This window comes from Flammeovirga pacifica, from assembly GCF_000807855.2.
GTDB classification, from domain to species: domain Bacteria; phylum Bacteroidota; class Bacteroidia; order Cytophagales; family Flammeovirgaceae; genus Flammeovirga; species Flammeovirga pacifica.
On the sequence record NZ_JRYR02000001.1, the window covers coordinates 3,447,508 to 3,562,850 of the forward strand.

101 protein-coding genes and 4 tRNA genes (2 of these 105 only partly in view) are annotated in these 115,343 nt (G+C 32.6%); 71 read left to right on the forward strand and 34 right to left on the reverse strand.

Translation table 11 applies throughout. The features are described from left to right. Together NH26_RS13460 and NH26_RS13465 are read left to right on the forward strand one after the other, a co-directional pair. On the forward strand, window positions 1-85 hold the 3' portion of the coding sequence (locus tag NH26_RS13460; protein ID WP_044226143.1) for a hypothetical protein. It extends 140 nt beyond the left edge of the window; only the last 85 of its 225 coding nucleotides appear in the window; the start codon falls outside the window, past its left edge; the stop codon is at window positions 83-85. Between the two features lie 2 nt (window positions 86-87). Further along, window positions 88-744 (forward strand): hypothetical protein, encoded by a 657-nt coding sequence (locus NH26_RS13465; RefSeq protein ID WP_044226141.1) that lies wholly within the window; start codon window positions 88-90, stop codon window positions 742-744. A 90-nt stretch (window positions 745-834) separates the two neighbouring features. On the opposite strand, the gene NH26_RS13470 is transcribed toward NH26_RS13465, so the two are convergent. Together NH26_RS13470 and NH26_RS13475 are read right to left on the reverse strand one after the other, a co-directional pair. Continuing rightward, window positions 835-1,890 carry a linear amide C-N hydrolase gene (locus NH26_RS13470; protein WP_052432139.1) on the reverse strand — a complete coding sequence of 352 codons (1,056 nt, stop codon included), beginning with the start codon at window positions 1,888-1,890 and terminating at the stop codon, window positions 835-837. 57 nt (window positions 1,891-1,947) lie between these two features. Continuing rightward, window positions 1,948-3,387, reverse strand: a complete 1,440-nt coding sequence (locus NH26_RS13475) for an aldehyde dehydrogenase family protein (protein WP_044226138.1) — start codon at window positions 3,385-3,387, stop codon at window positions 1,948-1,950. Between the two features lie 255 nt (window positions 3,388-3,642). Here NH26_RS13475 and fahA point away from each other — a divergent pair, with 255 nt between their 5' ends. The 5 genes from fahA (at window position 3,643) to NH26_RS13500 (ending at window position 9,387) form a co-directional block, all read left to right on the forward strand. Then, entirely contained in the window at window positions 3,643-4,890 is a 1,248-nt protein-coding gene (gene fahA / locus NH26_RS13480) for a fumarylacetoacetase (RefSeq protein ID WP_044226134.1), read from the forward strand. A 154-nt stretch (window positions 4,891-5,044) separates the two neighbouring features. Then, complete coding sequence (locus tag NH26_RS25660; RefSeq protein WP_044226132.1) at window positions 5,045-5,752, forward strand: hypothetical protein; 708 nt, start codon at window positions 5,045-5,047, stop codon at window positions 5,750-5,752. Window positions 5,753-5,975: 223 nt separating this feature from the next. After that, on the forward strand, window positions 5,976-7,217 hold the full coding sequence (locus tag NH26_RS13490; RefSeq protein ID WP_139263053.1) for a hypothetical protein: 1,242 nt from the start codon (window positions 5,976-5,978) through the stop codon (window positions 7,215-7,217). Continuing rightward, window positions 7,217-8,263 carry a PorP/SprF family type IX secretion system membrane protein gene (locus NH26_RS13495; protein WP_044226128.1) on the forward strand — a complete coding sequence of 349 codons (1,047 nt, stop codon included), beginning with the start codon at window positions 7,217-7,219 and terminating at the stop codon, window positions 8,261-8,263. Before NH26_RS13490 ends, NH26_RS13495 begins: the two co-directional genes overlap by 1 nt. 311 nt (window positions 8,264-8,574) lie before the next feature. After that, on the forward strand, window positions 8,575-9,387 hold the full coding sequence (locus NH26_RS13500; protein ID WP_044226224.1) for an energy transducer TonB: 813 nt from the start codon (window positions 8,575-8,577) through the stop codon (window positions 9,385-9,387). Window positions 9,388-9,477: 90 nt separating this feature from the next. On the opposite strand, the gene NH26_RS13505 is transcribed toward NH26_RS13500, so the two are convergent. Next, window positions 9,478-11,118, reverse strand: a complete 1,641-nt coding sequence (locus NH26_RS13505; RefSeq protein ID WP_044226126.1) for a C45 family autoproteolytic acyltransferase/hydolase — start codon at window positions 11,116-11,118, stop codon at window positions 9,478-9,480. Between the two features lie 320 nt (window positions 11,119-11,438). Between NH26_RS13505 and NH26_RS13510 the strand changes: the two genes are divergently transcribed. The 4 genes from NH26_RS13510 to NH26_RS13525 all read left to right on the forward strand — a co-directional run bounded on the left by NH26_RS13510 (window position 11,439) and on the right by NH26_RS13525 (window position 19,233). Then, window positions 11,439-13,415, forward strand: a complete 1,977-nt coding sequence (locus tag NH26_RS13510) for an LruC domain-containing protein (RefSeq protein WP_044226124.1) — start codon at window positions 11,439-11,441, stop codon at window positions 13,413-13,415. Window positions 13,416-13,781: 366 nt separating this feature from the next. Beyond that, window positions 13,782-15,758 (forward strand): LruC domain-containing protein, encoded by a 1,977-nt coding sequence (locus NH26_RS13515; protein WP_139263055.1) that lies wholly within the window; start codon window positions 13,782-13,784, stop codon window positions 15,756-15,758. A gap of 338 nt (window positions 15,759-16,096) precedes the next feature. Beyond that, a complete protein-coding gene (locus tag NH26_RS13520) occupies window positions 16,097-18,091 on the forward strand; it encodes an LruC domain-containing protein (protein WP_044226120.1) in 1,995 nt (664 codons plus the stop codon). 92 nt (window positions 18,092-18,183) lie between these two features. Continuing rightward, window positions 18,184-19,233, forward strand: a complete 1,050-nt coding sequence (locus NH26_RS13525; RefSeq protein WP_044226117.1) for an aminopeptidase — start codon at window positions 18,184-18,186, stop codon at window positions 19,231-19,233. Between the two features lie 45 nt (window positions 19,234-19,278). Here the strand turns inward: NH26_RS13525 and NH26_RS13530 are convergent, their stop codons facing one another. The 6 genes from NH26_RS13530 to NH26_RS13555 all read right to left on the reverse strand — a co-directional run bounded on the left by NH26_RS13530 (window position 19,279) and on the right by NH26_RS13555 (window position 28,258). Next, the gene (locus NH26_RS13530) at window positions 19,279-21,660 is read right to left on the reverse strand and encodes a TonB-dependent receptor (RefSeq protein WP_044226116.1); all 2,382 of its coding nucleotides are present in this window, start codon (window positions 21,658-21,660) and stop codon (window positions 19,279-19,281) included. A gap of 126 nt (window positions 21,661-21,786) precedes the next feature. Then, window positions 21,787-22,437, reverse strand: coding sequence for a T9SS type A sorting domain-containing protein (locus NH26_RS13535; RefSeq protein ID WP_052432137.1), 651 nt, complete (start codon window positions 22,435-22,437; stop codon window positions 21,787-21,789). A 44-nt stretch (window positions 22,438-22,481) separates the two neighbouring features. Next, window positions 22,482-23,975 carry an SUMF1/EgtB/PvdO family nonheme iron enzyme gene (locus tag NH26_RS13540; RefSeq protein ID WP_044226113.1) on the reverse strand — a complete coding sequence of 498 codons (1,494 nt, stop codon included), beginning with the start codon at window positions 23,973-23,975 and terminating at the stop codon, window positions 22,482-22,484. Window positions 23,976-24,270: 295 nt separating this feature from the next. Next, entirely contained in the window at window positions 24,271-24,915 is a 645-nt protein-coding gene (locus tag NH26_RS13545; RefSeq protein WP_052432136.1) for a T9SS type A sorting domain-containing protein, read from the reverse strand. Window positions 24,916-24,944: 29 nt separating this feature from the next. After that, on the reverse strand, window positions 24,945-26,492 hold the full coding sequence (locus tag NH26_RS13550) for an SUMF1/EgtB/PvdO family nonheme iron enzyme (protein ID WP_044226111.1): 1,548 nt from the start codon (window positions 26,490-26,492) through the stop codon (window positions 24,945-24,947). Between the two features lie 383 nt (window positions 26,493-26,875). Beyond that, window positions 26,876-28,258 (reverse strand): pyridoxal-phosphate dependent enzyme, encoded by a 1,383-nt coding sequence (locus NH26_RS13555; RefSeq protein WP_044226104.1) that lies wholly within the window; start codon window positions 28,256-28,258, stop codon window positions 26,876-26,878. A gap of 515 nt (window positions 28,259-28,773) precedes the next feature. Between NH26_RS13555 and recA the strand changes: the two genes are divergently transcribed. Further along, window positions 28,774-29,820 (forward strand): recombinase RecA, encoded by a 1,047-nt coding sequence (recA, locus tag NH26_RS13560; protein WP_044226102.1) that lies wholly within the window; start codon window positions 28,774-28,776, stop codon window positions 29,818-29,820. 148 nt (window positions 29,821-29,968) lie between these two features. Here recA and NH26_RS13565 read toward each other — a convergent pair whose 3' ends face one another. Together NH26_RS13565 and NH26_RS13570 are read right to left on the reverse strand one after the other, a co-directional pair. Further along, entirely contained in the window at window positions 29,969-30,667 is a 699-nt protein-coding gene (locus tag NH26_RS13565) for a chalcone isomerase family protein (protein ID WP_084812180.1), read from the reverse strand. Between the two features lie 156 nt (window positions 30,668-30,823). Then, a complete protein-coding gene (locus NH26_RS13570; RefSeq protein ID WP_044226095.1) occupies window positions 30,824-32,242 on the reverse strand; it encodes a BCCT family transporter in 1,419 nt (472 codons plus the stop codon). A gap of 239 nt (window positions 32,243-32,481) precedes the next feature. On the opposite strand from NH26_RS13570, the gene NH26_RS13575 reads away from it, so the two are divergent. The 8 genes from NH26_RS13575 to NH26_RS13610 all read left to right on the forward strand — a co-directional run bounded on the left by NH26_RS13575 (window position 32,482) and on the right by NH26_RS13610 (window position 39,586). Further along, window positions 32,482-34,929: a DUF7619 domain-containing protein gene (locus NH26_RS13575; protein ID WP_044226092.1), complete on the forward strand. Its 2,448-nt coding sequence runs from the start codon at window positions 32,482-32,484 to the stop codon at window positions 34,927-34,929. A 102-nt stretch (window positions 34,930-35,031) separates the two neighbouring features. Next, window positions 35,032-35,814: a HipA family kinase gene (locus tag NH26_RS13580; protein WP_044226088.1), complete on the forward strand. Its 783-nt coding sequence runs from the start codon at window positions 35,032-35,034 to the stop codon at window positions 35,812-35,814. Continuing rightward, complete coding sequence (locus tag NH26_RS13585; protein WP_044226086.1) at window positions 35,801-36,184, forward strand: DUF3037 domain-containing protein; 384 nt, start codon at window positions 35,801-35,803, stop codon at window positions 36,182-36,184. Before NH26_RS13580 ends, NH26_RS13585 begins: the two co-directional genes overlap by 14 nt. Window positions 36,185-36,309: 125 nt before the next feature. After that, the gene (locus NH26_RS13590; protein WP_044226082.1) at window positions 36,310-36,747 is read left to right on the forward strand and encodes a hypothetical protein; all 438 of its coding nucleotides are present in this window, start codon (window positions 36,310-36,312) and stop codon (window positions 36,745-36,747) included. Window positions 36,748-36,931: 184 nt separating this feature from the next. Further along, a complete protein-coding gene (locus NH26_RS13595; protein WP_044226079.1) occupies window positions 36,932-37,750 on the forward strand; it encodes an ABC transporter ATP-binding protein in 819 nt (272 codons plus the stop codon). Between the two features lies 1 nt (window position 37,751). Beyond that, the gene (locus NH26_RS13600; RefSeq protein ID WP_044226076.1) at window positions 37,752-38,564 is read left to right on the forward strand and encodes a hypothetical protein; all 813 of its coding nucleotides are present in this window, start codon (window positions 37,752-37,754) and stop codon (window positions 38,562-38,564) included. Continuing rightward, window positions 38,554-38,922 (forward strand): GntR family transcriptional regulator, encoded by a 369-nt coding sequence (locus NH26_RS13605; RefSeq protein WP_044226073.1) that lies wholly within the window; start codon window positions 38,554-38,556, stop codon window positions 38,920-38,922. Before NH26_RS13600 ends, NH26_RS13605 begins: the two co-directional genes overlap by 11 nt. Then, complete coding sequence (locus NH26_RS13610; RefSeq protein ID WP_044226070.1) at window positions 38,909-39,586, forward strand: hypothetical protein; 678 nt, start codon at window positions 38,909-38,911, stop codon at window positions 39,584-39,586. The genes NH26_RS13605 and NH26_RS13610 overlap by 14 nt, the downstream gene beginning before the upstream one ends. A gap of 113 nt (window positions 39,587-39,699) precedes the next feature. Here NH26_RS13610 and NH26_RS13615 read toward each other — a convergent pair whose 3' ends face one another. Beyond that, complete coding sequence (locus NH26_RS13615; RefSeq protein WP_044226065.1) at window positions 39,700-40,638, reverse strand: glycosyltransferase family 9 protein; 939 nt, start codon at window positions 40,636-40,638, stop codon at window positions 39,700-39,702. A 175-nt stretch (window positions 40,639-40,813) separates the two neighbouring features. On the opposite strand from NH26_RS13615, the gene NH26_RS13620 reads away from it, so the two are divergent. Together NH26_RS13620 and gmk are read left to right on the forward strand one after the other, a co-directional pair. Then, window positions 40,814-41,407, forward strand: coding sequence for a sigma-70 family RNA polymerase sigma factor (locus NH26_RS13620; protein WP_044226062.1), 594 nt, complete (start codon window positions 40,814-40,816; stop codon window positions 41,405-41,407). 66 nt (window positions 41,408-41,473) lie between these two features. Further along, complete coding sequence (gmk, locus tag NH26_RS13625) at window positions 41,474-42,043, forward strand: guanylate kinase (RefSeq protein WP_044226059.1); 570 nt, start codon at window positions 41,474-41,476, stop codon at window positions 42,041-42,043. Window positions 42,044-42,104: 61 nt separating this feature from the next. On the opposite strand, the gene NH26_RS13630 is transcribed toward gmk, so the two are convergent. From NH26_RS13630 to NH26_RS13650, 5 genes are all read right to left on the reverse strand, one after another. Continuing rightward, the gene (locus NH26_RS13630; RefSeq protein WP_139263057.1) at window positions 42,105-43,205 is read right to left on the reverse strand and encodes an MFS transporter; all 1,101 of its coding nucleotides are present in this window, start codon (window positions 43,203-43,205) and stop codon (window positions 42,105-42,107) included. A 19-nt stretch (window positions 43,206-43,224) separates the two neighbouring features. Beyond that, window positions 43,225-43,662 (reverse strand): heme-binding protein, encoded by a 438-nt coding sequence (locus NH26_RS13635; protein ID WP_044226053.1) that lies wholly within the window; start codon window positions 43,660-43,662, stop codon window positions 43,225-43,227. 7 nt (window positions 43,663-43,669) lie between these two features. Beyond that, window positions 43,670-47,041 (reverse strand): cyclic nucleotide-binding domain-containing protein, encoded by a 3,372-nt coding sequence (locus NH26_RS25060; RefSeq protein WP_052432134.1) that lies wholly within the window; start codon window positions 47,039-47,041, stop codon window positions 43,670-43,672. A gap of 217 nt (window positions 47,042-47,258) precedes the next feature. Continuing rightward, window positions 47,259-49,001: a transcription termination factor Rho gene (gene rho / locus NH26_RS13645; protein ID WP_044226050.1), complete on the reverse strand. Its 1,743-nt coding sequence runs from the start codon at window positions 48,999-49,001 to the stop codon at window positions 47,259-47,261. Window positions 49,002-49,190: 189 nt separating this feature from the next. Next, the gene (locus NH26_RS13650; protein ID WP_044226047.1) at window positions 49,191-50,537 is read right to left on the reverse strand and encodes a neutral/alkaline non-lysosomal ceramidase N-terminal domain-containing protein; all 1,347 of its coding nucleotides are present in this window, start codon (window positions 50,535-50,537) and stop codon (window positions 49,191-49,193) included. Between the two features lie 275 nt (window positions 50,538-50,812). On the opposite strand from NH26_RS13650, the gene NH26_RS13655 reads away from it, so the two are divergent. The 6 genes from NH26_RS13655 to NH26_RS13680 all read left to right on the forward strand — a co-directional run bounded on the left by NH26_RS13655 (window position 50,813) and on the right by NH26_RS13680 (window position 58,270). Then, window positions 50,813-51,493 carry a DUF4136 domain-containing protein gene (locus NH26_RS13655; protein ID WP_044226044.1) on the forward strand — a complete coding sequence of 227 codons (681 nt, stop codon included), beginning with the start codon at window positions 50,813-50,815 and terminating at the stop codon, window positions 51,491-51,493. A 26-nt stretch (window positions 51,494-51,519) separates the two neighbouring features. Next, window positions 51,520-52,098 carry an outer membrane beta-barrel protein gene (locus NH26_RS13660; protein ID WP_044226039.1) on the forward strand — a complete coding sequence of 193 codons (579 nt, stop codon included), beginning with the start codon at window positions 51,520-51,522 and terminating at the stop codon, window positions 52,096-52,098. A 70-nt stretch (window positions 52,099-52,168) separates the two neighbouring features. Continuing rightward, on the forward strand, window positions 52,169-52,633 hold the full coding sequence (locus NH26_RS13665) for a hypothetical protein (RefSeq protein WP_071397173.1): 465 nt from the start codon (window positions 52,169-52,171) through the stop codon (window positions 52,631-52,633). A 160-nt stretch (window positions 52,634-52,793) separates the two neighbouring features. Next, a complete protein-coding gene (locus NH26_RS13670) occupies window positions 52,794-53,369 on the forward strand; it encodes a TlpA family protein disulfide reductase (RefSeq protein WP_044226034.1) in 576 nt (191 codons plus the stop codon). A gap of 234 nt (window positions 53,370-53,603) precedes the next feature. Then, on the forward strand, window positions 53,604-57,476 hold the full coding sequence (gene rpoB / locus NH26_RS13675; RefSeq protein WP_044226216.1) for a DNA-directed RNA polymerase subunit beta: 3,873 nt from the start codon (window positions 53,604-53,606) through the stop codon (window positions 57,474-57,476). Window positions 57,477-57,829: 353 nt separating this feature from the next. Next, a complete protein-coding gene (locus tag NH26_RS13680) occupies window positions 57,830-58,270 on the forward strand; it encodes a DUF5606 family protein (protein WP_044226032.1) in 441 nt (146 codons plus the stop codon). 58 nt (window positions 58,271-58,328) lie between these two features. Here NH26_RS13680 and NH26_RS13685 read toward each other — a convergent pair whose 3' ends face one another. The 3 genes from NH26_RS13685 to NH26_RS13695 all read right to left on the reverse strand — a co-directional run bounded on the left by NH26_RS13685 (window position 58,329) and on the right by NH26_RS13695 (window position 62,582). Beyond that, window positions 58,329-59,900: a sensor histidine kinase gene (locus NH26_RS13685; protein ID WP_052432133.1), complete on the reverse strand. Its 1,572-nt coding sequence runs from the start codon at window positions 59,898-59,900 to the stop codon at window positions 58,329-58,331. 110 nt (window positions 59,901-60,010) lie between these two features. Next, window positions 60,011-61,699, reverse strand: a complete 1,689-nt coding sequence (locus NH26_RS13690; RefSeq protein WP_044226029.1) for a PHP domain-containing protein — start codon at window positions 61,697-61,699, stop codon at window positions 60,011-60,013. An 85-nt stretch (window positions 61,700-61,784) separates the two neighbouring features. Continuing rightward, window positions 61,785-62,582, reverse strand: coding sequence for an SDR family oxidoreductase (locus NH26_RS13695; RefSeq protein WP_044226026.1), 798 nt, complete (start codon window positions 62,580-62,582; stop codon window positions 61,785-61,787). 193 nt (window positions 62,583-62,775) lie between these two features. On the opposite strand from NH26_RS13695, the gene panB reads away from it, so the two are divergent. The 3 genes from panB (at window position 62,776) to NH26_RS13710 (ending at window position 65,859) form a co-directional block, all read left to right on the forward strand. Continuing rightward, window positions 62,776-63,594 carry a 3-methyl-2-oxobutanoate hydroxymethyltransferase gene (gene panB / locus NH26_RS13700; protein ID WP_044226024.1) on the forward strand — a complete coding sequence of 273 codons (819 nt, stop codon included), beginning with the start codon at window positions 62,776-62,778 and terminating at the stop codon, window positions 63,592-63,594. A gap of 179 nt (window positions 63,595-63,773) precedes the next feature. Then, window positions 63,774-64,463 carry an RluA family pseudouridine synthase gene (locus NH26_RS13705; RefSeq protein WP_044226022.1) on the forward strand — a complete coding sequence of 230 codons (690 nt, stop codon included), beginning with the start codon at window positions 63,774-63,776 and terminating at the stop codon, window positions 64,461-64,463. Window positions 64,464-65,010: 547 nt separating this feature from the next. Continuing rightward, a complete protein-coding gene (locus NH26_RS13710) occupies window positions 65,011-65,859 on the forward strand; it encodes a flavin reductase family protein (RefSeq protein ID WP_044226019.1) in 849 nt (282 codons plus the stop codon). 76 nt (window positions 65,860-65,935) lie between these two features. On the opposite strand, the gene NH26_RS13715 is transcribed toward NH26_RS13710, so the two are convergent. The 8 genes from NH26_RS13715 to NH26_RS13750 all read right to left on the reverse strand — a co-directional run bounded on the left by NH26_RS13715 (window position 65,936) and on the right by NH26_RS13750 (window position 76,236). Then, window positions 65,936-66,706, reverse strand: coding sequence for a phosphosulfolactate synthase (locus NH26_RS13715; RefSeq protein WP_044226016.1), 771 nt, complete (start codon window positions 66,704-66,706; stop codon window positions 65,936-65,938). Window positions 66,707-66,889: 183 nt separating this feature from the next. After that, on the reverse strand, window positions 66,890-68,287 hold the full coding sequence (locus NH26_RS13720) for a tetratricopeptide repeat protein (protein WP_044226013.1): 1,398 nt from the start codon (window positions 68,285-68,287) through the stop codon (window positions 66,890-66,892). A 160-nt stretch (window positions 68,288-68,447) separates the two neighbouring features. Further along, window positions 68,448-69,425 (reverse strand): NAD-dependent epimerase/dehydratase family protein, encoded by a 978-nt coding sequence (locus NH26_RS13725; RefSeq protein ID WP_044226010.1) that lies wholly within the window; start codon window positions 69,423-69,425, stop codon window positions 68,448-68,450. A gap of 8 nt (window positions 69,426-69,433) precedes the next feature. Next, entirely contained in the window at window positions 69,434-70,219 is a 786-nt protein-coding gene (locus tag NH26_RS13730; protein WP_044226007.1) for a tyrosine-protein phosphatase, read from the reverse strand. Window positions 70,220-70,305: 86 nt separating this feature from the next. Further along, window positions 70,306-72,795 (reverse strand): polysaccharide biosynthesis tyrosine autokinase, encoded by a 2,490-nt coding sequence (locus NH26_RS13735; protein ID WP_044226005.1) that lies wholly within the window; start codon window positions 72,793-72,795, stop codon window positions 70,306-70,308. Between the two features lie 22 nt (window positions 72,796-72,817). Further along, on the reverse strand, window positions 72,818-73,753 hold the full coding sequence (locus NH26_RS13740) for a polysaccharide biosynthesis/export family protein (protein ID WP_158021940.1): 936 nt from the start codon (window positions 73,751-73,753) through the stop codon (window positions 72,818-72,820). Window positions 73,754-73,928: 175 nt separating this feature from the next. Then, entirely contained in the window at window positions 73,929-75,908 is a 1,980-nt protein-coding gene (locus NH26_RS13745) for a protein-disulfide reductase DsbD family protein (protein WP_044225999.1), read from the reverse strand. 16 nt (window positions 75,909-75,924) lie between these two features. Further along, window positions 75,925-76,236 (reverse strand): DUF4286 family protein, encoded by a 312-nt coding sequence (locus NH26_RS13750; protein WP_044225995.1) that lies wholly within the window; start codon window positions 76,234-76,236, stop codon window positions 75,925-75,927. A 435-nt stretch (window positions 76,237-76,671) separates the two neighbouring features. Here NH26_RS13750 and NH26_RS13755 point away from each other — a divergent pair, with 435 nt between their 5' ends. The 4 genes from NH26_RS13755 to NH26_RS13775 all read left to right on the forward strand — a co-directional run bounded on the left by NH26_RS13755 (window position 76,672) and on the right by NH26_RS13775 (window position 80,678). Continuing rightward, a complete protein-coding gene (locus NH26_RS13755) occupies window positions 76,672-77,031 on the forward strand; it encodes an Hpt domain-containing protein (protein ID WP_044225991.1) in 360 nt (119 codons plus the stop codon). Continuing rightward, entirely contained in the window at window positions 77,031-77,969 is a 939-nt protein-coding gene (gene queG, locus NH26_RS13760) for a tRNA epoxyqueuosine(34) reductase QueG (RefSeq protein WP_044225987.1), read from the forward strand. Before NH26_RS13755 ends, queG begins: the two co-directional genes overlap by 1 nt. Window positions 77,970-78,395: 426 nt before the next feature. After that, window positions 78,396-79,871 (forward strand): BatD family protein, encoded by a 1,476-nt coding sequence (locus tag NH26_RS13770; RefSeq protein ID WP_052432131.1) that lies wholly within the window; start codon window positions 78,396-78,398, stop codon window positions 79,869-79,871. 3 nt (window positions 79,872-79,874) lie between these two features. Continuing rightward, a complete protein-coding gene (locus tag NH26_RS13775) occupies window positions 79,875-80,678 on the forward strand; it encodes a hypothetical protein (protein WP_044225981.1) in 804 nt (267 codons plus the stop codon). 65 nt (window positions 80,679-80,743) lie between these two features. Here NH26_RS13775 and era read toward each other — a convergent pair whose 3' ends face one another. After that, window positions 80,744-81,637 carry a GTPase Era gene (gene era / locus NH26_RS13780; protein ID WP_044225978.1) on the reverse strand — a complete coding sequence of 298 codons (894 nt, stop codon included), beginning with the start codon at window positions 81,635-81,637 and terminating at the stop codon, window positions 80,744-80,746. 214 nt (window positions 81,638-81,851) lie between these two features. Further along, window positions 81,852-83,999 (reverse strand): DNA helicase RecQ, encoded by a 2,148-nt coding sequence (recQ, locus tag NH26_RS13785; protein ID WP_044225976.1) that lies wholly within the window; start codon window positions 83,997-83,999, stop codon window positions 81,852-81,854. Window positions 84,000-84,700: 701 nt separating this feature from the next. Here recQ and NH26_RS13790 point away from each other — a divergent pair. Both NH26_RS13790 and NH26_RS13795 read left to right on the forward strand, forming a co-directional pair. Further along, on the forward strand, window positions 84,701-85,063 hold the full coding sequence (locus NH26_RS13790) for a response regulator (protein ID WP_044225973.1): 363 nt from the start codon (window positions 84,701-84,703) through the stop codon (window positions 85,061-85,063). Between the two features lie 26 nt (window positions 85,064-85,089). Next, window positions 85,090-86,859, forward strand: coding sequence for a tetratricopeptide repeat protein (locus tag NH26_RS13795; RefSeq protein ID WP_044225970.1), 1,770 nt, complete (start codon window positions 85,090-85,092; stop codon window positions 86,857-86,859). Window positions 86,860-86,876: 17 nt separating this feature from the next. On the opposite strand, the gene NH26_RS13800 is transcribed toward NH26_RS13795, so the two are convergent. After that, entirely contained in the window at window positions 86,877-87,242 is a 366-nt protein-coding gene (locus NH26_RS13800) for a hypothetical protein (RefSeq protein WP_044225967.1), read from the reverse strand. A gap of 931 nt (window positions 87,243-88,173) precedes the next feature. Between NH26_RS13800 and NH26_RS13805 the strand changes: the two genes are divergently transcribed. The 11 genes from NH26_RS13805 to NH26_RS13855 all read left to right on the forward strand — a co-directional run bounded on the left by NH26_RS13805 (window position 88,174) and on the right by NH26_RS13855 (window position 98,368). Then, a tRNA-Gly gene (locus NH26_RS13805) sits at window positions 88,174-88,246 on the forward strand. Window positions 88,247-88,286: 40 nt separating this feature from the next. Then, a tRNA-Leu gene (locus NH26_RS13810) sits at window positions 88,287-88,370 on the forward strand. 9 nt (window positions 88,371-88,379) lie between these two features. Beyond that, a tRNA-Gly gene (locus tag NH26_RS13815) sits at window positions 88,380-88,452 on the forward strand. Window positions 88,453-88,714: 262 nt separating this feature from the next. Then, on the forward strand, window positions 88,715-90,811 hold the full coding sequence (locus NH26_RS13820; protein WP_044229737.1) for a SurA N-terminal domain-containing protein: 2,097 nt from the start codon (window positions 88,715-88,717) through the stop codon (window positions 90,809-90,811). 94 nt (window positions 90,812-90,905) lie between these two features. Beyond that, window positions 90,906-91,400: a hypothetical protein gene (locus NH26_RS13825; protein WP_044229735.1), complete on the forward strand. Its 495-nt coding sequence runs from the start codon at window positions 90,906-90,908 to the stop codon at window positions 91,398-91,400. A 106-nt stretch (window positions 91,401-91,506) separates the two neighbouring features. Further along, a complete protein-coding gene (mnmD, locus tag NH26_RS13830; protein WP_044229732.1) occupies window positions 91,507-92,178 on the forward strand; it encodes a tRNA (5-methylaminomethyl-2-thiouridine)(34)-methyltransferase MnmD in 672 nt (223 codons plus the stop codon). Between the two features lie 5 nt (window positions 92,179-92,183). Continuing rightward, on the forward strand, window positions 92,184-92,762 hold the full coding sequence (nadD, locus tag NH26_RS13835; protein ID WP_044229728.1) for a nicotinate (nicotinamide) nucleotide adenylyltransferase: 579 nt from the start codon (window positions 92,184-92,186) through the stop codon (window positions 92,760-92,762). A gap of 102 nt (window positions 92,763-92,864) precedes the next feature. After that, window positions 92,865-93,602 carry a hypothetical protein gene (locus NH26_RS13840; protein ID WP_139263059.1) on the forward strand — a complete coding sequence of 246 codons (738 nt, stop codon included), beginning with the start codon at window positions 92,865-92,867 and terminating at the stop codon, window positions 93,600-93,602. Window positions 93,603-93,749: 147 nt separating this feature from the next. Continuing rightward, the gene (locus NH26_RS13845; protein ID WP_071397174.1) at window positions 93,750-95,582 is read left to right on the forward strand and encodes a helix-turn-helix domain-containing protein; all 1,833 of its coding nucleotides are present in this window, start codon (window positions 93,750-93,752) and stop codon (window positions 95,580-95,582) included. A 302-nt stretch (window positions 95,583-95,884) separates the two neighbouring features. Next, entirely contained in the window at window positions 95,885-97,318 is a 1,434-nt protein-coding gene (locus NH26_RS13850) for an alpha-amylase (protein WP_199880242.1), read from the forward strand. 72 nt (window positions 97,319-97,390) lie between these two features. Beyond that, the gene (locus NH26_RS13855; protein ID WP_044229717.1) at window positions 97,391-98,368 is read left to right on the forward strand and encodes a hypothetical protein; all 978 of its coding nucleotides are present in this window, start codon (window positions 97,391-97,393) and stop codon (window positions 98,366-98,368) included. A 2-nt stretch (window positions 98,369-98,370) separates the two neighbouring features. Here the strand turns inward: NH26_RS13855 and NH26_RS13860 are convergent, their stop codons facing one another. The 3 genes from NH26_RS13860 to NH26_RS13870 form a co-directional block, all read right to left on the reverse strand. After that, window positions 98,371-99,102: a hypothetical protein gene (locus NH26_RS13860; RefSeq protein WP_158021941.1), complete on the reverse strand. Its 732-nt coding sequence runs from the start codon at window positions 99,100-99,102 to the stop codon at window positions 98,371-98,373. A gap of 180 nt (window positions 99,103-99,282) precedes the next feature. Beyond that, a tRNA-Arg gene (locus NH26_RS13865) sits at window positions 99,283-99,356 on the reverse strand. A 135-nt stretch (window positions 99,357-99,491) separates the two neighbouring features. Beyond that, on the reverse strand, window positions 99,492-99,953 hold the full coding sequence (locus NH26_RS13870; protein WP_044228930.1) for a hypothetical protein: 462 nt from the start codon (window positions 99,951-99,953) through the stop codon (window positions 99,492-99,494). Between the two features lie 212 nt (window positions 99,954-100,165). Between NH26_RS13870 and NH26_RS13875 the strand changes: the two genes are divergently transcribed. From NH26_RS13875 to NH26_RS13980, 23 genes are all read left to right on the forward strand, one after another. Beyond that, entirely contained in the window at window positions 100,166-100,768 is a 603-nt protein-coding gene (locus NH26_RS13875) for a hypothetical protein (RefSeq protein ID WP_044228935.1), read from the forward strand. Window positions 100,769-100,779: 11 nt separating this feature from the next. Further along, window positions 100,780-101,478, forward strand: a complete 699-nt coding sequence (locus NH26_RS13880) for a hypothetical protein (protein WP_044228939.1) — start codon at window positions 100,780-100,782, stop codon at window positions 101,476-101,478. Further along, window positions 101,478-102,179 (forward strand): hypothetical protein, encoded by a 702-nt coding sequence (locus NH26_RS13885; RefSeq protein WP_044228941.1) that lies wholly within the window; start codon window positions 101,478-101,480, stop codon window positions 102,177-102,179. Before NH26_RS13880 ends, NH26_RS13885 begins: the two co-directional genes overlap by 1 nt. After that, window positions 102,176-102,421, forward strand: coding sequence for a hypothetical protein (locus tag NH26_RS13890; RefSeq protein ID WP_044228944.1), 246 nt, complete (start codon window positions 102,176-102,178; stop codon window positions 102,419-102,421). The genes NH26_RS13885 and NH26_RS13890 overlap by 4 nt, the downstream gene beginning before the upstream one ends. A gap of 67 nt (window positions 102,422-102,488) precedes the next feature. Beyond that, window positions 102,489-102,638, forward strand: a complete 150-nt coding sequence (locus NH26_RS25460) for a hypothetical protein (protein ID WP_158021942.1) — start codon at window positions 102,489-102,491, stop codon at window positions 102,636-102,638. Beyond that, the gene (locus NH26_RS13895; RefSeq protein WP_044228947.1) at window positions 102,638-103,072 is read left to right on the forward strand and encodes a hypothetical protein; all 435 of its coding nucleotides are present in this window, start codon (window positions 102,638-102,640) and stop codon (window positions 103,070-103,072) included. Before NH26_RS25460 ends, NH26_RS13895 begins: the two co-directional genes overlap by 1 nt. A gap of 1 nt (window position 103,073) precedes the next feature. Next, the gene (locus NH26_RS13900; RefSeq protein ID WP_044228950.1) at window positions 103,074-103,274 is read left to right on the forward strand and encodes a hypothetical protein; all 201 of its coding nucleotides are present in this window, start codon (window positions 103,074-103,076) and stop codon (window positions 103,272-103,274) included. Then, window positions 103,261-103,488 (forward strand): hypothetical protein, encoded by a 228-nt coding sequence (locus tag NH26_RS13905; RefSeq protein ID WP_044228953.1) that lies wholly within the window; start codon window positions 103,261-103,263, stop codon window positions 103,486-103,488. Before NH26_RS13900 ends, NH26_RS13905 begins: the two co-directional genes overlap by 14 nt. After that, on the forward strand, window positions 103,472-103,861 hold the full coding sequence (locus NH26_RS13910) for a hypothetical protein (RefSeq protein ID WP_044228957.1): 390 nt from the start codon (window positions 103,472-103,474) through the stop codon (window positions 103,859-103,861). Before NH26_RS13905 ends, NH26_RS13910 begins: the two co-directional genes overlap by 17 nt. A 291-nt stretch (window positions 103,862-104,152) precedes the next feature. Continuing rightward, complete coding sequence (locus tag NH26_RS13915; protein ID WP_044228959.1) at window positions 104,153-104,671, forward strand: hypothetical protein; 519 nt, start codon at window positions 104,153-104,155, stop codon at window positions 104,669-104,671. Window positions 104,672-104,817: 146 nt separating this feature from the next. Further along, window positions 104,818-105,255, forward strand: a complete 438-nt coding sequence (locus NH26_RS13920; RefSeq protein WP_044228966.1) for a hypothetical protein — start codon at window positions 104,818-104,820, stop codon at window positions 105,253-105,255. Between the two features lie 101 nt (window positions 105,256-105,356). Beyond that, entirely contained in the window at window positions 105,357-106,535 is a 1,179-nt protein-coding gene (locus tag NH26_RS13925) for a S49 family peptidase (RefSeq protein WP_044228969.1), read from the forward strand. A gap of 6 nt (window positions 106,536-106,541) precedes the next feature. Then, a complete protein-coding gene (locus NH26_RS13930; protein ID WP_044228971.1) occupies window positions 106,542-107,546 on the forward strand; it encodes a hypothetical protein in 1,005 nt (334 codons plus the stop codon). An 84-nt stretch (window positions 107,547-107,630) separates the two neighbouring features. Then, window positions 107,631-107,918 carry a hypothetical protein gene (locus NH26_RS13935; protein WP_044228975.1) on the forward strand — a complete coding sequence of 96 codons (288 nt, stop codon included), beginning with the start codon at window positions 107,631-107,633 and terminating at the stop codon, window positions 107,916-107,918. Window position 107,919: 1 nt separating this feature from the next. Next, entirely contained in the window at window positions 107,920-108,471 is a 552-nt protein-coding gene (locus NH26_RS13940; RefSeq protein ID WP_044228978.1) for a hypothetical protein, read from the forward strand. 52 nt (window positions 108,472-108,523) lie between these two features. Next, window positions 108,524-111,235, forward strand: coding sequence for a hypothetical protein (locus NH26_RS13945; protein ID WP_044228982.1), 2,712 nt, complete (start codon window positions 108,524-108,526; stop codon window positions 111,233-111,235). Next, window positions 111,232-111,663, forward strand: coding sequence for a hypothetical protein (locus NH26_RS13950; RefSeq protein ID WP_044228984.1), 432 nt, complete (start codon window positions 111,232-111,234; stop codon window positions 111,661-111,663). The genes NH26_RS13945 and NH26_RS13950 overlap by 4 nt, the downstream gene beginning before the upstream one ends. Further along, entirely contained in the window at window positions 111,660-112,052 is a 393-nt protein-coding gene (locus tag NH26_RS13955) for a M15 family metallopeptidase (protein WP_052432299.1), read from the forward strand. The genes NH26_RS13950 and NH26_RS13955 overlap by 4 nt, the downstream gene beginning before the upstream one ends. A gap of 61 nt (window positions 112,053-112,113) precedes the next feature. Next, a complete protein-coding gene (locus NH26_RS13960; RefSeq protein WP_044228987.1) occupies window positions 112,114-112,683 on the forward strand; it encodes a hypothetical protein in 570 nt (189 codons plus the stop codon). Beyond that, window positions 112,680-114,305: a hypothetical protein gene (locus NH26_RS13965; RefSeq protein ID WP_044228990.1), complete on the forward strand. Its 1,626-nt coding sequence runs from the start codon at window positions 112,680-112,682 to the stop codon at window positions 114,303-114,305. Before NH26_RS13960 ends, NH26_RS13965 begins: the two co-directional genes overlap by 4 nt. Before the next feature lie 13 nt (window positions 114,306-114,318). Beyond that, complete coding sequence (locus NH26_RS13970) at window positions 114,319-114,576, forward strand: hypothetical protein (protein ID WP_139263063.1); 258 nt, start codon at window positions 114,319-114,321, stop codon at window positions 114,574-114,576. 1 nt (window position 114,577) lies between these two features. Then, window positions 114,578-115,267: a hypothetical protein gene (locus tag NH26_RS13975; protein WP_044228994.1), complete on the forward strand. Its 690-nt coding sequence runs from the start codon at window positions 114,578-114,580 to the stop codon at window positions 115,265-115,267. A gap of 1 nt (window position 115,268) precedes the next feature. Next, on the forward strand, window positions 115,269-115,343 hold the beginning of the coding sequence (locus NH26_RS13980; protein WP_044228997.1) for a hypothetical protein. Its footprint extends 2,436 nt past the window's final position; 75 of the gene's 2,511 nt are visible here — the first part of the coding sequence; the start codon lies at window positions 115,269-115,271; the stop codon falls past the right edge of the window.

Genomic DNA, 115,343 nt, shown 5'->3' on the forward strand with positions numbered 1-115,343 from the left:
ATTAGGTGTAAAAGTAGGGTTAAAGAAGCTAACAGGTAGAAAGCAAAAAGATAGAGAAAATCGTTTTAAAGATAGATTGAAATAAGAATGTATTCAGTTACAGAAATATATTCTCTTAGAGAGGAAGGAAAGTATCAAGAGGCATTTATTACTGCTAGAAGATTATTAGAATTATCTCCAGATGATGAATCCCTTCAAGCTGCCATGGCATGGGTATTATACGATATGATAAAGGTAGCTTATGAGGAAAATAATATTGATTCCTTTTCTGACCTTTTTTCTGTATTTGTGGACTATGTACCTCTAGAGGCAGATAAACTTCAAGTATCAGGTACTCGCGTTTTGTATCAAGTGGTGATGCAACAGATCGAAAATCAGCAATTTGCAAAAGCCAATGATTTAATGTTGATGATCAAAGACATGAAGTATCACCCTAGTTTAGAAAGACCTAAAAGTTATTATTCTCTTTTGGAGATAGCTATTTCATGTAACCAACAATTACCTAATTTTTTAGGTTTTATGCGTGTATGGAGACTTTCTAATTTGTTACCAAAGCATTATCAACAATATGGAGATAATATGAGTATTGCAGAGCGTGCATATTGGTTAGTGGGGCAACATTTATTGATGCAAAAAAATGATCTACCAGAATTAGTAGAAGCTTATGTAAAACAATTAGAAGATCTATTGATTAAGGCTCCTCAGTTTCATCATATCAGAAAGCTGCTAGAGAAGTTGAAGTAATTGATAAGCAAAGTATATAAATAAAAAATCTAGCCTGATCATTTTCAAGCTAGATTTTTTATTTTAAATCGAAATATAATCAATCAATTATTAATTGATTTCTACATTACTATAAGTATTTTTATTTCTGTAAATATCTTGTGTTTGATACTTCACTGTAGCGAAATTGATATCATTTATATCCACTTTTCTAATATCCATATTATCATAAGTTCTAAAGTGATATGCTTTATTATTAACATCAACAACTATAGAATAACCTACCATTTGAGGTTTTGGATCAACGAATTTCCAGTATAAAGTACCTTGCACAATTTCTAAAGCATTTACCATAGCCCACGCTCTATTTACACCATCAAAATCTGTTTTTACTCTTGATAAGTCTTGTGTGAAATTGTAAGCTACTAATTGTTGAAAACGCTCGTGTGGTGATTTATTAAATCTAGTAAATAACTCATCAGGGAACTTAGTAAGACCATTTTCTAAGGTACTACCATTAATAAGCGCTTGTGCCATTAATTCTTGATCCACATAATTAGGATCATTTGTCAATACACCAAGGTTATTTTCATATACTTCTGGCGTTCCTTTTCCGTTAAGGTATTCTATTACAACAGATCTTTTCGCATCTGTGATTGCATAGTGCATCCCAATTTCCATATCATGACTTACTGAAATTGGAGTAACATCAACTTTAATTTTACTTAAAAGCTCGATAGCTTCATCTACAGTTTTTGCTTTTGCTAAAACGTAACTTGCTACTTCTAAATGGTTGATATCGCCTGTACCTTTTGGAGCATATTGACTTTCGCCTAAAGCTAAAACTTCAACATTAACACCATGTTCATTCATACCAGAAGATATCCATTCAGTATCCCCGTGTTTAATTCCTACAAATCCATAGGTAGTTGTAATACCGTGTAAGTCATAATTTTGAGGGACAATAACTAATTCTTCATCCATTTCCATTGGAGCCTCCATTGTACGACCAATGTAGGTGTTTCCATTGGCATGATATTTAAAAAATGAACATGCATTGGATGTGATATTAAAAACTGAAATGAAGGTAATCAGTAAAGCAAGGCTTTTCGAAAAACTATTAAAATGTATCATATCAAAATTTTTTCTATTGTATTTAGTATTCATTTTGATATGGGAAAATAGAAGGAGTTTACCCTATTTTCTGTTTTAATTATTGTCGATTCAAAGCTTTGTAATGATAAAATCTAAAAGTTTTGTAGCCAAATTACCATAAGGAGGATAGACAGGTTTGATGCCCGTCATGCCTACTCTATTTTTCAAAATAGCTCTTTGATTACTAAATCCTTTAAAACCATATATACCATGAGATTTCCCTATGCCACTATTATTAACCCCACCAAAAGGTAATTCAGGGTTATTGATATGTATGACAGTTTCATTAATTGAAGTACCACCTGCTGTAGTATTTTTCAATACATGATTTATATCTTTCTTCTTTTGTCCGAAGATATATAATGCTAATGGTTTTTCTTTAGAAGAAATATAAGACAAAGCCTCCTCTATTTGTGTGTAGGTTTTGATTGGTAAAATTGGACCAAAAATTTCTTCTTGCATGATGAGCATATCGTCAGAAACGTTGCTAATAATTGTTGGAGGAATATATTTAGAATCTTCATGCATTTCTCCATTCATCATTACAGTCGCTCCTTTTTCTGCAGCATCATGAATTAAATGTTGAAGTCTCAAGAAATGTTTTTTAGAAATGATTCTTGCAAAATCTTTAGAAAGCTCAATAATTTCACCATCAGGAGAGTAAAACTCATTGATGGTATTTTGCATCTGATCAATAAATTGAGTTTCCAGTTCTTTTGGAATTAAGCAATAATCAGGAGCAATACATGTCTGACCGGCATTGATAAATTTACCCCATGTAATTTTGTCTGCAGCATCTTTTAAGTCTGTATCATTTAAAAGTACTGTAGGAGATTTCCCTCCTAGTTCCAAAGTAACAGAAGTGAGGTGTTTAGCTGCGGCATTCATAATCACTTTACCTACTTGAGGGCTACCTGTAAAGAAAATATGATCAAACTTTTTCTCAAGTAGTTTTGTAGAAGTTTCCACACCACCCAAAATAACGTTGATCTCATCAGGTGGAAATAACTCTTTGACCATCTTTTCTATAAAAAGAGAGGTGTTTGAAGAAAGTTCTGAAGGTTTTAAAGCAACTGTATTCCCTGCAGCAATAGCATAAATAAGCGGACCAATAGCTAAATAAAAAGGATAATTCCAAGGAGATATAATTAAACAAACTCCTTTAGGTTCCTCAATAACTTTGGAAGAAGTGCCAAGCATACTTAATGGTGTACCTACTTTTGTTGGCTTCATCCATTTCTTTAAATTCTTTTTAGTATGTCTAAGTAAACCTAATGTTGATAGTATTTCTGTGGCATCAGTTTCAGTTGGATTTTTCTTGAAATCGTGGTGTATAGCACTCTGAATTTCTGATCTATGATCTAAAATATACTTCTCTAAGCTCTTTAATTTTTTAATCCTTTGCTTTGCATTAGTGTCTTTAATTGCTTGTGTATTCTTTCTTAAATGAATGAATATATCTTCAATATTTTGAACGTTCTGATCAGAAGTAATAATTACATTTTCCATTATAGCTATCTATTGGTATATTTCGACAGAATTGAATTGTAAAGCTACGCTATGGTAGGTAGATAAATAACAATTGGTAGTTTGAACTGTTATAAAAAAACTCTAATTATTTTAGAGAAAAAACTACCTTGTTATGATTATCTTCATAAACAATAAACTTAAAATATTGCGAATAAGCAAAACTTACACCAAGAGTCAACTAGAATTAGAAAGTAAGATTTAGAAGACTTAGAACTATTATAAACACATCACTTTATGTTAAACAACACACACAATCCTAAAGCAAAATCTTGGGTAGCTATTCCTGAGAATTCAGACTTCCCAATTCAAAACCTTCCCTATGGTATTTTTTCTTCAAAAGACAATCCACAAAAAAGGATTGGTGTAGCTATAGGAGACCATATATTGGATCTTGAAAAAGTAGGACATCATTTATCTGTAAAGGATAAAAAAGTATTTTCTACTGATGTTTTAAACGATTTTATGGCACTAGGAAAAGAAGTGCATCAAAAAGTAAGACAAGATATTTTTGAACTACTCTCTGAAGGTAATAAGACGATAGGTATAGAAAGCTTAACTCATCAAAATGATGTTACTTTATATCTTCCTGTTCGTATTGGTGATTATACAGATTTTTATTCATCAGAAGAACATGCTACAAATGTAGGTATAATGTTTAGGGGGAAAGACAATGCATTGATGCCAAATTGGAAACATATTCCAGTAGGTTATCATGGCAGAGCCTCTTCTATTGTTGTATCAGGAACTGATTTACATCGACCAAAAGGACAAAAAATGCCACCCAATGCCGAAAGTCCAGTTTATGGTCCTTCATCAAGAATGGATATTGAATTGGAAATGGCGTTTGTCGTGGGAAAATCTACAGAATTAGGAGATACAGTAGAAGCGGATAATGCTGAAGATTATATTTTTGGTATGATGCTATTTAACGATTGGTCAGCTAGAGATATTCAAAAATGGGAATATGTTCCTTTAGGGCCTTTCTTAGGTAAAAACTTTGGCTCAACAGTTTCTCCTTGGGTAGTGACATTAGAAGCATTAGCACCATTTAGAACTTCAGGACCAGAACAATCTCCTACTCCTTTATCTTATTTACAAACCTCAGGACCCAAAGCATTTGATATTCAATTAGAGGTTAGTTTACAAGCAGAAGGATTAGCTCCTCAAGTAATTTGTAACTCTAACTTTAAGTATTTGTATTGGAGTATGAGTCAGCAATTGGCACATCAAACAGTGAATGGTTGTAATTTAAATATAGGAGATATGTGTGCTTCAGGTACAATATCAGGACCTACAAAAAATAGCTTTGGTTCTTTATTGGAATTGACTTGGAACGGTACTGAACCGATTACCCTTTCTGATGGAACAGAAAGAACATTTTTAGAAGATAACGATACAGTTATTATGAAAGGATGGTGTGAAAAAGATGGAGTAAGAATTGGTTTTGGAGAAGCAAAAGGAAAAATACTTCCATCTAAATAGTACTATTTTTTATAAAAAATGTAATATTTTATCTATTTAGTCAAATAAACACTTTGCACTTCAAATAATGATTTATTGTGGCATCAGTATTGGTTTAGAATTCATGAGTTTGGATTATTCCCCAATATTTGAACCACAATAAATCATTTTTTATATGTACTGTACAAAACAACTACTAATAATTACCGCACTTCTTTGTGCACATTTTTTTTCATGTTCATCCACTAAAGAAACTTCAAACCAGGATATTTCTTATGAAGAACTTCCAGAAGTTACTAAGAAAAAGGATACAAAGAAGAAAGAAATCAAAGAGAAAAAAAAGGAATATATTGATGTCCAATACATTCTTCGAGAAGGAACTGAAATTGTAGCTTCTCCTAATACACCAATAAGTACTGAAAAAGTAAAAACAGGAGATGTTATTACTCTAAAGTTAGACAAGGCAATTACTAGGAATAGAAAAGTAATAGCCCCAAAAGGGACAACATTAAAAGGCAAGGTAGTTTTGTCTCAAAATCAAAAAAAACTAATAGGAAGATCTAAATTACATTTAGAATTAACGGCTGTAGAATTAAAAGGAAATTCTTATGCTATATCTACCAATACAGTAAAGTTTGATGGTAAAAGTAATACAGGTAAAACTTTGGCAAAAGCAGGTGCTGGTGCAGCAGCCGGAGCAGGTGTAGGTGCATTAGCAGGAGAAGATAAAGGTAAATCTGCTGGAATTGGTGCAGCTGTGGGGGCTGCAGTAGGAACAGGAGCGGCTTTACTTCAAAAGAAAGATGCTATAGTAATAGAAGAAAGTATTCCTTTTTCTACTACATCAGAAACTAAGATAGTAGTACAAGTAACACCTTACTAGTAAAAAAACGAACTATCTTTTTGGGGAGAATTCAATTAACGTAGTCAATAAATTGGCTACGTTTTTTTTTTGATCTGTTTTATAGATTATCAGAAATTTATAGTGCTCTATAGAAGTAAAAGGTTATTTCAAATTATTGAGATAACCTTTTATTATTTTGTAATTCAACATAAAAGAAGTTTATTAAGTAGAATATCAGAAAAGGCTTTTTTTATTATCTCATATGCTTCCTTTATTTCGTTACTTTTTACTGCTTCATTTATTCACTATAAATAGCATATACAGCTTTAATATTACCTCCCAACCTTCTTCATTTTGTATTTATGAAGCCGATGATGTGAGAGAAATTATTCTCATGGTCAATCATGAAGCTGGACAATCTTATCATGCTATTTCTGGTATTGATCAAATAGGAGTATTAGGAAATGTAGTGAATGCCTCACCTACAGAAACAAGAATAGGTATTGATATAACCGATGCTTTAACTGCTCGTGAACATCAAATAACTGTAGAAATGATAGACAATATGTCTAAAGTAACCTCAAGTACGGTGGAAGTAGACGTGTTTGATTTAATAGAAAGAACTTTAATTTTCAATCCCGATGAAGATTTAATTTATACTTGTAATCAACTCAATATCAATTTTAAAACTACAGGAGATATTGTTACTAAAGAAGTGGTGAGAATATACGTTAACGGTAATTTCTTTAGAGAGCAAGCTTTAACTATAGAAAATAATATAGGCACGCTTTCTAATCTTGTTATTGAAAGACCTTTAGAAGACTCTTTACATTTTGAAATGTTTTTAGAATCGTCTAGAAATTCATCTTGTTTAAAAAACATAACTATTGATGAAATTGATGTAGTACCACCTCAACCCAAAGCTTTTATCTCTTCAAATTACTCGTCGTGGACAGAGGAATATGGACATTTGATATTCTATGCAGATAGTTCGATCAATACTGCTCAACACAATTGGCAAGTATTTGAGGACAATCAAATTATTGATGAGTTTACTTTAGATAGTGATGAAGATTTTGAATATACCTTTTTAACCTCAAATTATAATAAGGCAAACACGTCTTCATTCAAAGATTATTCTGTCGTTCTTTCGGCTACAGATGCAAGTGGCGGTCAAGTTTGTGATGATGGAAAAGATACTCTTCAACTTATCAAGGTAGATTACTTCCCCAGAATAAAAGTACCTACAGCAGTGTCATTAAATCCGTCTGCTTTCGAGGATGGTCACTTTAAAATAAAAATAAGAGATAAAATTACTTTTCAGGATTTTAAAGTAGAGGTGTATTCAGAAAGTCAGAGTCGAGTTTTTTCATCAGAAGATCCAATGTTTGTTTTTGGTGATGATGAAAACCTTACAGATCAGTTTTACACGGCTATTTTTTCTATTGTTTATACCGACGGTTTTTCCGAAAGTTTTAAATCCACATTTATAGTTACTCCTTAATGAAGTATTTATTTATCATCATATTACTATGTGGTTTTAGAGGAGTATTCGCACAAGATGTTCCTTCAGGGCAACCTTTTTGGCTTAATTCAGCTCAAAACCCTGCCTTATTAGGCACATCAGTCAATAAATTCAAAAGTGCTATTCGATATGCATCGTCCAATCAGGATTACAGCTATTTTAATGCAGGAGCAGAATTAGGTCTTTTACCTCAAGAAGGAGTAAATACTTTTGGAATAGGATTAAACTACCAGCAAATTAAATACCCTATATTCTCGGAAACAGCGAATGCAAGCCTAATCAATTACCAGAATATTATTATTCCTTTTTCTTATGTGATCAGAAACCTTGACAAAGGATTTTCTATGGGATTATCTCTTGGGTATGAACAATATAGTCTGGGTGATGATGTTGGAGTTTATTATAGTCAATTAGATCCTAATTCGAACAACACCTCTTCTTCCCCATCTTATAGTTTAGATAGTAGAACAGAAGGCACAATTGATGTTGGAGTAGGCTTAAGTTATTTTACTCATGAGCATTTTATGCTTAGTATATCAGCCAAGCATTTACAGCATTTGATAAAATCAGAAGGGAATCAGAGTTTGTTTCAACAGCATTATCCTTTAATAGAAGGATTTGGACAGTATATATTTAGTAATCCTATTAAAACTACAGCATTGATAACTACGGCAGGGTATGTCTGGAATAAGAATAGTCAAAGAGGTTATCTGTCTGTAGAATATCAATTATCTGTAATGAAGTTTGGAGTAGGCTATACTCCTTTTTATCAAGATGAGAAAATAGATCATTTCGGATTTGTTTCTAGCTCTGTAGCGATACCATTTGGAGAAAAAGCATCTATAAATAAACGAGGTCGTATTATTAAATCATCGGATAATATCACTTTAAATGTATTGTACTACCCTACTGTAGATAAAGCTACCTCTATTTATCCCACCTTAGAATTCACATTAGGCATCAATTTATCAAAAAGTAGTTATAAGAATCGATTAAGTAAATACACTACCCTACCCAGGGATTAAAGCTAAATTAATAATGAATTAATATTTTGGTAATATTGTAAATAATAGAATATTATACTGTTTGTGTAATTACATTTGATATAATCATCTACAAAATATCTTAGTTAACATTTTTTATTTTAAATTATTTAAGACGATTCTTAATTTCTGTGTTAATCAATGTGAATTATAGACTACTTACTGTTAAGTTGATCAAAACGATTGTCATCCTCAACATATATCGCCTACATTAGAAATTACAAAGAGGCCTCTTTTCAATAAATCTGTTCACTAAAGATATAAGATCATATATCTTTCAAAATCAAATGATTATGATTGAAATTTTAAAGACTATCGGACTTGAAGGTGTATTAATCATCTTTGTAGTTACACTAATAGGATTGGTTCAGACTTTCAGAATCATTATCCGTAAGAGAGAAGAAACTCCGCCAGAAGATAGGCAGGATTTACAAAAAAAGTATGACTCCGTTAACTTGAACAAATTCACTAACTTTTTTCGATTGATAGGTATTTCAATAACAATGGTAACTGTATTTGCTGCTTTTGAGACACCTACTCCTAACACAGTCATTATGACTTTGGAGAATTATAAAAGTATTGATGAATCTGAATATGATAGCATTATAGCTATTGATATTATTAAACCGCTTCCTAAACCTGTTCCTAAGTTTATTCCAGAGAATATAGAAGTGGTTGAAGAAGATGATATTCCTGACGTAGAATTTGATATACCAGAGTTTGTTGAAGGAGAAGCGATAGAAGTGGTTGAAGATGATTATACTGCTGAATCTGATGAAAAAGTGGAGGAAGAAATTTTAGATATTGTTCAAAAAACTGCAGAATTTCCAGGTGGTTTAGGTAAGTTTTATAAGTTTCTTGGTAAAAATATCAAGTATCCAAGACAAGCACAAAGAATGAATGTAACTGGTAAAGTATATGTTCAATTTGTGATAGGTAAAGATGGATCTATTACGGATATGAAAGTGGTAAAAGGTTTAGGTGCAGGCTTAGATGAAGAAGCACTTAGAGTATTAAAACTTTCTCCGAAATGGTCTCCTGCCGAACAACGTGGAAGAATTGTTCGCCAAAGAATGGTTATTCCAATTTCATTTAAATTAAATTAAACAATAGCCTATGCAGTAAAAAAACATTTTGTTTAAGACTATCATTTAAGAGGTTATCTCATTATTATATGAGGTAACCTCTTATTTTTATTAATTTCTTAGCGCATATAATTTTTCTTCAATTTCCTGCTTAAGATGAATCGAACTAACTTCTTTACTTAAGGCTATACGATAATTAATTGCAGCCATATCCCAATCTCTCAGCTTCCTGTAGTAATCTCCTAAATGTTCATAGGTTTGGTAAGATTCTGGATTCAAACGTTTAAAATGCATTAACTCTTTGTCTTTAAAAGGAGGATCTTTTGGAGACCAATTAGTGATTAATTCTACAAACGATTTATAAGAGTTATAATTTCTATATTCTTGTGAGTAAATAAAATCAGCTTCAGGTAAAGTAAATTCTTTGCTAGCAAGTGATGTTTTAGGAGGATAATTTTGAGTGTTTGAAAACACCGAATCGAGGTTATAACAATAATATTTTCCCAATTGACGATGATGTGTAGATACCCACATCTGCCTAGTTTTTGGTTTAAAAATAACGGAGTGATGTAAATTTAAAGCATTGACCGATTTATGATTTCCAAAACCGATTGTGGTATTTTCAAAACCTTTTGTATCTCTTAAAACATTAGCCATTGCATGAACATCAAACGATTGCTGATTGTCGATAAGTTCTCTTAAGCGAATAGATTTGTAATAGGTAGCATGATCTAAATTGTATAAATGAGTTTCATTTAATTTTTTACTTTGAAGGTGATTTGTGGCTACTAATGCTTCTTGATCTATATGAATAGAATCGATTCCATCGGGTGTTTTTTCGATGATAATTGCGGTTGTATCAAAAGCTGATGCAACTAAAAAACTTTCTCTAACATAACTATCTTTAGTTAAAGCAATATTGTATGCCTCATCGACAGTCATAGCATATTGTAATATTTCCCTGCCGATAATCGATACGGGGTAAGTGGCTTTTGTAGGCTGATCAGATTTTATAGGATGAGTAGCTACTGTTAATCCCATTTCATTCATACCTGTAACAGTTCCTATAAAACCACCCCAAGTTAAAGAGGCAAACTTAAACCCACTTTCAGGATATACAAAGTGAATGATCTTGTCTCTTTGAAATTCATCGTTTAAGTCATATTCAAAGTTTCTTCCTATTAATATGCCTTGGTTATTGGTTTTACTTTTTCCAATAGCAAAAGAAACAGAACTATTAATCTCTACTTTATCAAAACTTCTTTCTAAATCATATAACCCATGGTAGTTTAATACTCTTTGATAATCATCACCGAAAACATCAAATTCTTTTTTTGTATGCTGAGAAAGGCCGTAAATTTCTTCTAGGTACTCTGGTAAAATCCTATTATCAAGATGTCGATGAAATAGTGAATTAAATAATCTTACCCCAAAGTGAGATTGGATTGGTGAATTTTCTATCACTTTAGAAATAAAAGCATCTTCATGTTTATGTAAAATATCTTTAGTTAATATTCCAGTAGCATATCCAATTTCAAAAGGGCTTCCTTCTGTATATAATTCCCAAAGTCCATCCTTTTGTACATTGATGAAATTTTTATGATACACTAACCTTCCTTCCCCTAGAGAATCTAATTGATGATGAACAATACTTAAATCATCAATTTTAGGTTTGGGAATAAATAACCAAGATTGAGTCCACGTGATAAGAAGGGCAAATAATAAAAGAGTAGCAATGATGAGTTTTCGCATCGTATGTTTTTAGGTTTAAGTTGCTTTACAAAAGAATCAATAATAAAATGAATACAAATTCCGATTGTTACAATATTTATATATAGTTAGAATTGCTTTTATTTTACTAAAAACTAAAGATTGAATAGAAAAAAAAGGATTTTCATTACATCTGTTTTATTGTATAATATGATTGTTATTATATAAATATTCTAATATTAAACCCATTTATTACCTCAAAAAATCAATATTTACATATTACTTTACATAGGTATCATTTTATAGATTGAATTAATTTATCTGATCAATGGTTATAGAATTGATTACAAAAATTACAAGCTATGAATAAATACTACCTCTTTATTTTATCTATATTTCTTTTTTCATCTTGCGTCAAAGATTTAAATGAGAATTTAAAATCCGATTCTAAAAATTTAGATGAGAGTTTTACATCATTACCGATTCCAAACGATTTTGACTTTTCAACTACTAAAAGAATTCATCTAAAAATAAGTTCAAGTAACTTTTCAATCAATAGTAATTATACATATTATTTTATTGACAACTCAAACAATAAAGTAAATATCGGTAAAGGATTTTCTTCATCAGGAAATCTGTTAGAGGTATTTTTCTCTATCCCTAATTATGTAAAAAAGGTTTACATCCAAAAAGACGCGGCAGAGTTACAATGGTTAATAACCGCAGCGGTAAATTCAGAATACATGTTTGTCGAGTTTAACGAGTCTACCCCATTGGTAAAAACTTTCCAACGAACAGTAGCCAATAATAATTCAAGAACATCTACAGGTACATGTGAAGATTATCTTGTTGCTACTAACGGTAAAGGTAAATCGTTTACAATACACCAAGAAGATAATTTTTCTATTACTAATTATGCTGATATAGAAGCTAAATCTTGGGCTATGGCTTATGACCAAGAAACAAGTACTATGTATTATGATGTTAAAGGTAAACTTTACAAAAGAACACTTGGTACTTCTACTTCCACTTTAATCACAAACATTTCAACCAGTTTTTCTGGTTTGAATGACGGTTACCCAAGAATGACATTCAAAGATGGTAAGCTTTATATTGGGGGGAATGGTGATTATGCAATATTAGATGCTGCCACAGGATCAACTTTAAAAAATATCACAGTTACCAACTTTCCTAGAAGTAAAAATGGAGGTGGAGATTTAGTTTTTGATTCAGATGGTAATTTATTTCAAGCTTGTAGTGGTGGTTTGTATCAATTAGAAATGAATGCAGATACTACCGTTTTTAATGCAATTCGTTTAAGTGCAGACGATTTTCCATATTACCTAACTGGTATAGCAATTGATCGTTTCGATTATATCTATGCTTCTACAAATGAATCCAATTCTAAGATTATTAAAATGGATAAACAAGATGGGTCATTTGCCATTGTGGACACACTAGACAGAACATGTAATGACTTAGCTGCATTTGTCTGTTCGGATGAAGACTTTGCAGGACAAGATTCTGATGGTGATGGTGTAAATGATGGTTTTGACGAATATCCTAATGATCCTGATCTTGCATTTAATAATTATAATCCTGGTAGTAATGGTTTTGGATCATACGCTTTTGAAGATTTATACCCAGAAATTGGTGATTACGATTTTAATGATGTGATAGTACATTACAGACATAATTATATCACTAATGCAAATAATTTGGTAGTCAAAATAGAGTCAAAATATATTGCCAAATCAGTAGATGCAGATTATAACTCAGGATTTGGAATAGCATTACCAATGTCACTTGATTCGATTAGTAGTGTTACTGGTTCAACTCTAACTACAGGAAATGTAGCTCTAAATGGGAAAGGAACAGAGTCAGGTGTTTCAGCAGCTAATCCTGTTGTTATAGTATTTGATAATCAGAATGCAATAGTTAGCGGAGGTGAAATAAAATCAAGTGATGAAATGGATATGGTCATTAACTTTACAAATCCTATCACTACACAACTATTAAATTTTGAAGAATTTAATCCATTTATTTTTGTCAATACTAGAGATAGAGAAGTTCACTTAAGTGGGAAACAGCCTACTTCTAAGTTTAATTCAGAACTCTTTACTAATGGCTCCGATGTAGGTTCTTTTAAAACCTCAACCAACCACCCTTGGGCACTAAGTATTGGACACACCTTCCATCCACCAAAAGAAGGGGTAGATATCACTCAAGCCTATAGTAATATTAGTGCTTTTGCTACCTCTGGAGGTACATCAAATGCAGATTGGTACACCGATGATGAAGGTAATAGAAATTTAGAATTTATACTTTTAGATAATTAATACACTCCATAGATCACTTCAATACGAAGTGATCTTTTTAGTTTAATATATATAGAAAAGACTATTTTGATGCCTATCAAATAGTCTTTTTTTATTGAAAATAAAAACGGATTAAACTTATATATTAATGTTATTATTGAATTGAAATAAATAGTATTATTTCTATAAAGTTTAATCTTGTAAATTAACTTACATTACTGTTTATGGTATAATTAGGATTTTGATATATTACTATTTTAAGAATAGGCAATAAGTGAAGGAGTAATCATTTAAAAACAACCATTCGCTTTACATGTGTCAGAAATAGCTTTGGAATCAATTGTTGTAAGTTTTGGTTTATTGATTGATCAACAACTTATAAATCTCATGCAAAATTATCGTTTCTATATCATAATAGTTTTTTTAATAGGTGCAGTAGCATGTGTTAAAGAAACAGGACAAGAATCTCCATCCAATACAGATGAAGTATCATTTGCTAATCTTGAAATTCCCAATGACTTTGATTTTTCTACAACTCAAAATATTCATTTAAAAATCAACTCAGATAACTTTAGAAATAACAGTATCTATACATACTATTATTTTGATGATGCCAACAATAAAATGACGATTGGTAGAGGAGCACATTCAGGAACATCAGTTTACAATACACACTTTATTTTGCCTACTTACGTAAAAGAAATTTTTATTCAGAAAGATGCAGCAGAGTTACAATGGCAAATTAAGGTAGCGGTATCGTCTGAATATGTTTATGTTAATTTTGATGAAAACACTCCTTTAACTAAAACATTTAATAGAGTATTACCTGAGACAAATAATCAAAGAAAAGCCAATACTTGCGAAGATTATTTGGTTGCTACGAATGGTCAAGGAAAGTCTTTCACAATACATCAAGAAGATGATTACTCTCTAACAAATTATCCTGATATAGAACGTAGTTCATGGGCAATGGCTTATGATCAGTCTACAGGTGTCATGTATTACGATGTAAAGGGTAAGTTATATAAAAGAACTCTTGGAGAAGCAACATCAACTTTAATAGCAACGATTGCTACTTCTAGTAGTGAATTGAACAACGGATATCCTAGAATGACATTAAAGGATGGTAAATTATACGTTGGTGATGGAGGAGCATATGCTATTATAGATGCAGAAACGGGTAACGTATTGAAAAATATATCTGTGACTAATTTTCCAGGTAATAAAAATGGTGGAGGTGATTTAGTCTTTGATTCAGAAGGAAAATTATATCAAGCATGTAGCGGAGGTCTGTATCAATTGGAGTTTAATGCAGATACTACCGTTTATAATGCAATACGATTAAGTGCAGATAATTTTCCTTACTACCTGACTGGTATTGCCATAGATCGTTTTGATTACATTTATGCATCTACCAATGAATCTAATTCTAAGATCATTAAAATGGATAAAAGTGATGGTTCTTTTTCTATTGTTCATACATTAAATAGAAAGTGTAATGATCTAGCTGCTTTCATTTGTTCTGATGATGATTTTGCAGGCTTAGATTCTGATGGTGATGGAGTAAACGATGGATTTGATGAATATCCTAATGACCCCAATTTAGCTTTCAATAATTATAATCCTAGTAGTAATGGTTTTGGTACTTACGCTTATGAAGATTTATATCCAGAAGTAGGTGATTATGATTTTAATGATGTGATTGTGCATTACAGACATAATTATATTACTAATGCTTCGAATAAGGTAGTTAAAATGGAGTCGAAGTATATCGCAAAATCAGTTGATGCAGATTACAATTCGGGGTTTGGGATAGAATTACCTTTTAAACTAGATTCTATTAGTTCAGTTACAGGAACAACTATAACTAACGGTTTAGTTTCTTTAAATGGAAAAGGAACTGAAGTAGGTGTATCTAATGATAAGCCTGTTGTAATAGTATTTGATAATCAAAATGCGATTGTTAGCGGATCTGATATAAAATCTAGTGAAGAAATGGATATGGTTGTCACTTTTACTTCCCCTATTACAACTCAATTACTAAATTTTGAAGGTTTCAACCCTTTCATTTTTGTTCTGGAAAGAGGCCGTGAAGTACACTTGAGTGGCAAACAACCCACCCAAAAATTCAATTCAGATTATTTAAATAATGGTGCTGATGTAGGAAGTTACAAAACATCTACGAACCATCCTTGGGGACTAAGTATTGGTCATAAATTTCACCCTCCTAAAGAAAATGTAGACATAACATCAGCGTACAATAACTTTAGTCTCTTTGCTACATCAGGAGGTGTTTCAAAAGCCAATTGGTATACTGATGATTCAGGAAATAGAAATACACAAAAAATTCATTTAGATAATTAATTCCACTAAACCAGCCTTTTAAAGGTTGGTTTTTTTTGTGTTATTTAATGATTTGTGTTTTTATGTAATATGCTTAATCTTATGATTTATAGATGTAATATTTATTATTTTAGGATTTAAAACCCTATTTTTTCTGATTTGACAAGAAATATACTCTTTTATATTACATTACTTTTTTTGTATAATTTTTATATAAAGATGTGAACATAATAATAACCCGACTTAAAACGCTTTATTTCTAATCATAATCACACCTTCAACCTACATAGGTAAAAAAAGTCTTCTGAATTATTATTATGACATTAAGGTTACCTAATTGATCATCAAACTATAATCTTATGTTTAAAACTTATCATTTCTACTTTTTAGCCTTTTTGATATGTGCTAGTTCATGTGTCAAAGAAACGATACAAGAACCTGCATCTAATAGTAATGAGACTACTTTTGCTAATTTAGATATCCCTAATGATTTTGATTTTTCGACTACTAAAGAAATTCAACTCAAAGTTACTTCTTCAAATTTTGCAAGAAACAGTATTATAAATGTCTCTTACAAAAACGATCAAAATACTTTAATCAACATTTCTAATGGTAAGTCAGACGCTAAAGGTCTTTACGAAACAAGAATAACTGTACCCTCTTATGTAAAAGAATTACTGATACAAAAAGAAGCAGCTGAATTACAATGGGAAAAGAAGTTGGCCTTATATTCAGAATACGCTTATGTAGATTTTGATACCTCAGCTGTATTGAAAAGTACATTTAATAGAGTTCAACTTTCCAGTAACAGAAGCAGTACTACTTGTGAAGATTATCTTGTTGCAATCAATGGTCAAGGTCAATCTTTTACTATACATCAAGAAGATGAGTTCTCTTTAACAGAATACGCCGCAATTCAAGATAAGTGTTACGCAATGACGTATGATCAAGAAAATGATGTGATGTACTATGATGTTAAAGGTGCTTTATACAAAAGAAGTCTTGGTGGTGCATCTTCTACCCTAATCAAAAACCTGACTACTTCAAGTGCAAACCTTAATAATGGTTATCCAAGGATGACAATGAGAGACAATAAATTAGTGGTAGGTGTAGCAGAAGACATAGCTTTACTAGATCCTAACACTGGTAATGTGATAAAAAATGCAACGTTACAGAATATCCCTGCTAATAAGAATAAAGGTGGCGATTTTATATATGATTCTGTTGGAGATCTATATTTAGCTTGTAAAGGAGGTCTTTACAGATTAGATCCAAATTCTGATACTACTGTTTATGACGGAGTAAGAATAAGTGCAGATAACTTTAGATACTATTTAACAGGTATTGCAATAGATAGATTTGATAATATCTATGCTTCGTCCAATGGTAGCAATTCAAAAATAATTAAAATTGATAAACAAGATGGATCATGGGCAATTGTTAAAACAATGTCTAGACCAGTAAATGATTTAGCGGCATTTATCTGTAGTGCAGATGATTTCGCAGGTCAAGATTCAGATGGTGATGGAGTGAATGATGGATTTGATGAATATCCAGATGATCCAAACTTGACTTTTGATAATTATTATCCTGGTGAAAATGGATTTGGAACATATGCCTTTGAAGATTTTTATCCAGAAGAAGGTGATTATGATTTTAATGATGTTGTGATTGATTATAGACATAATTTTATCACTAATGCTGATAATAAAGTCGTAAGAATTGAATCTAAATTTATAGCAAAATCTGTTGAAGCCTTAAATAATTCTGGTTTCGCTATTCAATTACCTTTCCCTGCGGATTCAATAACTAGTGTTACAGGTTATAATTTAACAGCAGGTGTTACAACACTTGATGCTAAAGGTTTAGAAACAGGTATTCCAAGTAGTAATCCAGTTATTGTAATTTTTGATAATCAAAATGACATTGTTAGAACTGTAGGGAATAAGAAAATTAAGAAAAGTGAACCAATAAATATGGTAATCACTTTTACTCAGCCAATTAGTGCTGAAACACTTAATTTCTCAGGTTTTAATCCTTTCATTTTTGTAAATACAAGAGATAGAGAAGTTCACCTAAGTGGTTATGCACCAACATCTAAGTTTAATACCTCATATCAGAATAATACTGATGACGTTGGGGCATTTAAAACTGCAACAAATCACCCATGGGGATTAAGTATTGGACATAAATTCCATCCACCAAAAGAGAGTGTAGATATCACACAAGCTTATAATAATTTTAGTTTGTTCTCTACATCTGGTGGTACTTCAAAATCCAATTGGTATACAGACGATGAAGGAAATAGAAATACAGATAAAATCCATATGGATGAAGAAGATTTAGAAGATTAAATATGAAAATGATAAAGGCTGTTTCTTAATTGAAATGGCCTTTATTGATTTAGAATAATGTATATTTATCTTCCAAATAATTTGATGAGGGAATGATAAAGAAGATTTCTTTAGGAGTGCTAGTTGCCCTTCTACTTTTTTTAGGATACTATCACGAAGAAGCTATATATGGAATTCGACAGGGCAAAGGTCAATTAAAAATTATATTTGAAGCAAAGCCACTTTCGTCGTATTTAGAAGATGATCTTTATAGTGAAAAAGAAAAATCAAAAATTCACCTAATACAAGAAATTAGACAATTTACAATTGATTCTTTAGGGTTGGATTATACGGAGAGTTATTCAGAAATGTATGACCAAAAGGGACAACCTATTTTATGGAATGTAACTGCTTGCCAACCTTATGAACTTACTCCTAAGAGGTGGTCTTTTCCCATCGCAGGATCTTTTCCTTATAAAGGTTTTTTTATTAAAGATTTAGCAAAGCAAGAAAGAGACAAACTAAGACAAGAAGGTTGGGATGCTGAAATTAGAGAAGTTTCTGCGTGGTCTACTTTAGGTGTTTTAAATGATCCTATATTGAGCAGTATGCTAGATCGAAGTGTAGGAAGTTTAACCCAATTAGTGATACATGAACTAACGCACGGAACACTATATGTAAAAGGTAGTATTACATACAATGAAAATTTAGCTGATTTTGTCGGAGATGAAGGTGCTAAGAAATTTTTGATATACAAGTATGGAAAATATTCACCTGAATACATCAAATTTATGTCTAGAACGGGAGATAGAAAGACATTTGCTGATTATATCTTAAAATCGACACAATCACTAGATAGCCTCTATCAAACTTTTACAGATGAGCTTACTCTTCAGCAAAAGCAATCATTAAAAGAACAAAAAATTAAAGAAATAACAGAAGGACTTCAGCACTTGGAATTTGCCAATGCTAATTACTGTTCTTATTTCGACGACTTTACTCCAAATAACACTTTCTTCATGAGTTATAAAAGGTATAGAAGTAAGCAAAATGAGTTTAAAAGGGAATTTGAAGAGGATTTTAATGGTGATTTTCATGCTTATATGATGTATCTCAAAGAGGAATATCAACCAATGTTTAAGTATTTGAAAAAGTTATTTTAAAGTACCAAAAACTCATTTAGTAGAGTTCTTGATACTTATATTTCTTTAGAAAGTTATTTTATAATAAAAGTTAGGTAGAATAAAAAAGACTCTATCTTCTTCTACTTTTTGTTCTCTGAGATTGTATTTATAACCTGCGGTTTGTTCGGTGAGTAGAGCATTCTGCATATCTAACCCCCATGTTCTTGTACTTTTCTTTTTGAGGATTTTATAAGTGATACCAAAATTCATCCATATTTCATCTTGACCTTTAATAGAGTACAATTCATTTTCTTTATAGACTACTTTTTGTTGCTGATGAGACGCTTGTTCATCATATGGTGTTAACGGTACTCCACCTAAATAAGTAGCATTAAAATTAAAACCCAGTAGGTTTTTCCCTTTCACAATAAATTCTTTACCAGCAGTAATTGTTGCCATATAATTTCTATTGAAAAGCGTGTTTCTAGTATTTCCTAAATCGTCGGTATATTTAGAATCGTATAATGATCCGGAAAGCATATAATAGAAACCATTTACCATAGATCTTTCTAAAGTGATATCAATACCCTTATTTACCCCTGTACCTGTATTTATAATGGGGGAAGAACTACCCCAAAGTGTGGTGTAATTAGCAAAAGAATAAGAAGTACCTTGCATTACAGGAACATCAAATAAATCTTGATAATAGACTTCTGTGGTTAATCGAATATTCTTAGATAAGTTAACCTTTATACTCCCTACATAATGATCAGACTTTGATAATTTCATATCATTTACTTCTTGTGTTAAAGGATTAATAAAAGAATAGACTTTCAATTCCTCTCTTTTACTATGTCTACCATACGCCACACCAAGAATAATATTTTCTGTAGGATTATACTTCAATCCCATTCTAGGTTCCAAAGATATTTCATCTGTTAGTTCAAATTTATTGATAGCCAATCCTGCTGTCATACTTAATTGTTGGAATATTTGATATTTAAAATCAGTAAAAGCAGAAAGGTTGTACGCAGTGTTATTTGTGCTAAATTTCTCGTTCAAGTTTCCGTATAAAGAATCTACTTTGAAAGCATAAGCATCTGTAGAGAGTAGATCAATTCTTACTCCAGATTTGTGAATTAATTTTGATGTAATATTTGAAGTTAATGTACTTGATAGTGAAATCTTATAATCGATATTTTTAAGTTTTTCATGAGGATGTAATGTACCTTCATTAGATGTCTCAGAAACTTCTTCGAAGAAACGTGTGGTATTAGCATATTTATTTGCAGTTACCCCTAATGAAGTTTTCAATACACTAGCAGACCCAATTGGTTTTGTATGATTAACCCCAAATGCTCCCATACCAAAATCAATCTCTTTATCTAAATAATCTTTTTCATATTCTCTGTATTTGATTTTTACTTGAGAATCTTCTAGGTCCTTGTCTTTATCCTTCACTTCATAAACATATTTTCTATAGGGTGTGTCAATATCACTTAAACCACCCATACCCCAAATATTAATAGTACCGTGTTTTTTAGATGGAAAAGAAAGGTTGAAAGATAGGTCTTGAAAATTAGGAGATGTACCACCCGATAATTTACCTATATAACCAATAAAACCATGTCTATAGTTTATGATATAAGAAGATCCTTTTTCTTTATTAATGGGTCCCTCTGAAGATAAGTCTATCCCTAAAATACCTAATTGAACAGAGTGAGTGTGTTCTTCTGTATTTCCTTTTCTAAAATTAATATCAAAAACTCCTGAAGTACTATTCGAATATTCTGACGGAAAAGCTCCTGTGAAAAAATCAGTACTCCTTAATAAATTGGTATTAAAAATTGAAATTAACCCTGCTCCTGCTAAGTTTCCTCCTCCGAAATGTGCTGCACCGTATACATCTAAATCGTTGACTCTCCATAAAACAGAAGATGGAGAGTTACCTCTAATTACCACGCCGTTATCTTGAGGTGATGAAAATGTAACACCAGCAAAATTATAGGCTACACGAGATGGATCACTTAATCCACCAGCAAAACGACTTGATTGTTCTACAGAAAAAGATCGACTACTAACATTAGCCATTACATTATTAGCATCTTTATCATTAGACGAAGTGATTGTAACACCTTCTAAAGTAGTAATATCTTCTTCTAATTCTATATCTAAAAGTTGAGAACCAATTACCCCCGTAGCTAGAATTTCAGTTTTTCTTAATTTTTGATAACCAATAGAATGTACGATTAGTGTATATCTGCCCGATTTTAAATCTTTGATTTCAAAAATACCATCATTATTTGTTGTTACTCCGACAACGGGGTTTGAATTTTCAATAATAACTGTCGTTCCTATAATAGGCTGACCAGTTATTTTATCTGTAACCTTACCTTTGATTATTTGAGCATTTATGGCATGACTTACTACAAAAAATGTAAGAATGAATAGAAGTTTGATTTTCATGATTTAGAGTTCATTTTGTTGATGTTCATACTAATGACCCTTTATCGCACATTCACCCCTATTTCATAAATAAAAAAAATCTACCTCTAATAACAGAGATAGATTTGATTAGTCAGAAGTTTGTTTCTAGTAAACAACAAGTTTTTTTGTTAAGCCATTTACTTTCAAATAGTACATTCCTTTTTCTAGTAAACTTAAATCTAATGTAACATGATCGTTAGATATTGATGCAGACTTACTAGTATTGATTTTTTGCCCTGAATGATTGAATAATACAAAGTTATCAAACGAGTCTACCGATTTCATTTCTATGTTTATTATTCCTCTGGCAGGGTTAGGATAAACATGTATCAAACTTTGAATATCTGTGGTAATTTTCTTAGATCCGAAATATTCATACTGACCGTCATAATCCACCTGCTTAAGGCGGTAGTAAGCAACAGCAGTATTTAAATTATCATCATTATAAGAGTAATCTAACTTGGTAGAAGAATTTCCATGACCATCAATTGTTCCAATTACCTCCCAAGATAAATTATCAACAGATTTTTCTACTTCAAAATAATCGTTATTTATTTCAGTTGATGTAGACCATTCGATAAGAACTGTAGATTCGTTTAGAGATACATGAAAGAAATTTAATTCAACAGGAAGATCATCTTCATCTGTCATTTCAATAAAACCAAAGTCACTGCTTTCTCCACCAGAAAATATATCTTGACAGAAAACTTCGAATGAATTAAATATGATTAATAAGAATAAATAAAATTTTTTCATGGGGTTGATATTTTTGATTGAGTTGATAAACAGTGTAGGATTAATTATTGAACAGGTGCTGTTCTACAGCCTCTACCACCTAATTGTCTATACTCTTGATAATAATTTCTTGATGCTAACTTTCTATTTGATATTTGCAATAAATTTTTATTTCGGTTGTAAGATCCTCCTCTGACACCACTTCCAAGGGCAGTATCATTACAAGGCCAGTTTTCTACATCTGCAAGACCTTCTTTTGTACACAAATGGCCGTCTCCATGAATGCCACTAAATACTCTACCTTTAGAATGACCGATTGTTACTACTTTTTCAGAAACATTTCCACTCATTTCCATAATCCCGTAAAAAGTTGCACCCACTTGTATTCTTGTTAAAGAAGATCCTGTATAGTAACTAGAAAATTTACCAGTTCTGTAAGGTGTGTAATTACCCCCGTTTCTCTTTTTGAAATTAGCGTTACCAGTTGTCATAGAGTAATTTCCAGATATACTTTCAGATTTCGTATTTTTATTTTCAGTAGTGTAATCGTCTTCGTTTAATGAAGTGTTTCCCCATACATATTCATTAGCAACAGGTGTAGCTGTACCTCTACATGCTTTTTCATATTCTAATTCTGTAATTGGTCTTAATGCTGACCAATCTAAAAAAGCTGCTAATCCTTGCCAAGACAAGAATTGAATAGGAACATATGGTTTATCAGAATACACTACACTATCTGTTCTCACAATAAGATTTCTACCTTTTTCTTTTTTTCGTATCAGGTTAGAAGCATCATCAAAGTTTATGGTACTTAAGAATGCTGCAAATTGTGCTTGTGTGATTTCATATTTCATACAATAAAATGCTTTGTATCCTTTAGGGAAATCAGCAGAAAGAGTACCTTCTTGATCACCTTGATAATTGACGTTGGTAGTATCATAATACAACTGATTCATTTGATTACCGATAGTTATTTCATTTTCACTACTCACTAAATAAGTATCAGTAGTATTTGATCCATTGTATTTGTAAAAATGTCCAGGTTCAGTACCTCCAGATCCTAAATGATATGATCCCTCTGGAACGTACACCATTTCGAAAGCAAATCCTCTTAATGAACAAAATTGATCATCAGCAAGATTATTTTCTCCATAATTCCATAAAAAAGAAATATCATAACTGACAGATTTCTGATTAATATTATTTTTACTGTAAACAAACGCACCATGAGCGTTGCCTGACAAATCATCATTACTTACGTCGATTTTAGCATTATCTGATAAGTGCCCATGATCATTTGCATCGTAGTTTAATTTCACGTGCGACCATTCTCCATCTTTAGTTTTGTATTTGAAGAATACCCAAGCAGCATCCCAATTACCGGGTCCACTATTTATTTTCCATGAATTATCCCACGTTATATTTATATTAATTTCAATAGTTTTATTATCAATGTCTTTATCGCCAAACTCTAAAGAATTGATTGAAATGTTATTGGCCTTTGTAGAAAAGGATACAATAAAAAATAGGATGATAATTTTATAGTAGCTTTTTGACATATAGATAAAAGTTAATTTTCAGGTTCTATCTCTAAAACATCATAAATCTGAAAAAGTATCACTTATGTACTGTTTATTCAGGAAAATAAATTTTTTGATCAAAATCACTTTGATAATGCCATTTTCACCTTAGAATAATAATATTTATAATCTTATTCTAAGAATCATTTAAAATTGATTTTCACCTTTTTACCTAAAACTTTCTTTTTTTTTATTTTTCTTTCATCATTAAAAAAAGGAGACTTTAATAAAGTATCCTTTTATGGAGTTTGATCTATTCTTAACTGAAAATCTTTTAACGGGTAATCATAGGAAATGAACTGTTTCTGTATTTTATATAATAGATACCTTTTTTATGTTTGTTGAGCGTAATATTAATAAGGTTGTCAGTAACTACATCTATATTATATATTACGTTTTTGCCTAGGCTGTCAAATATTTTTAGGTATTGCAAATCATCTTTATTCATCTTAATGTAAAAGAATCCGCTATTTGGGTTGGGGTATATTGTTATTGTATTTATATCGTTATTACTAACTTTTTTAGGTCCAAAATACTCAGATTGACCATCATAATCGGTTTGTTTAATTCTATAATAAGCGGTTCCTAGGAATGGAGAAGTATCAGTAAATTGGTATTCAATCTCAATATTTGAATTCCCAAAGCCATTTACTTGACCTATTGATGACCAATTTAAACCATCCAAAGACCTTTCAACAATAAAATAATCGTTGTTAATTTCAGTATATGTACTCCACTTTATTTCAACGATCCCAGCCTTTTTAGTAGCTGTGAAATAACCAAATGTTACAGGTAGATCCGTATCGTTAATAATTTCAGCATATGTAAACTGTCCACTTTCACCTCCTGTATAAATATTTTGACTAAATGAGACAGTTGAAAGTACAAATGAGAATAAAATTGTATAAATAGATTTCATATAAAGAGTGAATTTATAGTAATGATAATTTAGTTAGATGGAGCTGTTCTACATCCTCTTCCTCCAATATGAGCTTTCTCCCCTTTGATTGTAAATGCAGCAGAAACTCTATTGGAAATTCTCATACGGCCTTTATTTTTATTATAGGCACTTCCCTTAATGCCTACTCCAATTGCATCCGTATTATCAGGCCAAAAAGAAACATTGGCTCTACCATTAGCATCAAGTTCACCATCTCCGTGTAACCCGGTGTAGGCTCGCCCTTGTGGTCGTCCAACTGTAATTACCCTTTCTTCAACGTTGCCTCCCATTTCCATAATACCATAAAAAGTAGCACCTGCTTCTACCCTTGTTATTGAAGAACTTCCTGAAACAGGATAGGCTGATAAGATTCCGTACCGGTAAGGTGTTCTTTGATTAGTGATTGTAGTTATTTTGTAGATGGCATTGCCATTTGAGTTAGAAAAATTACTGGCAACTTGTTCGTTGTTGGTACCTTCATTAGTAAATGAATATTTAAGGGTGGTATCTTGTATTATGTTATTATTTCCCCAAACATACTCGTTCGCCACAGGTGCAGCTGTTCCTCTACAAGCTTTCTCAAATTCTAACTCAGTAAAAGGTCTCAGTGCTGCCCAATCTAGAAATGAGGCTAATCCTTTCCATGATAAATATTGAACAGGTATATAAGGTTCTGCGGCTGTAAAAACACTATCATCTACCGTGGTAATGTTATTTCTAACTTTTACTTTCCTAATTAATAAACTATCCGCTAAGCTTCCATCAATGGAACTGAGAAGTCCTGCAAATTGCCCTTGAGTGATTTCATATTTCATACAATAGAAAGCATTGTAACCTTTCGGAAATTCAGCAGGAACAGGCCCTAATTGATCGCCTTGCTTATATAAACTGGTAGAGTCAATGATGTCATACCATAAATCACCAACAGTATTTCCAATTGATATTTCATCTTCATTAGAAACAGTGTAAGAATCAGTGGTGTTGGTTCCGTTAAACTTATAAAAATGCCCATTTTCACCACCTGTTGATCCCAATTCGAAAGGTGCTTCAGGAACATATACCATTTCAATGGCGAAAAAACGAATATTTAATGTATCATCATTAGTCATACCACTAGCACCGTAATTCCACTTTAAACCTAAGTCATAGAGTACAGATTGTTGTGTTATGTCTGTTTTACTGTGTATAAAAAGACCATGTGCGTTTCCTAAACCATCATCGTTGCTCAAGTCAATTGTTGCTTTATCATTTAACTCTGTATGTCCATGATTCATATCGATGTCGTAGTTAAACTTCACATGTTTCCATTGACCATTATTGTCTCTGAATTTTGCAAATACCCAAACTGCATCCCAATTGGCAGGACCAGAAGTAACCTTCCATGAGTTATCCCATTCTAAAGTGAGGTTGACAATAAGAGATTTTTCAGTCAGATTTTTTTCACCATAGCTGAGGTTTGAAATTCTAACATTATTTCCAACGAGTTGATTGGTTAATAAAAATAGAGTGATGAATAATGTGCTGATCTTAAGATAGTAATGAGAGTGATTGAACATAAATTAGGTTAATTAAATTTGATAGTCATTTAGTCCTATAACACATGGATTTATTAGATAGTTCTTACCTATGTACCTTTTTGTTATAAAGTAAAGAATTTGATAGTGTTTAGATCACAAAGTGATGACTTAGTGTACTATCAATTTATTAGAAAAGTACAATAAAGAAGGCTTTTTATGGGATATTTAGTTGATTTTTAGTTCAAAAAAGATAATTCTTTAATGTTGTTAATGAATGTAATTCATCATTTTTATATAAGTAGACTTCAAATTAGAATGGAATAGAACATAACCCCACTTGCACTTTGATGAGAATATGATGTAACAAAAAAGAGGTGGTTTTAATGTATAAAACCACCTCTTTTTAAGTATTTGAATTCGTCCTATCCTTTTCCTTTATCATTTGCAGTCTGCTGACGCAAGTGATTCAATACATCAATCTTAGTAATTAAACCTACGAATTGTGTATCCTTCATAAGGATAGCTACCATACCGTCTCTGAAAATCTCCATCAATCTGTCAATACTATCAGAAGCTTGTATTACAACCAAGTTACTAGTCATACATTCTGCAGCAAAACGATTAAATGCTGACTCGTCATCATAAACAGTAAATAGAATATCAGATTCATCGATGATACCTAATATTTCATCACCATCCATAATAGGAAGTTGAGATATATCGTACATCTTCATCTTTTTATATGTATCTAACAGCGTATCTTCGATATTAGCTGTTACGACTTCTCCTTTATCATAATGATTAGAGATTAAGTCACGTAAATCTCCATATAACTCTTTCTCAAGAAATCCTTTCTCTTTCATCCAGTGGTCGTTAAATAGTTTAGAAAAGTACTTGTTTCCACTGTCGCACACAAATGTAACGACACGTTTCGGTTCAGTTTGTTCTTTACAATATTTTAAAGCTGCTGCAATTAAAGTACCTGAAGAAGATCCTGCTAATAGGCCTTCTTTAATCAGTAATTCACGAGCAGTAGAAAAACTTTCTTTATCAGTAATAGTGTAAGCTGTTTTGGTTAACGAGAAATCAGCAATTTCTGGGATGAAATCTTCTCCAATTCCTTCTACATACCAAGAACCAGCTTCACCGTATTCTCCTTTATCAATGTAATCTTTAAGAATAGAACCTTCAGGATCGGCTAAAACCAAATCTGTAGTTGGGCTTACTTTCTTAAAATAAGCAGCCATTCCAGAAATGGTACCTGAAGAACCTACCCCTGCTACTACAGCATCCACATTTTGATTCATTTGTTCATAAATCTCAGGTCCTGTAGTTAACTCATGTGCTAAAGAGTTATGTGGGTTAGAAAATTGGTCTATATAATAATATCCTTTTTCATCTGATAAAGCTTTTGCCATATCTTGATAATATTCCGGATGTCCTTTCCCTACATCAGATCTAGTTAATAATACTTCTACACCCATAGCTTTAAGATGAGCCACTTTTTCCCTACTCATTTTATCGGGCATCACAAGAATTAATTTATATCCCTTTAATATGGAAATTAAAGCTAACCCTAATCCAGTATTTCCGGCAGTTGCTTCAATCAGTGTATCACCAGATTTAATTTTACCTTCTTTTTCCGCATTTTCAATCATACATAATGCGATACGGTCTTTAATAGAACCGCCTGGGTTTTGATTTTCTAACTTTAAATACAATTCACAATGGCCAGTATCTAAGTTCTCAACTTTAACCAATGGAGTATTTCCAATAAGTGATATAAGATCTTGTGGTTTATTCATGTATATAGTATTGTCTGAGTTATAAGTGTTTGTTCCGAATTAACGGTTATACAAATGTAATTAAATAAACTGATGCACGATAAAAATGTATAAGAAATGCACTAAATCTGATCCGTTCTTTTTCTAAGCTTACGAATTTAAGAATAGGAATGATGTGTTTTTTATCAAAGTATAGCTTTAGTTGTTTCTTTATTTATCAAATTAGGTTCAAAATATGTTTATAAGTCGTTATTTTAATCAATTGGTAATATTATTGTCAATTTTTTGTTATTTATTTAAACTGAATTAGTTTTTGTGAAAAACTTATTTTACATTTGATTAAACATTAATCCATAAATGTTTAAAAATTGATTATTCAATCATTTTGATTAAAAAATAATCAATAAAAAAATAAAAATAATTCTTGAACGTATCTATATTACGTTCTACTCCCCTAAGTTTGTATTATCAACAATTCGAAAGGAGTTTAGTTGATAAACAAAGAAAGAACATACACACAAAAATATTTAATTATCATGGCTGCGGATAAAGGGCAAAACACAGAAAAGTTAAAAGCATTAGAAACTACTATTGCTAAGTTGGAAAAACAGTTCGGTAAAGGAGCTGTAATGAAAATGACAGATGATAGCGTAGAGAAAATACCTGCGATCTCAACTGGCTCATTAGGTCTTGACTTAGCTTTGGGTGTTGGAGGTATTCCAAGAGGTCGTATTATTGAAATTTACGGTCCGGAATCTTCTGGTAAAACTACCTTAACGCTTCACATGATTGCTGAAGCACAAAAAACAGGTGGTATGGCTGCATTTATTGATGCAGAACACGCTTTTGATAAAGTATATGCCGAAAAATTGGGTATCGACATGGAAAGATTGTTGGTAGCTCAGCCAGACCATGGTGAACAAGCTTTAGAAATTGCAGAGCAATTAGTACGTTCTGGTGCAATTGACATATTAGTTGTGGATTCAGTAGCTGCATTAGTACCAAAAGCAGAATTAGAAGGTGATATGGGTGATAGCAAAATGGGTCTTCATGCTCGTTTAATGTCACAAGCACTTCGTAAGATTACTGGTGCTATTTCTAAGACAAACTGTTCAGCGATCTTCATTAACCAATTACGTGAAAAGATTGGTGTAATGTTCGGTAACCCTGAAACAACAACAGGTGGTAATGCCTTGAAATATTATGCTTCAGTACGTTTAGATATCCGTCGTATCGGTGCAATCAAAGAATCTGCTGATAACGTTACAGGTAACCGTACTAGAGTGAAAGTACAGAAAAACAAAGTAGCACCTCCTTTCAAACAAACAGAATTTGATATCCTTTATGGTGAAGGTATTTCTCGTGCTGGTGAAGTATTGGATATGGCTGTAGATTTTGAGATCGTTAATAAGGCGGGTTCTTGGTTCTCATACAGTGGTTCTAAATTAGGACAAGGTAGAGAAACAGTAAAAGAATTAATCAAATCTAATCCTGAGTTGATGGAAGAATTAGAAGCGAAAATCAAAGATAAAGTATTTGGTATCGCTCCTGAAGAAGAAGTAGCTGTAGAAGAAGCAGAGTAGTCTTCAAAGCTCAGATAATAAAGAAATATTTATTGGTTAAGTGGGGATACTTACCAATTAAGATAAAATAGTAGTTAAGTAAATACCCTAACCTTTAATAAGGTTAGGGTATTTTTTTTCTTCATTATCACAGTAAAGTTAATCGACTTTATTGCGATAAGAGTTTATTTTTTAAACTAGAATTAGAGGCATGATTACCAATAAAAATATTAAGTACAGCCTTTTGAAATTCTTTATTTTTGATTTCAATAGCAGGTATTCCTTTTTTATAAATCTTAGTAGTTTGGTTCCCTTCAAAAACAAAACGATATTGATCTCCAACGGCATTTTTATCATCAAAAAGATGAATAAAATCGTCAATATATGAATGGTAATTATCTGTAGCACCATGATTAGAATCGTTGAACAATTTCTCAAAGAAGGCGTTCGTCTCAACAAAATTAGTAGGTAATACTACATCAGAGTCTTGGATATTTTTAAATATTGCTGCAAATTCTCCGCTTTTTAATAAATCCTTATTTTTAGTGTGAAGTGCCTTAATTTCTTCTATTGTTTCATGAGATTGAAACTGAGTGGATGTAATTACCAAATCAATTATTCTAGTGTTATCAGAATAAATAATTTTCAAGGCATCATCATTCTTATTTTCTAAATAAAGCCCACAAGAAAATAGTTTATGTATTCCATCGATGTAGGTACCGCTACCATTTAAATTGTAAACGGTATTACTGTAATTAATATTAGGAGAATACTCTACATTAAATAATAAGTTGACATCATGATTTTCCTGAGCTTGAAGATAAAAACAAGGGAAGCTCATGAAAAAGAGTACTAAAAAGTATTTCATTTAAGTTTGCGTTTAGTTTGGAATTGGATAATTCATTTCTGTTTAGAGCGCAAAGAATTTAAAATCGCTTACTTTTTTTAATGACGACAATCATCGTTTTAATGAAAATCACTTCAAATATGTTAATAAACTTAATTGATGAATTATAGTAGTTTGTTATAAGTCTTTTAGCATAGATCGAATCAAAAGAATTCCTTGACCAATTAAAATGATACAAAAAGGGAACGCTCCAAATATAGCAATCACTTTATTTAAATCAACATTATTTTGATAGAGTAAACCCATACTAATTGAAAATAATAATAAGGCCCATGTGATTTTATTTATAGTTGATGTATTATTGGTAAGCATTCCTGTAACATAAATGGCAGAGTCTGCACTGGTGATAACAAAAGTGATCAATAATAATATACAAATACACCCTAGTAGAATTGAATGTTCGAAAAGTTCTAAATAAGTAAATAACCCTAATGTGTAGTTTTGATTTACTGCAGCTTGAATATTTTCTAATTGATTTGATTGAAGAGCATTACCACCAAAAATAGCAAACCATAGAATGGTAATTAAAGTAGGATAAATTAAAATACTCAGAATAAACTCTCTTACAGATCGTCCCTTGGATATTCTAGCAATAAATAACCCTGTAAATGGAGCCCAAGCAATCCACCATAAAAAATAAATAATACTCCAAGATTGTGACCATTTTCTATTTTCTTCTTCAATGATAAATGATAAAGAAGGTAATGATTTAAGATAATCTATAATGGAAGAAAAGAAGATTTTAATGGATTGTATTTGATGATTGATTAAAAATAGACTTCCTAAAAGAAGTAGTGCAAGTAGCACATTAAAATCACTTAAAAGCTTTACTCCTCTTTTCAATCCAGTTATTGATGAAAGTGTAAAAATGATGGTAAGTAAACAAAGAAGTCCTATCCTAAAAAATAAACCATTGGTTAAATTAAAAGGGAAATAATGTTCTATTCCACTTTGAATTAATGCAATACTATTGGCTAAAGTACCTGCGACACCAAAAATAATACTGATCACTCCTAGAAAATTGAGTAGCCTTAAATATCTATGATGCTTTTCAGGAAAAATACAAAGGATATCCATTTTACGTCCTTTACGGTAAGAAAACCAAGCAAAGACTAACCCTGAAAAAGCATATATTCCCCATGCGTGCAATCCCCAATGAAAATTGGTAATAGATAATGCCATTAAAGAATTGTTTGTATTATTTATCGGGGCGTTTAGGTGGTAAACAGGTTCTGCTACTCCCCAAAAGATTAAACCACTTCCCATACCGGCAGCAAATAACATGGCTACCCAAGAAAATGTTGAAAACTCAGGAGACTGATTTCCTAACTTGATTTTACCTAAAGGTGATAAAGCTAATCCAATACAAAATAGTAATATGATGGAGACAAACCATAGGATTGGTCGATCTAACTTATGTAAAAGAAAGTTGATAATCATTTCTAAAAACGAAATGCTATCCTTCGGAAAAATTAAAAAAATGAAGGCTATAACACTGCAAAAAATGATACTACCTTGGTTAAAATTGACTTTCATACTTTAAAATTAATGAATTTAGGCACTACATCATATGCTATTTAGATTTACCAAATTGATGAAAATAAAGAATATGGAATTATGTTTGTTTGATGTTTTAAATAATGATCATTTGAAATAACAACTTAAAACTCATTAACAACGTATTAAATCGAGGGTATTTAATCAATATATTTTTTAAGCAATGAAATTATAACATTGCAATTAGCGTTTTCTCATCTACTTATTTTTTACTACAAATGAAATTTAAATCAATTCAATTGTTTATTGGGATCGTTCTGATCTTAATATTCCAAACTTCTCATGCACAAGATGTCTATTTTGACGATAACAAACTGTTTTCAAAAATTAAAGGCAACGGAGTGGACACTAGTGGAGACGGTATCATTCAAGTAAGTGAAGCCGAAGCTGTAACCTCTTTAACAATTGAGAAAGCAGAAGGAATTTCTAGTTTAACAGGCCTAGAAGCTTTTATCAACTTAGAAACATTAGTCTTCGAAACGTATTGGGGTCGATATTTTGGTCCTGTCTTAGATGTAAGTGTTCTTCCAAAATTGAAAATTCTTGATACATATGGTATTAAAAAGGTTCATTTTGGAAAACTGGATTCACTAAGAACTGCCGAATTCAATTATTCAAAATTAGATTCTGCAGATTTTACTCAAGCAAAAAACTTAGAAACCATTTTCATTTCTTCCAATCAAATAGAATATCTAAAAGTGGCAGGATTATCTAAACTTAAATCGCTTAGAATTGGAGGTAACTCAAACTCTCCATCCAATACTTTTAATGAATTGGATTTCACAGGGTTAGTGAGTCTAGAAAACTTGTACATCAACACGATTAAAATTGATTCTTTGGATTTGTCTCCGGCCATTCAATTAAGAGAAATTGATTTCCCTAGCTCATCAAATTTGAGAACTTTGGATCTAAGTACTAATAAAGAGTTACGAAGTCTAATTATTACAGAGAGCCAGCATTTGGAATCGGTGAATGTAACAGGTCTTGATTCTTTAGGTTTGATGAACTTTAATAATGATATATTACTCACAACAGTTATCGGAGGTGAAACACTAAAAAATCTCGAAGGAGTGGGTATTACACACACACCAATTGATTATACCACATTGGGGATAGATTTCTCTAAATTGGATTATATGTCATTGAATGAATGTATTCCAATGTTGGACGAAAATAAAGTGTATGACTACATTATTGTTCAAGATGAAAATTCATGTTTTAACGTAATCCCCGAAGCAGACTGGGGTATCGTATTATGGGACAATTCTACAGTCCCTTTCACTCCAAATGTTTGTAACCGATTAAATAATGTTCTAGGATGTAAAAACTATCCTGTTATAGAAGGAAACATATTTTCGGATGTCAATAAAAACGGTACAAAAGAAGAGGGTGAGTTTGGGTATAAAGGTGTAGAGTTAGTTTTTGAACCCGGCGATTATTCTACATTTACAGATGAGGACGGGAATTATTATAAATCATTACCCGATACAGGCACATACACAGTATCTGTTATTCAACCAGACTTATTTGATGCCACCCCTCAAACTTTTACAATACACTTGGGAAACACATTTGACATCATAAAACAGGATGTTGCCTTACAGCCCAATGAAATCATGAAAGATGTGAGTGTAAGTATATCATCATTTAGCAGATCACGTCCTGGTTTTGATATGGAATACATTATTGATTACAGTAATGTGGGTACAGAGGTAGTCGAGTCTTCCATTATCACTTTCCAAATTCCCAATTCATTTGAGATTGATCCTACTATTGAAAATGTATTTGTTAATGGGGATTTCTTAAATATTAATGTAGATCGATTACAATCCGGAGAAAATGGACGATTTAAAATTTATGGAAAAACTGCCCTGAATACTTTAGGAACAGAAGAATCGGTGATCGTCTTTATGAATACGTTTAATACTGAAAGTGACTATTCAAATAATACGGATACGATTTCTTATACCGTTACCGGAAGTTTTGATCCAAACGATAAACTGGGAGAAGATTCAGTTTTCATTTCGGAAATACAACAAGGAAAGATCTTAGATTATAGAATCCGTTTTCAAAATACAGGAACAGACACGGCGTTTACAGTTGTAGTAAAAGATACTTTATCAGAATTATTAGACCTATCCACTTTAGAAATGATGTCATCGTCTCACGATATGATTTCTGAGTTAGAAGATAATGCATTAATACTAACCTTTAATAATATTCTTCTAGTTGATAGTGTAACAAATGAACCTGATAGTCATGGTTTCATTTACTACAAAGTACGTCCATTTAATGATCTAGAAGTGGGAGATTCTATATTAAATACAGCAAGTATTTATTTTGATTATAATGATCCTATTGTGACTAATACTACAGTTACTCACGTTATTGATAATCCCATCATTGAAGAAGATGATGATATCATATCTTCCACAGATACTAGATATTCTTACAAGATTTATCCTAATCCAGCACATCAATTTATAACCTTGGATATAGGTACCACTAATGTTGAGTTATATGATCAGAATGGAGTGAGAAAACCTATAAAATGGCTTTTATTAAAAAATCAGATGTCAGTGAAACATTTAAGTCCTGGCATGTACCACTTAAGGTGGGTGACAAGTGATGGAAATAAATATTCTGAATCGATAATTATCAACTGATAAAAGCAAAAAAAGTAGTTCTATAATTTTAGAGCTACTTTTTTCTTTTTCTCCTTAAGATGAAATCCTTATTTTTATCCTCTCACAGAAAATAACCCATTCATGTATAATAAAGAAATTCGATTAGTGAATATGACACGCTACGTCACCCCTCTTCGTGAAGGAGGATCACTTCCTGCAATTGTAGAGTGTGATGATGGTTTCGATTATGTCATAAAATTTAGAGGAGCTGGTCAAGGTGTAAAAGCATTGATTGCTGAATTTATTGGAGGTGAAATGGCAAGGCACTTAGATTTAAATATGCCTGAATTAGTCTTTATCCATCTTGTAGATACATTTAGTAAATCAGAAGGAGATGAAGAAATTCAAGACCTACTTAAATTTTCTGAAGGATTAAATTTAGGGATGAGTTATCTAAGCGGAGCAATTACATATGATCCATTGGTAAGTATAGCCGATCCTCTAGCCGCCTCAAAAGTAGTATTGCTAGATAGTATCATCACAAATATTGATCGTACCCATAGAAATACAAACCTTTTAAATTGGAATAAGGCTTTATGGGTGATTGATCATGGAGCAAGTTTATATTTTCATCATTCTTGGGATGGATGGGAAGAACATGCAAAAAGAAAATTTCCTATGATTAAAGATCATGTTCTTTTAGCTAAAGCAACAAAATTAGAGGAGGCTAAAGAATTTCTAAAGGATAAATTAACACCAGAAATAATAGAAGGAATTGTAAATTTACTGCCCGAAGATTGGTTGATAGATCCTTCAGGAGAAGTAAGTACAGATCAAAAGAGAGAAGTTTATAAAGAATTTCTAAATATCAGAATAAAAAATATTGACGTGTTAACTAAAGAGGCGAAAGATGCAAAAGGATAAATATGTATATGAGTATGCCGTCATTCGCTTTGTACCAAAAGTAGAGCGAGAAGAGTTTATGAATGTTGGAGTGATCTTGTTCTGTAAAAATAGAAAGTATATCCAAATGAAATATCATATAAATGAAGCTCTATTTAAAGCATTTTTACCCGAAATCTCTATCGAAGAGGTGTATAATTATTTAAAAGCATGGGAATTAGTATGTGAAGGTAAAAAAGGTGGAGTGATAGGGGAACAGGATATCCCCAATCGTTTTCGATGGTTAACCGCAACTAGATCTACATTATTACAGTGTGGTAAAGTACACCCTGGAATGTGCGAACAACCAGAAAATATTCTAGAAAGTTTATTTGATAAATATATAGGTTGAAGAGGTATTTAATTATTAATTTTTCTTTTTTTAAAAAAGGATTGAAATTTGATCTTGATAAAAAACATTTTACTAAACATTTTTTCAAAAGCTCAGTTATCTAGCTGACATTAAAACAAATTATTATGAAAAAGTTTTTAATCTACTTCTTACCTCTTCTAGTTATTGGTTTCTTAACATCATGTTCTGAGGATGATGAAAATATGGTACCTACAGAAAATTTACCTGAAATTGAAGTTACAGGTATCGAAGATGGAATGATTACAGGTGCAGTTACTATTAAAGCAACTGCAGAAAATAAAATTGAAAGTTTTGTAATTAACTTAACAGCTTTAAACTTTGGTGATATTGATTTAGCCAAGCAACCTTCTGAATTGACTGCTCCAGTATTTGAATTTTTAGGAGTTAACTATGAAGAAGTTTATGGCGCAACAGAATATGCTGTTACAATTAGTGAAACAGCACTTATTTTATTGCCTGCAGGTAACGGTACTATTCCTGTTACAGTAACTGATCAACAAGGAGGATCAACTACTGTTACTATCGAATATACTAAAGAATAATTTGAATTGAATTACAAAAATTCAGTAAGAAGAGAGGTTATTTTTATAAAATAGTCTCTCTTTTTTTTATGATTAAACTTTACTACGACCCTACTAAATAATTTATTTTTTGGATTATTAATTTTTTTTACACACTTTTATAGTGCACTATATAACTAGTGCACTTAAAACAACTATACATACTATGGTGTCAATTAATAATCTTCAATTTAGTTACTCTAAGAAATCTACTATCATCGACCAACTTAACTTAGAGCTGGAAACAGGTAAAATTGTTGGTCTTCTAGGAAAAAATGGTGCAGGTAAAAGTACCTTTTTCAAACTTCTTAGTGGTTTATTACAACCCGTTAATGGAAGTATTAATATCTTGGAAGAAAACCCTTTTAAGAGAAAGGTCTCTTTTTTATCCAAACTATTTTTGGTTCCAGAAGAGTTTGAACTTCCCCCTATTTCTATTAAAAGTTTTGTGGAAAGTACTTCGGTTTTTTATCCAAGATTTGATAAAGGACTAATGGGTGAGTTATTAGGAAAGTTTGAGTTAAATTCTGAACTCAACTTAAATGATTTGTCTTATGGACAGAAGAAAAAAGTCATAATAGCCTTTGCTTTGGCAACAAAAGCAGAGTTAATTTTAATGGATGAACCTACAAATGGTTTAGACATTCCTTCCAAAGCTATTTTCAGAAAAATCATGGCAGGTCATTTCGAAGAAGACCAATTGATTATGATTTCTACGCATCAAGTAAAAGATATTGATACTATTATCGACCACTTGATTGTATTAGATAAAGGTGGTGTGATTTACAATGAGTCTATTTTTGATTTAACACAGAAATACGATTTTCTTAAGGTACCTCAGATTAAAACGGCTGATACACTTTATGCAGAACAAGTACTTGGAGGTTACAAAACAATAGCTCCAAAACAAGATCAAGAAGATACTCAGGTAGATCTTGAACTCTTCTTTAATGCTTTAATGAACGACTACAAAAAATTTATCTAATATGAATAATCTATTTAATCCTCAAAGATTTGGTCAATATGTTTCTTTAGAATTCACCTTTAATAAGAAATTGATTTACTACGGATTAGGTGCTGTAATATCAATAATTATAGTGGGGATGTATTTAATTCGCGCAGTGAATGATGAACCGATGTCAGAAGGTGATATTGTTGGCCTTTTTGTTTTCGCATATGTTGTACTAGGTACCGTTGTTGTTAACCGAGCATTTAAGGCATTTCGCTCGCAAAAGAAGTTAATAACTTTTCTTACTTTCCCTGTTACACAGTTCGAGAAGTTTTTATTTGAATACTTATCAACAGTACTTGTTGGTGTATTTATTTTGCCTTTTATTTTATTGTTTGCTTATACTTTAGAAGGAGAACTACATCAATTAATTAATCCAGAGATAGGCTATTTAGGTTTAGATTGGATATCGAGTATTAAGAATGAAATTTTTGAAGGTGTTACAAGAGAGGTTCAAATAAAGAAATTAATCGCTGTAATATTTTGCTTGATACCAATTAGTATTATGAACTTGATATTCACAGGAAACTCTGTTTTTTCAAAATGGCCTTTAATAAAATCAATATTATTTGTTGCTGCATTTATTAGTTTTCATGGAGCCTTAGTGTATCTCATTTTTGAGAAAATGGGAGTAGGTGAATATGTAACGAATGATGCTCCCTTGTTCTTCTTTTCGTCGAGTGAAGCGGCTATTATGTTTATTATTTTCTATATGCTTGTTGCTAATGCAGTATTGATTTACAGTAGTTATTTGAAATTGACCGAAAAAGAATTGAAGGATGGAATTTAAAAATACGAAAAGCATCTTTACTCAAATCGGTGATGATGTAAAAGATAAAATAATGGAAGGGGAATATGCAGAAGACGGAAAAATACCTTCTACTAGAGAATTGGCCGGCATTGTAGGTGTTAATCCTAATACTACAATTAAAGCCTATGCCGCTTTGCAACAAGAGGGTATCATTTATACTCAAAGAGGAAAAGGATATTTTGTATGTGTAGGTGCAAAAGATACTATCGTGAATAGTAAGAAATCCGAATTTCTAAATGAAGTTCTTCCTGAAACAGTAGATCATGCCCATAAATTGGGGATCACATTAGACGAATTTCAAAACTACCTAAAAGACTTATACCATGAAGAAAAGTAATATATTATTGATATCAATATTAAGTAGTGTTACCCTTTTTATTATTTCAGGAGCTATTGTTTCTGTTGCAAAAGGAAAGCCCGAAGTAAACAATAATAGTTTTTCAATTAGTACACCAACATTTAATCATGTTTTGATGAACAAAACAAATTATAGTGTCAATGCTAAAACAGGAGAAAAATATGAACTAGTAGTTTGGTTGGAAAAAGGGGAAGAGAAAATTAATCTACCTTTTATCACCAAAGGAGATACATTGATACTATCACCGATTTCTGAAGAGTTGTCATCAAAAATCCGCTTCGTCGAAATGACTATTCCAGCAGAAGAAATGGAATTTGAGTTAAAAGACGCACAGATCGATTTTAATAATTATTCTAATAAGGAATTAAAAATAAAACTTGATCAATCTAGTGTGAATATGTATTCTTATAATGATAATTATATATCTAAGCTGGATATTTCTATCAAAAATAAATCAGATTTTTATTCCAATACTAGTCTCGATCATTTAAACCTATCGATTACTAATTCTAGTTTTACAAATCAAGCAAGTATTAAAGAGGTGATAGGTGAAGCAAGTGATTCTTCAAAAGTGTACATCGAAAGTCCAGGACTAACAAATTTGAAAAAAGATGCTAGTTCTAAAGTAAGATTTGAGTATTAATTAGTGTCAAATTATATATATTCTTGCCCCATCATTTTTATTCAATTTGATGGGGTATTTTCTATAAAATACTTTCGTAGGTATAGCGATAAGAGAAAAAATTAAACAATAGTTTAACTGACTTCTTCAAGTACTGTATTTATTTGAAGTTTCTTCATACACTCACAGGCTTTATCTCCTATACATTTTATGCAAGAAGCATCATTTGTAACCACTTTATTGAGGTCATTATGTAAATAAAAAGTATCAGCAGCTGCAGAAATTATTAAAACATTCACACCCATAGCATAGGCAAAATGAGCCATATCATTATTATAGGTTATAAACTGATCAGCTTTTGAAATTAAAGCCAAAGCTTCTTCTAAGTCTTCAATTTCTGTGTAATCTTTTACAGACGGAGAACGAAACAATTCGGGAGAGGTTAATTTCAGTGCTTTACCTTCCATTTCATTACCAGCCACAATGTAGTTATTTACATATTTCGGCAAAGCTTCAATTAATTCGAAATAACGAATTCCAGGCCATGCTCTATGTTCCTCTTCTCTGTATGGGTAAAAAAGAAAGTTTTTCTCTTCCTTTTTAAATACCCCTCTGAAAAATTGATCTGGAGCATTAATAATATCAGTGGAAGTAAAACAGTCTTTGCTCGGGATTTCTAGTAAGGATATTATTTGAAAGTAAGCATCAAGTAAAGTGGTAGATTTTGATAAATCGATACTATGCGTAAGTCGTCTATTGTATCGCCAAGAATATTTACCCCCTACTCTATATTGTATTTTTTGATCTCTTGCTTGTTTACTTAGTTCGTTATTTTCTGATAAAAGAAGTAGAGCATTAACATCATTAAATAGAAATGAATCAGATATAATTTCAAAAGAATCAATAAATGAAGTAAGATCAGCTATTATTTTCTGCTCTTCAGAACCTAACCAGACAATTTCTAAGTCATTGTTGTATTTTTTAAGGATAGGTAGTATTTGAAGTCCAATACCAAAATCTCTTAAAAAAGAGTTCCCACTTATAACAATTTTCTTTATTCCTTGTACAATCATAATAATATCATTATCAGTACATTACAAAATTAGTGCTTTATGTTGCGCAATTAGTATATTGGAAGTACCTAATTTATAGTGATTACTTTTAATTCCTGTATAACCTTTGTTTAACCCTTTTTCAACTCAAATAAAGGACTACAAAGTTAGTTCTTATTAATTAACTATCATACCTATGAGTGAGACTACTAAAAAGACATTATCTACTGAGGAACGCATGGAGGTTTTTGACCGAGAGTTTGCCCCTCATACTGATTCTATGTACAGTTTTGCCTATCGTTTAACTGGCGACGATGAGGACGCAAAAGATCTAGTGCAAGATACCTACATGAAAGCTTATCGATTTATCGATTCTTTTGAGGAAGGTACTAATGCGAAAGCATGGCTATTTAGAATTCTAAAAAACAGTTTTATAAATGAATATAGAAAGAAAAGTAAAGAACCTTCAAAAATTGATTATCAAGAAGTAGAAACAATCTATAACGGAGAAAAAAATGACCCAAGTGTAATTTCGGGAATGCGTCAGGATAACTCTAAGTACAAAATTGGAGATGAAGTGACGACAGCGTTAAATGCTCTTGCTGTAGATTTTAGAATTGTTATCATTCTATGTGATTTAGAAGGGTTTACTTATGAAGAAATGTCTAAAATATTAGATATTCCTATTGGAACAGTAAGAAGTAGACTACACAGAGCTAGAAATTTACTTAAAGAAAAACTAGAGAGTTACGCAAAAAAGATGGGTTATTCTCAAAAGAAAGCAAACTAAGTGAGTATTAGCAATTATAAGTCATTATCTTTGTGCACTTAAATCAAAAAAATTGCACGTTTTAGCATGAAATCAGGCAAAGTATTTATCTTTTCAGCACCATCAGGATCAGGTAAAACCACCGTCGTTAGACATCTTTTAAGTGTATTTCCAGAATTGACATTTTCAATTTCTGCAACTACACGTAACCCAAGAGGGAAAGAAAAAGATGCTGAAGATTACTACTTCATATCAACAGCTGACTTTAAAAGTCGTATTGACAATGATGAGTTTGTAGAATACGAAGAAGTTTATGAAGGGCTTTATTATGGTACCTTGAAAAGTGAAATCGAAAGAATCTGGAGTCTAGGTAAACACGTAGTTCTAGATGTCGATGTCATTGGAGGCATCAATTTGAAGAAATATTTCAAAGAAAAGGCATTGTCTGTTTTTGTATGTCCACCTAACGTTGAATGTTTAGAAGAACGTTTAAGGAGTCGTGCAACTGATTCAGAAGAAGCAATACAGGTACGAGTAGCAAAAGCGGCAGAAGAAATGCCCTATGGCGATGAGTTCGATGTACGCCTAATCAATGAAGTATTAGAAGAAGCATTACATAATGCTGAAAAGCTTATCACTGATAAGATTGCAGAGTAAAGTAAACTGTAAGAAATAAAATATAAAGAGCGATGTTTATTTAGATAGACATCGCTCTTTTTTATTGGAATAATAAGTTAGACATTTTCGTTACCCATAGGTTGATGATCGCAACTAACCCAAATAAAATTGCATAGTATTTTGGTTGCCCATATTTAGTAAGTAATGATTTTGCTATAGGCACAATTAATACTTCACTTAAGGCAAAGAGAAAGGAGATAGAAATAAATGCTTGTGCAGAAGTGAATTCTGAAAAACTAGTACTTTTTGTATATATCGTCAACAATAAAGACAGAATTAAGACAATTACTCCTATCCAAATTTTATATTTTGATTTAATAATTAGGAAACTAAAAACAATGAAAGCTACTACATAAAGTATGTTAGAAAAAGTGGTTCCAATCTGAGTAATTTGCTGGGTATCGTAAATATTTACTGCTGCGGAACGTAAATTTTCTAAAGCATAGTAAGAATACTCAAAGGATAACCAAAATAGACCACTCACAATTAATAGAGCATTGATAATAAGTACTCTTTTTAATAGACTTCCTTTAGTTGTGTTTGTTGGTTCTTTATTACTATTTTTTGATTTATAAATAGGTAGAATTGATATCAAAATGAATAATGCAGAAAGTATAAAACAAACAGTGTGTCCATAAGAATCAGCAATACTTCCGATAATAAAAACACCTAAAAATGCTCCAATGTTAGTAACTATAGCTATGCCTAAAAAAGCAGAGTCCATAAACTTAGAGTTGTCTAAAAATGATTTACTGTAATTACTATAAAAATTAGGAAGGTATAAACCATTACCAATACAGAAAAGCAATAGACCAAGATATAAACTTGTTATGCTATTTAGACACAATAATGAAATCCCAATCACTTGAAGAAGGCCACCAAGAATAATAGCCTTTTTATTACCAATTAGTATGTCACCTAAGAATCCACCGATGAGCTGAGAAGCAAAAATACCAACAGTGAAGCTGCCATATATTTCATAAGCCTCCGCTCGAGATAAATTCATGGTTTCACCAATCATGAAAAAAATAAATATAGACCTAAATCCATAATAACCTAGCTTATTAAAAAGTATGGATAGACCGTATTTAATACTTACTTTAATATTTTTACTGTCTGTAATAGTTGCTGAAGTATTCAATTGAATAATAGTTTTATAATTAAAAAGTTGTTTTCATTGCTTCTAGAATCAAAAAGTGATCTTCTTCATCAGATAAGCCAGATACAGTAATTGTTGCAACCATACCTGCATTTTCAACAAAAATAGGAATACTACCACCTTTGGCTAAATATTGATCTTCATCTAAAGCAAAGGTTTCTTTTAAGGACATATTCCCATTTATTAAATCATGTTTCACACTAAGAGAGCTTTCTTCAAAGTGTTTCGCGACATTGGCTTTTCTTTTGATCCAAAGATGTTTATCTGCAGGTAGATCATTATCTATATATGTAAAAATAATATGATTTAATCGTTCTACCTGAATAGCAACCTGTTGGTTTCTTTGTTTAGCGAGATCATGAATTTTTAAACCAATCTCTAATCCTAAACGGTTATCGAATTGACTTAAGGTTATTTTTCGAAGAATGTTTGTGTTCATCGTTTATTTATATCTTCTCTTTAGTGAAAGAAGAAGACTTCTCATTTTTACGAATTCTTTGTCCTAAAACTTTCATAATACCAACCATCAAACTTCTTCTGTATCCCATTAAAGCAAGGAAATCATCTTGTTCAATTTTTAAAAGAACAGAATCTTTAGTTGTGGTGGCTGATAAAGTTCTTGGTGATGAGTCTAAAATACTTAAATCACCAAAAAAGTCTCTATTGATTAGAACGGAATAAGTAGAAACGCCATCATGAAGTCTAACTTCTCCTTCATAAATGATATACATTTCTCGACTTTCCTCTCCCTTACGGAAAATGCTTGTATCTCTTTGTACTCTTATCTCGTGAGTGATACTAGCAATATCTACCAAGACATGTTCAGGAACTTCTCTGAATAAATTAGTAGACTTTAATAATATCACTTTCTCTAGTTCTAATAGAGGTTTTGTTCCTTCACTTAAAATACCCATAATCAATTCTTTTTTCTCTTCAGACACCAACTCATCCAATGTTTTTTCTATGGGAAGATCTTGGTAATCTAATATTCTTTTTAACCCTATTGCTGCGGGTTCTATCAATCTTAGTTCATCTTTATTTAAAATCTGACCAATAAACTTTATTAAACTTGGAGACATAGAATCTCGAACACTTATTAAAGCAGTAATTTTTGTCCAAGTATTAAATAAAGGTCTGTTATAGGAGAATGGTCTGATTATACCCAAAGTGATACTCAAAGTATCCACTAGGTTAGCTGAATAGTAATCTCCTAATTTTTGCATTTTTACCTCAAGATTATAGTAGCCAAGTACAATCATTAATTTTTGATAAATGGATTGAGGTAGAGATCTCCATAGGTTTTTTTCTGTTTCAGCATTACGCATCATACTATCTAGAGAGGTGTTTCTATCCAACTCTACTAATTGCTCTTTACTGTATAGTTGAGCTTCAAACCCTGCCACTAAAAACCCTTGGATTATTCTTATTTTTTGTTCAATGAGTAGAAGTTCATCTTCTAATGCTTTGATCATGAGTTGACGAATGGGCTTTTCATGATTGAGAACAAAAATAGCATTACAAACCCAGTAGTAATTTGAAAAGAAACGTTCTAGAAGTTTGAACATTAGATCGAAATCACTTTTAGCTTCTGGTGTATATTTCAGTCTCTTTAAAGCATTATATGCAGCCATTCTCATTAATGGCCAAGGGTATTCTACCAATTGCCATAAGATCTCAAACGACTTTGGAGATTTAATTTTACCCATCACTTTACAAAGTGTTATTAAGTAAATATCCTCTCTTCTTTTATTTACGAACAATTCATTTTCAATAACACTGAGACAATCTTCACCATAATTAATTAATGATCGAAGTATAGTATCATTAAATTTATTGTCTTTTAAAAGTGAAATTAAGATGGGAATATGCATCGGACTCTTAACGATACTAGTAATCTTTATTCCTGCTTTTATTCTTATTTTATTATCACTTAATAATGCATCAAGAATATATGGTTCGCTATCTTTTGGTGATGTTTTAGCTAATACTTCCAACGCTAACATTGCTTGGAAAACATCATCAGAATCAATCGTATTTTTAATATAATTGAGGGCAATATCCCTCATGTCGTCATCTTTTGATGATAATAAACCATACAAAGCACCTTTTCTTACTTCTGTATCTTTATGGTCTATCAAATCAATGATTTCCTTGATAAAATCAGGTTGATATTTACATGTAACTACAATGGCTTTTTTTCTTACTAAAGGATCTAGTTCTTCTTTAGCCAATGAAGTAATAGCATCCTGAATACGATCTGTCATGTTATTTTCTCCGAATTCGATAGAGAAATAACGAATAGCAGCATCAGGGTGCCTTAACATGTGTAAAACTATTGTTTCATTTTTCTTTGGGTTGATAATCGTATTTGCTTCTAAGGCATAAATAATGTCCTCAGGCATTTTCGACATCAACTTAGAGTTAAGCAAACGGTTCACTTCTTTATCATGAGTAGCTATTTCATAACTTTCCATATCTCTCAATAAAAAAGCACGTCGTAAAATAACACGGTAGTCTCTTGAGACAAACCTCGCCATAAACCACCAACAGAAGAGTAAACCAATTAAAAGCCAAACAATGATTGAACTACTTTCTTTTTGAGTACTATCTGCATCCAAAGCCCATAATAAAATACCAGATACAAGTAATCCGGTAGCACCGAAAAAGCCCCTAATTATTCCATAAGAAAATCCACGATGTTTTCGTTTAATAGGACGTAACAAAGAAGATTGAACAGTTGAGAAAATAATATTTCTAGTAAAAATAAATGCAATCGCAATTAATGCTAGAAGTAAAGGAATTTCTGTTGGGTGTAATCTTAATAATAAATATGTAATGACTATAAATACAAAGAGAATAATAGGCGGTATAAGGAGCAGTTTTTTTATACCTATATCTTGTAATTTTCTTGTAGAGAAATAAGGTTGAACAATAGATACAACAGCATAACCAATAATAAGTAATAAACTTAAAACCATAATCCCCTTCTTAGGGCTGTAAACGGTCATTCTTAAGTCAATCATAAAAAAGAATTCTATGATAGCCCATACACATGAAATACTTAAAGTAAGTATTCCTATCTTAAAAATATAAGGATTAGTAATACCAAAAATCCAAAAACTCTCTGGGGTATACTTTCTCGAAGGCCGAGTAATATCTTGATGATATCCTTTTAAATGTTCTTCACTATTTTTTGAGGTGAAAATTTGCCAAACACTCCATCCACTAAACAATGAGAATATTAATCCTATAAATGCAATAGAAGAATGGCTGAAAATTTTACTGAAAACCACTACGAAAATAAAGCCTGCCAATTTAGAAAAAAGCTTTAAGGATTTGGCTCTCTCAAAGTATTTCCGATTTTCAATTGATGTAAATGTATTCTCTGTTACTGACCAATAAGTACAATCCTCTAGAAAAATGATAATTTTTACAGACATCACTAATAAAATGATACTTAAAAAATCATGATCTCCAAAGCTTAAATACCAAATAAGTAGTTGAAATATCAGTTTTAAAACAGCATAAAAAGCATTGAGATGTTCTTGTCTCATACGCCTTTCTAAGTAAGCTGTAATTCTAGCCATTGCCATGATACTTATACCCGAGAATATAAAAATATATGGTAAAGTATCTACAGCTCTCTCTTTGAATAAGTAATAGTAAGCAGTAGAAAAAGCAATAGCTACAGAAGCACCTTCAAAAGCAAAAAAGAAGATTAACCACGTAGGGTTGTTCTTACTTAATACCTGAAAGAGTTTTGTAATGATGCTTTTTTCAGGTAAGTAATAATATATTTTGGAAGCAATAATGTTCATTTATATCAACTGAACTGTAAAAAATATTGGTCTTCAAATTTGAATAGTGTGTTGAGATCAAGAGTATGTTTAAGAACATATATAGAAAAGAAAGTAAAAGGATACTTTGTTATCCTAAACCAGAACATTTCTTGATTTCAAGAATAAAGTTAAGGTAAGAAAAAAGCCGAAGTAATTAAAACAATCACTTCGGCTTTTATTATGAATTTTGGGAAATCTATTTGTTCATCGAGATTAAGAAATCTTCGTTAGAACGTGTTCCTCTCATATTGCCTTGTAAGAATTCCATGGCTTCTGCAGATTTCATATCAGACATCATTCTACGCATAATCCATACACGTTGTAATGTATCTTTGTCCATCAACATATCTTCTCTACGAGTACCAGACATCGGAATATCAATAGCAGGGTAAACACGTTTGTTGGCTAATTTTCTATCCAACTGAAGTTCCATGTTACCTGTACCTTTGAATTCTTCAAAAATAACTTCATCCATTTTTGAACCAGTATCGATTAATGCAGTAGAGATAATTGTTAAAGAACCTCCATTTTCTACATTACGAGCTGCACCAAAGAATCTTTTTGGTTTGTGAAGTGCATTCGCATCTACACCACCAGAAAGAATTTTACCCGAAGAAGGAGCAACAGTATTGTAAGCTCTTGCTAAACGAGTAATTGAGTCTAGTAGAATCACAACATCGTGTGAACATTCTACCATACGCTTTGCTTTTTCTAAAACTAAAGAAGAAACTTTTACATGTTTATCTGCAGTTTCATCAAAAGTTGAAGCAATTACTTCAGCATTTACACTTCTCTGCATGTCAGTTACTTCTTCAGGACGTTCGTCAATAAGAAGAATAATTAAATAACATTCAGGGTGATTTTGTGCAATTGCATTAGCTACCTCTTTTAGTAAAACAGTTTTACCTGTTTTAGGTTGTGCTACGATCATACCACGTTGGCCTTTTCCGATAGGAGCAAAAAGGTCAAGAATACGAGTAGAATAAATTTGAGGCTTAGTAGATAAGTGTAATTGATCTTGAGGGAAAAGTGGTGTTAAGTATTCAAAAGGAATACGGTCACGAATCTCATCAGTAGTTTTACCATTTACAGTATCTACTTTTAGTAGTGCAAAGTACTTTTCGCCATCTTTTGGAGGACGAATATTTCCTTTAACCGTATCACCTGTCTTTAAACCAAATAACTTGATTTGAGAAGGGGATACATATATATCATCAGGACCAGCTAGATAATTATAATCTGATGATCTAAGGAAGCCAAAGCCATCTGACATAATTTCTAAAACACCTTCACTATCAATGACACCATCAAAATCTTTTACAGATATTTTAGGAAGTTCTTTTTGAGGTTCTTGTGCTTTTTGTTGTGTCGCTGTTTCTTTTTCTTGTTCTAAAGTTGGTAATCCTTGTTTGTTGTCATCATCCAAGAACATATCAAAATCAGGTAAATCATCGAATGCGTCGATTCCTAAATCGATTTCTTCCATAGACATGATATCATCATGTGTTACCTGAACATGTTTATTTCCTTGTTGATTACCTTGGTTACCCTTTTTCTTTTTCTTACCGCCTTTTTGTTGTGCTGCCGGAGATTGTCTTTTGACATTCTCACGTTTTACTCTTTGTGCAGGTTGACCTTGTTGAGGTTTGTTGCGTCGAGTTAATCTTTTTTCAGGAGCTTTTTCTGACGGGGTTGATTGAGCAGTATTTGGAGTAGTCTCTTTATCGTTAGAGGCAGGGGTTGCTGGTTTTCTTGAGGAAGGATTAGGCACATCGCTTTTTCTCGGAGAAGGTTTCTCCGAAGAAGCATTGGCATTTTGCTCAATTCTTTCAATTAACTCTTTCTTGCGAAGGTTACTGAAATTTTTCATGCCAAGACCCTCTGCAATATCCTTTAATTCGGATAGCAATCTAGCCTCTAGTAGCTTTCTTGTATACATAAAAATATATGATGACAGTTTTGCGCTGTCGCGTATTGAAAATACTTATTAAGAAGAAATTATAAAAATAAGGTGTGAGATATGAAGCTATCTTCTTTTATAGTCGTTACCAAAAGGAATAGGTAAATGGACTTTCTTTATTTTATAAAGCTAATTTAAGTCAATATTATTCACAAGACAAATGAAAATTTAATTTTCTATCAATTCTTTAATAATATCACCAAAATATGCCCCATATTCAGGCCCAACCCAGTTCATTTCTCTAATTTCGAAATTGGCAAGTGTATCATAATAGGCATCACATGTGATATATCCAACATAATTTCCATTAAAGCTAGTCATCATAAAGTGCTCTTTTTTAGCATTTGCAATTTCATCATACTTATAATCGATAGCAATTTCTCCAGAAATATCTGAGGGAGCTGCAAACCAATTGATGCCTCCTATTTTAAATAAAGTGATATCTCCTTCTAATCCTCCTGATGCAGATTTAAATACCCAATCTCTAACTTTAAGATGTTTTTCTATTCTTACTTGTGAAGGACGAAAGTGTATAGGTGTTTTTTCTATTATAGTACTAACAATACTTTCAGTTGGTGTAGTATCCCAAATGTTCAATATTGAATCAGATAAAACTTTACCCATATTCTCTAATTTAGAAAAGCAGTCCTTATTATTATTAGGGTTGGCAGGGCCATGGCTTGCTACCATTCCAGCACAAAAAGCTGCAAAATCTATTTTATCAGATTTTTCTAAGTTTTTAACCCAAGCTCCTGGGTAATCACGAGAAAGAATCCAATAGTTCATTTCAATATTAGTTGGATGAGCATTGTAGGTTACAATAGCAGCACTCTTATTATCTACTCTATTTATCTTTATTCCACGAATCGAGTTTTCTTTTCGTCCATTATGTACAATTCGATTGGTTACCCATTCTGGGGATTGTGAATAGAGAAACCCAATACTTCCTTTCACTTTATTCTTTCTAGCATCTTTTAATGCTTCAAAAGCGGCATTTGTTATTTTCTGAGTGGCTTCTTCTGAATATTTTCCCATGGCAACATTTCCTAAAAGACTAGGATCAAAGCCTCCCATGCCATTGTGAGTATGGGTAGCAGAATACATAATGTCATTACCTGTTAGCCCTATGGTCTTTAATTTCTCTTCTAATCTTTTTCTAACTTCAATTGGGAAAATCATTAAGTCTAATGTTAAAACAAAAGTTTCCCTAACCCCATCATCAAATGCAAAAGCACGAGCGTATAAAGAATCTCTTACCATTCTGTAAGGAGCTCTAAATCCATAACCTGCCACAGCCAATGGCACACCTTTAGGTATTATGCACTGTGCAGACCAACCAATCTTTAATGTATCAACAGCATCTACCGATTTTTGAATTTTCTTAATGGTTTGATGTGTATTTTCTAAAGTTGTTTTGTATTCTTTTGTTGTATGAATCGGAGTACGATCAATTCTACCAATTAGCACTAACGCAATGGTGATGATAATGGCAATCGTAATTAATATTTTTTTCACTTAAGAAAGGCTTATCTAGAGTTGGTGAAAGGAAAGAATGGTGAATAACTATATACCTAATTTAAAGAAAAATATGCCCTTTTAGTTAAATACCATTGATATTTTCAAATGTACAGAAATAATTATTTTCAATACTGTTTTGTATCACAAATTTATGATACAACGAAGAATAGAATTTTTTTCAGAAAATATTTTATCAATGTATTCTGAATTGATAAAATTAGATATATATTTGCGAATATTAACATTTACTACAAAAAACTCATTTTTTAATCATGAAAACGCTTATTTTAAAAGTAACAGCATTTGTATTTGCTGTTGCAATTCTACAAAGCTGTTATCCGGGAGGAGCTGAGTATACAAGTGATTTAGATATTGCTGTATCACAGTTTTCTTCAAAAGAAGACTTAAACAGTTATGAAACCTACTATTTAGTAGAAGATTCAATGGCCATTGTGGGTATTGGAACTGACAATGTACTTTCTGATGCAGAACAACAAGTTGTGATCAGAAGAACAGATAGTTTACTTCAAAACCAATTAGGTTTAACTAAAGTAACAGATCCTACTCAAGAAAATCCAACTCATCTGTTTATTCAGCTTTCACAAATTGCAATTCAGGCTACAGGTGTATCTTGGCAACCTCCATATTGGCCAGGTTACCCAGGTTACCCAGGATGGGGTTACCCAGGTTATCCAGGCTACCCAGGTTACCCAGGGTATGGTGGAGGATATTCGTATTACTCTTATAGTAATGGTACTATTCTTATTGATTTTGTTGACGTAAGCAAAACTATTGCTGAAAACGAAGGCAAGGAAGATTATAATTTAATTCTTGGATGGCAAGGTGGTTTGAATTCTGTATTGTCTAGAGCAAACAGTGTTCAATTAATCAACGAAGGAATTGAAGTATTGTTTGATCAATACAAAGCCGCAAAAGCAGGAACTGAGAACTAAGAAATCATTATCAAAAAGAAATTATCATGAAAAAATTTATAGTATCCTTAATTTTTGCATTAGTAGGATATACAGCTTCAGCACAAACAGAATTTATGATCACTTACCAAATGGGTATGCCTGTAGGTGAAACAAGTGATTATATTGGCGCTTTTAGCGGTAGAGGTATGGGTCTTGAATGGAGACATCATTTAACTACTACACCTGTTTCTTTCGGTTTCTCTGTAAACTGGAATGTTTTATATGAAAAAACAGAAGATCGTTACATCGGAGACGGTGTTATTGCAGACGGTAAACAATATCGTAATATGAACATTGTTCCAATTTTGGCACATGCTCATTATTACTTTAATCAAGATGGTATCATGAATCCATACATAGGTGTTGGTGTAGGTACATACTACATTAATCAAAGAACCGAGTTTGGTCAATGGGCTATTATTGAAAAGAACTGGCACTTTGGATTAGCTCCTGAGATAGGTGTAATCGCAGACGTAAGCTCTTCTTTAAATATGCTGTTTAGTGTAAGATATAATCATGCATTCAAAGCAGGAAACTCAACAGACCATTCTTATGTTGGATTCAACATTGGTTTAGTTTACTAATTAATTAAAAGAACATATAGATCATCCTGAGACTTTCAAACATAGTATCAGGATGTATTTTTTTGATATTATGAAAAAGTTAATCACCCTTATTACTCTAGTATTTGTTGCTTCTTTCGCAACTCAAGCTCAAAATGTTGATGCTGAAACGATCAAAACGGTAATCAAAACAGAAAAAAGAATTTTCTTTACTGAAAATATGAACCTTTCTTTAGACGAGGCTGGTACGTTTTGGGAGTTATATGATGCTTATGAATTAGAGTCATCAGAATTGGTTAGAGAAAGAACGGCCTTATTCAAAGAGTTGATTAATGACACAGATGGCATTACTGACGAGGAAGCTACTCAGATAGTAGATAATACGTTAGCCATTCAAGCAAAAAATTTGAAGTTAAAGAAAAAGCACATCAAATTGATGAAGAAAAAGCTTTCTCCTAAAACAGTGGCTCGTTTTGTTCAATTAAATGAGTTAGTGAATAACTTCTTGAAGACTCAGATTTTAGCAGAGCTACCAATTATTACTCAAGATAAATAGTAAGATTTCAATTCTTCTATTTTTATTGTGTAATAAAAATCACATTGGATATATTGTTAACCCCTACTTTTGTAGGGGTTTTTTTTATTGCTCAAATTGTCAGTGATAAACATATTCAACCACTAAATAAGCATAACTCATTCTATTAATTAAAAATCATATGAAAGAGAAAGTGATAAAAGAGTTGAAGTCTTGGGGTGTTATTCTAATCATTTTTGGAGGACTTTACATAACAGGTTTACATACAGAAGTATTTGGGTTTCTTCAAAGAATATTAGTATCCACAGGAATTGTGAATGCGGATACTGAAGTAGAACACCTTGGTTATACAGATTATAAATGGCAGGTGGCAGAATTTAAGTCTGGAGAAAAAATCAACTTTGATGAATTTAAAGGAAAAACGGTGTTTTTAAATATATGGGCTTCTTGGTGTCCACCTTGTATTGCAGAGATGCCGAGCATAGAAGGGTTGTATCAAAAACTAAAAGATAAAGATGATGTAGTTTTTGTAATATTGAATGTTGATGAAGATAAAAGTAAAGCAGAGAAATTTCTAAAAAGAAAGGATTTTTCATTTCCAGTTTACAGTAGAAATGCACCTACTCCACCCATTTTCCAAAGTCGAAGTATTCCAACGACTTTTGTGATCAATAAAGAAGGAGAAATTATTTTTAAACATACGGGGTTAGCGAATTACGATACTGATGATTTTGTCAAGATGCTGTCATCTAATTGAGTTTATTTCACTTATTTGAAATTATTCATAAAACTAATAGGGCAAAAGGTATGACTTTAGTAACTTTTATCTATATTTGCAAGTTGCATGTAAAATATATTCTTTTAATTGCGAAAGAAGACACTTTTACAAGCAAGTAAAATACATTTTGCGCCCCTGTTACAAGGGTTATATACGGCTTTTTATAACCGCTTTTTGTAACAGATAGTTTTGAAACTTAAAAAGAAAACCACCTTGGCAACATTCAAGAACGGTAGAAAGAATTTTGCGAAAGCAAAAAGGGTTCTAGATTATCCAGATTTTCTAGACGTACAGTTTAAGTCATTCCATAACTTCTTCCAAATCGATACTCCTCCGGAGTTGAGAGAAGATGAAGGTTTGTACAAAGTATTCATGGAGAACTTCCCGATTACGGATTCTCGTGAAAACTTCTTATTGGAATTCATCGATTACACTATTGATCCTCCGAAATATACGGTAGATGAGTGTGTAGAAAGAGGTTTGACTTTCAGTGTGCCTTTAAAAGCAAAATTGAAGCTTTCGTGTAGCGATGAAGATAATGAGGATTTTGAAACCATTGAACAAGATGTGTTCTTAGGTAATATTCCTTATATGACAAGAAGAGGATCATTTGTAGTAAATGGAGCAGAGCGTGTAATCGTTTCTCAGCTTCACAGATCTCCTGGTGTTTTCTTTGCACAGTCAAAACACACAAACGGTACTAAACTTTACTCTGCTAGAGTAATTCCTTTCAAAGGATCATGGATCGAATTTGCAACTGACGTTAATAACGTGATGTATGCTTATATCGACCGTAAGAAAAAATTCCCAGTAACAATGCTTCTTCGTTCGATCGGTTATGGATCGGATAAGGATATCTTAGATTTATTCGGTTTATCTGAAGAAATCTCAGTATCTAAAGAGAACTTAGCTTCTCTAGAGAACAGAACATTGGCTGCACGTGTATTAAAAACATGGACAGAGGACTTCGTAGATGAAGATACTGGTGAAGTAGTATCAATCGATCGTAACGATGTAATCTTAGAGCGTGACCATATTATCTCAGAAGAAGATCTTGAAATGATCGAAGATTCTGGAGTAAGTGCTGTTATCGTTCATAGAAAAGATATCAACATCAACGATTTCCGTATCATTTTCGATACGTTATCAAAAGATAATTCAAACTCAGAGAAAGAAGCGGTACACCAAATCTACCGTCAACTTCGTAACACTGAGGCTCCTGATGATCAGACTGCACGTGACATCATCCAAAACTTGTTCTTCTCTGATAAACGTTATGACTTAGGTGAAGTTGGTAGATACAAACTTAACCGTAAGTTGAAGTCAGAGACAAGCATGGATATCCGTGTGCTGACAAAAGAAGATATTGTCAAAATCATCAAGCACTTGATCCACTTGATCAACTCTAAAGCTGTTGTAGATGATATTGACCACTTGTCAAACCGTCGTATCCGTACGGTGGGTGAGCAACTTTACTCTCAATTTGGAGTAGGTTTAGCTCGTATGGCTCGTACTATTAAAGAGCGTATGAACGTTCGTGATAACGAAGACTTTAAACCAGTTGACTTGGTGAATGCTCGTACGTTATCATCTGTAATTAACTCGTTCTTCGGTACCAACCAGCTATCACAGTTCATGGACCAAACTAACCCTCTTGCAGAGGTAACGCATAAGCGTCGTATCTCAGCATTAGGACCAGGTGGTCTATCAAGAGAGCGTGCAGGTTTCGAGGTTCGTGACGTTCACTACACTCACTATGGTCGTCTTTGTACTATTGAGACACCAGAAGGTCCAAACATTGGTTTGATTTCGTCATTGACAGTATATGCGAAAGTAAACAGTATGGGCTTCATCGAAACTCCTTACCGTAAAGTAACTGACGGTGTTGTAGATATTGAAGATGCTAACGTAACTTATATCTCTGCAGAGGAAGAAGATGAGAAGTTTATCGCACAAGCGAAAACTGATTTAGATGAAAACAATCGTTTTGAAGAAGAATTAGTGAAGGTACGTTACGAAGGTGACTTCCCTCTTAAAACTCCTGAAGAAATTGATTATATGGACGTTGCTCCAAACCAAATTGTATCGATTGCAGCCTCAATGATTCCTTTCTTGGAGCATGATGATGCCAACCGTGCATTGATGGGATCAAACATGCAGCGTCAAGCAGTGCCATTATTGAAGCCTGAAGCTCCAATCGTAGGTACTGGTTTGGAAAGAAACGTAGCTATTGACTCTCGTACAGTTGTTCTTGCTGAAAAGGATGGTGTAATTGATACAGTAGATGCGAATTCAATCAACGTTCGTTATGACCATACTGATGATCAGTGGTTAGCTTCATTCGAATCAGAAGTGAAGAGCCATAACTTGATCAAGTTCCGTAGAACGAACCAAGATACTTGTATGAACATGCGTCCTATCGTGAAGAAAGGGCAGCGTGTGAAGAAAGGTGATGTTCTTTCTGAAGGTTATTCTACTGAAAATGGCGAATTGGCAATTGGTAAGAACTTACTAGTAGCCTTCATGCCTTGGCAAGGTTATAACTTTGAGGATGCTATCGTAATCTCTGAGCGTGTTGTACGTAATGATGTTTATACTTCATTGCACATTGTAGAGCATGAATTAGAAGTACGTGACACTAAACGTGGTGAGGAAGAATTAACTTCTGAAATTCCTAACGTTGGTGAGGATGCAGTGAAAAACTTGGACGAAAACGGTATTATCCGTGTTGGTTCTCGTGTACGTCCTGGCGATATCCTTATTGGTAAGATTACTCCTAAAGGAGAATCAGATCCAACTCCAGAAGAAAAATTATTACGTGCAATCTTTGGTGATAAAGCAGGTGATGTAAAAGATGCATCATTAAAAGCTTCTCCATCGTTGATTGGTACAGTAATCGATACACGTTTGTTCGCTCGTCCTAAGAAAGACAAAGACTTACGTGCTAAGGCTAAGAAAGAAGTTGAGTTATTGAAAAAACAATACTCTCGCGACTTGAAAGGCTTAGAAAATAGAATGATGTCTAAATTGATTGAACTTCTTGACGGTTTAACTTGTCAAGGTGTGAAACATAAATTTGGACAAGAGGTAATGAGTGCAGGAGTAACTTTCTCTGAAGCAAATATCTCTGAAAACATCTTCCCTGGTGAAAATCCATTCCGTGATGACTCATCTTATGCAGTTTCTGAAGAAGCAAACCTTTTAGGTGACCTTATTCTTGATAACTGGACTGATGATGCTCGTGTTAACGAATTGGTTAGATCTACAGTGAAGAACTATGTAAACGCTCGTAACGAAGTAACAGGTTTCTTCAAGCGTGATAGATTTACATTAGAAGTGGGTGATGAATTACCAACAGGTATCGTTAAGCTTGCTAAAGTTTATATCGCTAAGCGTCGTAAATTGAAAGTAGGTGATAAGATGGCCGGTCGTCACGGTAACAAAGGTGTTGTTGCTAAGATCGTTCCTGAAGAGGATATGCCATTCCTAGAAGACGGTACTCCAATGGATATCTGTTTGAACCCACTAGGTGTACCTTCTCGTATGAACATTGGTCAGATTTACGAAACAGTTCTTGGATGGGCTGGTTTGAAAATGGGTAGAAAATATGCCACTCCAATTTTTGATGGTGCTTCTGAAGAAGAAGTAGTAGCAGAATTGAAAGAGGCAGGTCTTCCTGATTATGGTCGTGCTCAATTATACGATGGTTTAACAGGTGAGCCATTCCACCAAAGAGTTTCTGTTGGTGTAATGTACATGCTGAAACTAGGTCACTTAGTAGATGACAAAATGCACGCTCGTTCTATTGGACCTTACTCGTTGATTACTCAACAACCTCTAGGTGGTAAGGCACAATTTGGTGGTCAGCGTTTCGGTGAGATGGAAGTTTGGGCATTAGAGGCATTCGGTGCAGCTAATGTACTTCGTGAAATCTTAACTGTGAAGTCTGATGACGTTCAAGGACGTGCTAAAGCATATGAGGCAATTGTTAAAGGAGACAATATGCCTAACCCGAACGTTCCAGAATCATTCAACGTATTGGTTCATGAACTTCGTGGTCTTGCTCTAGAAATTACACTTCAGTAAGCTCTGAGCTCAAGACAAGACTAATAAAGCCAAAATGTATATACCTGTGGGAAGTAATTCCCACAGGTTTTTTGCATTTAAAATGTGATTGATATTTTTCTTACTTATTTGATATAGTATTATACTTTTTATTATTCCATAATTTTGATGTTCATCTTATTAATTATGGTGTTTTAATAGAATAAATCCATTCTTTAAGTATTAAAAACGATATATTTTTGATATTAAATCAGTTCATTTATTAAATTGCGAAGCGTTTTTTTAACGCATTTAAAAAGTCAATCATTACCAGATTATTTCAAACAATTTTTGGGGTAATCTGATTATAAATCATAAATAATCATCATTATAATATGAATTTAAAAGATATTGCTTCAATTGCAGGTAAACCGGGTTTATATAAAGTATTAAAGCCATCACGTACAGGTGTAATTGTTGAAACTTTAGAGGCTAAGCCTAAGAAGACAATTGTAAGTGCAAGCCAAAGAATCTCTATCTTAAAAGAGATCTCTATGTATGTAACAGGTCAAGCAGAAGAGTCTGTTCCTTTAGAGGAAGTATTTGTTGCCGTAAAAGAAAAATTCGGTATCAATAAATTGGATGTAGATACAAAATCTGAAGAATCTTTAGAAGATTTTATTTTTGCTGTACTTCCAAGCTGGGATTCTGACAGAATTTATACTTCTGATATCAAGAAATTAGTTACTTGGTACAATAAGATTACAGAATTCTATCCTGAAGCTTTAGAAGATAAGAAAGAAGACGAGGAAGCATCTGAAGAAGCTGCTGAATAATCGTAGTCAAAACTTTCAAAAAAGGGTTAATTCATACTTATATGAATTAACCTTTTTTTTATTCAGGAATATCATCTTTAATCGTAAAATAAAAAGTTGATCCAATATCACGATCAGATTCTACCCAAATACTACCATGATGTAGATCTACAATTTTTTGGCAATGAGCTAATCCAATTCCTGAGCCCTCATACTCACTTTTACTATGTAGTCTAGAGAAAATAATAAAGATCTGTTCCAAATATTTATCATTAATACCAATACCATTATCCTGTATTGCAAACATCCATTCTCCTACCATATGTATGGCCGAAATAGTAATCACAGGGTCAATATTGGGTTTTCTAAATTTGATCGCATTGGTCAGTAAATTTTGAATTAATAATCTTAATTCAATTTCATATCCTCTGATAATAGGAAGATTTTCAAAACGTATTTGAGTATTTGATTCAGTAATTGAAAACCTTAAATCTTGTGATATATCTGTGATTAGTTGATTACAATCGATATTAGATAAAGACCTATTCTTTCCAATTTTAGAATAATCTAATAATGCACGTATTAAATTTTTCATTCTGGTTGCAGAGGAATTGATATACCCCAGCATTTGCTGTCCATTGTGATCTATTTTTGCTTTATATGAACTGTCTAAAAGTTCTGATAAACTAATAATACTTCTCAAGGGTTCTTGTAAATCATGTGATGTAGTATAGGCAAATTGTTCTAATTCATGGTTTTTACTTTTGAGATCTTGTTCGATTATCATTAATTCAGTCGTCTTTCGTTTTTCTTCTTTGAACATAGAAATATAATCCAGGATAATCCCTATGAATGGAAGTAAGAAAGAAAACGTAAATAAGAATTGAGAGATATTGAAATGAGAATCAAATAACTGATGACTACCAATAAATAAATGACATTGCCCTACTCCTATAGGGAGAATACTCCAAAATATGGATTGTAATAAATAACTATTAGAGTGATTTGATAATCTGATAAGGAATACCCCAAAGACAATACTATACATCATTATTGGAAAAAATGATATCAGGGCAAATGAAATAGTAGTGCTACTCCATATGATAAACTGATTGATGTAATCAGAAGTACCAATAATAAGTATTCCTAGAAAAATAAAAATTCCACCCACATAATAATGAAGGTTTTGTGTCTTTTTCTCGTCTCTATTTTGATTTTTGATAATCAAAGAAATAAGGGCTGTAAGCATTAGACATCCTTCAAAAGAGGTAGAAATAAGATCATGATTTTTAAGGTCGGAAAGAGAAAGGTATTCAGTATTTGCAAGAAGTAATACTTGTGAAAATTTTATCATTCCTATAGAAATAAATGCAAGCCCTATTATTGCAGAACCTTTGGAATTGGAATAATGATGATGAATATAGGCTAATCCACAAGTGATAAATATAAGTAAGATGGAAGTCCATTCTAATAATACAAAGGATAAGAAACCAAAAGGTGTTACAGGAAAAATACCTTGTTCTAAATCCATTAATTCTCCACTTAAACTTATTTCAGAATAATGTAGAAGAAAAGGGAGTACAGAGATCAAGATTGTAACTGTAATAAGGGATTTTGGTATTTGGTGAAATAGACTTTTAGTAGTATTCATCTTTAGCAGGCTTTAACTAATTCGACAACAAAAAAAATAAGTACCGAGTTTAATCGATACTTATTTTCTTGCTTCAATACTATTAGTTGTGCCTTGAATGAAATACAAATCTATTTTTTTCGAGATGTAAAGTATTCTTCAATCTCAGAAGAACTCATTGCATTTAAGGTCATTTCTTTCGTTAAGCCTGCTTTTCTACCAACTAATAATCCAAAGTGCATATCATCGTAACCTTCTACAGCATGCGCATCTGGGTTGAGTGATAATTTTACACCTTGGTCTAAAGCATATTTAGCCCATCTCCAATCAAGGTCTAAACGCCAAGGACTTGAATTAATTTCTATAATTACGCCATGTTTAGCACATGCATCAATGACTGCTTTATGATCTATAGGATAGCCTTCTCTTCTTAGTAACAATCTTCCTGTTGGATGTCCTAAGATTGTGGTAGCAGGATGTTCAATTGCCTTAATTAATCTTGCAGTGGCAGTCGGTTTATCCATTGTTAAAGGAGAGTGAATTGAAGAAACCACAAAATCAAAACTAGCTAACACATCATCATCATAGTCTAAACTTCCATCATTTAGAATATCTGATTCTATTCCTTTAAATATTTTAAAAGGTGCTAATTCTTTATTCAGTTCATCAATTTCTTTATGTTGCTGTTCAATACGTTCAACGGATAAACCATTGGCATAAAAAGCAGTTTTTGAGTGATCAGAAATCCCTAAATACTCATACCCTTTTTCTTTTAGGAATACAGCCATTTCCCTTAAGGTATTTTGACCATCAGAATAATCAGAGTGATTATGTAAGCTGCCTTTTAAATCTTGATCTTCGACTAATGTCGGAATGCCTTTTTTGACAAAATCTCCTACATACTCTTCACCTTCTCTAAGTTCAACAGGGAAAAATGGAAGGCCAGCATTATTATAAATATCTTCTTCAGAGCTATATGAAGTCTTGTTTAAAACATCTCTTAAAGTAGGATGATCATCACTTCCTCTTAAAGCTAAATGTTCTGGAGCAGCACTTTTTTGAAAAGCTATTTTAATATACTCTTCTTCTGAAGTGATATAAAATTCGACAGGAGTATCTGAATCAATGGTGTTGGCACGTAATGTTAAAGGTGTACTGCCTTGTTCATCCATTTTAAGCTGATCCATCCCTTCTAAAACAGTTTTTAAAGCGGATGTACTCTCTGTTTTTACAGTAAAACTAAGAGTATCTACAACTTCACGTTTTAAAGATAAATCACCCGCCCATTGATGTTGACAGCTTTTCTCATCAAGAAACTGAGATATATTTTTGGCAATTACTTCTGCTTTTGCATAATGTAGACGTTTTTTATTTTCCTTAAGGAAGTGGACTTGTTGAAGAATTTTAGCTTCAGTTTTTGCGGCAAATCCTTTTAAAGTTTGTACTTTATTTTCCTCACAAGCCACTTGTAGCTTATCTAAGCTATCAATGTCTAATTCTTTCCAGAGTGCGGCAATTTTCTTGGGACCAATACCACTTAATGCCATCATATCTATTACTCCAGAAGGTGTTTTTTCTTTTAAATCTTCTAAATCAGAAAGCACACCAGAAGAAAACCAAGTCGTTAATTTTTCAGCCATCGTTTTAGAAAAACCTAAATCGATTAACTGATCATTATCCAAACTAATTAAAGGAGTTCCTGCATTTTCCATGCTTTGAATCGCTGTAGAATAAGCACGTGTCTTGAAAGGGTTGGCTCCGTGTAATTCCATCAATTGTGTCAATAAACGGAAACCTTTAATAATATCTTTGTTGGTCATGTTTGTATCGAATATAAAGTACAAAGGCGAGATTTCACCTTTATAGAAATTAAGATGTAAATAACCTTAATCTCATCACTTAAAGTTATGATTTTTTTCTTACTATTTTCTCCAATAATGCAGGAAAGAATCTTTTGATATAAACTGCAAGTTGTTCCCTTGGTCTGCCAATAATAGCTTCACTTTTACCTTCTGATGCATAATGTAATATATCATGAGCAGCTTTTTCTACAGAAATGCCCCCTTTACTATCTTCTGATTTACCTTGGGTTGACCCATCTGCCTGAAGTGCATTTTTTCCTAAATCTGTCTTGACATATCCAGGTAAAATAGAAGTCACCTGAATGTTATAAGGATAAAGTTCTGCTCTCAGAGAATCCATAAAACCCAATAAGGCATGTTTTGAAGCTGCATAAGCCGTTCGATCTGGAATTCCCATTTTCCCTTGAACACTGTTAATACAAACAATCATAGGATCTTTGGATTGCTTGAGAAAAGGTAAACATGCTTTAGTGATATGTAAAGCTCCCCAAAAGTTTACTTTCATGATAGTTTCAAAAGTAGAGAGTTTCATATCTTCAAAAGCGGCTCTCTGACTGATCCCGCCTACTAGAAATATTCCATCAAGTTGTTGATGTATTTGATAAGCTTTTTGAGAACTATCTAAAAGCTGTTCATAATTCGACGATAAATCAATAGGTAATACTTCAATATTATCGTTTTTTTGATATTGACTTTTAAGTTCATCTAAAGCGTTTGTATTTCTTGCAGAGATAATTAAACGACAAGAAAGTTGACTCATTGATATCACAAGTTGCTTACCTATTCCGGAAGAGGCACCTATCACCCAATATACTTTTTGATTAAACCTTGATTGTTTCATAATTGGTCGAAATTACGAACTATTGACAAAACTTTGATAAATATCATACAATTATAGGCTTACATTCGCACCATGTGTTATTAACAACCGCTTTTAAACTTGTATATTTGTACTCAATTCAAGTCGATGATTAGAATAAGCTGTTTATTCTGAACATTTTAAAAAGAGGGTTTAAATAAAAATTCAATACAAAATGTCAATCCACAAACCAGATATAAAGAAAGTTACTACACATCAATTAGCAGCAATGAAAGCAAGAGGAGAGAAAATTTCTATGCTTACTGCTTACGATTATTCTATGGCTAAAATCTTAGATGCTTCGGGTATTGATGTATTGTTGGTGGGTGATTCTGCATCGAATGTGATGGCAGGTAACGAAACCACTTTACCAATTACTTTAGATCAAATGATTTATCATGCTACCTCTGTTGTAAGAGCAGTTGACAGAGCATTGGTAGTAGTGGATATTCCTTTCGGTAGCTACCAAGGTAGTTCGACAGAGGCTTTACGTTCTGCCATCAGAATCATGAAAGAAACTGGTGGACATGCTGTAAAAGTAGAAGGTGGTGCTGAGATTCAAGAATCTGTAAAAAAGATTTTATCTGCAGGTGTTCCAGTTATGGGACATTTAGGATTGACTCCTCAGTCTATTTATAAATTTGGTACTTACACTGTAAGAGCAAAAGAAGAGGAAGAAGCACAAAAGCTTATAGAAGATGCTAAACTTTTAGAAGAATTAGGATGTTTTGCTTTAGTGTTAGAGAAAATTCCATCAGCTTTAGCAGAAAAAGTAGCAAAAGAATTAACTATTCCTGTGATTGGTATTGGTGCCGGTGCTGGAGTAGACGGACAAGTTTTAGTTGTTCATGATATGTTAGGTATCACTCAAGATTTTAAACCTCGTTTCTTAAGAAGATATGCCAACATTGGAGGTATAATGAAAGAAGCTGTTCAAGTCTATATTTCTGATGTGAAATCGCATGATTTCCCTAACGAAAAAGAATGTTATTAATCTGATTTCTATTCGGATAAATTCGTAAAGGGATTTATCAAAAAATTAGATATTGATTAGTAGTTTATTGATATTTGAGGTTATTATTTCAATATCAATACCATTATTTAGTAATAAGAATTAAGTAACGTAACTTAATTCCTTCACTTACGTGAGTAAGCGAGTAAGATTTAATTAAAATGAATTTAGATCAGTCACAAATAATCTATGAAGACAATCACTTAGTGGTTGTAAATAAAGCACCTGGTATTTTAGTACAAGGTGATGAAACCGGCGATGAAACACTTACCGATATTGTAAAAGAATATATCAAAGATAAGTACAAAAAGCCCGGAGCAGTATTTCTTGCTCCAGTTCATAGATTGGACCGTCCAGTTAGTGGTGTGGTGGTTTTTGCGCGTACGTCTAAGGCAGCTGAACGTATGGCTAAGATTTTCCAGGAACATAAAATTACCAAAACCTATTTAGCTTTAGTGGCTAAACGTCCTCAACAGGAGGAAGACACTTTGATTAATTGGTTAAAGAAAGATGAGAAGAAAAATAGAACACACGTTTATTTATCTGATCGTCGTGGTGGTAAATACTGCGAAACATACTACAAACTATTAGGAAGAGTAGGCGATAATTATTGTTTACACGTTGAACCTAAAACAGGACGTTCGCATCAAATTAGAGCCCAATTGGGAAATATCGGGTCTCCTATTAGAGGCGATATGAAGTATGGTGCCAAAGGAAGAATTTTGAAAGGTAAATTGATTTTCCTTCATGCAAAAGAATTAGCATTTGAACATCCCGTAAAAAAGGAACCAATGAGATTCACTGCAAGAGTTCCTGAACACGATATTTGGAAGAACTTCGCTAAGATGTAAGCAATTACATCTATCATAAATAATAAGATCCCTGATCAGTAATGGTTGGGGATTTTTTTATGCACAAAATGAATAACTCATGACTTATTCACATTATTGGTAATTACCTTAATTAAAAAAGAATAAGTGAATAGTAAATGGGTTAATATGTATTATCTCATTTATAGCTAATTCCAAGAGGTTTTAGTGTGAATTAAGAGGAAAATCAAATAGTTATTCACAAGAATGTGGATAACTATTTGATTTCACCATTTATATAATTAAAAACTACGCTTTTATTGTGCATAATTGTTATTCACAAAATAATAACTCTGTGGATAAATAGTAATTGGGATAGTATAACTATTTTTTGAAATAAAATTTCAGAAGTCTATTCACAAATAATAAATGAAACATTTGATTATAGAATATGTATATCATAATGTGAATAGCCGAATTTAAAAACATCAATGTTGATAACTTTTGAACCTTATCTCTCTTCGATATATTGAAAAGAAAAACTTATCTTGCCTTAATATCACCATAAACAACTACCACCATAAACACTATGAAAAAAATTATCCCATCAGAAATAAGTACATCAGAAATGCATTCTTATCTTTTGAATGCTATTGCTCCTCGGCCTATTGCTTTTGTGAGTACTGTGGATGCTTCTGGGAAGGTGAACCTTAGTCCTTACAGTTGCTTTAATTTTTTTGGAGCCAACCCAGCAGTCTTTGTTTTTTCACCAACAAGAAGTGTTAGAGGAAATGCATTGAAACATACTTTAGCAAATATTGAAGAAACAAGAGAGTGTACTGTGAATATTGTTACTCATGATATTGTCCATCAAATGTCGTTATCAAGTACCGCTTATGAAAAAGGAGTAAACGAGTTTATTAAATCGGGCTTGACAGAGAAAGCATCTGATATAGTTGCCCCTCCTAGAGTTGCCGAATCACCCGTTCAATTTGAATGTAAATTAAGAGAGGTAATGCCTATGGGTGATGAAGGTGGAGCCGGAAATTTAGTGATCTGTGAAGTGATTTGTATTCATATCAATGAAAATTACCTCAATGACCAAGGAGGTTTGGATACTACAAAATTAGATTTAATGGGAAGAATGGGTGGAAATTTCTATGTCAGAGCTTCTGGAGACGCTTTAATGACTATTCAAAAACCTATTCAAACAAAAGGCATAGGATTAGATCAATTACCTCTTCATATCATAGAAAGTAAAATTCTTACAGGAAATCATTTAGCTCAATTGGCAAATGTAGATCATATTCCTTCAGAAAAAGACTTAGAAAATATAGAAACACCTCAAACCTCTTCGGTAGAAGAAAATCATACGTTAGCAGCAAGACTAATTGATAAAGGGTTGATAAAAGAAGCATGGAAATTACTTTTGTATTAGTAATTACCTCAATTCAATAGATAAAAAAAACGGCTGAAATTAATTTCAGCCGTTCTCATTGATATATTTTTTAGAATTACTTCCAACCTTCGTTTAAGAAGTCGTGGAAAGTATCTCCTCTTAAACCTAAACGAATAGTTTCTAAAGGAATAACTTCTTTAGGAGCGATGTTACCCAAGTTTACGTTAGTACCAATTAATTTGATAAACCAAACTTGTTGTGCTTTTTGTGGAGCTTCCCAAATGATATTTTCGTAAGGAATTTGAGTAAGAATTTCTTCTACTAAACCTGACCTAACTTCACCTGATGAGCGGAATAAACCAACGTTACCACCTTCACGAGCCTCACCAATCACTTTCCAAGCACCAGCTTCTAATTCAGCGCGCATTAATTCGATCCATTTGTATGGAGGAATAATTTTTTCAGCGTCTTTAGATCCTACTTCAGAAACAACAGTTGCACGTTCAGATAGTTTACGAATATATTCACATTTTACATCATGTGCCATATCCATAGATCCGTCTGATACTTCAGCAAAATCTAAATTGAATTTATCAAGAACTCTTAAGTAATCTTCGAATTGATCACGAATAACGAATGCTTCAAATAAAGTACCACCAAGATATACTTTAATACCAGCATCTTGATAAAGGTTAATTTTTTCTTGTAGATTAGGATATACATATGAAGTAGCCCATCCTAATTTTACTATATCTATGTAATCACCCGAAGTTTCTAAAATATCTTCTACTTCACGTAGGGACATTCCTTTGTCCATTGCCATAGTTAAACCTTTATTTCTAGGTTTAGCACTTCTTTCAGGGAGATTATTTAATACGTAATTCATCTTCAGACGATTTGTAATAAAAAAAATCGACTACAAATTGATTTAGAAGTCGATACATTTTTTACATCACTAAAATTATATAAAGCATAGAATTTTGCGATGCGTCGCAATTTCGTAAAAGCTATTATTATTGAGGGTATAATTATGTTAAAAAATCAAAATAAGCACACAATTTTTCAATTATTATCTTTTGAACTTGTTAATAGCTGATTTTAAAATTTCTTTCATGGATTCTTCAGGCATATAATCTACCAATTCATGATGTGCTTCATAATTAAGTTGAAGTGCCTTTTCAATAGAAATGAAGGCTTCATTCATTTTCCCATCAAGTAATTGATAAGCGGCTAAACGATAATATAAAGAATGATTATCAGGAATATTATTAATTGCTTTTTTCAGCGTTTCAATTCCTTCATTAAGTTCTTCAGCTTTAGCGTAAACTTCTGACCAATCTAACCAAACATAGATTTTATTTGGGTTAATTTCACAAGCATTTTTAAAAGCTTCTATACCAGAAACACTATTACCTAAAGAACTTTCAGCTTTAGCTAAGGCGTACCAATATTCATCATAATGAGGATTTAGTTTTACAGCTTTATTTAAATAGTGCGTGGCTTCTAGAAAATTACCAAGTTTACGATGGTTTTCACCAACTCCAAACCAAGCTTCATCATAGTCAACATCTTTTTCAAGGGCTTTTTTGAAATAACGAATTCCTACATTGTAGTCTTCCATCATTTCAGAAGATGCACCAAGGTGGCAATACAATTCTGCAGAAGGATCTGTAGCTACTTGCAGTGCTTCAAGGTATTTTCTAAATGCATTGGCATATTCTTTTGTATTTAGAAAGCAATGCCCCATTTGCATAAAGGCAACTTCAAAAGTATCATCAATTAAAGTGGCATATTCAAAAGCGGCTAAAGCTTTTTCAAATTGTTTGCACTGACTTAAGAATAACCCTTGATTAAACCAACGGTATTTATTGTAAGGATCTTGATCAATTAAAGCTTCTAAATGTGTTTCAGCATCACTGAGCATATCAAGTTTTAATGCTAAATCATACATCTCATAGACAGATTCTTCAATAGTGTCATCTTCTACTAAAGAAACTTTAAACATGCTATAAGCTTCATCAATTCTATCAGCAGAAAGTAAAGTGATAGCGATGTTATAAATGATTTCACCTTTTTGAGAATCTGTAGTCTCAATTGCTTTAAAGAAGTAATCAATTGCACTATCAGTTTCTCCAACTATAGAATAGAGGGTACCTTTCTGGAAAAGAACCATAAATTCATTAGGAGAAATTTGTTCAGCCTCATCAATTAATTGAAAAGCATCTTTATAATTACCTGTATATGCACTGATTTTGGAGCGATAAACTTTGACTGTAGCAGAATTGGGATAATATTTTTCTGCATGCTCACAAACCGTCAATGCTTTATTGATTTTGAATTCATCAAAGTAATATTCAAGGATATCTTCAAAAGTATCTAAGTCATAAAATTCTTCACGACCACCTTTGAGGTTATTCTCGTATTCTTTGATTACTTTATTTATATCGTCATTAAACTGATTCGGCATCGTAAAGCGGATAGTTTAGAAAAATATTTTAATGGTACAGTTTAAGTTTATATTACTAACACTGATCACAACACAAACCACAATATCGCAATAAAAATTGATAGATAAATGATGTAATTGTGTATAATATTAAACAGTAAAACTGTAGATTAGGTTTTATTTATTGATGATCTTTTACCCATTGCATTGTTTCTTCTAATGGGCGGAACTGAAGTTGAAGTTCTTTTATCGCTTTAGCGTTTTTATATTCTTTTTTAGAGTATAATGTTCTTAGAAGATCTTTAGATAATTTTCTTTTTCTTCTTGTAATCAATTTGATACCACCTTCAAGATAATAGACTAATTTGCTTATTTTCTTTGTGATTTTCTTTTTGGGTGGGGTAACATTAAAACCTCTTGAGATGATCTCTAAAGCTCGTTGAAAAGGAATACTATGTGCGTTTAAAATATAGCGTTCGCCGTTAATATTATCATCAAAAGATTTAATAACCGCTGTGACTACATCTCTAATATCTACAGAACTAAAATTACCTGTTGGATAGTATTTCACTCCTTTTTGAATTAGTCCTAGAATGGTTAGAGAACTTCTTTTAAAATCGCCAACACCTAGAATAACAGAAGGGTTTAATACTACTACATCTAAGCCTTCTCTATAACCTCTCCATACTTCTTGCTCTGAGTTGTATTTTGAAATACCATAAGCAGACACACCTTTATCACCTGTCCATTTTGAGTTTTCATCAATTTGATTTCCATATTCAGGTACACCTAAAGCGGCAATAGAACTAATATGGATAAATTTTTTGATACCACACTCTAAAGACATATTGACTAAATTTGCGGTACCATTTACATTGATTGCCCTTAGTTCATCAATTCCTTTATCAAAAGAAACTATTGAAGCAGTATGTACTACATAATCAATTCCTTGAAGGATTTCCTGTAAAGTATTTGGATCTAGAATATCGGCATCTTCCCATTGAATATCATCTTTGATGTCATCAATTAAAGAAGTGTCATTTTTCTTCCCTTTTAAGGCGATAATTTGGGCTTTTTGCTGGTGTAATGCTTGAGTAATATAACCACCAACAAAACCAGTGGCTCCAGTGATGAATACTTTTTTTCCTTCGAGTTGCAAGGTGTAAATTATTTTTGTGGCACTTTGTTTATGCTATGATTTAGCAAAGATAAGCCAAGAGCCTTATTATAGTACGATAGTTTCTGTACTTTTTCTAACCAATGTAAATGTTTTGCTTTATGGGTGTCTGTTCCAATAAAGTCAACTGCATTTTCATCGATTAATCTTTCGGCAAAATGTTTAGCTTTAGAAGAATAATAACCTGCCAACGACAAGGCATTTATTTGTAAAAGTGCACCTAACTTTTTCCACCTTAAAATTTCTTCAAAATTGCCATCATAAGTATAAGTGTATCTTTCAGGATGAGCAATAATTGGTTTGTATCCTTTAGATATGGCTAAGAAGATAGCCTCATCAATAAAAATACAAGGATTGATAAAAGAGGTTTCAATAAGAAGATAATTATCTCCAAAGGTTAAAAAGGGTTCGTTTTGTCTTAGTTTTTTGATAAAAACGTCATCCAAATAATATTCAGCAGCAGCTTCTAGTTGGATATTAATACCTTGTTTCTTCACCTCAGTTTTTAATTCTTCTAGTTTACTTAGAATAATTTCAGGAGTATTTTTAAAAAAATCACTCATTACGTGAGGTGTTGCAATAAGATGAGTGTACCCTAAAGAATGAAGCGTCTTAACAATATCTAGAGCTTCTTCCATATTCTGAGCACCATCGTCTATACCAGGAAGAAAATGGGCATGCATATCTGACGTAATTGCTGGACCTTGAGGCTCAGTTATTACTTCTTTATTTTTTGATGGATTGTTTTTCTTAAATAATCGGGCAAGCCACTTCATGATTGTTGACGTTTTAATCTGTTGACAAAACTACAAAATGTGGTCTAAAGTTCTGGTGTTTTATTGAATATGGTTAAAAATAAATCTTATTTTTTAAATATTTTTTTCCAAAAGGGTACTTTTTTATTATCAAAATAAGCGATATCTTCTTCATTTAAATCAGAGTCATAACCATAGGTATATCCATAACCATAGCCATTCGAGCTATACGTCATAGTACCATAACCATATCCATACCCACCATAACTTCTACGATCAGGAACAGAGTTAAGAACAATAGAAATATTTTTAAATTTCCCTGATTTATAAAGGTTATTGGCGTTATCAATGAATGATTGTTTTGAGTAATCTGCTCTCACCACATAAATTGGGTTGTCTGCATGTCTCATGACAATCATACCATCAGTTACCAAGCCAACAGGAGGAGAATCAAGCATTATAACATCATATTTGTCTTTTAATTGCTTGATAAATCTTTTGAAGTTGTTGGATAAAATTAGTTCTGATGGATTTGGAGGAATAGGTCCTGCACTAATATATTCTAAAGAAGGAATATCAGTTTTTTGAAGACACTCTTCTATCGTATTTTGACCTACTAATATAGAAGAAGCACCATTTACATTACTACCTCCCATTGCTAAATGAACCTTCGGTTTTCTTAAATCAAGATCAACCATGATCACTTTTTTATCTGACATAGCAATAATCCCTGCTAAGTTAGAAGCCACAAAAGTTTTTCCTTCTCCACTAATCGTTGAAGTCACTGATATCACCTTAGATGTTTTTTGTTCCTTTTCTATTGCTGGATCATCATCTAAGAAATCAGAGATCATAAAGTCTAAGTTTGTTCTTATAGATCGGAATGCTTCTGACATGGTAGATTTAGGATCTTGAGAAACCACCAATTTAGAAACAGACATTTCTTCTTTTTGATACTTAGGGATTAATCCAAGAATCGGCATATTTGTTCTTCGTTCTAGATGTTTTAAGCCATTAATTTTATCCATTAATAGATAATTGATAACAACTAGTAAAACAGAGAGGAAAATACCAATAGCTAAACATATAGCAATAGCAATCAACTTCTTAGGTCGAATTGGAGCTGCACTAGCCCGAGGAGCATCAATAACTGAAGAGCTTTCTATTGTACTTGCCTGTGCCATACTCACTTCTATTAATTTATTAGTGAGTAAATCAGAAATATCGGTATAAATAGAGACTCTTTTTTCGATTTTTTTAAGATCTGGATCACCTCCTATATTTTGGAAAAAGACTCTTCTTAGCTTACTTATTTCCTTTTGTAAATCTTTGATATTATCATCTAAAAACTGTTCGGCAAATTTAATAGATTCAGCTACTTCAAAACGTAGTTTTTTATATAGTTCTAAGGTAGAATTACTAGCAACTGTATTCGAAGTATAAGATTCTTTAATTCGTAGTGCTTCTGTTTCGAGTTTTGCTAGTTCACTTAGACTAGAAGAAATACTTCCATCCGTAAGAATAGTTGCATAAGCTTGTATGTAGACAATACTACTATCGGCTTCTAAAAAATGTCTTAGTTTTTGATATTTCTTTTTCTCAGATTTGAGTTGATTAAGCGATTTTTCTAATTCTTGAATATTACCCACAATCGGGCCTGCTTCCATATATGAGCTCAAATCTTTATTGAAACTCAACTCTCTCATAGTTTTTTCTAAATTATTAAGAGAGTCTTTTGTAATATCAATTTGACTATATAAGAACCCTAATGCTCTTTCATAAACTAAGGCTTTACCTTCCCTAGATAATTGACCATAAGATTTGTTTATGGCTTCCAAAACAGCTTCTGCTTTCTTTCTATTGCGTGCAGTAAATGAAATTTGAATAGTTTTAGCTCTTGGATCATAAATCATAACCGATAAGTTTGCTTTCAAAAAGCCAATAATTCTAGATTTAGAATTAAAAGTAAAACTATATTTATTGGTTTCGAGAATTTTATTTTTGGGAGTGACAATTAAGGGCTGTCCTCCTAATATGATTTGTTCTCCTGATTTTCCAGAAATTGTATTTTCTTGATCTCCTGTTTTATATGTAACTTGATATTGATCTCCACCATTAAGGAATTGTAAGAATAGGGGAATATCCTTAAATGCGGGTTGTTTTCCCGAAGGATAAGTTAAAGTAAACGGTACACCATCACCAAAAAGTTCTGAATCACGAACATCACCCACAGAATAATAATCTACAGAAAGATCAATAAGGGAATCTGTGATACGCTCATACATCACACCTGAAGTTATTAATGCCATTTCACTTTCTAGTTTTCCTTCTTCTAAGGAACTATTAGCGATACCAAATTTTTCAGCAAATTCTTGTGAGGAAGAGGTTAACTTTACTTGGTTTAATGTATGTGCTTGGTAAATTTCGGGTGTCCATCGAATATACAGGTAAGCAGCAATACCACTCAACATAAGTAGCAGTATTACCCAAATGATGTTTTTCTTAACAACATATTCGAGTTTGTCAAAATCTATGTCGTTGGCAGAACTTTCTTCATTATTATCTAAGTCCTCCCATTCTTTTTCAAAATCACTCATTGAATATCTTAGACTAAAAGTTTTAGTTACCAGTAGAAATTTGTTGAATCAATAGGTATAAAGAAACTACACTTGAAACTACACTGACTAATAAGGTCAAATCTTGTAAATTTCGTGTGTCAGATTTTCTTCTTGGTTCAATGTAGATTACATCGTTAGGCATTACATGTAAATTTGCTTTACTTAATCCTTGAATGGTACTTAAGTCAACAAGTTGAACCGAAGGTTTATTGAAACCTTGTATAGGGTCTGGCCTTACCATACGAATATTGGTAGCCATGATATCATTTTGAATTGGAACACCATTGTTTCTTGCGGTATTTGCTCCTTGTTGAGAAGCTAATGCAATGATCTCGAGTAAAGTCATGTGCTCATTTCTTAAAGGAATGATTTCTGCACCTGTTGCTCCCATCACAATGACTCTTTTGTTGGTATATTGAGTAATTACATAAGGTTTTTGATAAAACTTACTGTAAAGTTCCGATAGCTTTTTATTGGCTTGTTCTAGGGTTAAACCTTTTAGTTCGATTGCTCCTAGTAGGGGTAAATCTGCAAACCCATCACTTTTTACCAAATATTTTTTTGGATCATCTCCATTTTCTCTCATTGGAGCATTCATGGCACTATTGGGATTTTCAATCATTCCATTGTTATTGAAGTTACCATTACTATTTCCCCTACCTTGAGCGGCTATTTGTTTAGGAGATAGAAAATCGCCGTTAGGATCTACCACTTTTTCACCTTCATTGGTAAAAACAGACATAGCAATATAATCGTCAACATTGATGGTGTAATTATTTAATGCAGAATTTTCCGCATTAATAAATGCTTCATCGTTAATATTTTGATCTGTTTTGAACAAAATACTTTTTCTGATGGAACAGGAAGTTAAGCTGAATGCTATAATGAATGAAAAAATTAGAAGTTGATACCTTCTGAAAAAATATATGCTATTCATGTTTAAGTCTAGATCAGTGCAATTACAATGCAGATACATTGATGCAAAAAATGAGCAGAATTATGCTAAAATCTAATAATCTTAAATAAAGATTGATTTAAAGGGTAAAAATAATAAAAAAGTCCACTTCATAACCTTAATGAAGTGGACTTTTTATAAATAAATATGGTGAAATTTACTTTTTGAAAGCAGTTTTACCCGCATCTAAGAATTTCACGAAGTTTTCTACATTTAAATCATAAGCTTTAGCATCAACTAAAGGCTCTCCATCTTTACCTAATAAACAGTAAAAAGGTTGAGCATTACTATTGAATTTAGTGATTTGAAAATCAAAATTCTTTGCTCCAATAGTTTTCTTAGTGTTCTTATCAAAAGTAGAAGTTACCCATTCATTTTCAGGTAATTTTGTTGGGTCATCTACGTATAAAGCCAATATAATATATTCTTTTCTTAAACGACTTAATACTCTTGAGTCTGACCAAACATTATCTTCCATTTTACGACAGTTAGCACAACCGTGCCCTGTAAAATCTAAGAATATAGGCTTATTGAATTTATTTGAAGCTGCAATTGCTTGTTCATAATCAAAGTATCCTTTCAAACCGTGAGGTAACTCGAAAATATTATCGTATTTGATAGGGTGTAATAAAGTTTCTTTTTTATTTCCACCTGATAAATCGGCAATTTCAATTTCTTCTCTGATAATACCTCTGATATCAAAAGTATGATGAGTTTGAGGAGGTAAAATACCAGATAATAATTTTAATGGAGCACCAAATAAACCTGGGATAAGATAAATCACAAAAGTGAAAACAATTGTAGCTAGAATCATTCTTGGAGGACTGATACTATCTACTGGTGAATCATGAGGAAGCCTAATTTTACCTAGTAAATAAAGACCTAACATAGCACTAATAGCAATCCAAATTGCTACCATAATATCCTTATCTAATAATCTCCAGTGATATATTAAATCAATATTTGATAAGAATTTGAAGGCTAACGCTAATTCAACAAAACCTAAAACTACCTTTACAGAGTTTAACCATCCACCTGATTTAGGTAGACCTTTCATTAAACCTGGGAATAAAGCAAATAATGTAAATGGAAGAGCAAAAGCTGAAGCAAATGCTATCATACCAAAAATAGGTTTCAAATAGGCACCTCCTACTGATTCAATAAGTATAGTTCCTACAATTGGGCCCGTACATGAGAAAGAAACTAATACTAAAGTGAAAGCCATAAAGAAAACGGCTCCCCATCCTCCTTTGTCAGACTGTTGATCAATTTTATTAACCATAGAACTTGGTAATGTTATCTCAAACATACCAAAGAACGATAAGGCAAAGACTATAAAAATAATAAAGAATAATATATTGGGTAGCCAGTGTGTACTAATAGCATTGGCTACACTAGGATCTTTAGTTAATGGGACTAAAACAGCTCCAAAGAATCCATAAATTGCAATAATTGAAAACCCGTATAAAAATGCTTTTGATTTTCCGCCACTCTGATTAGTGAAGAATGAAACCGTCAAAGGAATCATAGGAAATACACAAGGAGTAAAAATGGCCGTCAAGCCAAAAATAAAGGCAGAAATCATGAATGCCCAAAGGCTTTCTTCTGTATCCTGACCTGATGAAGATACTGCTTTAATCTCTCCATTTGCTGTTAGTGGTTCTTTAATTTCAAAAGTAAAATCTTTTTCAAGAGGAATACACTGGCCTGTTTCATCAGAACAACTTTGACCACTTATAGTTACCTCAATCTTATAGTTTTCATCTAAGATTTTAATGGTTTGTTTAAAAGTACCCTCTTTTTTAAAGTATCTAATTTTTCCTTCCCAAATCTCATCATATTTTTCATGAGAATTGATAGGAGTTAATGTATCCGCTACTTGAAAAGTATTATTTGCCTTGTAAGCAGAAGAAGTAATTATTGGACCTAATTCTGGATCAAAATCATTAGAATATAAATACCAACCGTCTTTAATTTTCGCTTTAAATGTTATTTCTATTTCTTCTCCAACCTTAGGTGATTCGTTAGACAGTGAAGCGGACCAAGTAACAGGATTAATTATTTGTGCATTGGCAGATATGCCTATACTAAGTAATAATACTGTAATGAAGCCAAATGATTTAAAAAATTGTTTCATTGTAAGTTTTGTGTAATTAGATGTTTTCTTCTCTTAAGACCGTTCGGAACTGAGAAACCTTCTCTCCAAACTCTGCTTTTAACTTAGTGTGTAAATCACCTTCAAACTGACGCATGAATTGGTCAACTTTTAATAAATTTTCTACATCACACATTAAAGCATAGTTACTTCCTGCTTGTTCTGCTTTTTCCGATAGAAGTTTCATGAATTTATAACCCGTAAAACATTGGGTTTTCATTACTTCGGTAATAAAGAAAGATTTCATCCATTCTTTCCAAGGTTGAAGTACTTCGTCATCAACATGAAAGGAAATGTTATATATGATCATGGTATAGATTTTTGTGCAAAATAAGGAGTATCAATGAACTCATCATAGTAAATCGAGAATCTTTTATTAAAGTAGTGTTAAACAGATCTCTATTTAAGCTTTTAATGATGATATAGAGTGAAGTTAATTACTCATATTTTAATTAATAAATAATAGACTTCATAAACACATACTTATTTACGTTCTAAACTTAGTGTTTTTTACAATTTACTGAAGATGTTAGTTTTTTATAGAAATAACTTTGTATTAATCATATTTGATATAGATGATTCTTCTAAATTATCTCTCAACAATGCTTATTAGCGATTACCTTTTAGTTCAATAAAATTTGATATTTAACTAAATTAATGATTATGAACCTGATAATAATCTTCTCTATAGTTATATCTACATGATTGGATAAACGAGTAATTATTTATTTACGTTTTCAAGTTAATGGAAACAAATTATTTAAAAACTTATCGAACGATTCCACTTATAAAACAGAATGTTTGGATAAAAATTAAGAACTTTGTCCGTGAGGAGCAATTAGGTAAATTACTTCACACTTTCGAAGATGATTTAAATGAATTAATATCAAAAGCAAAGTTTAGTGTTCAAACTAAAAAGAAAGAAGAATTAGACTCATGCTTACACACTCTTAAAGGTATAGCAGGTACTATTGGAGCAAGTAGACTTCAAATTATGGCCAAAGAAGCAGAGTCTTTAGATATTAATACAATCAATGAAAATCATTTTATCGAAAAAATAGAAAAATGTGGAATCGATTCCCTCCGGGAAATGACTAAATTATAGTGAATACAACATCACAAAAAGAAAAAAATGCCGCACTTATTAAAGCAGAAGCAAAACGCTTAGGCTTTAGTGAGTGCGGTATTGCTAAAGCTAGATTTTTAGAAGAAGAAGCAGATTTTTTAGAAGATTGGCTCAAAAAAGGGATGCATGGAAAAATGGGCTATATGGCCAATCATTTCGATAAACGATTAGACCCGACTAAACTAGTGGAAGGAGCAAAATCGGTTGTGATGCTTTCTTACAATTATTTTCCAGAAACAGATTTCGCTAGTAATGAAACTTATAAAGTAGCAAAATATGCCTATGGAGAGGATTACCATTATGTCATAAAACGAAAGTTGAAAGATTTAGTGAAATTCATCCAGTCGCATATAGGTGAAGTAGATGGAAGAGTATTTGTTGATTCTGCACCAGTAATGGAACGTGCTTGGGCAAAACAAGCAGGTTTAGGATGGGTGGGAAAACATTCTCTACTGTTAAATAGAAAAATGGGTAGCTTTTTTTTCTTGGCTGAACTTATTATTGATCTAGAACTACAAGAAGACCCACCAATCAAAGATTATTGCGGTACATGTACACGCTGTATTGATGCTTGCCCAACAGAAGCGATTCCTCAAAAGGGTGTAGTCGATGGAAGTAAATGTATTTCTTATCTAACGATTGAGTTGAAAGATCAAATACCAGAAGAATTTTCGGGAAAAATGCAAGATTGGATCTTTGGATGCGATATTTGTCAGGATGTTTGTCCTTGGAATAGATTTTCAACACCTCATCAAGAAGATAATTTTTTACCTCATGAAAATTTAGGTGATTTGAAAAAAAAGGACTGGGAAGAATTAACTGAAGATGTTTTTAAAGAAATATTTAAAAAGTCAGCAGTAAAAAGAACAAAGTTTGAAGGTTTAAATCGAAATATTCTTTTTGCAAAAAAAAGGTGATTATCCTTAAGAATAATCACCTTTGATATTTTTGATAATGTTTTGATTAACCTACTAGTGCGTAAGTGCTTATTTGTTTATTGCATTCATTTTGAATCATAAATGCAAATTTTGGGAAAGTAATTTTTCCCCATGATCTTAATGATAATACTTCATTTATAGATAAAATTCCTAGAGATTTGCGTAATTCTTTCAAAAAGAGATGACGATCAAAAGAAACCTTCTTTAAAATGATTTTAGAATATTCGAGCATGATCGGGTTTACTTGGTTGTGTTATTAAATAAAAAGATGGACAGTAGACTTTTAATACATTGTCCATTCTAATTTACGAAAAAATAGTGTAATAGTTACATTTTATTTCATTGATGTAAATTTTTTAGATTTTTTTTACATTTTTTTTAGTTACGAATGTTGATCTTTACAGCATGAAAAAACTTACATATATCAAATACAATTCTATAGATCTAATCAAAGGGTTATTATTATCCTTTTTGATGTTGGCAGGGACCACTACTTTTGCTCAACAAGTTGAACTTAATATTGGAAAAACTGATATTGGTATTAATGAAAGTTTTGAAATCACTCTTACCGTTAAAAACGGAAGAATGAATAATTACTCGGAGTTTCCTAATATTAGTGGTTTTAGAAAAGGTAGACCTTCCTCTTCGTCTCAGACAACAATTATTAATGGACAGGTATCTACTCAGCAAAGTGTCACTCAGTTGTATCAACCAACTAAACAAGGAACATTTAAGCTGAATGCTTTTACTATGAAAGTGGGTGATAAATCAGTTAACCATCCTGGAGTAACATTAAAAGTAGGCAAAGCAGTACAAAGACAATCTTATGATCCGTTTGCTGATTTTTGGGGTGGAGGAAATTCAATGAGCCAAAATCAATCAAGTCAACAATTTATAGATGTAAAAGCAGACGCTTTCTATGCTGTTAGTACAGATAAATCATCTGTTTATAGAGGAGAGGGTTTTAAGATGGATATTTCGTTCTTTATCGCTTTATCTAATAAGGCTGAATTGGAATTCTATAAAATGGATGAACAAATCACTAATATTCTAAAAGCAGTTAAGCCTAAAAACTGTTGGGAAGAGAATTTTAATATAGAATCTATACGTCCACAAATTATTACCATTAATGGGAAATCTTATAGACAATATAAAATCTATGAGGCGATGTTCTATCCGTTAAATACTGAAGATATAGTTATACCTACTACTAAATTAGAGATGATAAAGTATCAGGTGTCTAAAAGACAGTCTTTCTTTGGTAGAAATAGAAAAGAAGATAGAGAAATTTTTACCTCAAGAGGAAAAACTATTCGAATCAAAGATTTGCCTGATAATCCTATGAAGGAAATATCTAGCGTGGGTAATTATAGATTAAGAGATAAAATAAGTGATAAAGAACTACAAACAGGAGAAAGTATCACTTTTGAATTTAAAGTAGAAGGAGATGGTAATATTAACTCTATCCGTCAACCAAGCTTAAGTGAAACAGATTCTTTATTATTCTATCCTCCAAGTGTATCACAAAGCATTAATAGAACTAATGGAAAAGTGTTGGGTTCTAAAACTTTCCAATACTACATCGAACCGCAAGAGCCTGGAGTTTATGAATTAAAAGATTTTATCAAGTTATCTATTTTTAATCCTAGAACTAAGAAATACCAAACGTTGTATCCTAATGGAACAATTACAGTAAAAGGCGAAAGTCTAAGAAATGCTCAGATTTCTAAATCAGACTTAGGTTCTTTTTATGATGCCATGAAAAATGCCGATAATTCTATAGTGATGATCAATCAAACTAATTGGGTTCAAATATTTTTGAACATCTTTGTAGTCATAACTATCGGATTAACTGTCTTCTTCTATGTGAAGAAATTTTAGCCTATGAATACTATATCATTTAAATATATCGCTCTTTTCTTTTTTACTGCAGTCTTATGTTCTTGTGAGGCTTTTGTAGATACAGAACCTCCAAAAATAGAACGATTTACCGTTAATGGAGAAGAAGCCGGGTCAGAGCCAGTGGTAGATACTTTATCAACGGATATTCTTATTGTTGCCTACATGACAGACAATGAGGGATTATTTTCGTATAAGTTGGGTTTTGATTATGTAGGGGTAGATAACTCTCCTGGTTTAAGATTTCCTCCTTATTTAGTCAGAGAAGATACTTTTGCAATTGCTGGAGCTCAGACAGAGATATCAAAACAATTTAGGGTAGCTTCTGCACAAACAACGGAATCCCTTTATGCTGCTTCTGGAGAATATGAGATATATATGGCTGCTAAGGATAGATCTTTTAATAATAGCACGACAACTCGTTTTGCTATTGAGTTTAGGAACTACGCACCTTATTTTAAGTTTCCTGATTACGAGAAGGATTCCATTGAAGTAAAAAACACAGAGACAATTACGATCAATGCATATATGGATGATCTTGATAATAACATGAATAATTGTTTTATGTTGATGTATCTTAAGATCCCAACGGATACTTTAGAGTCAGGATTTTATGACTCTCTAGTGAATGATTTTATGTTGACACCTCCAGTTCCTGGTGCAGGGAAATATGATGTATCAGAAATGTATAACTTTCCTGATACGGGTCAATATGAGTTAAGAATGAATGGATTAGATCAAAGAAGAAACAGCACATTAGCAAGTATATATTATCATGTAAACCCATAATACTTGATATTATTTGCAAGCATAAAAAAATCCCTTAAGATGTTGTTCTTAAGGGATTTTTTTGTCTAGTCGTTTTTATAACCAAACATTTTTAGACTCTTATCATTTTTTCTCCAATCAGCATCTACTTTAACATGGGTTTCTAAAAAGACTTTCTTCTGAATGAATTTTTCGATTTCTTTTCTAGAATCAGCCCCAACATGTTTCAGTTTAACACCGCCTTTGCCAATAATAATACCTTTCTGACTATCTCTTTCTACCATAATAGTAGCACGGATTTTCACGATGTCAGGAGTCTCTTTATAGCTTTCTACTAGTACCTCACAAGAATAAGGAACTTCATCTTTATAATGCATAAATATTTTTTCTCTGATAATTTCAGAAACAAAGAAACGCATTGGTTTATCTGTCAGTTCTTCTTTATCATAGAAAGCTTCGTGTTCTGGTAAAAGACTAAGGATCTCTCCTAGAATAGCCTCTACATTAAAGCCATGTAGCGCAGAAACAGGCATTAATACCTTTGGATTTAGTTTTTCTTTCCAGTATTGAATTTTTTGTAACACCTCATCTTGTTTCGCTAAATCAATTTTATTGATGATTAAGATGATGGGTGCCTTCGCTTTTTCAAGCTTTATTAAAGCATCCTTCTCCTTAAATTGCTCAAAAATATCAGTAACAAAAAGAATAACATCTGAATCATTGAGGGAATTATCAACAAAATCCATCATCGATTCATGTAATTCGTATTTTGGATTGATGATACCTGGAGTATCAGAATAAACGATTTGATATTCATCGGTACTCATAATCCCCATAATACGATGTCTCGTAGTTTGTGCTTTTGAGGTAATAATGGATAATCGTTCTCCAACAAGTTGATTCATCAATGTAGATTTACCAACATTAGGTTTACCAACAATGCTTACAAACCCGGCTTTATGTTTCTTTTCTTCACTCATTTTTAAGAAATAAGGATTAATTAAGTGTCAAATTCTATTTTGAAATGTAGTTCAATACGTACTCTCTTGTGTTAGAGAGTTAGGTGTAGAACAATAAGCTGTTCTATAAGTAGTAAGCCAAAAATAAATCATAATTGATTCTTGGCTTAGTACTTAATGACAAATATCTATAAAAAATGGCCAAAGTGTACTGATTGTATGAATAAAATAACAATCACATTTTCACCGCTTCCATTCTATTTTGATGAGCAATACCAAAATAGATACTTGTATAAGGAATTTCGCCATTGAAATAATCAAAGATAGCTTTTACTCCTTTATTCGATCCCATCTTTCGAATACAATCATCGATGGCATCTAATTCTTCTTCAGTAGTAAATTTATAAATATCGATATTATAACCCATCTCATACAAACTGGCAAGATGACTAATAATACTCTGATCTTGCAATTGTCTTTCTTGGGCTATCTGATGAACAGAAAATCCTTGTTGGTACAATTCATAGGTTAATAAAGAAGTACTTCCTGTAATCTTAAACCCTTCTTTCGATTTCTTAATGATAAAATGAACAATTAACCCAATAAATTCATTACCGTATTTTTTGAGTTTCATTTCACCAACACCAGAAATAGACATCATTTGATGCACCGATATTGGCTTTTTCTCTGCCATATCTTTTAAAGTGGCATCATTAAAGACAACATAAGGAGGAATATTTTCTTTATCAGCAATATCTTTACGAAGTACTCTAAGAGCTTCGAATAACTCACGTATAAGTTGTTCTCTAGCAGAAACTTTCTTAGTAGCTGTTTTCGTAGATGGTGTACTCCTAAATTGAGACAGCTTGGCAAAATTAACAGGGAATTTACCCGCTAAAACCTGTTCTCCAGTAGATGTCACTCTAAATGTATTATGAAAATCGTAAGCAATTTCAATTAAACCTAAATTGAGCATCTGTTGTAAGTACAACTGCCAATGATCATAACTGATATCATTTCCTGCACCATAGGTTCTGATATTATGATAGCCTGCATTGACTAGATCAATACGTCTCGATCCTCTTAAAATATCTATCAACATACCTGTTGATAAACTTTTATTCATCTCTCTATGTACCCTAATGATGGCAGACATAGCCTTTTGAGCAATCACAGTACCATCAAATAATTCTGGAGGGTTACGACACACGTCGCAATTGCCGCAATCTTTTTCTAAAGTCTCTCCAAAATAACTTAGTAATATTCTTCTTCTACACGTTCTAGTCTCAGCATATTGCTGCATTCTTTCTAGTTTGGACAATTGCAATTGATGCTGCCCGGCATCGCTTACCATATCTCTAAGTTGCATCACATCTGCAAACGTATAGAAAAGCATAGTATCAGATGAAAGACCGTCTCTTCCTGCTCTACCAATTTCTTGATAATAACCTTCCATATTTTTAGGAAGATTATAATGTATTACCCACCTCACGTTGGGTTTATCGATTCCCATTCCAAAGGCAATTGTAGCACAAATAATAGGGATATCATCTTTAATAAAAGCTTCTTGTACTCGAGAACGTTCATCAGCATTCATGCCAGCATGATAATACATAGCATTATAACCTGCGTTCCTAAGTTTTGTAGCAATAGACTCTGTACTTTTTCTAGAAAGACAATACACAATTCCCGATTGGTTATTCCTCATTTCTAAGAATTTGATAATCTTTTCAATTCTCTTCTGTCCGGCTTCTACCCTTAAACTTAAATTAGGACGGTCAAAAGAAGAAATGAACCTCTTAGGGTTATTCATTCCTAATTGAGAAGAAATATCATTTCTTGTAGCCTTATCAGCTGTTGCGGTTAAAGCAATAAATGATAAATGAGGTAAACGTTGTCTTAATGTAGCTAATTGAGTGTATTCAGGTCTAAAATCATGTCCCCATTGAGAGATACAGTGTGCTTCATCAATGGCAATAAAACTGATGTTTAAATTACAGATGTAATCCATGAAATTACCAGAAATAAGTTTCTCTGGAGAAACATACAAAAGCTTAAGTCTTTGATACTTTAAATCTTCCTCGATTTCTCTTTGTTCTGCATAAGATTGAGTACTATTTAAAAAAGCAGCAGCAACACCATTTGCTTTTAAACTTTCTACCTGATCTTTCATTAAAGCGATCAAAGGAGAAATAACAATAGCGGTACCTTGAGAAATAATAGCAGGAATTTGGTAGCAAATAGACTTACCCCCACCTGTAGGCATAAGTACTACTGCGTCTTGTTTGGAAAGAACACAATTGATAATGTCCTCTTGCATTGGTCTGAATCGATCGTACCCGAAATAATGCTTCAGGGCTTGTTGAGCAGTGGAAATATTCATCAATTTAATTTAAAAAGAGAATGAGTGGAATGTAAAATAAATTGACCTATCATATAAAGTTCTTATACAGTTTCTTGGTTTATTCTTCGAAGTATACTCCCGAATAATAATTAATTAAAAAATTAAAGATTTTATGATCAGGTACTTTTTAACATAAAAGACAATTTACTACAATTTGAATTTAATAAAAAAGATGTTTAAAAGCATTCGGTAAACACTTACGATTTCTAATTACCCTATTAAATCTATAGTTTAAAACTTCATAATAATTAGTCGTTTGATTATTAATATGATAAGTTTTGCATTTTTTAATGATAATAATCAAAATTTTTATTGTATTACTTGCGAAAAAGTTAATATTATAATATGTTTACAATCAAGAAATCAAACAAAAGGCTTTTTCATTATGAAAAATGCAATTTAGTGTGACTATAAGAAATATGATGCTTAGCATCAATTTATGAAAGATTTCGATGGAAGTTTAAATAATTGAATTGGTTAGGAAAGAGGTGAGTTTTGCTCACCTTTTTTTATTATCTCATCTTTTTGTATTAAACCGTAAAGAATTGTTTATTTTTGTTTTATGATGATAGTGTAATTGATTCAGCATATTATTTTATCACTAAAAGCACTGCGATTATTTTTTAATAAAGTGATAAAAAGAATCAATCTCTCATAATTAAAGACTTATAATATATAGAATGAGCAATTATAAAAACGTATTCGTAATCGACGATGATCCTACTAATAACATGATCTGTCGAAAAATGATTGAAAAAACCAATTTTGGGGAAACGGTTTATACATATACAGAAGCTAATGATGCTGTACAATCATGGGATGATGTTCAACCTGAAATAATTTTCTTGGATATCAACATGCCTCCTAGTACAGGTTGGGATTTTTTAGAACAATTAGCTGAAAAAGGTGTTGATGCACCTAAGGTGTATATGCTTTCTGCTGAAGTAACAGTAGATGATAGAAAAAGAGCAGAGCAATACAAAGAAGTAGAAGGTATCATTATTAAACCCTTAACTCCAACTAAACTAAGTGAGTTAAAGTAATTTCATTTTTAATTATCAATCTATTCGTGGTAGGTAGAAAACAAGTATATAAGCGTTTATGTGAGGGGATTGGAATTTTGATATTTGTACTACTACCTCATTTATTGTTTGCACAGAATTTTGAAATAGACTCTTTGTTAGTAGAACAAGAGGAAATTTCTGAAATTCAGTATGAGCTAGATTCTTTACTGTCTAATAATTTTCATGTCGAAGCCCAACATTTATCTGACAGTATCATTACTCTTGCCAAAGAGAAGTACTTAAATACGGATGAACGTATCGTACTACTTCATAAACGTTTAGCAGAAAAGTTTGCCGATAAAGGGTATTCCAATATCGCTTCTCAATACCTTCAAAAAGGGTTGGCAATTCTACGAGCACAACCCACTCCTAATTATGCTTTTATTGGTGATATGTATATGTATTTGGCACATATATTCAGACATCATCAACTTTCTAACATTGCAATTAATTATTTTGAACAAGCCACTGATGCTTACGAACAAGCTAAGGGAATGAATCATTATTATAATTTGATTAATGCCTACATGACCTTAGGTAATTATCATTTTGAGATTCAAAACTTTGGTTCATCAACAAGCTATTATACAAAAGCATCGGACATCATTGCTGAAATGGATACGGAATATAGAGAAGATATGTTTATCATTCTAAACCGTATTGCTACAGCACATTCTTCCACTGGTTCGTATAGATTGGCTTTACAAAACTTATCTCGATCTAAAGAAATTGCCAAAAAAGTATTTGGTAAAACTGCATTAGAAATACAAAGAGTAAATGAACAGATTGCCAATGTTTATTTTAAGAAAGGAGATTATGATTCTGCCAATATCTATGCTTTAGAATCGCTTGATATTCTGAATAGAAATATCGGAACTCAAGATCAGAGGCAGTCTTATATGAGGCAAAATACAGAGGTATTCTTTAATAAAAGGAAGTACAATTACGCTCATGTTTGGTATCGTAAATTATTCGATGATTTATTAAATACAAATAAGGAATTGAATGATGTGAACGATATTATTTCCTGGTATACTAGAATTGGGGGGAAATTTGAGAGAGTGTCTCAAGATAGTATCGCTTTATTGATATATAATGAATGCTTAGTGGTTAATCAAAAATCTTTTGGAGAGGATAACCTGAAAGCGGCAGAGTTAATGCATAAAATATCTAGAACCTTAGCGAAGGTGAGAAAATATGAAGAAGCTGAAGCTATGACCAATAATGCTTATGCATTAGAATGGAAAATGGGTGCATCAAAAGACAGTACTCAATTGGTTGTACAACAAATTGATTTGGCAGGGCTGTTATTACAAAAAGGAGATACCATACAAAGTGTTGAGCTTTATGAAAAGGTAATTGAAACGGAAAAAAATAATGAAAGTCGATGGAAAGCAATGGCTTACAATAACTTATCGATGATTCATTTTTCGAATCAATCCTACGATTCATCTTTTTATTATGCTTCTAGATTGTTGGAGTATTATAACAAGAATTACGGTCGGGATTATGTAAAGACAATGGGTTGTTATTTGTTACTTGGAAATATAGTTTTTGGAATGGGGAAAGAACATGATGCCGTAGAAAACTATTACAGTAAACCTATACGGTTATCGCCCAAGCTATTTATTAAACATAATGAGGTAGCATTACAAGCCAATCTTAACCTGTCAAATTACTATCTCAAAGAAAATAAAGAAGACCTGTCTCACCGCTACGATAATTACGCAAGGGAGATACAGGTCTATATATCTTCAGGTAAACAATACCCTTAAAACGAACTAGTTTTGAATTAGCTGTTTTTAATTTCGCTCAATTTAATATTTAAAGTATCTAAGATACTTTTTAAGTGACGTTCTAATTCTGCCCAAGCCATTACAGGATCCACTGAGTTTACGTCTTCTTTGTAGTTTGCTCCTACTTCTGACATGAACTTTTCTAAAGTATCAAGGTTAAACGTATGAAGTCTTGTGCTGAATTTATGCTTTACTGCACTGAATAAATCAGAATCCTTATCTTCCAAAGCTAGTTTTAGTTTAGGAAAATCAGTTTCAAATTCATCAATAGAAATACTAAGAAAATCTATATAACCTTCTTTATCTCCTTCAAAAAGTGTATCTGTGAAACTAAAATCCATAGGATAAGTTGAAATTGCCATGATTAATTAATCCTTTAAAAGTAATAAATTCTTTCTATATATCAGTAAGATCGAGTCTGTTTGTTATTAAAAAGACAGGATATGTAAAAAGAACCCTTATTGTCTACACAAAGATAAATGACTTTAATACGGTAATTGTCAATAAGTCCTTAATAAAAGTAAATCAATAACGATCATTATAACTTCAACATCAGCTTTCTATCATTTTAATAAAATAATCACGCTTTTTTTGATAATAAACAGGGTAATCTAAATTAAAACTGATTATCATTTTATCAATTCTTTCTTTTTTATGAAATATTGATAACCTAAGTTCGATGAAAAAGGCTATTTAGAATTTTGGAAGAATACTTAAGAGTGTAAATTTTTTCCTAAAAGAGCCCTTGACTTTTCATTATTTAAGATCAAAAAATTAATTGTTGGCAGTTTTATCAAAAAGATTTATTGATGATCTGACCAAAAATATTCTTTTAGAGCAATTTTTTTCTCTTTTTTTTGATGGAAAGTTTAGAGTAAATCTTAAATCAAAGAGAATTATTAAAAAAACACAGCATTTTTTTTAATCAATCTCGAGACTTGAATAGATTTTTTTGAAGAAAAATAGAGGAACCGCCAGTAATACCCTCTTATTTTTTCACCTTGGAATTGTAAATAAATGTCAAAATATAACCAAAAACGTAAATAAAACTTAATAACCACTCTCAAGGTGAAAGTGATTGCAGCAAAAATCAGAGGAGGCAAGTAGGAAGAAATGAGTGATTTTATAGTGCTCCAAAAAAAACTTCAAAAAAAAATAATAAAATTAATATTGATAATCAGATAGTTTACATTCGTTTATTACTTTTTTCGAAAAAACTTTTGGAAATATAAAAAGTCGCCTTACCTTTGCATCGCTTTCAACGGAAAGACACACAGATGAAAAGGACATCAAGCGAAAATAGCTCAGCTGGTAGAGCGCAACCTTGCCAAGGTTGAGGTCGCGGGTTCGAACCCCGTTTTTCGCTCAAAAATGAAATCCTTTCATCTCCAATCAGAGATGGTTGGGCCGGAATGGCGGAACTGGTAGACGCGCAAGACTTAAAATCTTGTGAGGGCAACCTCGTGTGGGTTCGATTCCCACTTCTGGTACTAATAGCAGCGAAAATAGCTCAGCTGGTAGAGCGCAACCTTGCCAAGGTTGAGGTCGCGGGTTCGAACCCCGTTTTTCGCTCTTGGTATGTACCAAGTGATAAACCTAACAGATTAATTTCTGTTAGGTTTTTTTTTATTCTTAATTTTTTGGTGTTATCTGTACATTTTTTTGCATTTAATTGTGTTGCTACTCAATACTTGTTACATTTGCATGTTTTTAATTTTACTTGGAGAGGTTCCCTGTAAAGTTTTTTATATGGTAGTTTTTCATACAGTATGAGTGAAAAAACATCAATGATAAATACCAAAAGGATTCATATATAAAGCATTTATAATTAATCATGGCAATCATTACAAGTATCAGGGAGAAGTCTGGCTGGGCAATTGGTGTAATTGCAGTAGGTCTGATTCTATTTATGGTCGGAGGTGACCTTTTGTCACCAAACTCTACATTGTTGGGTAACAACAAGCAAATTGTAGGGGAAATCGGAGGGGATGAAATTGAATTAAGAGAATTCTCTGCGATCGTTGAAAATATCAAAGCGAACTATCCAACACCTCCAAACGAACAACAAATGCAAGGTGTTCGTCAGGCAGCATGGAATGAAATGATTTACCGTATCGCCTACAAAAATCAAATGGATGATTTGGGTATTACAGTAACTGAAGAAGAAATGTCAGATATTATCTCAGGAAACAATATTGATCCAGCATTTGGTCAATACTTCAGAGATTCTACTGGACAAGTGAGTAAAGAGAACATCAAACAATATTTAAGCATGTTGAAAACTCAAGGTGCCAACTCACAACAATACCAACAGTTCGTAAATATCGAGCAACAGTTAAGAACATCTCGTGGACGTATCAAATATGAAAACTTGATTTCTAGAACTTCTTACGCATCAGACCTTGAGGCTAAGAAGGAATATGAGAAACAAAATGATAAAGTAGAAATTGCTTACTTAAACGTTCCTTTCTATTCTGTAGCAGATTCTTTAGTTGATGTTTCTGATAGTGATATCAAAGCATATTACAACAACAACCAACACGAGTTTGAGCGTAAAGCCAACAGAGGTATCGAATTTGTTAGTTTCTCTGTGAAGCCATCGGATTCTGATAAAGAAATGCTTGAAGGTGAATTGAAAGACTTAAGTCGTTCTTTTGCTAAAACATCAAATGATACAGCATTTGTTGATTCTCACTCTGAAGGAGCAACAAACTTGATGTCTGTAAACATGACTGGTGTTCCAACTTACATGTTGAACGAAGACATTACAGAAGGTCAAATTTACGGTCCTTATTTCGCTGCAGGTGCTTACAGAATCTATAAAGTAATAGGTACTTCAGAAGATTCAGTTTACTCTGCACGTGCATCTCATATCTTATTCAAAAACGATAAAGACGATGCTGCTGCTAAGAGAGAAGCTTTAGCTACTTTAAGAAAAATCCAAAATGGTGAGAACTTCGAGGATTTGGCTAAGAAAGTAGGTGATGCTGCTCCAACTACTAAAGCAAATGGTGGTGATTTAAACTGGTTTGCTAAAGGTAGAATGGTAAAAGAATTCGATCAAGTAGTGTTTGGTGCTAGAAGAGCTGGTCTTGTAAACAAATTAGTGAAAACTCAATTTGGTTACCATATCATCAAAGTAACTGAAACGAAAACAAAGAAAATGTATGATTTAGCTATCGTGGAGAAAAAATTAACTCCATCTGATGCTACAATCAACGAAGCATATAGAAAAGCTTCTGTTTTTGCTTCTACAGTTAAATCAGGTAGAGATGCTTTTGAAGCGAAAGCTGAAGAAGAAAAAATCTTTGTTGAGCAAGCATTAAATATTGCTCCTGAAGCAACTTTCATCAATAGCTTAAGAGGTAACTCTGTAAGACAAGTTGTACGTTGGGCTTACACAGAAGCTCAAGTGAATGATGTTTCTGAAGTATTTGACTTAGACGATAGATTTGTTGTAGCTACTTTAATGTCTTCTCGTGAAGAAGGTGTTGCTGACTTTGCTGAAGTGAAAAACGAAGCAAAAGTACAAGCTACTAAAGCTAAGAAAGCGGAGTACATTGTAAACAAATTATCTGGTTTAAGCGGTGACTTAGCTTCTATTGCTAAAGCTTACGGTAACGGTGCTAAAACAGATATCGTTAACGAATTACAGTTTAGTGACATTTCTATCCAAGGTGTAGGTATTGCTCCAAAAGCAATCGGTACTGCATTTGGATTAAAAGAAGGTGCTACTTCAACGCCAATCGTAGACGAGAACAGTGTAGTAATCGTAAAAGTAAGAAGTGCAGAAAAAGCACTTGAAACTGCTGATTACACAATTTACCAAAACCAAGTAGAGCAAAGATCTCAAAGATATGCGTTCAACAAAATCTTGGATGCAGTAACTGAACTTTCAGATGTAAAAGACGAACGTTATAAGTTCTTTTAAGATCTACGTTCTGAAAATATAATTTAAAAGAAGTCACTTTGAGGTTTATCACTTGAAGTGACTTTTTAAGTTCATACTAACTCTTCACTAAACAATGAAAATCTACATCTATTTTGGACTATTGTCATTTCTAGCTCTTTCATGTAATTCAAACGACAATAATTACACTGTCGAAAAAGAACCCAATGCTCAATTTCGGTTTTATGAGTTATCCATATCAGAAAATAATGTTTTAACCCATGAGCTAAAGAATTGGTCTTTTTACCCTGATCAAACATGTGTTGAGAACAGGCACATGGTGGTGGGTAATAACGATATCAATTACTATCATAAAGTAAACTCAATGAGAGGTTCTTATGTACAGGAAGATGATGAATATATTATTACATTTGATAAAAGGGTTTATAATCATCAATTGGATTGTGGGGATGAGAATGATTCAGTAGCGGTATTTGATGCTGATGAGACGTATACAATCAACTTTACTAGGCTTCAAGAAGAGTCTGATGCTTATCAACCATATTTCACTAACCCGGGTATTATTACATCATTGGTGAAATGTGGTAATGCAACAATAAAAGAACAGTAAGCAAATAAGATTTAATTTGATAAACAGAAAAGGTTTTTAGCCATGGTTTGAGAAATAACATGGGTAAAAGCCTTTTCTTTATTTTATGGATGTGTATTTTTGTCGTATGGGTAACATCAAAATAATAGAAACTGGAGACGGGTCGAGTTCATTGTATAATGAAGCTTTAAATGAGACGTATCATTCTTCTCATGGCGCTTTAACTGAATCTAGGTATGTTTTTATCAAATCTGGATTTGAAGCGATTAGAGAAGGGAAATTAGAGGTAAATATTCTAGAAGTAGGTATGGGAACAGGCTTGAATGCTATTTTGATGGTAGAACAAGCGTTAAAATACCCCGAGGTAACCATTAATTACGTCACCTTAGAGCCTTTTCCTTTGTCTGAAGAGTTAATTGATGGATTAAATTATAATCAATTATTCGAAGAACATCTGACACCATACTTTAAGCAATTGCATAGTGCAGAATGGGATAAGGTTACTGATATTCTACCTAACTTTAAGTTACATAAGCAAAAGACAACTTTAGAAGATTTTCAATCAGATAAAACTTTTGAAACAATCTTTTTTGATGCTTTTGCTCCAAATAAACAACCTGAAGTTTGGTTTGTTGAAAACTTAAAGAAAACTTTTGATTATACTTCACAAGATGGAATCTTCGTTACCTACTGTGCAAAAGGACAGTTAAGACGTGATTTGGTGAGTGTGGGATATGACGTAGAACGTTACCCAGGCCCTCCAGGTAAAAGAGAAATGTTGAGAGGTTGGAAAAGATAATATAAATGAGAAAAACAGGTTTATTTTTCGGGTCATTTAATCCCATACATATTGGCCATTTAATTTTGGCTAATGCAATGGTACAAAGTGGTGAAGTAGACGAAGTTTGGTTTGTCGTATCTCCACATAACCCATTTAAAAAGAAAAGTACCCTACTCCACGAATTCGATCGTTTGGATATGGTACATGCGGCTATAAATAAAAATTACAACTTTAAAGCTACAGATATTGAGTTTAGAATGCCTAAGCCAAGTTATACTGTGGACACATTGGTGTATCTATCAGAGAAGCATCCTCAACATGAGTTTAAAGTAATTGTAGGGGAAGATAATTTAGCGGGGTTTCATAAATGGAAAAACCACCATATTATTTTAGAAGATTATGGGCTACTGGTTTATCCTAGACCTCATGCTAAACCGTCAGATTTGAAAAATCATGAACATGTAAAAATGATTGAAGCTCCTATGGTCGATATTTCAGCCACTTATATCAGAAAATCAATTCAAGCAAAAAAAGATATAAGGTATATGGTGCCTGAAGGTGTTAGAGAACTGATACAAAGTAAAGGTTTTTATAAGGATTAATAGAAGAGCATTTGATGATTAGGTCAAATGCTTTTTTTATATCAATCTAGGGATTTTTTCTATTCAATGCCCATATCAGTATGTACGAATACAAATACTGTTATGAAAAAGAAAATATTAGCACTCCTTACCCTATTAATTTGGGGTAATTATATTTATGCTCAAGAAGAAGAGGTGATTGATGCGTCAAAACCGACCAATTTTTATTCACAAATGGATATTCAGTTTGAACATGCTGGTTCGAACGATCAATATGGTTTAAGAAACTCTTTTATTATTGCACCATCTGAAAAACATCTAGTTCTTGGTGAGTTACCAATACTCCATAATACTAAAACTGGAGCAACAGGAATTGGTGATGTCCGTTTAAGATACTTTTATTTACCCTATAAGAACTATGATAAGCTTATCGGAGCTTTTGGTCCTTCCATAGATGTGTATGCACCTACCGGTAATGTTGATAAAGGTCTTGGTAATGGTCGATGGGTAGTAGCACCAGGTTTAACGTTAGGTGTTATGGCTTTTGAAAAGGTACAGTTCTTCCCCATTATTTCTTATCAATACATGTCTGAAGTAGCAGGACAAGTAGATATGGCTGGAAATACAGCAATGCATGGTATGACTTTTCAGGTAGTTACACCTATTGTGTTTAATCCTAAAATGTACATGCAGGTCACTCCAATTGTGCAACTTCCTGATTTTAGACATGCACATACCAACCTAGCGTGTGAGATATTATTGGCTTATTCCATCAGAGAAAAAATGCAATTATCTGGTTTTTATAAGGCGGATCAAACCTATGGACAAACATTTAGATTGGGAACAACGATATTTTTCTAATTATTTTTGCGGCCCTATTCCAAAAAGAATAGGGCTATTTTATACACTAATATTTTTGCCAAAATATTGAAATCTGTAGTATATTGTCGTTAACCTTTTATATCTGAGTTATTTAAACTTAGGTATTAGTACGACGACGCTATGAAAATGAATTATTACAGACTAATTACTTACTTGACTTTCCTCTTTTTTGTACATCAATATACTTTTGTCGAAGGAGTAAACTTTGTAGTTAAAAACTTACCATTACACCATCCTCAAGAAGAGCCGCTCTTTTTAGTGGGATCATTTAACTCATGGAATCCGTCTGATCACAAATATCAATTTACTAGAAATGAAGACGGACATTTGATGGTATCTGTTCCTGATCAATTAAAAGCATTTGAATACAAAATAACTAGAGGAGATTGGTCTAAAGTCGAGTCGACTCAAGATGGTAAGCCCAAAGCAAACCGTGTTTTTATTACAGAAAATGAATTAGACACTGTGTTTATATCTATTCTTGGATGGGAAGATTTAGCAGGACAAACAACCATCATTTTACATGATCTTCCTTCTTCCACTCCTTATGAATCAAAATTTTTTCTATCCGGAAATTTTAATGATTGGGCTCCCTCAAATAGTAAGTATCAATTTAAAAAAGATGAAAATGGGTTGTACAGGTTCACCTTACCATCTTCTGTAGCTGATTTTGAGTTTAAGGTAACCCGAGGGAGTTGGTCGACTATAGAATGTTTATCTAATGGTAGATACCGCCCTAATAGAGTTTATCATCATAGTTCAAAAGGACCTGAACAGCTGATTGTAGTGGTTGATGATTGGGAAGATGTTTTTAAAGGACAGTTTTGGGATTTGACTCAATTGACACAATTTTTATTATTTCATCTCTTTTTATTGACATTATATATTTTGTGGATGAATCATGGACATCATCAATTAAAACTTACTTTGATGATCTTAAGCTCTGGTTTGTTGACGATTACTTTATATTGGACCTCCAATTATTTACCTATCAAAAACTATTTTGGGAGTATTCACCTTTTTCATTATTTGATGATTCCCCTCGTTTTTCTTGTGATCGCTAATGTCCAAGATATTGTATATAGGTCATATCAACCTAAAAAGTATACCACTGTCTATGTTATACTAGCTATTGGTTTTGTTATTTCGCTTGGTGCGTACTTATTAAAAGAAGAATCATTATTAATTATTTTTCTAGAAAGAAAGTATGAAGGAATGAACCTTTTGGTTAAGCTAATTTTCTTCTTCTCCACATTTTTAAGTTGGTACCTTACTAAAAGGCAATTCAAATCGTATTCTACAGAAGTACTTCAAGGTAGTATTGTAAAACAAGTAAACAAGGCGTTTGATTATTATCAAAAAGTGTCCCTAATAATTATTTTATTCTTCTTCATAGGATGCCTAATACAAGTCTATTTGGCTTTTTCTTTTCAGAATAATTTTGAACTTCAAGATTTGTCGGATGAGGTAATTTGGTATGCGATGTTTATGTATTTAATATTTATATCGGCATGGGTATTTAAGTATCACGGGTTGTTAAAACCAATTGATCAGAAAAGTACTTATCGAAAAGACGAAATGAGTTCGACAAATAAAGAAATTGAAGAATTCATAGAAAACATGACTCAATTATTTGATAGAGATAAGTTGTACACAAAGCATGAACTTACTTTAAACGATGTGGCCAATGTCTTAGGAATACCATCTCATAAGCTAACTAAATTGATCCATCAAGCATATAAAAGAAATTTTTCGGAGTTAGTGAATGATTATAGAGTACATGCTTTTACAAAAAGAGTCCTTATTGGGGATGCTGAAAAGACTACACTTTTAAGTATTGCATATGATGTCGGTTTTCAATCAAAAAGTACTTTTAATAGAGCTTTTAAAAAATCGACAGGGTTAACTCCAAAAGAATACATGAAGAAATCTGAAATGAAAAAGATTTTTGATGATTGATTTGAATGAAACAATAAATAAAATGAATTAAAGAGTTGGTTTTTAAGTGTCGGATAAAAAATAATACGTATCAATTATATAAAACGTATTTTTTACATTAATTTATTTAAAACCTTTATGGTTAGTTATTTATGAGTATCAAATATATTATTTGATACTTTTTTTTTGGTGCTATAGATTTCAATTTTTGAATCTTAGACGAATGTAATAGGTCCTTTAGATTAAACTTGTAACATCAAACTAGCGATCGCATTTTAATCAAATTTGACTTATTGTAAAACATTTAGTTTAGTGAAATGAAAATGAAAACTACCAAATTATTATTACTGTCCACTCTCTTCATAGGCAGCTTTTCTTGTACTCAAATTATGGAGGACAATGAGAGTTCTATTCCTGAACATGAGCCAAAAGCCAATATGGAGTTGCAAGTAACCACTCATGATGGTGCTCCTTTTAATAAGAATGAATCTTCTAATAAAAGATACTCAGGTAGTCCGGGAGGACCTGTGATGATGCAGGCATTTTACTGGGACGTTCCTGCGGGGGGTACTTGGTGGAATACCGTGAAAGGAAAATTGAATAATTGGAGTAATCAAGGAATTGGATCCATTTGGTTACCTCCTGCTTCAAAAGCTCAAAATGGACCTTTCTCTATGGGGTATGACCCAATGGATTATTTTGATTTTGGTGATTATAACCAAATGGGTTCAAAAGAAACAAGGTTTGGATCTGGTACAGAATTAAGATCTCTTGTTGGGGAAGCACACAATCAAAATATGGAAGTGTATGCTGATATAGTGATCAACCATAATAGTGGTGGACAACTAGAAGCAAACCCTTATACAGGTACAGATACATGGACAAAGTTTAATCCGGCTTCGGGTAAGTTTAATAGAACATATAATGATTTCCACCCTAACCTTGATGCAAATAATGATGAAGGTGTTTTTGGAGGTTTTCCAGACTTAAGCCATAAAAAAAGTTATGTGCAAGATTGGTTATGGAAAAAAAGTAACTCTGTAGGAAAATACTATAAAAATGATGTCGGTTTTGATGGATGGAGATTTGATTACGTGAAAGGCTTTGGTGCATGGGTGGTCAAAGATTGGGTCAATAATGTAGGTGGATTTGCTGTAGGTGAATTATGGGACGGTAATGCCAGCACCTTAAAGTGGTGGGTAGATAACACGGATAGAAAATCGTCTGCTTTTGATTTTGCTGCATATTATGCCATGGACAGAGCATTTGATGGTAATAATCTAAATGAGCTGAATGGAGATATGCTTTGGAAAAAAGACAGCCAAAGAGCAGTCACTTTTGTGGCCAATCATGATACTGATGAGATTTGGAGAAAAAATTTAGCCTATGCTTATATTTTAACTCATGAGGGATACCCTTGTATCTTTTACAGAGATTATGAAGATTGGTTGGACAAAAGTATGATGAATAATTTATTATGGATTCACAAAAGTTACGCAACCGGAAATACTTCCATACTACATGTAGATAATGATGAATACATAGCTCGTAGAAACGGATACAATGGAAACCCAGGATTAGTGGTATATATCAATAATTCAGATAACTGGAAAGAACGTTGGGTGCCAACGAATTGGAGTAACAAGAAAATAAAAGACTATACTGGTCACTCTAATTGGGAACCATGGACGCAAGGTGGTACTTGGGTAAAAATCCAGTGCCCTCCACGTTCTTATTCTATTTGGACATTGAAATAACCAAAACGTAATAATCATATTATTAACAATGAGTGCCTGAATTTTTTTCAGGTACTCTTTTATATTTCCATTATGAGATATCTTTCTTTTATACTAGTGTTATTTATTGCTTGTAATGCTAACCATCAACAAAAGATAGCATCAAATGTTGATAACTCTTGGACTTATCAACTATTAAGTGAGAAGTCGATAGATATGGATGGTCAATCCTGTACTATTTCTTTGGAAGCACTACCCTATCTACATCAATTAAAGTACACTATTTCTTATAAAGGAAGTGGTTTTTTGGAAGAGATCAAGTTATCAACAGAAGATAGCAGAACTTCTGCTACGTTAATAAAAGAAAGAATTTGGATTGCTGCTGATACCATTATTCAGGCTACAATTCATCCTATCAACAACACTTATCAGTTTAGTAAAGTCGATGAAAAAGGCCCATTAAGATCAAACTATATCATCAATTATTTTGAAAAGGGACGAAACCAGCATTTACGTTTCCAATTGAAGGAGAAATCTTATCAGAATTACTTAAAAAATTACCCTTATGTGTCTTCCAAAAAAAGTTATCAACTATCTCATGAAAATGAGTCTCTAAAACTAGCCCTTGATCAACATCTTGTTCAAATCTTAAAAGAAAAGCGAGGGAAAAGTGGTATTCGATTCTCTGAAAACGAGATGAATGTTATCGGATTAATCTATCATGTGAACTGTTTATATGATGGTCAGTACTTAAAAGTGGAGGTAAATTACATGAATCATACAGATTATGATTTATGGCTTTGCAATCCTTCAACGACCTTAACTATTGATCAAGAGCAACATACAGTAGATTGGAATAAAGTGAATACTCCTTATTCTTTTGGCAAAGGGAAAAGGTGTATGTTTTCTACTTCAATTAAAGTGAACAAAATTCCAAAAGATATTCACATCCCTGTGAATAACATTTCTTTTTTTGATAAACAACCATTTTTTCCTGAAGGAACTCAGTTAAACTTGATCGTAAATAACAGTCTTGAACCGCTAGATTTAAATAAAAATGGTGAAATATAAACCTACTGTATGGATTGTTTTTGAAATACACCTTTATAATAGGTACCCACCTGAAATTTACCATTGCAAATGTTGATAACAGGTTCAATTTCTAAGGAAAATTCTTGATGTGAGAAATTGTTGATATCTTCAATATCAATAATTGGTTTTATTTGAATGAAAATATCATCGTTGATAACAATAGAGGACAATAACTCGATATTGATACCATGAAAAACCTCCTCAATAGAGTTTTCAGGATGTTTTTTTGAAATGTATTGATAAGATATAGTAGGAAAAAAGGATATACTTTTAGACCTGTTGGCGATGTACCCTAACATTATGCCTGTTGCAATTTTTAAGCTACCATCACCTAACCCAAACTTTGTGTTTCCTAGAGGTAAAGTGATATTTAATGAGAGCCCCATCGAACTGATTATTTTTGAATCATCTTTATAAGGAACATAGAAATATCTTATTTTAGGATCGCCTAAGCCAGCTACATTTTTTGAAGAATGAAAACGGTATGGAAGATCCATCACAAGTAAGTAGGCATCATCTAGTGTATAACTAATTCGAGGGTTATAAGAAAACATCTCACCTCTTGGAGAGTGATTGTATTCTAAGAAATGATCTATTTGTGAATAGATATTGGTAGGCTTTGAAGTGTCTTTTGCGTCCTGACCGTAAATAGGATGCATCAAAAACAAAAGAGCTAACAAACAGAGAGAACATCTTATTTTTTTGCTGATCATAAAAGAAAGTTTGAAATGAATATCATTTGCAAACTTCTTTAGAATATGGCCTTGAAAGAAGTAACGAAAGGTTACTTGGGGTTATTTGGTTAAGCTGTTGACGTTATTCTATCGTCAAAAAATTTATATTTTTTCTACATAAAAAAAAGGCCAAAATCCTAAGATTTTGACCTTTTTTAGTGACCTCGCCAAGATTCAAACTTGGAACCTTCACAGCCGTAATGTGATGCTCTATTCAGTTGAGCTACGAAGCCATTTGGCTTTAATAGGAAAAAGTAGTGACCTCGCCAAGATTCTAACCTTAACGATAAACCACTGATATACAAGGTCGTTGTAGAAGCTCTACAACTGACGTATCCAAACACGCAGCCAAATTGCGCAAAAAAAAATTATGCCGCCAAATCTTCTTGATTATCAGACACTTCTAATTTCTTACAATTAGTTGTATGTACCTTTTCAGGATACGCCTTATGCTTTCCCAATGCTCCTTGCATGCCTGTAATAAAGTTATCATGTGTAATAACTTTACTTTTTAAGAATGCAATATCCTCTGACATTTTTATAACTAACTCTTCTAATTTGTTTTTTGGTGTTGGAGGTTGAGGTGGTACAAAGTCCTCTCCCATAAACATAGATCCATATCCAGTAAACAACCAATTCCAATTAATTGCTTTTCTGTCTTCTAAACCATCAAAATCCTTTTTGATTTGATCCATAAGAGCTGTTGGTGGATAATCATATGATGGGTATTTCCATACCATTGACATTGATTTCCCCATTTTATCAGCTAGAGCCTTGACATTTTCTCTTTTGTCAAGTCCATATAGTAATTTTATTCGTTCTCCTATCATAATATTATAATGTTAAAAGATAATTGTATCAATAATATTTGACATTTCAATATTTTTGATATATCATTGTGTATCAAAATAATTACACGTTGCAATATAATTACATTATAATAAAAAAAGGCTAAGAATGTAAGAGATTCACAACCTTTTTCGGAAAAATCTAACTGAAACTCAGAAATATGAAAATGAGAGAACCAAAAAGAATTTAAAATATGAATCTATCTAAAGTAAAACAGTTCGAAAATAAAGCCTTAGTAGTATTAGGTATGCTTCAAAGAGCTTCAGGCTTTATGCTAATTGTTGGTATGATGGCAATTGCCCAAAGTGCTTCAATTGCTATCTTCTTTGCGAATATTTTTAGTATGAAAATTACTTCTCAATTAGCCAATTTAATTAGCTCTTCAGATGCATGGGTGATACATTTAATTAGCGGTGCATTTGGTATAGTTGCAGGACTTGTAATTGAAACAGGTTCATTTTTCTTTTCTGTTAATGGTATGAGAAAGAGTTCTTATTTTTCAGCGACCGTAAGCGGTATACTATCAATTGCCAGCTATCATTCTATTTTCTACGGTAACGAAATCAACCTTTTATTAGGCTTCGGAATATTCGTGTTAGGGTTCTATCCTTCACTGTTTATTATGATTGCCTCGCATCAATTAGCCGAGCGATTCAGTAACGATGCTCAAGCGTTTACGAACGTTTCCCCAACGACTGCAAGCGATACCCTTACGAATTCAAAAGAAGCAAAAACCACTGTAAAAAGTGGTGCTTCTGCTGAGTTCGAGGTAATAAAAAAGTCTTTAATCTCTTAACACATTAAGCCATGAAAACAGTTGAAAAATTAATCAGTGTAACGAATTTAATACGAGTATCAGCGTATGTAATTTTAGTGTTATTGTGTGCTAAAGTAGTTGCTAGAATCACCACCTTAGAAGTAAACGATACAGTACTTGTAGCTAACGTTTTGTTTGCCTCTATCCTATCAATGATGATAGTGAAGGCATACCTTAAAAACCGCCTTAATGAGGTGGAAAATGAAAGAAAACGCTCAGAAACGCTTGAACAGCAACTATTAGAAGCAACGAATTTGTTACGAGATATGAAAGTGCAAAATCAGTCGCTTAAAGGAGAATTTGAAACGCTTACATTCGCTCATAAAACGCTTCAGAAAAAACACGAATCATTAGACAAGCTTTTTGAAGAAACAACATTCGCTTTAGAAGATATGAGAAACGCTAACGTTTCGCTTAAAGGAGAATTGCATACGCTTAGAGACGTTGAAAAACGCTTTGAACAAAGTACAGATCATTTCAATGAAATCATCCTTAAAAAGGATAGTAAGCTAGAGGAGTTAAGAGGTGATCTTCGTGATGCTGATGAAACATTAGCTGTTCAAAGAGGAGAAATTGAAACGCATAAAAACGATGCAGAATCGTGGAAGAAAAAATACAAGTCGCTTACTGCTAGTGCAAGTGCTAGAGGTATTAAGCTATCAGATTTAAAGATTGAAAAAATTGGGTAATGGGAATTACTACAGAAATATATAAGGAGTTCGATATCGATGAAACAAAGCATCGAAACGCTCTATTGAACCAAGTGACTAAAACAGTAGGTTGGACACCTAGCCACCGTTTGGTCCTTTCCAAGATCATTAATTTTTCTTGGAAAAAAGGTTCATCAATGAGCAATGTATTTTATGCAGAACAAGCTGGAGTAAGTGAGTCTTCAGTCAATAACTGTATATCAAAATTCAAAAAATTAGGTGTTTTGATAATTGATAAAGCACAATCTGTATATCGTTTTATCAGCATCAATTTTAAAAAGCTTTTGGAGTTAGTTTATATTCCTGATGAAGAAGCTCTAAAAGAGGAGCTAAAAAAGGAGAAAGAAGTCCAAAAAGAAGAACAGCAAGATGAAAAAGTAAAAGCTATACAAGACTTTGCAGTAAGATGCCAACAAAATGCAACCTGTTTAAACGTTCTTAGTATTTATGAGCAAAAGTTCATCCTACCAAATGTAAATGATCAACAGCACTTTCATAGACGTAAGACAATGCTGTTTAAGATTATATATGATATTACCCTAGCAGCGGTTAAAAAAGGATATAAAGCTGACCCTGTTAATGTTGTAATCAGTGTTTTAACGAAATCCATAAAGGATAATGACTATCGTTTAAAGCATCATGAATTTGTATTATCCAACAACAAATCAAACAAGCAATGAGTGAAAGAAATGACAACCTCGGCCGATTAATCAACAAAAATGAAGCAATCGAAGAAATGCTTGCAAGTTCAAGCAAAGATGAAATTCTAAAAGGAATATTATCTACTACTAAGTATTTAGCTCTCTCTATATCGTATGCTTACGAAAATCAAGACAAGTTTATAGGTATTGAGCCTCCAGTAGACTCAGATAAAAGCCTACAAGCAATGTTTGATTTATACGAAGCTGTTTGGAAGTATTAAAAAAAGGAGTTGCACAGTTTGAGACCCTTGCAACTCCTTATGTAAAACCTTTTAAAAAATTCTACCTATGACAAAGTTAACAACACTTTTGGATAGATTACAAAAAGATCTACCAAAAAAACGACTATTACAAAAGCTCCAGGAGAAGAGGAGCAGAACTGTATTAGATGCCATACAAGAAAAAATGAATGTTGAGAAAATTAAAACAGCTGCATAATGGAACAATTCGACATTTGGGAAGCAACAGAGTTAATAGATCACATTACTACTTACATGTCTGAGGAGCTATATAATTTAGTTCCTGGAGAAGTCAGATCATGGGAAAGTTTGGCAGAAGCTAATAATACCATGAGAGATATGTCTATTACTATCAATCGTTTACTCCAATTTGTAAGTATCAGCAAAAAAGAAAAAGGAGTAGAACCATTAGATTATAAAGATTATGCATCATGTGTAACGGCTATTGGAGATAAGAATGATCATCTGAAAGAAGCAGTGTTAAACAAGTATTATTCGTGCCTTAATCGCTTAAAGAATGAGTATATCAACAATGAAGAGCATGATAAAAGCTTAGGATTAGATTATTCCGAAAACATAGAATCTCTTTGTAATCAAATGGGAGATGTTGAAAATCAATTAGATCAATTATAAAATGGGAAAGTTAATATATAGCATCCATCTCTTTAGAGAGCGACTTCTTTGTTTAAGAAGACATGGTCCATGTACCGATATTTTTTATTTTGAAATTTTCCCCACTATTCAGGTAAGAACATCATCTTATGATAGTGAATGGTATGTTAGATTATTATGGTTAGGTTTTTCATTAGAAATAGAGAATTTTGAAACAGATTGAAATAGAAGTTGTAGAACAGTTAGTTAAAAGGAAACTACTAACAGTAGGTAAGGATATTACAGAAGAAGAAGCTGAAGAGCTAATGTCTTTGGATAAAAGATCTTATGATTCAGGTTCAGATGGTTATAATAAGTTATATGAAATATTTAGTGATACTTCATTTGATGACCCTGATGGTTATGATGAAGTAGGTGTTTATGAATTTAATAAATAATACAATAAAGATTGATATGAATGTATTAAGAATAAATGAAATCATAGAAGAAGAGTTACCTCAAAGCCTGAGGTTATTTATTAAGTATATATCACGTATCGATTTTGAGAAAGATGAATCATTCTGTGATAATACATTATTATCAATTCTATTGGACAGGGATATATCTTCAACAATAATTGAAGCAAAGCGTATAATCAGTATAAGTATTGATGAAATTGATAGAGATGATTTCGTAAATATAAGTAGTATTATAATGCATTTAGAGTATATGTTTAATCATGAATGGGGAGAATTCAAAACTAGAGAAGAGTCAAAAGAATTTATAGAAGGACTTAATTGTAATCTTGAAGGTTTGATTAATTATAATTAAATGCTCAAGACATCAATGTCCTTACCATCAAAGCACAATCGTTCACTCGGTTGTGCTTTTTTGTTTGGAAGTTTGGAAACAATTGATTCATATATCCTTGTTTTTAAAGAGGCAATTGCCCTACGCCAATGTGCGTAGGCGGGACTGCATCGTCAGAGAAATAGACTGTTGTATAATCTTTGTATATCATTAGTATTGATAATCAGTTGTTTACGTAAATAAAAAGTAGACTAAAAAAAGAGCTTTAAATTTCGTATTTTTGATTCATATAAATGCATAAAAAGAATCCAAATGACTGAATCAAAAATTATTACATTGCCCATTCAATCACATATCAAGAAGTTTGTACAACATGAATTTGGAGATCAAATACTTTTTGCAAGACAAAATAATACGATAGGTAGATCTGTATTACAATTGTTGAATAAACATGGAAAGTATCCAAAGCCACCTAAAAAACAATTTGATACTATTCAAATTGAATTAGGAGACAATTTAATAAGGCATAAAAACAGAATAATAAGAACAGCATTTCATATGGATTTATTTATAGATCATTTTATGATTGCTTTACGCCATTCAGTTGAATCTAGTCGTGTTTTTTATGGATCAAGGCGTTTAGCAATCATTGCTTTCCTTTCAAGGTATGGGATTTTAGAATCAGAAATTTCAGTAAATACATGCGAAAGGTTTTTTCATTCAAGGAATGATTGTCAGGTTTATCAGAAAGTAAAAAAAGGAGATGAATTGATTAAAATGGCATTATACATAGAGCTACTTCAAAGTAAATTGAATGAAAATGTTACCTAGAATTGTAATATTTCAAGAAAATAAAAAAATCATGTGTAGATCAGCTTTTTAGAAAGTGTTAATAAAGGTACCTATATGTGTAGCTTCCGTCGTAAAAATAAAATCAATTGATTCTTTATGTGATTCTTTTTTGTTATATTTGATTCATGAATATAGGAGGTGTAAGACATATTGCGATAGCAGATTATAGAACGGTTACAACTGATGTAACAGGTAATGTTCTAAAATCTATTTCAGGCAATTTTCAAAAGCTTGATGCAGTGGATGACTCTATTGATATAAAGTCACAAAATGTTGTTGCAGGAGCTGGAGAGTATTATAAGTATTCTATTTCATTACGTATAGCAAAGGTAGAAGAAGCGAAATATAGTGTTGTAGACCATTTGAAAAGAGTTGTGCTATTATGGTTAGATGAGAACGGAGTAAGTTGGATAGTTGGTTTCGATTATCCTCTTCTCATTTCAGTATCACCTTCATTTGGTAAGTCAGCAAGTCAGTTAAATCATTTCAATATTAAGTTTGTAGGCAATTCAGTAAATAGACCGTTACAATCACCCTTAACGTTTTACCAAATCATTAATTAGAAATATGTCAACGACACTAATGTCGTTGACATATTAGTTGGAAGTTTGTTTGTTAAAAACCCGTCCTATTTTTTACGGGTCCTATAGCCGTTTTTCGCATTATGAGAAACGGTTATTTTTTATATCAGCAAATTCTAAAAGGAGCGTGGTTGATTGACAAGCAACAAGCCCAAGCTCTTTTGCCTTTAGCTTTTAATGTTCTTAGTGGAGATACTTCAGGAGCTGAAGCATGGAGATCAGAAGATATTTCATTTAACACTTCTATCAATATGGAAGAAGGATTAGTGAAAGAAGATTCTATTGAAGCTCCTAGAAAACAAAGTGCCGTTATTAATATCATTGGAGCATTAACACAGTATAGTACTTGGTGTAGTCCAGGAATGGATTATTACGGTCAACTAATACAACAGTTCGATAATGATGAAGAGGTTGACAGTATCATACTCTATATAGACTCTCCTGGGGGAAGTGCTATGGGAACCGAAAAACTAGCAAAGATTATTCAAAACACTTCAAAGCCAATTGTTTCAGTAGTTGGCGGAATGTGCTGTAGTGCTGCTTATTGGTTAGCATCCTCTTCTGATGAAATATTAGCCGAAACAGAAACAACCTTGTTTGGATCAATTGGTACGATGGTATCATTCATGGACTTCAAAGAATACTTTGCAAAACAAGGTATTAAAAGTGTTGAATTGTATGCAACGAAATCAACAGACAAGAATAAAGACTTTGCCGATGCTGCAAATGGTAACCCCGAATCACTTATTCAGAATTTCTTAGATCCAATTAATGCCGTTTTTCATGCTCATGTTTCTTCTAATAGAGAGCTTGAAGAGAAAGCTTATACAGGTAAGACCTATACTTATTTATCAGCTAAAAATGCAGGTCTCGTAGATGGTATTGGAGGGGTTAAAGAAGCAATCAATGTTGCATCTCAGATAAATAATAACAGAAAAATAGAAGCAGATATGAAGTTTTTAGATAAAGTAAAAGCTGCGGTTGGAGTTGAAGCTCCAGTTGAAACAATAGCTCAATCTTTAGAGCAAACCGCTCAAGATTATGACAATCAAGTAAGCCAATTGACCCAAGAAAGAGATACAGCTCAAAGCCGTATCACTGAACTTGAAGGGCAATTAGCAACCGCTAATGAACGTATCACGGATCTTGAAAAAGAACCTGGTGCAAGTCCAGCTGCTACAGCTCCACCAAGAGAGTCATCTTCTTCAAAAGAAGAAGAATTCACTTTCGAATTTAATCCTAACGCAGACGAAATTTTGTAATAAGATATGGATATTTCTCAATTTGGAACCGACCTGAAAAAAGCCTACAAGGTAAATCAGAATGCTATTGACATCGAATTATTAAAGATGGTAGCTTCTAAATCCTTGCAGCAAGCCCGTTTTATTTCAGATGTCGATGATCGTTATATTGGTACAGGTAAAAGGTTAGAAAAAATCTTACAGCCCTATCAAAAAGGTTTTACACCTCATACAGATAAGCTTAAAGCTTACCCTGAAGAAACAATTGTGAAGGGTATCAAAATCAACTATGAATTAGATAGTGATGAACTTGATACTATTATGCGTTCAGTATTGAACCATCTTACTAGAGGTAAGAAAACAAAGCTTGATACTAAGAGTGCTGCAAAGATTATGAACTGGATTTTCTCAAATATTGCAATAACGCAAGCAAGAGAAATTGAAACAGACATTTTCTATACAGGTCGTTATGCTGCTCCAACTCCTGGTACTCCTGGAGATGCAGTTGATTCAGTTGATGGTATCGAAAAGAAAATTGAAGATGCCGTAACAGCCGGTAAGATTGCAGAAATCACATTAGGAGCTTATACAGATGCTACTACTTTTGCTCATGCAGAAGATTATGTGAAGCAACTTCCTGCAGCAGTAAAATATTCAGGAAAGAAAATTCTTTTGAACTGTTCACCTGAATATCATGAAGCTGCTTTCTACAGTCGTAGAGCAGATTTAGGACCAAATGCAAACTACTCTGAAAACTTTGAGATCAAGTTGGGACCACAAAAGAACATTGTTCTTAATCCTCTTATTTCAATGGCTGGAAAGAAACGTATTTTCAATACTCTTCCTGGTAATATGATTTGGTGTCATAACCAAACAGGTGAAGAAAATATGTTGACAGTAACACCTCGTCCGGATGAAGATGTGATCCGTATTACAGGTCAGTTCAAAGCAGCACCTGGTTTTGATTTCATCGGTATCCCTGGAGGTACTTCAGATACACAATTGGTTTGGTCATCAGACGAGCCAATCTAAAAAAAATATAGGGAAAATTTGAATTACAAGTAGTGGGGTAGTTTCTACCTCACCACTCTTTTTCACTTTTAAACAAAAAATATTATGGCATATTCAAAATTAGATAAAGAACTTATTGCACGTATTGAGCGATTGGAACGTCATGCAGGTTTTCACAAACCTGATGAAACGAAAATTGATTTGACAATACCAAAACCATTTGAGTTCGAAGGTAGTCAGTTCACTTTCACTAAACCTCGTTTCAGACTCAATGGCGTAGATTATTTAGCTTCTGATGTTGCTAATGCTCCTGAAGAATACAGAGATGTATTGACCAAGATGGCTCAGATGGAGACCAAAACATTAATTGTAAAACCTTTAATAGAACAATAGAATGCCAGCAATTGCAGTACCTTCAATTAGCAGAGAGGAGCTTGAAATTGTTGAGAAAGGAAACATAGGTGGACTTTCAAAATACATTTTTCTATGTAGAGCAGATGCTGTATCTGTAGATCCAGTTGTAACCTCTCCTAGTGTAACAGTAGATCCAGCTTCTGATTTCACTTTTGTAGATGATACCACAGAGGTTTTTTCAAAAGTATATCACACAAAAGACACAGGTAAGTTTGAAGCAGTAGCTCAAGGTGAGTTTGATTCAAAATCTTACAAACAATCTGTTTCTTTTGCTATTCCAACTTTGTATTCAGCAAATATGCAGTTAGCAAGAAACCTTCTCAATGAGAATGTTATTGCAGTTGTAAAAGACCGTAATGGTCAGCTTATACAAGTGGGAACAAAAGATAGCCCAGCTGTAATTGAAGAAGTCACAGCTTCATCGGGTGGTCCTGCTACTGAAGCAAGAAACATTATGTATAAAATTACAGCTGATTCTATTTTGCCAGCAATCATTTTAGAAGCAGAACCTCAGACAACACCAACGGTTTAACAGTTAGACATACTTAACGTAGCCCAAGTCCCTTCGGGGACTTTTTTTGAATATGGGAGATTTAAAAGAAAACGTACAAGTTGTTGTAGAAATCAACGGCAACAAAGCATTATCAACCCTTAATGAATTAGACCTTGAAGCTAAAGAACTTCGCAAAGGTTTAAAAGGCATGAAAAAGGGGACTGAGGAGTATGTCGCTAAATCAAAAGAACTTGATAATGTAACTGCTAAACAAAAGAAACTTCGTAACGAAATAGGGCTTACAGCTCTTCCTTTAAAGGACCTTAAAAAGCAAGCTGCAAAGTATTATGCAGAACTAAAACAACTTACTCCAGGTACAGAAGCATACATCAAAAAGTCAAAACAACTTAGTGAAGTTCGTGGTAGAATGTCGCAACTCAATAAGGAGCTAAAAGGCACTACTGAATCACAACAAAAACTAACAGGTGAATGGAAAAATATGTTGCCTATTTCGGGGCAAATAGATCAACTGTCAGGTTCGTTTGGAGGATTAAGAGGAATAGTTTTAGGAGCAGTTAATAGTTTTGGTTTACTAAAAGGAGCCATTATAGCAACAGGTATTGGGGCTTTAGTAATTGTTGTAACAGCTTTATTTGGTTGGTTTACTAAAACGAAAAAAGGAACAGAACAATTAGCAGTTGTAATGGCTGTATTAGGTGCGGTCACTGATGCTATTTTTGAATCATTTAATCAACTCATTTCATATATAGGTGAAAAAGCGTACCCTTATCTTCTTCAATTTATTGGTATAATAAGTGGTTTGGTTGATGCTTTCATTTATGCTAAAGATAGTTTTGTTGAATTCTTTTCAGCTCTGTTTTCTGCAGATTGGAGTAAGGTTGGACAAATGGCTAAAAAGGGGGTAGAAAATGTATTTAACGGTATTAAAGCAACGTTTACTACTTCATTAAAAGCAATCAATACAGTAGTGAAATTCTACTTTGATGAGATGTTATCCAATTTCAAAGCAATGGGTAAAATTGCGGAAGGGATATTTACATTAGATCTCTCAAAAATAAAAGAAGGAATTTCATCAACAACAATAGCAAAAGGATTAGGCGTAATAGCAACTGGTTTTGAAGTAGCAGCTGGAGGAGCTAAAGCTTTAGGAGATAATATAAGTGAAGATGTAAGGTTAGCAATAGAATTAGCTAACAGAATGAATAGATTGGTAGAAGCTGAAAATCTTGAATCACTTAACAATGCAAAACGAAAAAAGGAGATTCAGGAACTAATATTCATTACAAGAGATAGGACCAAATCATTTGAGGAGCAAGAAGCTGCTTTAATTCGAGCAAATGAAATAGAACTTGAAGGATTAAACCAACAACTAAAACTACAAAAAGAAAGAGCAGCAATAGCTTGGGCTGATGATGCTAGAGCTGATTCTACTGAAGAAGATACTCAAAAAGCTAGAGAAGAATCTATCAAGCTAATTAACCTAGAAACACAATCATTAGCAAGACAAAGAGAGCTTCTAAATAGACTAAATGAGTTACGGAATAAGATAGTAGCAGAAGAGAAAAAGCAAGCCCAAGAACGACTAAAAATAGATAAACAATATTCTGATCTTAAAGCTCAATTACTTGAAGATGAATTTGCTCAAAAAGAGGCTCAAATAAGAGATACATACCAAAGAGAACTTGAAACTATTGAAGAAGGAGAATACTTAGCAACAGAAAGAAGAAAGCTTCTAGAGGAAGCGAGAGATAAAGAACTACAAGAATTATCATGGGCAAGAAAACAAGAGTTCTTAGAGGAGCAAGCTGTATTTGATGAGGAACAAGAGATATTAATTGAAGAAAAGTTTCAAAATAAATTAATCACTGAACAAGAAAGGGAAAATCTTCTTTATGAGTTGAAGAGGAAGGCGATGGAGAAACAGTTGGGTCTTGTTGTAGAAATGTATGGGAAAGAATCAGCTGAAGCTCAAAAAGTTAAAAATGAAATTCATCGTTTAGATAATGATCATAAAAAGAAACTTGAAGGAAACCTAGATAAAGCCACTACAGCAAATGAAAAGCTATATGATAATCAATTAAGTACAGCAGGTTCTACATTTACAGGTCTTGCAAATTTACTTTCTTCAGATGAGAACTTAAGAAAGAAGCACTTTGGTAAAATTAAAGCAATGCAAGGTGCAGGTGTGCTTATTGATGGTTATAAAGAAGTAGCAGCTATTTGGAAACATGCTATGGACTTAGGACCTGTATTCGGACCTATATTAGGTGCAGCTCAAACGGGTATTGCTGTAGCTAGAACTTCATTAAATCTTTCAAAAATTAATTCAGCTCAGTATGGTTCGGGTGGTTTATTGCTGTCAGGTCCTTCTCACTCCCAAGGTGGTATGCCTATTTTGGATCCTAGTACTGGAAGTGTGGTAGCTGAAGTAGAAGGAGGTGAGCCAATATTATCTGTAGATACTTACAACAATAATAAACCCTTGGTTGATGCTCTTCTCTACACTTCAATGCATAGAGCCGGAGCTTCACTTTTTGAAGATGGAGGAATATTACCTCAAGGTTCAGCTGAAGCAAATGTAGCAACTGAGAATTTAGGGACGCCTACAAGACAAAATAATACTCAAGACACGCAAATACTCTCTCAAATAGCACAACAATTAGCTGTATTGACTTCAGTAGTACAGGCACAACAAACAATGTTGAAAGCATATATAGTATATGATGAGTATGAAGCAGTTAAAAATAGAATAACAGAAGATCAAAATGAAGCACAGTTATGACACATGAAGAACTAGAACAAGTAACAAAAGGAATAGGAGAAGTAGTTATAGACAAGTCAAAAAAACAACCTTATGAAAGAGTATTAAATCTCTTTTTTCAATTGCTCATTTACGGGATAACATTCTCATTCATTGCTTATTTGATAACATCAAAGGACAAGGCAACTACTTCTTTTATTTCAACAACAGTAGAGTTTAAAAATGTTGCAGAAACGGGTAATGTTTTGATGAAAGAAATCATAGACTATACTAAAAACACTACGCTTAGTGATTCTCTTCGACATAACACAATGATGCATGAATTAGCTGACTTAAAAGCTGAAATCAAAAAGGCTCAAGAAGAAATTAAGAAGAATAGAAAAGTAATCGAAAAACAAAACTTAAGATGGCGAAATATCAATACGGGAAGCTCTCAAAAAAGCGAATGAAAGGTGTAAACTATTGGTTAGTACTATGTGCTAATATTGCTCTTTCAAACTGTAAAAAGTATGACCAAACTATTCCTTGGATGGGAGGCTTACGACTGGCTGAAGATCAAAACAGAATTTTCAAAAATGGAGCTTCACAACTAGATGGCTATAAAGAGAAGTCATATCACCAAAGTGGTAATGCTCTTGATGTAGTTCCTTATCACAAGGGGAAAGCAGACTATAAATGTGAGAAAGGATTTAGAGAGTTTGCAAAGTGCATGTTCAATGCTTGGCAGTATATACAAAAACGTTACCCACAAGCAAGAAGGTATAGATTAGAATATGGAGGGCATTGGATGAATTTTGTTGATAACCCACACTGGCAATTGATAGAAATTGCACTCTAGAAACCCGTCCTAAAAATTACAATTGCCATTTACGACATTTGAAGAAAAGGAAATTGCCATAATGAAACGCAACGCAGTAGAAGCCATCAAAATGTATGAGAACGGAGAAATCCGAATATTGTCTGTAAAGCAAGAGCAGATTAGACAACGTTTAAAACGTGCGTATCATTTGCTTTTTGAAAAACAGTCTATTGTTTCAGTCGCTAATACATTGATGGAAGAGGATCAAGACCTGAGTTCAAGATCAGGAGCATTCAGAGCTGTTCAACAAGCGATGCAAATTTATGGCAATCCTTTAGAGTCAACAAAAGAAGCTATGCGATTTGTTTATGCTGAAAAGCAAAATGAATTGTATGAAATATTAATGAAACAAATTGCTGAAAGGCGTGAATCAAAGCAAGATGTAAAGATTGAAGTTGATATAGCTTCAAAGATTCTTGAGAGAAATATAAAATTACTTCGATTAGATTCTGAAGATCAAGATTTACCTGATCCAACTGTATTCCAAAGAACAAGTGTAGCTATCCTTAATGTGACTCAAGACCTCCAGGAGGAATACGGTCACATTATGGATATACCTGTAGAGGTAGTTGATTTTAAAGAGAACGAAATTGATGAAGATGACGAATGAGATACACAGGTACTAAATATCGCACGATGTATTACAATCGTCCTCAACTCATAAATAAGTTTTGTTCAAGACCAAATAAGACAAACATTTGGGGTAGAGGTACTGGTAAATCAACATTAAATGGTGATGATGCTGAATTGAAAGTTCATGCAATGCCACGTTCAAGAGGTTTCATTGTTGGATCAACATATATGCAACTTCTTACGCTTGAACTTCCACCTATAAAGGCTCAATGGGAGCGTTTAGGCTATGTCGAAGATGTACATTATTTCATAGGTAAAAAACCACCTCCACAATGGAAACATAAATGGCCAAAAGCATTTCATATGCCTTCGGAATTAAAAAATGTGATTTGGTGGTACAATGGGTCTATTATTCAATTAGTTTCTTTTGATCGAAAGGATTCTGCAAGAGGAGGTTCTTTTGATTGGGGATTAGGAATAGAAGCAGCAATGCTTTCAAAAACAAGATTAGATAATGAATTACTTCCTGCAGTACGTGGTACTGATTATAGTTTTAACAAGCACCCTCTTCATAAATCTATTACCTATACTTCATCTATGCCATGGACAAGTTACGGAGATTGGTTGTTTGAAGCAGAAGAAGTTCAAGAACAAGAGGAAAAGGAAATACTTGGAGCTGATTTATATAACAGTTGGCTGGAGCTTAAAAACGATCATGGAAATATTTCTCCACTTAGGAAGAAGATTATACGCAAACTCAAAGTTAAAGCATCCGAAAGAACCACCTTATATTTAGAGGCCAACGCTTACGATAACATACATATATTGGGTGAAGACTGGATAGATGTACAACGTGCAAGAATGCATAAAGAGTCTTTTGATATAGAGATAATGAACATCCGGAAAAAGAAACTTGGAAAGATGTTTTATCCAAAATTCAAAGATCGTTTACATACCTATCAAGACTCGTATGATTATCATCATTTAGATGCAGTTGGGGAAGATACCGAACGCCTGATGAATGACTGTAGAAATGATGGCGACTTAATTTCAGGCGTTCACCTCCAAGCTTCATTTGACTTTAATGGAGGTATATATACTTGTGTGGTTTTTCAAGAAATCAAGTCATTGCACAAAGTGAGATTTTTAAAATCTTTCTTTGTGAAAGAAGAGAAAGGACTTAATGATTTAGTGAAAGAAGTAACAGAATATTATTTCCCACATAGAAGGAAATTCCTTGAAGTTTGGGGAGATAGGAATGGTCATTTTGCTTCAAAAATTTCAATTGCAAGTTATTATGAAGAAGTAGCCAGTACCTTAAAAATGGAAGGTTGGAAGTTTTCAATTAAAGCTCCTGACTTTAATATTCCTCATACAGATCGATTTCTATACATCAATAAGATGTTATCATTTGAAGATCCATCTCTTCCTGAAATAGAAATCAATGCAAATAATTGTAAGCCATTTATCATATCAATAAAAAATGCACCGTTGAAAAAAGGACATCTTATTGAAAAGGATAAATCAAGTGAAGCTTCAGATGATATTCTCCAGGAATATGCAACACACTTTTCAGACTGTTTCGACTATGCATTACAACAATACTTCTACAGAAATATAAATAGTTCTATCACTTCCAATTTAAGTATTGGGATTTAAACCAAATCAGAAAATGGCAATTAAAAAAGGAGCAGGTAAATTAAAAACGAAAGCATTTTTCACAAGAAAAAGAGCTGCCTTAATGGTAGTAATTACAGCAGTTGCAGGTGTCTTCATTCAAAATGAAATGGCAAAAAATGTTGTCGTTACTGGAGTAGAAAAAGCTTATCCATTGACGATGGATCCGGACACTGCTATTGACCGTAAAGGTGATACAGTAATGGTAGACCAAAATGGTGTAATTACCAAGAAACCACTGATAGCAAAGTAAAATGCAAGAGTTAAAAAACTTTTTAGCCTTATCGCCTTTCCTTCAAAAATTTGGGGAGGCGGTAAAGCTCTTCGAACAACATAGTAATAATACTATTAAAGTGAAGTATTTTAAATCAAGTACTTCTAAAGTAATGCCTGAACTTCTTAAAGAGCTTCAAGAGTTATCAAGTGATGAGGTTGAAATAACTCCTGTAGAAGAATTGCCAACAAAAGAAGAGAAGCAGAAGGAAGTCTATACAGTAATCAAATCATTCCAGGAATATCCTGAAGAGCTTCAAAAAGTAGTTGCTTATAAGGATGAGAAGTACAGAGAGCTTCAAAAGGTAAGGAATGGATTACTGGAGTGTGCAACAGTTGAAAAGAGAGCTGAAGCTATTGACGAAGTGAAAGCATTATTTGAAGTGAATGCTGAACTATGGAAAGAAGTAGATCACTATGTTGATCATGGTAAGTTTCAAGATAAAAACCCTATCGAAGTTGAGACAAAGAAGGAAGGTGAGACAGCTCTAGAAATGCAGAGAAAACTAAATAATATTCGTTCCTCTCTTTCAAAATCCAAAAAGAGGTTAGAAGGAATAAAAGCAAAATATGGAGAAGAATCTCCTAAATATTTATCAGCTGTTTCCAAACAAGAAAAACTAATTGCAATAAAAGAAGACCTTGAACAACGATTGAAATCATTGATCTAAAATGGCAGAATTAAGCAACATATATAGAGATCCTTTAAGCCCCAATATGGGCGGTTTATATCATTCTATTCGTTTG

Bases quoted from the DNA above. Each gene is read 5' to 3' on its own strand.
- NH26_RS13465 (WP_044226141.1), top strand. From the start codon at position 88: ATGTATTCAGTTACAGAAATATATTCTCTTAGAGAGGAAGGAAAGTAT.
- NH26_RS13470 (WP_052432139.1), bottom strand. From the start codon at position 1,890: ATGAATACTAAATACAATAGAAAAAATTTTGATATGATACATTTTAAT.
- NH26_RS13475 (WP_044226138.1), bottom strand. From the start codon at position 3,387: ATGGAAAATGTAATTATTACTTCTGATCAGAACGTTCAAAATATTGAA.
- fahA (WP_044226134.1), top strand. From the start codon at position 3,643: ATGTTAAACAACACACACAATCCTAAAGCAAAATCTTGGGTAGCTATT.
- NH26_RS25660 (WP_044226132.1), top strand. From the start codon at position 5,045: ATGTACTGTACAAAACAACTACTAATAATTACCGCACTTCTTTGTGCA.
- NH26_RS13490 (WP_139263053.1), top strand. From the start codon at position 5,976: ATGCTTCCTTTATTTCGTTACTTTTTACTGCTTCATTTATTCACTATA.
- NH26_RS13495 (WP_044226128.1), top strand. From the start codon at position 7,217: ATGAAGTATTTATTTATCATCATATTACTATGTGGTTTTAGAGGAGTA.
- NH26_RS13500 (WP_044226224.1), top strand. From the start codon at position 8,575: ATGATTGAAATTTTAAAGACTATCGGACTTGAAGGTGTATTAATCATC.
- NH26_RS13505 (WP_044226126.1), bottom strand. From the start codon at position 11,118: ATGCGAAAACTCATCATTGCTACTCTTTTATTATTTGCCCTTCTTATC.
- NH26_RS13510 (WP_044226124.1), top strand. From the start codon at position 11,439: ATGAATAAATACTACCTCTTTATTTTATCTATATTTCTTTTTTCATCT.
- NH26_RS13515 (WP_139263055.1), top strand. From the start codon at position 13,782: ATGCAAAATTATCGTTTCTATATCATAATAGTTTTTTTAATAGGTGCA.
- NH26_RS13520 (WP_044226120.1), top strand. From the start codon at position 16,097: ATGTTTAAAACTTATCATTTCTACTTTTTAGCCTTTTTGATATGTGCT.
- NH26_RS13525 (WP_044226117.1), top strand. From the start codon at position 18,184: ATGATAAAGAAGATTTCTTTAGGAGTGCTAGTTGCCCTTCTACTTTTT.
- NH26_RS13530 (WP_044226116.1), bottom strand. From the start codon at position 21,660: ATGAAAATCAAACTTCTATTCATTCTTACATTTTTTGTAGTAAGTCAT.
- NH26_RS13535 (WP_052432137.1), bottom strand. From the start codon at position 22,437: ATGAAAAAATTTTATTTATTCTTATTAATCATATTTAATTCATTCGAA.
- NH26_RS13540 (WP_044226113.1), bottom strand. From the start codon at position 23,975: ATGTCAAAAAGCTACTATAAAATTATCATCCTATTTTTTATTGTATCC.
- NH26_RS13545 (WP_052432136.1), bottom strand. From the start codon at position 24,915: ATGAAATCTATTTATACAATTTTATTCTCATTTGTACTTTCAACTGTC.
- NH26_RS13550 (WP_044226111.1), bottom strand. From the start codon at position 26,492: ATGTTCAATCACTCTCATTACTATCTTAAGATCAGCACATTATTCATC.
- NH26_RS13555 (WP_044226104.1), bottom strand. From the start codon at position 28,258: ATGAATAAACCACAAGATCTTATATCACTTATTGGAAATACTCCATTG.
- recA (WP_044226102.1), top strand. From the start codon at position 28,774: ATGGCTGCGGATAAAGGGCAAAACACAGAAAAGTTAAAAGCATTAGAA.
- NH26_RS13565 (WP_084812180.1), bottom strand. From the start codon at position 30,667: ATGAAATACTTTTTAGTACTCTTTTTCATGAGCTTCCCTTGTTTTTAT.
- NH26_RS13570 (WP_044226095.1), bottom strand. From the start codon at position 32,242: ATGAAAGTCAATTTTAACCAAGGTAGTATCATTTTTTGCAGTGTTATA.
- NH26_RS13575 (WP_044226092.1), top strand. From the start codon at position 32,482: ATGAAATTTAAATCAATTCAATTGTTTATTGGGATCGTTCTGATCTTA.
- NH26_RS13580 (WP_044226088.1), top strand. From the start codon at position 35,032: ATGTATAATAAAGAAATTCGATTAGTGAATATGACACGCTACGTCACC.
- NH26_RS13585 (WP_044226086.1), top strand. From the start codon at position 35,801: ATGCAAAAGGATAAATATGTATATGAGTATGCCGTCATTCGCTTTGTA.
- NH26_RS13590 (WP_044226082.1), top strand. From the start codon at position 36,310: ATGAAAAAGTTTTTAATCTACTTCTTACCTCTTCTAGTTATTGGTTTC.
- NH26_RS13595 (WP_044226079.1), top strand. From the start codon at position 36,932: ATGGTGTCAATTAATAATCTTCAATTTAGTTACTCTAAGAAATCTACT.
- NH26_RS13600 (WP_044226076.1), top strand. From the start codon at position 37,752: ATGAATAATCTATTTAATCCTCAAAGATTTGGTCAATATGTTTCTTTA.
- NH26_RS13605 (WP_044226073.1), top strand. From the start codon at position 38,554: ATGGAATTTAAAAATACGAAAAGCATCTTTACTCAAATCGGTGATGAT.
- NH26_RS13610 (WP_044226070.1), top strand. From the start codon at position 38,909: ATGAAGAAAAGTAATATATTATTGATATCAATATTAAGTAGTGTTACC.
- NH26_RS13615 (WP_044226065.1), bottom strand. From the start codon at position 40,638: ATGATTGTACAAGGAATAAAGAAAATTGTTATAAGTGGGAACTCTTTT.
- NH26_RS13620 (WP_044226062.1), top strand. From the start codon at position 40,814: ATGAGTGAGACTACTAAAAAGACATTATCTACTGAGGAACGCATGGAG.
- gmk (WP_044226059.1), top strand. From the start codon at position 41,474: ATGAAATCAGGCAAAGTATTTATCTTTTCAGCACCATCAGGATCAGGT.
- NH26_RS13635 (WP_044226053.1), bottom strand. From the start codon at position 43,662: ATGAACACAAACATTCTTCGAAAAATAACCTTAAGTCAATTCGATAAC.
- NH26_RS25060 (WP_052432134.1), bottom strand. From the start codon at position 47,041: ATGAACATTATTGCTTCCAAAATATATTATTACTTACCTGAAAAAAGC.
- rho (WP_044226050.1), bottom strand. From the start codon at position 49,001: ATGTATACAAGAAAGCTACTAGAGGCTAGATTGCTATCCGAATTAAAG.
- NH26_RS13655 (WP_044226044.1), top strand. From the start codon at position 50,813: ATGAAAACGCTTATTTTAAAAGTAACAGCATTTGTATTTGCTGTTGCA.
- NH26_RS13660 (WP_044226039.1), top strand. From the start codon at position 51,520: ATGAAAAAATTTATAGTATCCTTAATTTTTGCATTAGTAGGATATACA.
- NH26_RS13665 (WP_071397173.1), top strand. From the start codon at position 52,169: ATGAAAAAGTTAATCACCCTTATTACTCTAGTATTTGTTGCTTCTTTC.
- NH26_RS13670 (WP_044226034.1), top strand. From the start codon at position 52,794: ATGAAAGAGAAAGTGATAAAAGAGTTGAAGTCTTGGGGTGTTATTCTA.
- NH26_RS13680 (WP_044226032.1), top strand. From the start codon at position 57,830: ATGAATTTAAAAGATATTGCTTCAATTGCAGGTAAACCGGGTTTATAT.
- NH26_RS13685 (WP_052432133.1), bottom strand. From the start codon at position 59,900: ATGAATACTACTAAAAGTCTATTTCACCAAATACCAAAATCCCTTATT.
- NH26_RS13690 (WP_044226029.1), bottom strand. From the start codon at position 61,699: ATGACCAACAAAGATATTATTAAAGGTTTCCGTTTATTGACACAATTG.
- NH26_RS13695 (WP_044226026.1), bottom strand. From the start codon at position 62,582: ATGAAACAATCAAGGTTTAATCAAAAAGTATATTGGGTGATAGGTGCC.
- panB (WP_044226024.1), top strand. From the start codon at position 62,776: ATGTCAATCCACAAACCAGATATAAAGAAAGTTACTACACATCAATTA.
- NH26_RS13705 (WP_044226022.1), top strand. From the start codon at position 63,774: ATGAATTTAGATCAGTCACAAATAATCTATGAAGACAATCACTTAGTG.
- NH26_RS13710 (WP_044226019.1), top strand. From the start codon at position 65,011: ATGAAAAAAATTATCCCATCAGAAATAAGTACATCAGAAATGCATTCT.
- NH26_RS13715 (WP_044226016.1), bottom strand. From the start codon at position 66,706: ATGAATTACGTATTAAATAATCTCCCTGAAAGAAGTGCTAAACCTAGA.
- NH26_RS13720 (WP_044226013.1), bottom strand. From the start codon at position 68,287: ATGCCGAATCAGTTTAATGACGATATAAATAAAGTAATCAAAGAATAC.
- NH26_RS13730 (WP_044226007.1), bottom strand. From the start codon at position 70,219: ATGAAGTGGCTTGCCCGATTATTTAAGAAAAACAATCCATCAAAAAAT.
- NH26_RS13735 (WP_044226005.1), bottom strand. From the start codon at position 72,795: ATGAGTGATTTTGAAAAAGAATGGGAGGACTTAGATAATAATGAAGAA.
- NH26_RS13740 (WP_158021940.1), bottom strand. From the start codon at position 73,753: ATGAATAGCATATATTTTTTCAGAAGGTATCAACTTCTAATTTTTTCA.
- NH26_RS13745 (WP_044225999.1), bottom strand. From the start codon at position 75,908: ATGAAACAATTTTTTAAATCATTTGGCTTCATTACAGTATTATTACTT.
- NH26_RS13750 (WP_044225995.1), bottom strand. From the start codon at position 76,236: ATGATCATATATAACATTTCCTTTCATGTTGATGACGAAGTACTTCAA.
- NH26_RS13755 (WP_044225991.1), top strand. From the start codon at position 76,672: ATGGAAACAAATTATTTAAAAACTTATCGAACGATTCCACTTATAAAA.
- NH26_RS13770 (WP_052432131.1), top strand. From the start codon at position 78,396: ATGAAAAAACTTACATATATCAAATACAATTCTATAGATCTAATCAAA.
- NH26_RS13775 (WP_044225981.1), top strand. From the start codon at position 79,875: ATGAATACTATATCATTTAAATATATCGCTCTTTTCTTTTTTACTGCA.
- era (WP_044225978.1), bottom strand. From the start codon at position 81,637: ATGAGTGAAGAAAAGAAACATAAAGCCGGGTTTGTAAGCATTGTTGGT.
- recQ (WP_044225976.1), bottom strand. From the start codon at position 83,999: ATGAATATTTCCACTGCTCAACAAGCCCTGAAGCATTATTTCGGGTAC.
- NH26_RS13790 (WP_044225973.1), top strand. From the start codon at position 84,701: ATGAGCAATTATAAAAACGTATTCGTAATCGACGATGATCCTACTAAT.
- NH26_RS13800 (WP_044225967.1), bottom strand. From the start codon at position 87,242: ATGGCAATTTCAACTTATCCTATGGATTTTAGTTTCACAGATACACTT.
- NH26_RS13820 (WP_044229737.1), top strand. From the start codon at position 88,715: ATGGCAATCATTACAAGTATCAGGGAGAAGTCTGGCTGGGCAATTGGT.
- NH26_RS13825 (WP_044229735.1), top strand. From the start codon at position 90,906: ATGAAAATCTACATCTATTTTGGACTATTGTCATTTCTAGCTCTTTCA.
- mnmD (WP_044229732.1), top strand. From the start codon at position 91,507: ATGGGTAACATCAAAATAATAGAAACTGGAGACGGGTCGAGTTCATTG.
- nadD (WP_044229728.1), top strand. From the start codon at position 92,184: ATGAGAAAAACAGGTTTATTTTTCGGGTCATTTAATCCCATACATATT.
- NH26_RS13840 (WP_139263059.1), top strand. From the start codon at position 92,865: ATGAAAAAGAAAATATTAGCACTCCTTACCCTATTAATTTGGGGTAAT.
- NH26_RS13845 (WP_071397174.1), top strand. From the start codon at position 93,750: ATGAATTATTACAGACTAATTACTTACTTGACTTTCCTCTTTTTTGTA.
- NH26_RS13850 (WP_199880242.1), top strand. From the start codon at position 95,885: ATGAAAACTACCAAATTATTATTACTGTCCACTCTCTTCATAGGCAGC.
- NH26_RS13855 (WP_044229717.1), top strand. From the start codon at position 97,391: ATGAGATATCTTTCTTTTATACTAGTGTTATTTATTGCTTGTAATGCT.
- NH26_RS13860 (WP_158021941.1), bottom strand. From the start codon at position 99,102: ATGATCAGCAAAAAAATAAGATGTTCTCTCTGTTTGTTAGCTCTTTTG.
- NH26_RS13870 (WP_044228930.1), bottom strand. From the start codon at position 99,953: ATGATAGGAGAACGAATAAAATTACTATATGGACTTGACAAAAGAGAA.
- NH26_RS13875 (WP_044228935.1), top strand. From the start codon at position 100,166: ATGAATCTATCTAAAGTAAAACAGTTCGAAAATAAAGCCTTAGTAGTA.
- NH26_RS13880 (WP_044228939.1), top strand. From the start codon at position 100,780: ATGAAAACAGTTGAAAAATTAATCAGTGTAACGAATTTAATACGAGTA.
- NH26_RS13885 (WP_044228941.1), top strand. From the start codon at position 101,478: ATGGGAATTACTACAGAAATATATAAGGAGTTCGATATCGATGAAACA.
- NH26_RS13890 (WP_044228944.1), top strand. From the start codon at position 102,176: ATGAGTGAAAGAAATGACAACCTCGGCCGATTAATCAACAAAAATGAA.
- NH26_RS25460 (WP_158021942.1), top strand. From the start codon at position 102,489: ATGACAAAGTTAACAACACTTTTGGATAGATTACAAAAAGATCTACCA.
- NH26_RS13895 (WP_044228947.1), top strand. From the start codon at position 102,638: ATGGAACAATTCGACATTTGGGAAGCAACAGAGTTAATAGATCACATT.
- NH26_RS13900 (WP_044228950.1), top strand. From the start codon at position 103,074: ATGGGAAAGTTAATATATAGCATCCATCTCTTTAGAGAGCGACTTCTT.
- NH26_RS13910 (WP_044228957.1), top strand. From the start codon at position 103,472: ATGAATTTAATAAATAATACAATAAAGATTGATATGAATGTATTAAGA.
- NH26_RS13915 (WP_044228959.1), top strand. From the start codon at position 104,153: ATGACTGAATCAAAAATTATTACATTGCCCATTCAATCACATATCAAG.
- NH26_RS13920 (WP_044228966.1), top strand. From the start codon at position 104,818: ATGAATATAGGAGGTGTAAGACATATTGCGATAGCAGATTATAGAACG.
- NH26_RS13925 (WP_044228969.1), top strand. From the start codon at position 105,357: ATGAGAAACGGTTATTTTTTATATCAGCAAATTCTAAAAGGAGCGTGG.
- NH26_RS13930 (WP_044228971.1), top strand. From the start codon at position 106,542: ATGGATATTTCTCAATTTGGAACCGACCTGAAAAAAGCCTACAAGGTA.
- NH26_RS13935 (WP_044228975.1), top strand. From the start codon at position 107,631: ATGGCATATTCAAAATTAGATAAAGAACTTATTGCACGTATTGAGCGA.
- NH26_RS13940 (WP_044228978.1), top strand. From the start codon at position 107,920: ATGCCAGCAATTGCAGTACCTTCAATTAGCAGAGAGGAGCTTGAAATT.
- NH26_RS13945 (WP_044228982.1), top strand. From the start codon at position 108,524: ATGGGAGATTTAAAAGAAAACGTACAAGTTGTTGTAGAAATCAACGGC.
- NH26_RS13950 (WP_044228984.1), top strand. From the start codon at position 111,232: ATGACACATGAAGAACTAGAACAAGTAACAAAAGGAATAGGAGAAGTA.
- NH26_RS13955 (WP_052432299.1), top strand. From the start codon at position 111,660: ATGAAAGGTGTAAACTATTGGTTAGTACTATGTGCTAATATTGCTCTT.
- NH26_RS13960 (WP_044228987.1), top strand. From the start codon at position 112,114: ATGAAACGCAACGCAGTAGAAGCCATCAAAATGTATGAGAACGGAGAA.
- NH26_RS13965 (WP_044228990.1), top strand. From the start codon at position 112,680: ATGAGATACACAGGTACTAAATATCGCACGATGTATTACAATCGTCCT.
- NH26_RS13970 (WP_139263063.1), top strand. From the start codon at position 114,319: ATGGCAATTAAAAAAGGAGCAGGTAAATTAAAAACGAAAGCATTTTTC.
- NH26_RS13975 (WP_044228994.1), top strand. From the start codon at position 114,578: ATGCAAGAGTTAAAAAACTTTTTAGCCTTATCGCCTTTCCTTCAAAAA.